The organism is Streptosporangium sp. NPDC049376 (assembly GCF_044466505.1).
GTDB lineage: Bacteria > Actinomycetota > Actinomycetes > Streptosporangiales > Streptosporangiaceae > Streptosporangium.
In genome coordinates, this window is sequence record NZ_JBITMT010000008.1 from 1 (window position 1) to 114,484 (window position 114,484).

Annotated in this window: 101 protein-coding genes and 3 pseudogenes (1 of these 104 cut by a window edge); 52 read left to right on the top strand and 52 right to left on the bottom strand. The window is 70.9% G+C overall.

The features are described from left to right. The 9 genes and pseudogenes from ACIBVQ_RS20990 to ACIBVQ_RS21030 form a co-directional block, all read right to left on the bottom strand. Nucleotides 1-90 (bottom strand): annotated as a pseudogene (locus tag ACIBVQ_RS20990) (DNA-binding response regulator); the annotation flags it as partial. A gap of 68 nt (nt 91-158) precedes the next feature. Next, entirely contained in the window at nt 159-785 is a 627-nt protein-coding gene (locus ACIBVQ_RS20995) for a CBS domain-containing protein (protein WP_399179288.1), read from the bottom strand. 31 nt (nt 786-816) lie between these two features. Continuing rightward, on the bottom strand, nt 817-3,471 hold the full coding sequence (locus tag ACIBVQ_RS21000; RefSeq protein ID WP_399179290.1) for a GNAT family N-acetyltransferase: 2,655 nt from the start codon (nt 3,469-3,471) through the stop codon (nt 817-819). A gap of 472 nt (nt 3,472-3,943) precedes the next feature. Further along, entirely contained in the window at nt 3,944-5,170 is a 1,227-nt protein-coding gene (locus ACIBVQ_RS21005; RefSeq protein ID WP_399179292.1) for an MFS transporter, read from the bottom strand. A gap of 110 nt (nt 5,171-5,280) precedes the next feature. Next, entirely contained in the window at nt 5,281-5,610 is a 330-nt protein-coding gene (locus ACIBVQ_RS21010; protein WP_399179294.1) for a rhodanese-like domain-containing protein, read from the bottom strand. A 117-nt stretch (nt 5,611-5,727) separates the two neighbouring features. Further along, a complete protein-coding gene (locus tag ACIBVQ_RS21015; RefSeq protein ID WP_399179296.1) occupies nt 5,728-6,042 on the bottom strand; it encodes a rhodanese-like domain-containing protein in 315 nt (104 codons plus the stop codon). Between the two features lie 132 nt (nt 6,043-6,174). Next, entirely contained in the window at nt 6,175-7,074 is a 900-nt protein-coding gene (locus ACIBVQ_RS21020) for a sulfite exporter TauE/SafE family protein (RefSeq protein ID WP_399179298.1), read from the bottom strand. Then, nucleotides 7,071-7,652, bottom strand: coding sequence for a rhodanese-like domain-containing protein (locus ACIBVQ_RS21025; protein WP_399179300.1), 582 nt, complete (start codon nt 7,650-7,652; stop codon nt 7,071-7,073). Before ACIBVQ_RS21025 ends, ACIBVQ_RS21020 begins: the two co-directional genes overlap by 4 nt. A 148-nt stretch (nt 7,653-7,800) precedes the next feature. Beyond that, a complete protein-coding gene (locus ACIBVQ_RS21030; RefSeq protein WP_399179302.1) occupies nt 7,801-9,189 on the bottom strand; it encodes a rhodanese-like domain-containing protein in 1,389 nt (462 codons plus the stop codon). A gap of 410 nt (nt 9,190-9,599) precedes the next feature. Here ACIBVQ_RS21030 and ACIBVQ_RS21035 point away from each other — a divergent pair, with 410 nt between their 5' ends. Both ACIBVQ_RS21035 and ACIBVQ_RS21040 read left to right on the top strand, forming a co-directional pair. Next, nucleotides 9,600-9,863 (top strand): metal-sensitive transcriptional regulator, encoded by a 264-nt coding sequence (locus ACIBVQ_RS21035; protein WP_399179304.1) that lies wholly within the window; start codon nt 9,600-9,602, stop codon nt 9,861-9,863. 227 nt (nt 9,864-10,090) lie between these two features. Further along, complete coding sequence (locus ACIBVQ_RS21040) at nt 10,091-10,387, top strand: hypothetical protein (protein ID WP_399179306.1); 297 nt, start codon at nt 10,091-10,093, stop codon at nt 10,385-10,387. A 28-nt stretch (nt 10,388-10,415) separates the two neighbouring features. Here the strand turns inward: ACIBVQ_RS21040 and ACIBVQ_RS21045 are convergent, their stop codons facing one another. The 3 genes from ACIBVQ_RS21045 to ACIBVQ_RS21055 form a co-directional block, all read right to left on the bottom strand. After that, complete coding sequence (locus tag ACIBVQ_RS21045) at nt 10,416-12,533, bottom strand: glycoside hydrolase family 65 protein (protein WP_399179308.1); 2,118 nt, start codon at nt 12,531-12,533, stop codon at nt 10,416-10,418. Then, complete coding sequence (locus ACIBVQ_RS21050; RefSeq protein WP_399179310.1) at nt 12,508-13,266, bottom strand: HAD family hydrolase; 759 nt, start codon at nt 13,264-13,266, stop codon at nt 12,508-12,510. Before ACIBVQ_RS21050 ends, ACIBVQ_RS21045 begins: the two co-directional genes overlap by 26 nt. Nucleotides 13,267-13,381: 115 nt before the next feature. Continuing rightward, the gene (locus ACIBVQ_RS21055) at nt 13,382-14,056 is read right to left on the bottom strand and encodes a pyridoxamine 5'-phosphate oxidase family protein (RefSeq protein ID WP_352011744.1); all 675 of its coding nucleotides are present in this window, start codon (nt 14,054-14,056) and stop codon (nt 13,382-13,384) included. A gap of 448 nt (nt 14,057-14,504) precedes the next feature. Here ACIBVQ_RS21055 and ACIBVQ_RS21060 point away from each other — a divergent pair, with 448 nt between their 5' ends. The 4 genes from ACIBVQ_RS21060 (at nt 14,505) to ACIBVQ_RS21075 (ending at nt 18,691) form a co-directional block, all read left to right on the top strand. After that, nucleotides 14,505-16,823, top strand: a complete 2,319-nt coding sequence (locus ACIBVQ_RS21060) for a heavy metal translocating P-type ATPase (RefSeq protein ID WP_399179312.1) — start codon at nt 14,505-14,507, stop codon at nt 16,821-16,823. A gap of 92 nt (nt 16,824-16,915) precedes the next feature. Beyond that, nucleotides 16,916-17,719: a DUF305 domain-containing protein gene (locus ACIBVQ_RS21065; RefSeq protein WP_399179673.1), complete on the top strand. Its 804-nt coding sequence runs from the start codon at nt 16,916-16,918 to the stop codon at nt 17,717-17,719. An 81-nt stretch (nt 17,720-17,800) separates the two neighbouring features. Further along, entirely contained in the window at nt 17,801-18,136 is a 336-nt protein-coding gene (locus ACIBVQ_RS21070) for a metalloregulator ArsR/SmtB family transcription factor (RefSeq protein WP_362776369.1), read from the top strand. Between the two features lie 9 nt (nt 18,137-18,145). After that, on the top strand, nt 18,146-18,691 hold the full coding sequence (locus tag ACIBVQ_RS21075) for a GNAT family N-acetyltransferase (RefSeq protein ID WP_399179314.1): 546 nt from the start codon (nt 18,146-18,148) through the stop codon (nt 18,689-18,691). Between the two features lie 136 nt (nt 18,692-18,827). On the opposite strand, the gene ACIBVQ_RS21080 is transcribed toward ACIBVQ_RS21075, so the two are convergent. The 5 genes from ACIBVQ_RS21080 to ACIBVQ_RS21100 form a co-directional block, all read right to left on the bottom strand. Next, entirely contained in the window at nt 18,828-19,226 is a 399-nt protein-coding gene (locus ACIBVQ_RS21080) for a metalloregulator ArsR/SmtB family transcription factor (protein ID WP_386194489.1), read from the bottom strand. 372 nt (nt 19,227-19,598) lie between these two features. After that, the gene (locus ACIBVQ_RS21085) at nt 19,599-20,519 is read right to left on the bottom strand and encodes a TauD/TfdA family dioxygenase (RefSeq protein ID WP_352011749.1); all 921 of its coding nucleotides are present in this window, start codon (nt 20,517-20,519) and stop codon (nt 19,599-19,601) included. Nucleotides 20,520-20,553: 34 nt separating this feature from the next. Continuing rightward, on the bottom strand, nt 20,554-20,640 hold the full coding sequence (locus tag ACIBVQ_RS21090) for a putative leader peptide (RefSeq protein WP_352012079.1): 87 nt from the start codon (nt 20,638-20,640) through the stop codon (nt 20,554-20,556). Nucleotides 20,641-20,769: 129 nt separating this feature from the next. Beyond that, nucleotides 20,770-22,371: a monocarboxylate uptake permease MctP gene (gene mctP / locus ACIBVQ_RS21095; protein WP_362914805.1), complete on the bottom strand. Its 1,602-nt coding sequence runs from the start codon at nt 22,369-22,371 to the stop codon at nt 20,770-20,772. 3 nt (nt 22,372-22,374) lie between these two features. Then, nucleotides 22,375-22,587 carry a DUF3311 domain-containing protein gene (locus ACIBVQ_RS21100; RefSeq protein ID WP_352011751.1) on the bottom strand — a complete coding sequence of 71 codons (213 nt, stop codon included), beginning with the start codon at nt 22,585-22,587 and terminating at the stop codon, nt 22,375-22,377. Between the two features lie 265 nt (nt 22,588-22,852). On the opposite strand from ACIBVQ_RS21100, the gene ACIBVQ_RS21105 reads away from it, so the two are divergent. Continuing rightward, nucleotides 22,853-23,149 carry a hypothetical protein gene (locus ACIBVQ_RS21105; protein ID WP_362914803.1) on the top strand — a complete coding sequence of 99 codons (297 nt, stop codon included), beginning with the start codon at nt 22,853-22,855 and terminating at the stop codon, nt 23,147-23,149. A gap of 76 nt (nt 23,150-23,225) precedes the next feature. Beyond that, nucleotides 23,226-24,140 carry an SDR family oxidoreductase gene (locus ACIBVQ_RS21110; RefSeq protein ID WP_352011753.1) on the top strand — a complete coding sequence of 305 codons (915 nt, stop codon included), beginning with the start codon at nt 23,226-23,228 and terminating at the stop codon, nt 24,138-24,140. Here the strand turns inward: ACIBVQ_RS21110 and ACIBVQ_RS21115 are convergent. Continuing rightward, complete coding sequence (locus tag ACIBVQ_RS21115) at nt 24,137-25,093, bottom strand: helix-turn-helix transcriptional regulator (protein WP_399179319.1); 957 nt, start codon at nt 25,091-25,093, stop codon at nt 24,137-24,139. The two genes, ACIBVQ_RS21110 and ACIBVQ_RS21115, sit on opposite strands and share 4 nt — an antisense overlap. A 26-nt stretch (nt 25,094-25,119) precedes the next feature. Next, the gene (locus tag ACIBVQ_RS21120) at nt 25,120-26,727 is read right to left on the bottom strand and encodes a CocE/NonD family hydrolase (RefSeq protein WP_399179321.1); all 1,608 of its coding nucleotides are present in this window, start codon (nt 26,725-26,727) and stop codon (nt 25,120-25,122) included. 309 nt (nt 26,728-27,036) lie between these two features. Between ACIBVQ_RS21120 and ACIBVQ_RS21125 the strand changes: the two genes are divergently transcribed. Together ACIBVQ_RS21125 and thyX are read left to right on the top strand one after the other, a co-directional pair. Beyond that, the gene (locus tag ACIBVQ_RS21125) at nt 27,037-29,181 is read left to right on the top strand and encodes an anthranilate synthase component I (RefSeq protein ID WP_399179323.1); all 2,145 of its coding nucleotides are present in this window, start codon (nt 27,037-27,039) and stop codon (nt 29,179-29,181) included. Between the two features lie 209 nt (nt 29,182-29,390). After that, the gene (gene thyX / locus ACIBVQ_RS21130; protein WP_399179325.1) at nt 29,391-31,025 is read left to right on the top strand and encodes an FAD-dependent thymidylate synthase; all 1,635 of its coding nucleotides are present in this window, start codon (nt 29,391-29,393) and stop codon (nt 31,023-31,025) included. Between the two features lie 14 nt (nt 31,026-31,039). Here thyX and ACIBVQ_RS21135 read toward each other — a convergent pair whose 3' ends face one another. The 3 genes from ACIBVQ_RS21135 to ACIBVQ_RS21145 all read right to left on the bottom strand — a co-directional run bounded on the left by ACIBVQ_RS21135 (nt 31,040) and on the right by ACIBVQ_RS21145 (nt 33,734). Then, complete coding sequence (locus tag ACIBVQ_RS21135) at nt 31,040-31,642, bottom strand: hypothetical protein (RefSeq protein ID WP_399179327.1); 603 nt, start codon at nt 31,640-31,642, stop codon at nt 31,040-31,042. A gap of 163 nt (nt 31,643-31,805) precedes the next feature. Beyond that, nucleotides 31,806-32,192: a cupin domain-containing protein gene (locus ACIBVQ_RS21140; RefSeq protein ID WP_362914791.1), complete on the bottom strand. Its 387-nt coding sequence runs from the start codon at nt 32,190-32,192 to the stop codon at nt 31,806-31,808. Between the two features lie 21 nt (nt 32,193-32,213). Next, nucleotides 32,214-33,734, bottom strand: a complete 1,521-nt coding sequence (locus ACIBVQ_RS21145; RefSeq protein WP_399179330.1) for an MFS transporter — start codon at nt 33,732-33,734, stop codon at nt 32,214-32,216. 63 nt (nt 33,735-33,797) lie between these two features. Between ACIBVQ_RS21145 and ACIBVQ_RS21150 the strand changes: the two genes are divergently transcribed. Further along, nucleotides 33,798-34,460: a TetR/AcrR family transcriptional regulator gene (locus ACIBVQ_RS21150; RefSeq protein WP_399179331.1), complete on the top strand. Its 663-nt coding sequence runs from the start codon at nt 33,798-33,800 to the stop codon at nt 34,458-34,460. A gap of 43 nt (nt 34,461-34,503) precedes the next feature. On the opposite strand, the gene ACIBVQ_RS21155 is transcribed toward ACIBVQ_RS21150, so the two are convergent. Further along, nucleotides 34,504-37,335, bottom strand: a complete 2,832-nt coding sequence (locus tag ACIBVQ_RS21155) for a BTAD domain-containing putative transcriptional regulator (RefSeq protein WP_399179333.1) — start codon at nt 37,333-37,335, stop codon at nt 34,504-34,506. A gap of 569 nt (nt 37,336-37,904) precedes the next feature. On the opposite strand from ACIBVQ_RS21155, the gene ACIBVQ_RS21160 reads away from it, so the two are divergent. Continuing rightward, entirely contained in the window at nt 37,905-38,243 is a 339-nt protein-coding gene (locus tag ACIBVQ_RS21160) for a hypothetical protein (RefSeq protein WP_352011763.1), read from the top strand. Nucleotides 38,244-38,432: 189 nt separating this feature from the next. Here ACIBVQ_RS21160 and ACIBVQ_RS21165 read toward each other — a convergent pair whose 3' ends face one another. From ACIBVQ_RS21165 to ACIBVQ_RS21180, 4 genes are read right to left on the bottom strand one after another with little or no spacing between them, the layout of a single operon-like run. Further along, nucleotides 38,433-39,407 carry a M24 family metallopeptidase gene (locus tag ACIBVQ_RS21165; protein ID WP_352011764.1) on the bottom strand — a complete coding sequence of 325 codons (975 nt, stop codon included), beginning with the start codon at nt 39,405-39,407 and terminating at the stop codon, nt 38,433-38,435. 7 nt (nt 39,408-39,414) lie between these two features. After that, entirely contained in the window at nt 39,415-40,341 is a 927-nt protein-coding gene (locus ACIBVQ_RS21170; protein WP_362914783.1) for an ABC transporter ATP-binding protein, read from the bottom strand. Further along, nucleotides 40,338-41,108 (bottom strand): ABC transporter ATP-binding protein, encoded by a 771-nt coding sequence (locus tag ACIBVQ_RS21175; RefSeq protein ID WP_352011766.1) that lies wholly within the window; start codon nt 41,106-41,108, stop codon nt 40,338-40,340. The genes ACIBVQ_RS21170 and ACIBVQ_RS21175 overlap by 4 nt, the downstream gene beginning before the upstream one ends. Further along, nucleotides 41,105-41,944, bottom strand: coding sequence for an ABC transporter permease (locus tag ACIBVQ_RS21180; protein ID WP_352011767.1), 840 nt, complete (start codon nt 41,942-41,944; stop codon nt 41,105-41,107). Before ACIBVQ_RS21180 ends, ACIBVQ_RS21175 begins: the two co-directional genes overlap by 4 nt. A 110-nt stretch (nt 41,945-42,054) precedes the next feature. On the opposite strand from ACIBVQ_RS21180, the gene ACIBVQ_RS21185 reads away from it, so the two are divergent. Further along, a complete protein-coding gene (locus tag ACIBVQ_RS21185) occupies nt 42,055-43,248 on the top strand; it encodes an RNA-guided endonuclease InsQ/TnpB family protein (RefSeq protein ID WP_399179337.1) in 1,194 nt (397 codons plus the stop codon). A gap of 39 nt (nt 43,249-43,287) precedes the next feature. Here the strand turns inward: ACIBVQ_RS21185 and ACIBVQ_RS21190 are convergent, their stop codons facing one another. Beyond that, complete coding sequence (locus ACIBVQ_RS21190; RefSeq protein ID WP_352011768.1) at nt 43,288-44,433, bottom strand: ABC transporter permease; 1,146 nt, start codon at nt 44,431-44,433, stop codon at nt 43,288-43,290. Next, nucleotides 44,408-46,018, bottom strand: coding sequence for an ABC transporter substrate-binding protein (locus tag ACIBVQ_RS21195; protein WP_399179339.1), 1,611 nt, complete (start codon nt 46,016-46,018; stop codon nt 44,408-44,410). Before ACIBVQ_RS21195 ends, ACIBVQ_RS21190 begins: the two co-directional genes overlap by 26 nt. A gap of 121 nt (nt 46,019-46,139) precedes the next feature. Between ACIBVQ_RS21195 and ACIBVQ_RS21200 the strand changes: the two genes are divergently transcribed. Further along, entirely contained in the window at nt 46,140-46,778 is a 639-nt protein-coding gene (locus ACIBVQ_RS21200; RefSeq protein WP_352011770.1) for an Lrp/AsnC family transcriptional regulator, read from the top strand. Nucleotides 46,779-46,812: 34 nt separating this feature from the next. On the opposite strand, the gene ACIBVQ_RS21205 is transcribed toward ACIBVQ_RS21200, so the two are convergent. The 4 genes from ACIBVQ_RS21205 to vanY-N all read right to left on the bottom strand — a co-directional run bounded on the left by ACIBVQ_RS21205 (nt 46,813) and on the right by vanY-N (nt 50,092). Continuing rightward, entirely contained in the window at nt 46,813-47,166 is a 354-nt protein-coding gene (locus ACIBVQ_RS21205; protein WP_352011771.1) for a hypothetical protein, read from the bottom strand. Between the two features lie 198 nt (nt 47,167-47,364). Next, the gene (locus ACIBVQ_RS21210) at nt 47,365-48,135 is read right to left on the bottom strand and encodes an MgtC/SapB family protein (RefSeq protein WP_362776336.1); all 771 of its coding nucleotides are present in this window, start codon (nt 48,133-48,135) and stop codon (nt 47,365-47,367) included. A gap of 32 nt (nt 48,136-48,167) precedes the next feature. Next, entirely contained in the window at nt 48,168-49,388 is a 1,221-nt protein-coding gene (locus ACIBVQ_RS21215) for a serine hydrolase domain-containing protein (protein ID WP_399179342.1), read from the bottom strand. Between the two features lie 59 nt (nt 49,389-49,447). Further along, nucleotides 49,448-50,092, bottom strand: coding sequence for a D,D-peptidase/D,D-carboxypeptidase VanY-N (gene vanY-N, locus ACIBVQ_RS21220; protein ID WP_399179344.1), 645 nt, complete (start codon nt 50,090-50,092; stop codon nt 49,448-49,450). A 187-nt stretch (nt 50,093-50,279) separates the two neighbouring features. Between vanY-N and ACIBVQ_RS21225 the strand changes: the two genes are divergently transcribed. From ACIBVQ_RS21225 to ACIBVQ_RS21235, 3 genes are all read left to right on the top strand, one after another. Further along, nucleotides 50,280-50,954 carry a response regulator transcription factor gene (locus ACIBVQ_RS21225; RefSeq protein WP_352012080.1) on the top strand — a complete coding sequence of 225 codons (675 nt, stop codon included), beginning with the start codon at nt 50,280-50,282 and terminating at the stop codon, nt 50,952-50,954. Next, nucleotides 50,951-52,426: an ATP-binding protein gene (locus ACIBVQ_RS21230; protein ID WP_399179346.1), complete on the top strand. Its 1,476-nt coding sequence runs from the start codon at nt 50,951-50,953 to the stop codon at nt 52,424-52,426. The genes ACIBVQ_RS21225 and ACIBVQ_RS21230 overlap by 4 nt, the downstream gene beginning before the upstream one ends. Before the next feature lie 128 nt (nt 52,427-52,554). Next, entirely contained in the window at nt 52,555-53,001 is a 447-nt protein-coding gene (locus ACIBVQ_RS21235; RefSeq protein WP_399179348.1) for a GerMN domain-containing protein, read from the top strand. 177 nt (nt 53,002-53,178) lie between these two features. On the opposite strand, the gene ACIBVQ_RS21240 is transcribed toward ACIBVQ_RS21235, so the two are convergent. Continuing rightward, nucleotides 53,179-53,625 (bottom strand): ATP-binding protein, encoded by a 447-nt coding sequence (locus ACIBVQ_RS21240; RefSeq protein ID WP_399179350.1) that lies wholly within the window; start codon nt 53,623-53,625, stop codon nt 53,179-53,181. Nucleotides 53,626-54,080: 455 nt separating this feature from the next. Here ACIBVQ_RS21240 and ACIBVQ_RS21245 point away from each other — a divergent pair. The 13 genes and pseudogenes from ACIBVQ_RS21245 to ACIBVQ_RS21305 all read left to right on the top strand — a co-directional run. Continuing rightward, nucleotides 54,081-54,230, top strand: a pseudogene (locus ACIBVQ_RS21245) (Scr1 family TA system antitoxin-like transcriptional regulator); the annotation flags it as partial. A 109-nt stretch (nt 54,231-54,339) separates the two neighbouring features. Further along, complete coding sequence (locus ACIBVQ_RS21250) at nt 54,340-54,540, top strand: Scr1 family TA system antitoxin-like transcriptional regulator (protein ID WP_399179352.1); 201 nt, start codon at nt 54,340-54,342, stop codon at nt 54,538-54,540. Then, a complete protein-coding gene (locus ACIBVQ_RS21255; RefSeq protein WP_386194536.1) occupies nt 54,531-54,755 on the top strand; it encodes a DUF397 domain-containing protein in 225 nt (74 codons plus the stop codon). Before ACIBVQ_RS21250 ends, ACIBVQ_RS21255 begins: the two co-directional genes overlap by 10 nt. 253 nt (nt 54,756-55,008) lie before the next feature. Beyond that, nucleotides 55,009-56,724, top strand: a complete 1,716-nt coding sequence (locus ACIBVQ_RS21260; protein ID WP_399179354.1) for a hypothetical protein — start codon at nt 55,009-55,011, stop codon at nt 56,722-56,724. 559 nt (nt 56,725-57,283) lie between these two features. After that, on the top strand, nt 57,284-57,871 hold the full coding sequence (locus tag ACIBVQ_RS21265) for a hypothetical protein (RefSeq protein WP_399179356.1): 588 nt from the start codon (nt 57,284-57,286) through the stop codon (nt 57,869-57,871). Between the two features lie 288 nt (nt 57,872-58,159). Beyond that, nucleotides 58,160-58,630, top strand: a complete 471-nt coding sequence (locus ACIBVQ_RS21270; protein ID WP_399179676.1) for a transposase family protein — start codon at nt 58,160-58,162, stop codon at nt 58,628-58,630. A 56-nt stretch (nt 58,631-58,686) separates the two neighbouring features. Continuing rightward, entirely contained in the window at nt 58,687-62,835 is a 4,149-nt protein-coding gene (locus ACIBVQ_RS21275) for a helix-turn-helix domain-containing protein (protein ID WP_399179358.1), read from the top strand. A 418-nt stretch (nt 62,836-63,253) separates the two neighbouring features. Continuing rightward, the gene (locus tag ACIBVQ_RS21280; protein ID WP_399179359.1) at nt 63,254-63,718 is read left to right on the top strand and encodes a nuclear transport factor 2 family protein; all 465 of its coding nucleotides are present in this window, start codon (nt 63,254-63,256) and stop codon (nt 63,716-63,718) included. Between the two features lie 11 nt (nt 63,719-63,729). Continuing rightward, entirely contained in the window at nt 63,730-64,794 is a 1,065-nt protein-coding gene (locus ACIBVQ_RS21285) for an S-adenosylmethionine:tRNA ribosyltransferase-isomerase (protein ID WP_399179361.1), read from the top strand. Then, complete coding sequence (locus tag ACIBVQ_RS21290) at nt 64,791-65,123, top strand: PqqD family protein (protein ID WP_399179363.1); 333 nt, start codon at nt 64,791-64,793, stop codon at nt 65,121-65,123. The genes ACIBVQ_RS21285 and ACIBVQ_RS21290 overlap by 4 nt, the downstream gene beginning before the upstream one ends. Further along, the gene (locus tag ACIBVQ_RS21295) at nt 65,120-66,394 is read left to right on the top strand and encodes a radical SAM protein (RefSeq protein WP_399179365.1); all 1,275 of its coding nucleotides are present in this window, start codon (nt 65,120-65,122) and stop codon (nt 66,392-66,394) included. The genes ACIBVQ_RS21290 and ACIBVQ_RS21295 overlap by 4 nt, the downstream gene beginning before the upstream one ends. Then, a complete protein-coding gene (locus ACIBVQ_RS21300; RefSeq protein ID WP_399179367.1) occupies nt 66,391-68,442 on the top strand; it encodes a B12-binding domain-containing radical SAM protein in 2,052 nt (683 codons plus the stop codon). The genes ACIBVQ_RS21295 and ACIBVQ_RS21300 overlap by 4 nt, the downstream gene beginning before the upstream one ends. 8 nt (nt 68,443-68,450) lie before the next feature. Further along, the gene (locus ACIBVQ_RS21305; protein ID WP_399179369.1) at nt 68,451-69,596 is read left to right on the top strand and encodes a diaminopimelate decarboxylase family protein; all 1,146 of its coding nucleotides are present in this window, start codon (nt 68,451-68,453) and stop codon (nt 69,594-69,596) included. A gap of 467 nt (nt 69,597-70,063) precedes the next feature. On the opposite strand, the gene ACIBVQ_RS21310 is transcribed toward ACIBVQ_RS21305, so the two are convergent. Then, entirely contained in the window at nt 70,064-72,052 is a 1,989-nt protein-coding gene (locus tag ACIBVQ_RS21310) for a hypothetical protein (RefSeq protein WP_399179371.1), read from the bottom strand. A gap of 319 nt (nt 72,053-72,371) precedes the next feature. Here ACIBVQ_RS21310 and ACIBVQ_RS21315 point away from each other — a divergent pair, with 319 nt between their 5' ends. From ACIBVQ_RS21315 to ACIBVQ_RS21345, 7 genes are all read left to right on the top strand, one after another. Continuing rightward, the gene (locus ACIBVQ_RS21315; protein WP_386194564.1) at nt 72,372-73,526 is read left to right on the top strand and encodes an LLM class flavin-dependent oxidoreductase; all 1,155 of its coding nucleotides are present in this window, start codon (nt 72,372-72,374) and stop codon (nt 73,524-73,526) included. A gap of 19 nt (nt 73,527-73,545) precedes the next feature. Further along, nucleotides 73,546-75,117: an ABC transporter substrate-binding protein gene (locus ACIBVQ_RS21320; protein WP_399179374.1), complete on the top strand. Its 1,572-nt coding sequence runs from the start codon at nt 73,546-73,548 to the stop codon at nt 75,115-75,117. A gap of 1 nt (nt 75,118) precedes the next feature. Next, nucleotides 75,119-76,111, top strand: a complete 993-nt coding sequence (locus ACIBVQ_RS21325) for an ABC transporter permease (protein WP_399179376.1) — start codon at nt 75,119-75,121, stop codon at nt 76,109-76,111. Next, nucleotides 76,108-76,995, top strand: coding sequence for an ABC transporter permease (locus ACIBVQ_RS21330; protein WP_399179378.1), 888 nt, complete (start codon nt 76,108-76,110; stop codon nt 76,993-76,995). The genes ACIBVQ_RS21325 and ACIBVQ_RS21330 overlap by 4 nt, the downstream gene beginning before the upstream one ends. Further along, the gene (locus ACIBVQ_RS21335) at nt 76,992-78,809 is read left to right on the top strand and encodes a dipeptide ABC transporter ATP-binding protein (RefSeq protein ID WP_399179380.1); all 1,818 of its coding nucleotides are present in this window, start codon (nt 76,992-76,994) and stop codon (nt 78,807-78,809) included. Before ACIBVQ_RS21330 ends, ACIBVQ_RS21335 begins: the two co-directional genes overlap by 4 nt. A 169-nt stretch (nt 78,810-78,978) precedes the next feature. Continuing rightward, complete coding sequence (locus ACIBVQ_RS21340; RefSeq protein WP_362776293.1) at nt 78,979-80,349, top strand: transaminase; 1,371 nt, start codon at nt 78,979-78,981, stop codon at nt 80,347-80,349. 568 nt (nt 80,350-80,917) lie between these two features. Next, on the top strand, nt 80,918-82,126 hold the full coding sequence (locus ACIBVQ_RS21345) for a cytochrome P450 (protein WP_386194580.1): 1,209 nt from the start codon (nt 80,918-80,920) through the stop codon (nt 82,124-82,126). Here the strand turns inward: ACIBVQ_RS21345 and ACIBVQ_RS21350 are convergent. Further along, on the bottom strand, nt 82,116-83,147 hold the full coding sequence (locus ACIBVQ_RS21350) for a PP2C family protein-serine/threonine phosphatase (RefSeq protein WP_362914711.1): 1,032 nt from the start codon (nt 83,145-83,147) through the stop codon (nt 82,116-82,118). The two genes, ACIBVQ_RS21345 and ACIBVQ_RS21350, sit on opposite strands and share 11 nt — an antisense overlap. Nucleotides 83,148-83,534: 387 nt before the next feature. Between ACIBVQ_RS21350 and ACIBVQ_RS21355 the strand changes: the two genes are divergently transcribed. Both ACIBVQ_RS21355 and ACIBVQ_RS21360 read left to right on the top strand, forming a co-directional pair. After that, complete coding sequence (locus ACIBVQ_RS21355; RefSeq protein ID WP_352011806.1) at nt 83,535-83,978, top strand: CBS domain-containing protein; 444 nt, start codon at nt 83,535-83,537, stop codon at nt 83,976-83,978. Next, nucleotides 83,975-85,267: an ArsB/NhaD family transporter gene (locus ACIBVQ_RS21360; protein ID WP_352011807.1), complete on the top strand. Its 1,293-nt coding sequence runs from the start codon at nt 83,975-83,977 to the stop codon at nt 85,265-85,267. Before ACIBVQ_RS21355 ends, ACIBVQ_RS21360 begins: the two co-directional genes overlap by 4 nt. On the opposite strand, the gene ACIBVQ_RS21365 is transcribed toward ACIBVQ_RS21360, so the two are convergent. From ACIBVQ_RS21365 to ACIBVQ_RS21390, 6 genes are all read right to left on the bottom strand, one after another. Next, nucleotides 85,264-86,274, bottom strand: a complete 1,011-nt coding sequence (locus tag ACIBVQ_RS21365) for an iron chelate uptake ABC transporter family permease subunit (RefSeq protein ID WP_352011808.1) — start codon at nt 86,272-86,274, stop codon at nt 85,264-85,266. The genes ACIBVQ_RS21360 and ACIBVQ_RS21365 overlap by 4 nt on opposite strands. Further along, the gene (locus ACIBVQ_RS21370; RefSeq protein ID WP_399179384.1) at nt 86,271-87,338 is read right to left on the bottom strand and encodes a FecCD family ABC transporter permease; all 1,068 of its coding nucleotides are present in this window, start codon (nt 87,336-87,338) and stop codon (nt 86,271-86,273) included. Before ACIBVQ_RS21370 ends, ACIBVQ_RS21365 begins: the two co-directional genes overlap by 4 nt. Nucleotides 87,339-87,356: 18 nt before the next feature. Beyond that, nucleotides 87,357-88,427, bottom strand: a complete 1,071-nt coding sequence (locus tag ACIBVQ_RS21375) for an ABC transporter substrate-binding protein (RefSeq protein ID WP_399179386.1) — start codon at nt 88,425-88,427, stop codon at nt 87,357-87,359. 98 nt (nt 88,428-88,525) lie between these two features. Beyond that, nucleotides 88,526-90,316 (bottom strand): ABC transporter ATP-binding protein, encoded by a 1,791-nt coding sequence (locus ACIBVQ_RS21380; RefSeq protein WP_399179388.1) that lies wholly within the window; start codon nt 90,314-90,316, stop codon nt 88,526-88,528. Next, the gene (locus ACIBVQ_RS21385) at nt 90,313-92,007 is read right to left on the bottom strand and encodes an ABC transporter ATP-binding protein (protein ID WP_399179390.1); all 1,695 of its coding nucleotides are present in this window, start codon (nt 92,005-92,007) and stop codon (nt 90,313-90,315) included. Before ACIBVQ_RS21385 ends, ACIBVQ_RS21380 begins: the two co-directional genes overlap by 4 nt. Before the next feature lie 64 nt (nt 92,008-92,071). Further along, nucleotides 92,072-93,328: a pyridoxal phosphate-dependent aminotransferase gene (locus ACIBVQ_RS21390; protein ID WP_399179392.1), complete on the bottom strand. Its 1,257-nt coding sequence runs from the start codon at nt 93,326-93,328 to the stop codon at nt 92,072-92,074. A gap of 373 nt (nt 93,329-93,701) precedes the next feature. Between ACIBVQ_RS21390 and ACIBVQ_RS21395 the strand changes: the two genes are divergently transcribed. Next, a complete protein-coding gene (locus ACIBVQ_RS21395) occupies nt 93,702-94,220 on the top strand; it encodes a Rid family hydrolase (RefSeq protein WP_362914700.1) in 519 nt (172 codons plus the stop codon). A 72-nt stretch (nt 94,221-94,292) separates the two neighbouring features. Beyond that, entirely contained in the window at nt 94,293-95,204 is a 912-nt protein-coding gene (locus tag ACIBVQ_RS21400; protein WP_352011815.1) for a LysR family transcriptional regulator, read from the top strand. Nucleotides 95,205-95,216: 12 nt separating this feature from the next. Here the strand turns inward: ACIBVQ_RS21400 and ACIBVQ_RS21405 are convergent, their stop codons facing one another. The 4 genes from ACIBVQ_RS21405 to ACIBVQ_RS21420 all read right to left on the bottom strand — a co-directional run bounded on the left by ACIBVQ_RS21405 (nt 95,217) and on the right by ACIBVQ_RS21420 (nt 98,819). Beyond that, nucleotides 95,217-96,107, bottom strand: a complete 891-nt coding sequence (locus ACIBVQ_RS21405; protein ID WP_399179395.1) for a D-alanyl-D-alanine carboxypeptidase family protein — start codon at nt 96,105-96,107, stop codon at nt 95,217-95,219. A gap of 81 nt (nt 96,108-96,188) precedes the next feature. Beyond that, the gene (locus ACIBVQ_RS21410) at nt 96,189-97,421 is read right to left on the bottom strand and encodes a sensor histidine kinase (RefSeq protein WP_399179397.1); all 1,233 of its coding nucleotides are present in this window, start codon (nt 97,419-97,421) and stop codon (nt 96,189-96,191) included. After that, the gene (gene cseB / locus ACIBVQ_RS21415) at nt 97,418-98,083 is read right to left on the bottom strand and encodes a two-component system response regulator CseB (protein WP_362776271.1); all 666 of its coding nucleotides are present in this window, start codon (nt 98,081-98,083) and stop codon (nt 97,418-97,420) included. The genes ACIBVQ_RS21410 and cseB overlap by 4 nt, the downstream gene beginning before the upstream one ends. Nucleotides 98,084-98,114: 31 nt before the next feature. Next, nucleotides 98,115-98,819 (bottom strand): DUF2306 domain-containing protein, encoded by a 705-nt coding sequence (locus ACIBVQ_RS21420; protein ID WP_362914694.1) that lies wholly within the window; start codon nt 98,817-98,819, stop codon nt 98,115-98,117. A gap of 315 nt (nt 98,820-99,134) precedes the next feature. Between ACIBVQ_RS21420 and ACIBVQ_RS21425 the strand changes: the two genes are divergently transcribed. Further along, a complete protein-coding gene (locus tag ACIBVQ_RS21425; RefSeq protein ID WP_352011820.1) occupies nt 99,135-99,914 on the top strand; it encodes a TetR/AcrR family transcriptional regulator in 780 nt (259 codons plus the stop codon). A gap of 105 nt (nt 99,915-100,019) precedes the next feature. Further along, the gene (locus tag ACIBVQ_RS21430) at nt 100,020-102,167 is read left to right on the top strand and encodes an NB-ARC domain-containing protein (RefSeq protein WP_399179400.1); all 2,148 of its coding nucleotides are present in this window, start codon (nt 100,020-100,022) and stop codon (nt 102,165-102,167) included. 1 nt (nt 102,168) lies between these two features. Here ACIBVQ_RS21430 and ACIBVQ_RS21435 read toward each other — a convergent pair whose 3' ends face one another. Continuing rightward, complete coding sequence (locus ACIBVQ_RS21435; protein WP_399179402.1) at nt 102,169-103,848, bottom strand: translation initiation factor IF-2; 1,680 nt, start codon at nt 103,846-103,848, stop codon at nt 102,169-102,171. A gap of 276 nt (nt 103,849-104,124) precedes the next feature. On the opposite strand from ACIBVQ_RS21435, the gene ACIBVQ_RS21440 reads away from it, so the two are divergent. From ACIBVQ_RS21440 to ACIBVQ_RS21450, 3 genes are all read left to right on the top strand, one after another. Further along, complete coding sequence (locus ACIBVQ_RS21440) at nt 104,125-104,472, top strand: cupin domain-containing protein (RefSeq protein ID WP_352011823.1); 348 nt, start codon at nt 104,125-104,127, stop codon at nt 104,470-104,472. Nucleotides 104,473-104,568: 96 nt separating this feature from the next. Further along, entirely contained in the window at nt 104,569-104,988 is a 420-nt protein-coding gene (locus ACIBVQ_RS21445) for a YciI family protein (RefSeq protein WP_399179404.1), read from the top strand. Between the two features lie 60 nt (nt 104,989-105,048). Then, nucleotides 105,049-106,350 (top strand): RNA polymerase sigma factor, encoded by a 1,302-nt coding sequence (locus ACIBVQ_RS21450; RefSeq protein WP_399179406.1) that lies wholly within the window; start codon nt 105,049-105,051, stop codon nt 106,348-106,350. A gap of 19 nt (nt 106,351-106,369) precedes the next feature. Here ACIBVQ_RS21450 and ACIBVQ_RS21455 read toward each other — a convergent pair whose 3' ends face one another. Continuing rightward, nucleotides 106,370-107,596 (bottom strand): amidohydrolase family protein, encoded by a 1,227-nt coding sequence (locus ACIBVQ_RS21455; RefSeq protein ID WP_399179408.1) that lies wholly within the window; start codon nt 107,594-107,596, stop codon nt 106,370-106,372. Between the two features lie 144 nt (nt 107,597-107,740). Here ACIBVQ_RS21455 and ACIBVQ_RS21460 point away from each other — a divergent pair, with 144 nt between their 5' ends. Then, nucleotides 107,741-108,196 (top strand): MarR family winged helix-turn-helix transcriptional regulator, encoded by a 456-nt coding sequence (locus ACIBVQ_RS21460; protein WP_352011826.1) that lies wholly within the window; start codon nt 107,741-107,743, stop codon nt 108,194-108,196. A gap of 96 nt (nt 108,197-108,292) precedes the next feature. Here the strand turns inward: ACIBVQ_RS21460 and ACIBVQ_RS21465 are convergent, their stop codons facing one another. The 4 genes and pseudogenes from ACIBVQ_RS21465 to ACIBVQ_RS21480 form a co-directional block, all read right to left on the bottom strand. After that, on the bottom strand, nt 108,293-108,562 hold the full coding sequence (locus tag ACIBVQ_RS21465) for a hypothetical protein (RefSeq protein WP_399179684.1): 270 nt from the start codon (nt 108,560-108,562) through the stop codon (nt 108,293-108,295). Nucleotides 108,563-108,584: 22 nt separating this feature from the next. Next, nucleotides 108,585-108,953, bottom strand: a pseudogene (locus ACIBVQ_RS21470) (helix-turn-helix domain-containing protein); the annotation flags it as partial. 22 nt (nt 108,954-108,975) lie between these two features. Next, entirely contained in the window at nt 108,976-109,170 is a 195-nt protein-coding gene (locus tag ACIBVQ_RS21475) for a hypothetical protein (protein WP_399179410.1), read from the bottom strand. A 65-nt stretch (nt 109,171-109,235) separates the two neighbouring features. Then, nucleotides 109,236-110,333, bottom strand: a complete 1,098-nt coding sequence (locus ACIBVQ_RS21480) for an aldo/keto reductase (protein ID WP_399179412.1) — start codon at nt 110,331-110,333, stop codon at nt 109,236-109,238. A 125-nt stretch (nt 110,334-110,458) separates the two neighbouring features. Here ACIBVQ_RS21480 and ACIBVQ_RS21485 point away from each other — a divergent pair, with 125 nt between their 5' ends. From ACIBVQ_RS21485 to ACIBVQ_RS21505, 5 genes are all read left to right on the top strand, one after another. Further along, nucleotides 110,459-111,064, top strand: coding sequence for a TetR/AcrR family transcriptional regulator (locus ACIBVQ_RS21485; RefSeq protein WP_362776253.1), 606 nt, complete (start codon nt 110,459-110,461; stop codon nt 111,062-111,064). A gap of 110 nt (nt 111,065-111,174) precedes the next feature. After that, nucleotides 111,175-111,567, top strand: a complete 393-nt coding sequence (locus ACIBVQ_RS21490; RefSeq protein WP_352011830.1) for a nuclear transport factor 2 family protein — start codon at nt 111,175-111,177, stop codon at nt 111,565-111,567. A 1-nt stretch (nt 111,568) separates the two neighbouring features. After that, nucleotides 111,569-113,080, top strand: coding sequence for an aldehyde dehydrogenase family protein (locus tag ACIBVQ_RS21495; protein ID WP_399179414.1), 1,512 nt, complete (start codon nt 111,569-111,571; stop codon nt 113,078-113,080). 40 nt (nt 113,081-113,120) lie between these two features. Continuing rightward, on the top strand, nt 113,121-114,332 hold the full coding sequence (locus ACIBVQ_RS21500) for an acyl-CoA dehydrogenase family protein (RefSeq protein WP_352011832.1): 1,212 nt from the start codon (nt 113,121-113,123) through the stop codon (nt 114,330-114,332). Next, on the top strand, nt 114,329-114,484 hold the 5' portion of the coding sequence (locus tag ACIBVQ_RS21505) for a flavin reductase family protein (RefSeq protein WP_399179417.1). The gene runs 342 nt beyond the window's last position; the window shows 156 of its 498 coding nt (coding positions 1-156); the start codon lies at nt 114,329-114,331; its stop codon lies beyond the right edge, outside the window. The genes ACIBVQ_RS21500 and ACIBVQ_RS21505 overlap by 4 nt, the downstream gene beginning before the upstream one ends.

The window sequence follows — 114,484 nt, forward strand, 5'->3', positions numbered from 1 at the left end:
GACGACCTCGATGTCGTCCTCGGACTCCAGCAGGGCCGCGACGCCCCGCCGTACCACCTCGTGATCGTCCACGAGAAACACGCGAATCATGCTCCTGAACGGTGATTCCCCGCAGGCGAGTACGGAACGAGGTTTTCCAACGAGGGGTCTTGGACCGCCTATGCCCCTTCGGGGCCGGTGTTGTCCCGGTCCCAGGTGAGCTCGTCGACCACGTTGACGACTCCGTCGACCTGCCCAGTCATCCGGACGGCGAGCCGGACGTCCTTGCGCAGAGTCATCCTCCCGCTCAGTGTGACCACGCCGTCGGCGACGACGACACGGATTCGTGAGGTGTCCATCCACAGCGACCGGGACAGGACGTCCCGGCGTATCTCACGCGCGATGTCGTCGTCGGAGCGGGCGAACACCTTCAGCAGGTCACAGCGGCTGACGATGCCCGCCAGATGACCGTGGCCGTCGGTCACCGGCAGCCGCTTGACGCCGTGGTGTTCCATCAGGCGGCCCGCAGTCACCACGGGGGCGTCCACCGGGACGGTGACGGCCGGAGCGCTCATCAGGTCCCGGGCCGTCTCGCGCCCCGGCCGGGGCGACCCGGTGCGGAACCGCTCCCGGCGCACCAGGTCGGCCTCGGAGACGACGCCGACCACGTGGCCGTCGCCGTCCAGGACCGGTACGGCACTGACTCCGTGCTCCAGGAGCGTCTCGGCGATGTCCTTGAAGCAGGTGCCCTCGGTGACCGAGACCACCCGCCGGGTCATGACGTCCTTGACGGTGACACGCATCATCGCCTCTCGTCGGATCAGCAGGCCCGGTCGCTCATCGCAGTCTCCTGCGGAAGGGCGACGGCGGCGGGGCGGCGGGTGCGAGCCGTATCCGGACGTCCACGGCGAGCGCGCCGGACGTGGTGACGATCACCGGGTTCAGGTCGAGTTCGGCCACCTGCGGAAGGTCGTCCAGCAGCTGTCCGACCCCGGCGATCTGTTCCCGGAGAGCGGCGACGTCGACGGTGGGGCGTCCCCGGTAGCCGGAGAGCAACGGGGCGCATCGCAGTTCGGCGACCATCGCAGCGGGGTCCTGATCGTCGAGCGGCGGTACCCGGAAGGAGTGGTCGGCCATGAGCTCGGCGGCGGCGCCGCCCATGCCGACCATGAGCAACGGGCCGAAGGACTCGTGCGCGACACCACCGATGATCATCTCCACGCCGGGTTCGGCCATCGGCTGGACGATCGCGCCGGTCATCGCCGGTCCGATGGCGTCGGCCATCTCCTGGTAGGCGTGGCGGACCTCGCCGGGAGTGGAGAGGCCGAGGCGGACTCCGCCGACGTCGCTCTTGTGTACCAAGCCGGGCCCGGTGGCCTTGAGCGCGACCGGTAGCCCGGTGGACTCGGCGGCCGCCGCGGCGGTGTCGGGGCCGTCGGCCTCGGTCGAGGCGATGACATGGATGCCGTAGCAGCCGAGCAGGCGGGCCGCGGTGGCGTGGTCGAGCCATCGGCCGCCGGGATGGCGGGCCAGGTCCGCCGCCACGAGGCCACGGGCGGTGACGGTGTCGGCCGCCGGTGGCTTGGCGGGCGCGGCCTGTGGCCTCGCGCGCCACGCCGCGTACCCCACCGTGTGACGCAGTGCTCCCACGGCCTGTTCGGGAAAGGCGTAGCACGGGATCCGTCCGTCCAGCAGGCCGTCGTGCCCGGCGATACAGGCGGCCACGGTCTTGGTCGTCGTGGCGGTCGCGGCGATGATGGCATGGCGGGTGCCGGCCAGCCCGGAGCCGAACGGCGGGGTGTAGACGATCAGGACGGCGTCGATGTCGGGGTCGGCCAGGACGGTCTCCACGGCGAAGGCGAGATCCCGTGCGCTGCCGCCGGCGGTGAGATCGACGGGGTTGGCCACGGCGGCCGAGGCAGGAAGCCGGGAACGCAGGCGTCCACGGGTGAGGGGCGACAGCCCGGGAACCAGCAGGCCGTGCCGCTCGCAGGCGTCGGCGGCCAGGGCCTGAGGTCCGCCGGAGTTGCCGACGACGGCCACCCGCCCGCCACGGGGCAACGGCTGGGTTCCCAGCAGGCGCGCGGTGTCGAGCATGTCCTGGACGCTGTCGACACGGATGACACCTGACGTTTTCAGCAGGGCGTCGACGGCGACGTCCGGGGTGGCGGCGGCCGCGGTGTGGGAGTGGACCGCCCGCTCCCCGGAGACGCCCCGGCCACTCTTGATCACGATGATCGGCTTGCGTCTGCTCACCCGCCGTGCGATGCGGCCGAATCTGCGGGGGTTGCCGAACGACTCCAGGTACAGGGCGATCACGTCGGTCGCCGGGTCGTCCTCCCAGTACTCCAGCAGGTCGTTCCCGCTGACGTCGGCCTTGTTGCCGACCGAGGCGAAGCCCGACAGGCCGATCCCCAGGGCGTTGGCCCGGTCGATCAGAGCGACCGCGACCGCGCCCGACTGCGACATCAGGGCCAGGTGCCCGGGAGCGGGCGGATGAGGTAGGAAACTGGCGTTGAGGTTGGCCCCGGTGTCGGCGACACCGAGGCAGTTGGGGCCGATCAGACGCATGCCGGATTCACGGCAGATCCTCAGCAGCTCGCCTTCCATACCTGTCTCACCCGCCTCGGCGAATCCGGCCGTGACGACGACGAGGTCGCGCACGCCATGGCCGGCGCAGTCGCGGGCGATCTCCAGCACGGTACGGGCCGGGGTGGCGACGACCGCCAGGTCGACCGGGCCGGGCACCTGCCGCACGGTCGCGTACGCGGGCAGGCCGAGGATCCTGTCGGCGTGCGGGTTGACCGGGTGGACGGGGCCGGAGAAGCCGGCGTCGAGAATGTTGCGCAGGATGCGGTGGCCGATCCCGCCCGGGGCGCGTCCCGCGCCGATCACCGCGATCGACTCCGGGTGGAACAGCCGCTTCAGGCAGGCGGAGGTCGCCTCGTGGGCGCGTTCCTCGATCCGCTCCAGCAGGCCCGGAGTGGGATGCGGATCCATCCGGATCTCCACCGTCCCGTCGAGGAAGGCCCGCCGGGTGGGCAGTCCGAGATCGTCCAGCACTCGCAGCATGGGGCGGTTGTCGGCCAGTACCTCGGCGACCAGCTCGCGCACGCCCTCGTCGGCGGCCTCCAGCGCCAGGTGCTCGACCAGCAGGGTGCCCAGGCCACGGTGGTGCATCGTGTCGTCGATCAGGATCGCGAGCTCGGCGTCGCCGTCCTGACCGGGGATGTACTCCGCGACCGCCACCAGGCCGCCGTCCACCGCGGCGACCAGGACGCGGCCCGGGTGGTCCGGTTCGGTGACGCGGTCCATGTAGGCGTGGTCGCCGGCCTTGCCTCCGGTGAAGAACCGCAGGTAGGCCGAGCGTTCGGACGACCTGTCGACCAGCCTGTGCAGGGACGGCCCGTCGCCGGGACGCAGGGGGCGGATGTGGGCGATGCCACCTTCACGCAACAGGACATCGCATTCGTCGGGGACGGTTCGCCTCATACCAGCAGCCTCCGCCACCGCCGCGTCGTGTCCTAGGGCCGAAGTGCCCTGGTGGCAGGGCCGGTCGTCGTCTGCTCCCCGGTGTCCTGCACCGTCACGCGGACATGGGTGGAAAGTCCCCATAGGTGATGCCTTTCGGCCGGGGTTCGCCAGGGCCGCCGATGATCTGCCGGCGGGTATGAGGACTTCGGGAGGCGACAGGGGACGGCCGCCTGCCTTACCAGAGGCGGACGGGGACGGCATGGCCGTATTACGGGGCTGACCGCCGACGAGGCGGCTGAAAGGCGGCGCACCTTCGCCGGCACCATCAAATATGTGCCGATGGGCACCACAGGCAACTTCGGCAACGCGTTCGGGGCTGGGCGGCATACGAACGAAAAGTGGCGGGCTCACACCGGGTGGGCAGGGTCGTCGCGGTCTGGGACGACGGCTGTGGTGCATCACGCAGGCAGTGGCGAGCATCCGCGAGCGATCAGGACCTGGGGCGCTCGGTGATCCACCAGGCAGCCAGTAACCCGGAGCCGGCAGTGAGTACGGCGGCCGCGATGACGGTCGCCTCCAGGCCGAAGGCGTCGGCCAGCAGACCGGCGAGCAGTGCACCGGCGGCGTAGCCGATGTCGCGCCAGAACCGGTAGGTGCCCAGCGCGTTGGCTCGCCAGGCGGGGTGGGCGTGGTCGGAAACCGAGGCGATCAGCGCCGGGTAGACCATGGCGGTGCCCAGTCCGAGCGCGACGGCCGAGGTGACCCCAGCCAGCAGGGGCCGCTCCAGCAAGACCAGAGCGAGCACGAGCCCGCCCGCCTGGACCAGCATTCCGGACACGATGAGGGGCTTGCGGCCGACGCGGTCGGCCAGATGTCCGGTGGGAATCTGGCCGATGCCCCACAGGATCGGGTACAGGCCCTTGATCAGGCCGACGGCGGCCAGGCCGAGCCCGTGGTCGGTGAACAGCAGCGGGAAGACACCCCAGGTCAGGCCGTCGTTGAGGTTGTTGACCAGTCCGGCCTGGCTGGCGCCGCGCAGCGAGCGTTCCCGCCAGGAGGCGCGCGCGAACGTGGAGGCCAGCCCAGGGTGCTCGCCGTCGGGCAGTGGCTTGGGATGTTGGGCGAGTTCCAGGGCGACGTGCGCGGCGGTGTCGCGCACGATCAGTGACAGCGCCAGGCCGGCGGCGACGAATACGACGCCGATCAACTCGGGCGCAGGGCGGAGGCCGTAGACGATGGCCAGGTAGCCGGTGAGCAGCGCGGTGGCGCCGACGGCGGTGTAGCCGGCGGCCTCGTTCAGGCCGGTGGCAAGTCCCCGGCGGGCCGGGCCGACCAGGTCGATTTTCATGTTGACGGTCATCGACCAGGCCAGGCCCTGGTTGAGGCCCAACAGAACGTTAGCGGCGACGATCCAGCCCCAGGACGGCGCCCAGGCGAGCATGAAGGGGACGGGGACGCCGATGAGCCAGCCCGTGAGGAGGAGTTGCCTGCGGCGGAAGCGTGCCGTCAGGGCTCCGGCGGCGAGGTTGGTCAGAGCCTTGGTGACTCCGAACGCGATGATGAACGAGAAGACCGCCAGGTCGCTGCTCAGGCTGAAGACGTCGGTGCCGATGAGCGGCACGGTGGTGCGTTCCAGACCCACCAGGCCGCCGACGGCCATGTTGACGACGACGAGGAGGGTGAACTGGAGCTGGTTCTCCCGGAGTCCGAGGCTCACGGCGGGTCCGGAAGTCTGCTTCGTCGTGGTGCTTGTGGCCATGCGCGGCGTCCACCCCCGCCGAGTCCGCTGAGGGCCAGGCCGACGACGGTTTCGGCGAGGAGCGGCCGTCATGCCACCGAGCCGTTGTTTCCGCGCCCGTCAACGACCGGGTATCCAGCGGCGGCCCACGCCTTCATACCGCCCTTGACGTCCACCGCGTCCGCGCCGCGCGCGCGGAGCAGTTCGGCGGCCTGCTGCGAGCGGTTCCCGCTGCGGCACATCACCACCAGCGGCGACCCATGGGCGGCCTGTGGCAGGGCCGAGCCTGTGACCAGGCCGGACAGAGGCGCGTACACGGCGCCGGGCGCGTGACCGGCGTCCCACTCGCTCCGCTCGCGTACGTCCAGCAGGACAGCCCGGGGGTCCGAGCCCTGAGTGCGCCGGTGAGCCTCTTCCACGGTGACGCGTTGTGTGTTTCGGGAGAACAGGGCCATGACAAGACCTTTCGAAGAAGTAGTTGTGCAGGTAACGGTGTGACCGCCGGTTGCCCGGGGCTGTGTCGCCGGGCGGACCGCTCAGCCGGCGATGACGTTCAGGCCGACGTCGGTGACGGAGTCGAACCCGTCGTCGACGACCACCGCATCACGGCCCGCGGAGTCGAGCAGGGATGCGGCGATTCCGGCGCGCATGCCACCGGCGTAGTGCACCCACACGGTTCCGCCCGGGACCTCGCCGAGCCGCTTGTGAAGCTGGTGGATTGAGATGTGCACGGAACCCTTGATATGTCCGGCAGCGCGCTCGGAATCGCGGCACACCTCCAGGACGACGACCCCGTTCGGCCAGACCCGCGAAGGTGGAGCGGGGGAAGGACGGCAGCGAGACGCCGTCACCCCCTCATCCGCGGGGCACTGACGGATGCCGCTGGCGACGCTCTTGAATCCGGCCAGGCAGAGGGTCGGGATACGGCGGCGACGTCCGCGCGGTCTCGGTCGTCCTCAATGGTGCTGGCCTTGGGCGCGGAATCAGGGCCGCATGCTCAGCTCTCGGGACGTCTCCGGCGGCGTTTCCCTGGCGGGTCGCGGCCGGTGCCTGCGCGCCAGCGTCCAGGCCCCGGCCACGGTCGCGGTGAGCGCGGTGCCGATCCAGGCCGGAGGGCTGGCCCACACGGCGGCGGGCAGCTGCTGGCTCAGGACGAAGACGCCCATCACGACAACGAACCAGCCGAACGCCTTGCGTAGCGTGTCCTGCGGGATCCGTCCGGCGAAGCGGCTGCCGATCAGGCTGCCGACGACCGCGGCAGCGGTCACCGTCAACGCCAGACCCCAGTCGATCTGGACTCCGGCGAGGTGGCCGGCGAGCCCGGAGAGCGACTTCATCGCGATGACCAGCAGCGAAGTGCCGACCGCGACGCTCATGGGCAGTCCGCCGAGCAGGGTCAGGGCGGGGACGACCAGGAAGCCGCCGCCGGAGCCGACCAGGCCGGTGACCGCGCCCACGACCAGGCCCTCGATGACCACGAGCTTGACGGGCATCTCGGTGTGGGAGGGCCTGCGCCCGGCCTTGTGGCTGGCGCCCTTGCGGAGCATGGCCACGGCGGTGGCCAGCATCATCAGGGCGAACGCGACGAGCAGAACGGTGCCGGGGACGTACTCGGCCAGGCGCCCGCCTCCGTAGGCGCCGACCATGCTGACCGCGCCGAAGATCAGACCGGTGCGCCACCGCACCCGGTGGGCGCGGGCGTGCGGGATCAGTCCGACCAGGCTGGTGACGCCGACGACGAACAGCGAGGTGGCGATGGCCTCCTTGCTGTCCTGACCCGCGAGGTAGACGAGGATCGGCACGGTCAGGATCGATCCGCCGCCGCCCAGGATGCCCAGGCTGACACCGATCAGCGCGGAGGCCGCGAGGACGAAGGTGATCACGACCGGTCCCGCAGGGACGCGATGACAGTATGGATGTCGGTGCGCGGACCGCGGTTGTAGGGCAGCTTGGACAGCATCATGCCCATCGCGCAGGTGTTGCTCAGCGCGGCGAAGGTCAGTCCGGCACCGATCGCGGTACCGATCAGGTGTACTCCGGGGACGAAGAAACCCACCACGCCACTGACCAGCACGACCGAACCGGCGACCAGGCGGACCTGGCGCTCCAGCTCCCAGCGCTCCGGGCCACGGTTGACGGGGGCACCGGACGCCTCCCAGGCCATCATGCCGCCGTCCAGGACCCGCAGGTTCGGCAGGCCCGCCTCGGCGAGTGCCTGCTCGGCCTGCGACGCGCGGGCGCCGGAGCGACAGACCAGCACCACGTCCTCATCCAGGTGGCGGCGCAGCTCGGATCGGTGCTCGCGCAGGGTGTCCAGCGGCACGTTGTAGGCGCCGGGGATGTGGCTGGTCTGGAACTCGCCGGGCGTGCGTACGTCCAGCAGGCGGGGGGCGCTGCCGTTGTTGATCAGGTGCTGGAGGGCGGCGGGCGTGAAGGTGGCCTTGGAGGCGGCGGTCGTCATGGGAACTCCGTGGGGTGAAGTGGATCCGTGCACGGCACGGGCGGAAAAGGGAGAGGAAAACGGGGGAGGGCCGGTGCACCCGCAGCGGGGCAGTCAGGGCAGGAAGTCCCTGCCGCGGGTGCGCCGGCGGCTCTTCCCGGCCACCGGGTCAGACGGTGGCGGGCGTGTTCAGCAGAGCCAAGGCGGCCCAGCCGCCGAGCACGTCGGAGACGTCCTGGAAGCCTTGCTGCCGCAGCAGGCTGGCGGCGATGGAGGAGCGGTGCCCGCCCGCGCAATGCAGGACCAGCGGCCTGTCGCGTGGGATCTCGTCCAGACGGCGGGGCAATTCGTTGAGCGCGATGTGCAGAGCGTCCTCGATGAACCCGTTCTCGCCGCGCTCACCACAGTTGCGGACGTCGATCACGACCGGCGGGTTGTCGCCCGCCAGCTCGGCATGTAGCTGGGCCGCGGTCAGGCGACTTGCCGGGGCGACCTTGTCGGCCATCGCCCTCAGGGACTCGTCGGGCGAGGCCAGGTAGCCGGACACCTGGTCGAAGCCGATCCGGGCGAGCCTGGTGACGATCTCCTCCTCACGGGCCTCCGGCGCCACGACCAGCAGCTCCGCGCCGAGCGGCAGAACCGTGCCGGCCTGCTCGGCGAACCGGCCGTCGGCGGGGACGTTGATCGCCCCGTGCAGGTGGCCGACGGCGAACTCCTGCGGGTCACGGGCGTCGACCACCACGGCGCCCGCTGCGCGCCGGGCCAGGAATCCCTCCACGCCCAGCGCCCGCGGCGCGCTCGCCGGGTCGAACAGCTCCCGCTCCCGGCGGTTGAGGTCCGCGTCGAAGGCGAAGTAGCCCGGAGCCGCCGACTGTCCGGCGGTCACGATGGCGACGAAGTCCTTCTCGCTCATCGGGGCGCACGCGTAGTTGGTGGCACGCTGCTCGCCGATCGTCGACTGCCGCTCGGTGGACAGATTCTTGCCGCAGGAGGAACCGGCGCCGTGTGCGGGGAAGACACGCACCTCGTCGGGCAGACCCATCAGCTTGTTCTGCACGCTGTCCTGCAGCATCGCGCCGAGCTCGTCGGCGGTCACTCCGACCGAGGCCAGCAGGTCTGGGCGGCCGACATCGCCGATGAAGAGGGCGTCACCGGTGAGCACGCCGTACGGGACGGCGTCATCGGCGTGTTCGTAGACGAGCACGCTGATCGACTCCGGGGTGTGCCCGGGGGTCTCCATGATCTTCAGCGTGACGTCACCGAGACCGATCACGTCCCCTTCGGCCAGCTTGCGGATCGCGTACTCGGTCTCCGCGCGGCGCCCGTAGCCGATCCAGGCACCGGTGCGGGCGGCCATCTCCAGGTGACCGGCGACGAAGTCCGCGTGGAAGTGGGTGTTGATGACACCGACCACGGTGAAGCCGCGTACCTCAGCGTCGTTCAGGTACTCCGACACATCCCGGCGCGGGTCCACGACCACGGCCTGACCGGTGACCTCGTCGGCGATCATGTACGACGCCTGCGAGAGACACTCGAGGTAGTACTGCGAGAAGAACACGGAAACCTCCGCAACAAGATGGGCTTTATACCCCTGGGGGTATCATTTGAGCCGGGGGCGCCCTCTCGCAAGGATGGGCGCAGGCGGCAGGGGTGGGGTGCCGACAAGGAGCCATTGGTCTGCGGGCGCCGCCTTTGTACCCCGGGGGGTATTACGCGGTTGACTGTAAAAGGCCGCATCCTCCCTTGTCAAATACCCTGTGGGGTATCTTTAGGCTGTTCGCAGAGAGGAGTCGGCGGTCCGTGTCCGCCCGGCTGGCACGGGCGGATCGCCGGGGGGCGTCCCGGCCGAGGGCTCACCTGCTGGACGATGCCGTCCCTCCGGCCAGGTGGTCATCAGGCGGTCCGGGCTCGGCAGTCCGGGCTTATACCCCTTGGGGTATTCTTGTCGGAGAGCGGAGGAGGATCTCGATGCAGATGGACGAAGAATCGACGCGGCCCGTCCTGAACCGCCTGCGGCGGGCTCAGGGGCAGTTGGCTGCCGTGATCGCGATGATCGAGGCGGGCCGTGACTGCAAGGATGTCGTGACGCAACTCGCGGCGGTCTCCCGGGCCCTGGACAGGGCCGGGTTCAAAATCGTGGCCAGCGGGATGCGGCAGTGCCTTGCCGGGGACTCCGGCACTCCGCCCATGTCACAGGAAGAACTGGAAAAGCTCTTCCTCGCCCTCGCCTGACCCCAGGCCACCTCCCTGTGTCGCCAGCGCGGCAGGGCGCTGGCCCGTGTGCGGTTCAGCGGTCGCCTCACCCATGCCGGGTCGTCCTGTGAAGTCGGCGTGGGAAGGGGCGGACGCATGACAGTGAGGCATCAAGGCAGAGGGGCGACAAGGCGGTTGAGGACGCATCACGGTATCCGGGTCGCGCTCGTCCTCCTCGTGGTGAGGGTCGGACACAAGATCAAATTGTGATCCGCATCCGGCGCGTCCCGTTCCTGCGCAGCCGTCCCAGCCTGCTGTTGCCGCTGTCTCCACTGGCGCGTCCGCCGGGGTTCACCGCGCCTCCGCCCGCCTTCTTCCTCACGCTGGCCGGCATGGTCGTCGCCTACCTGGTCCTGGTCGAGCCGGCCAAGGAGGTGTTCTCCGCGTTCTCTGAGGGTGGTTGGCCCGCCGTCCGGCGCCGTGGACACGCCCACCACGTGCAGCGCCGGGCGTCCCGGTTCAGCCACACCGGTCCCCTGTCGGGTGGAACCGCGCGGCCCTGACGGCCGCATGCGCCAGCCGGTGAGGTGCTCAGGACCTCTCGAACAGGACGGCCACCCCGGCCATCGCCCCCAGATGGACCCCCTCCGCCGTGGTTCCGCCCTGCAGGTCCCGTACGTCGTTGTTCAGCGCCTCGACGAGGAAGGGCTGGGAGGCGCCGGGACGTACGTGGGCGAGGACCCCGGCGTGCACGACCGCACTGAGAGTGGAACCGTGGCAGGTGCGGGCCAGGTAGTAGTCCACGGTGCGCGCCGCCATCGCGGAATCCCACGTGTGGCCCAGGCCGGTCAGCGCCTCGCCAAGCCCGTCGGAGCCCAGCAGGTGGAACAACATCAGCACGTCGGCCTGTTTGGAGATCTTGTACCGGTTCGGAGTGTCTCCCTCGGCCTCCAGGATGCGATCAAGCCGCCGAATGTCACCATATTTCCTGCGATAGGAGGCCCAATCCAGTTCCTTCAGGGCGTCGTAGCCCTCGAACTGGCTGATCACCCCGTCGTGGAAGTCCACCCGCATCCGTGCGGCCATGGCGGTGAAGCGGTCGACCTCCTCCTGGCTCACCCTTCCGGCTCCGACCAGGGCGATCATGTCCAGGACGCGGCGCATCAGCCAGGCGGTCATCACGTTGGTGTAGGCGTTGTTGTCCACTCCGGGCTCGGCGCGGTCCGGGTAGCCGTCGTGGTACTCGTCGGGCCCCATCACGCCCCGGATGGCGTACCGATCTCCCTCCCGCACGGCGAGGGAGGCGAAGAACCGGGCGATCTCCACCAGCAGCTCGCCGCCGAAGCCGGCCAGGAAGGCGGTGTCCCCGGTGGCCAGGTAGTGCCGCCAGACGTTGTAGGCCACAGCCAGGCCGATATGCCGCTGCAGATGGGAGTGGTCGGGCAGCCAGCGGCCCGATCGGGGGTTCAGGTGCAGACGGGGGGTCTCCTCCCGGCCGTCGCTGCCACTTTGCCAGGGGAACATCGCCCCGGTGTACCCGGCTTCACGCGCGGCCCAGCGCGCCTCGGGCAGCCGCCGCCACCGGTAACGCAGCAGCGCCTCGGTGACCTCGGGCAAGCGCGGCGCCAGGAAGGGGAAGGCGAACACCTCGTCCCAGAACACGTGTCCCCGGTAGGCCTCGCCGTGCAGGCCGCGAGCGGGAAGCCCGGCGTCGAGTTCGGCCAGGTGCGGGGAGGCCGTTTGCAACAGGTGAAAGATGTACAGGTTGAGGACCTGCTGGACGTCGGCGTCCTCGGCTGTCACGTGAGCCCGCTGCCAGAGCCGATCCCAGGCTCGCGTGTGCCGTCCGAGCAGAGCCTCGAAGGAACCCGCACGTGCCACCGCGGTCCTGGCGGCGCTCTCGCTCCCGGCGATGGCCCGGTCACGGGAGGTGTGCAGGGCGACCACCTTCTCCACGACGATCTCCTGGCCCTCGGCCACCTCCACGGTCCGCTCGTCGCTCACCCACTCCTTCCGGGCGTCGTGTGAGACACCGCCGTCGGCATGGTCGTGTCCTCCGGTCAGGGTGGTGCGGGAGGCCAGGGCGATCTCCACGCGAGAGGTGGCGGTACGCGTCAGCAACCCGATCACCCCGTGGGCGGCGTGTGAACGGATCGGCACCAGGTGCCGACCGGCCAACCCCTGATAGCGGGCGACCCCGGAGTTGACGACACGCCCGTCCAGAGCGGAGCGGACCCGGAGCGTGCCGCTCCAGTTCTCCGGGACGATCGTCGTCCTCAGGGCGGCCAGGTGCGGATCGTCCATCGAGACCAGCCGTCGCTGCTCCAGCCGGGTGATCCGTCCCCGGAAGTCGCGGACACGCAGCAGCCGGGTCAGCACTCCCGCACGCATGTCGAGAACGCGGCGGACGGTGAGGAACTCAACCGTGCCGGGGGCGAACCAGTCGTCATCGTCGACGCGGAAGGTCAGCGGCAGCCAGTTCGGCACGTTGACGAGATCCTCGTTGCCCACCGTACGGCCCGCGACCCGGGAGAAGAGCCGGTCGTAGCAGCCGGCCACGTAGGTGCCGGGATAGCGCACACCGTCGGCGTGCGCCTCCGGTGCGGCTCCACGGGTGGCGAAGTAGCCGTTGCCGAGCGTCGTCAGTGCCTCCCGCAGCCCCTCGGAGGCGGGATCGTCATCGTCATAGATGAGGAGCCAAGGGTTCACCGCTTCTCCCGGCCAGTCGTAGCTCCGCCAGATCGCCGACGACGATGTCGGCTCCCGCCGCCCGTAACGCGTCCCCCGAGCCGTGCCGGTCGACGCCGATGACGAGGCCGAACCCACCCCGCCTGCCCGCCCGCACCCCGGCGAGGGCGTCCTCGACCACCGCCGTCCGCCGCGGCGACACCCCGAGTTCCTCGGCCGCCCGCAGGAACAGCGCGGGGTCGGGCTTTCCGGCCAGTCCCAGCCGAGCTGCCTCGACACCGTCGATTCGGACGTCGAACAGGTGGTCGGCCGCCGCCGCGCGGAGCACCCGCGCGCAGTTACGGCTCGCCGAGACGACGGCCGTACGCACCCCACGACGCCGGAGCTCACGAACGACCTCGACGGTCGAGGGGAAGGCGGCGACACCGTTCCTGCGGATCTCGGCCAGGAAGAAGGCGTCCTTGCGCGCGGCCAGGTCCGCCACCGTTTCCGGGTCCGGCGCGATGCCCCGGGAGCGGAGGAAGTCCTCCACCCCGTCGCGGCGGGATTTGCCGTCGACATGACGCAGATACTCCCCACCGGCGTCGAAGGGCCGGAACCGCCCCCCGGATCGGTCGGCGTACTCACGCAGGAAGGGGTCGAACACCTGTTTCCACGCGGCGGCGTGCACCCCGGCCGTGTCGGTGACGACCCCGTCGGTGTCGAAGACCACCGCGGCGATCCGCCCAAGGTCGACGACCGCGGGCAACGGCATGGCGCACCCCCTCACTCGCACGGTACGGCGGCGCGCGCCGCCGCCATCAGGGCTGACCGATCATTGGAGGATCGCGCACGTGGTGGATCACCGGCCACGAGACGGTCGTGCGGCCTCACAGGACGTGCTGGATGCGCCGCCCGCTGATCTCTGCGGGGGTGATCGAGACGTACAGCTCGCGGTCGCCGCCCGCCCACGGCTGGACGCCGGAGGTCTCCGCGTCCGCCTGTTCGTCGCCGGTCACGACGTGGTGGAGACCGCCGCGGATGAGCACGCTCCAGCCCTCTCTGCCGGCCTCGTCGATCCGGTCGACCTGGAAGGCGACCTTGAACTCGGCCCCCTGGACGCCGGTGCGCAGATTGCCGTCGAGTGGGCCGCCGAAGGCCGTGCGGAAGACCACGGCACCGTTGTGCACCGCGTAGTTGACCGGCAGGACCACCGGCCCCTCAGGTTCGTTGAAGGCGACCCTGCCCACGCCGCCGGGAGCGATCAGCCGCAGGCACTCGGCGGGGTCGAGCCTGTTCAGGCGGGGACCCGCGATGGGGCGGCCCCGGCCGGGAGGCAGATCGACCGTCCCACCGAGCAGTTCGGCGACGCCGACGCCCAGAGCGGTGGCCAGCCTGCGCACGGTCTCGGCCGACGGCGCGGCGGGCGTCTCCTCCAGGTACGCCAGGTACAGGGCGTCGATTTCGGCGTGGTCGGCCAGTTGGTCGCGGGTCAGCCCCAGGTCTTCACGCCGTCTGCTCACCCGGCGGCCCAGGTCTCCCGGGGTCGTCATGTGTCCGGTCATCGAGATCTCCCAGAGAGAAAGGGGCAGACCGCCGCAGGTCCGCCATGCCCTCCATTCCATCGCAGGGAAAAGGAGGAGGTGAGGGCCGGAAGTCCCAGGACGACGGGCCTTTCGGGCCGCTGGGAAGGAGAGGCAGCCGGGTGCAGGATGCGCGGTGACACTCACCACGCCAGGATTTATGGAGAAACGGGTCCAAAGTCACCAAATAGCAGGTCTGTCGTCTCTGGGTTCCTTCACTCCCGTGTCCGACGCTTGATCTGACCGTGGGCTTGTATGTGAGGACTCCTGTCCCGCCGATACCTCCAGCAGGGTGGACCCGGTCGTTGTGCGCCTCTCTGCGGCACCGAGGAGCGCGGCACCACGTTCACTGTCCGGTGGCGATCCGGTCCTGGGCCCGTGCGGGCCGGCGGATCCGGGCGAGCCGGTTCGCAGCGGGAAGGCTGAGAACATGCGAAAGTTCGGCGGCACCGCGTTCGTGGTGGTCACCGTGACCGGGCTGGCGGCCGGGGCCGTGTGCCATCTGGCCGGAGCGTCCCCGGCTGGAGACGCCGTGTGGGCGACCGTCACGGTGGTGGCCCTGCTTCCCGCGCTCTGGCAGGTGCTGTCGGCGCTGCGCGAGCGCCGGCTGGGCGTGGACGCCATCGCCGTGCTCGCCCTGGCCGGGGCGCTGGCCGTACGGGAGTATTTCGCCGGTGCGGTGATCGGCGTGATGCTGGCCACCGGCCAGGCGCTGGAGGACTACTCCCTGCGCCGGGCCCGCCGTGACCTGACCGGCCTGTACGAACGTGCTCCGCGCTCGGCGCGCCGCTACGAGGACGGGACGCCCCGCCAGGTGGACGTCGGCCTGGTCCGCCCCGGTGACCTGCTGCTGGTCCCCAGTGGTGAGACCGTCCCTGTGGACGGGGTGGTCGCCGCGGGCCTGGCGTCGCTGGACGAGTCGGCGCTGACCGGGGAGGCGCTGCCGGTCGAACGCCCCGCCGGGCAGGGGGTGCGCAGCGGCGTGGTGAACGCCGGTGCCGCCTTCGACCTGCGGGCCACCCGGATCGCGGCCGAAAGCGCCTACGCGGGAGTGGTACGGCTGGCACGGCAGGCCGAGGCGGGCAGCGCTCCCGTGGTGCGGCTCGCCGACCGGTTCGCCGCCTGGTTCCTGCCCGCGACGTTGCTGCTGGCAGGGGGCGCCTGGCTGCTGTCCGGAGATCCCGTCCGGGCGGTCGCGGTCCTGGTCGTCGCCACCCCCTGCCCGCTGTTGCTGGCCGCGCCCGCCGCCATCGCCTCCGGTCTGTCCCGTACGGCGCGTCATGGCGTGGTGGTCAAAGGAGGGGGAGCACTGGAGAGGCTGGGGCAGGCCCGCACGCTTGTCCTGGACAAGACCGGCACGCTGACCGCGGGACGCCCCGAGGTGGTCGACGTGGTGGCCGCCCCCGGTGTCCAGGCCGACGACGTGCTGCGTCTGGCGGCCGCGCTGGACCAGATGTCCTCCCACGTGCTCGCCGCCGCGATCGTCGACGCCGCTCACGCTCGCGGCCTCACGCTGCCCCAACCAACCGAGGCGCAGGAGAAGCCGGGCACCGGGACCACGGGGTTGGTCGGGGGACGCCGGGTAGAGGTCGGCAAGGCGGCGGCCCGATCCGATTCCGAATGGGAACGAGCCCAGCGGGCCCGGGCCACGCTGGACGGCGCCATGACCGTCTGGGTCACGGTCGACGGCCGGACGGCCGGGGTGATCCTGCTGCGCGACGCCGTGCGGGCCGACGCCGCGCGGACCCTGCGGCGGCTGCGCACCGCCGGGATCGAAAAGGTGATCATGCTCACCGGAGACAGGGCCGAGGTCGCGGAGAGCGTGGGCACGGTGCTCGGCGTCGACCGGGTGCTGTCCGAGCAGACGCCGGTGGCCAAGGTGGAAGCGGTACGGCGGGAGGTGGCCGAGGCGGTGACCGTGATGGTCGGCGACGGGATCAACGACGCTCCGGCGCTGGCCGCCGCCGACGTCGGGGTGGCCATGGGCGCCCGAGGGTCGGCCGCCTCGGCCCAGGCCGCCGACGTGGTGCTCACCACCGACCACCTGGACCGGCTCGCCGACGCCATGGACGTGGCCCGTCGCTCCCGCCGCATCGCCGTACAGAGCGCCGCCGCGGGGATGGGACTGTCGCTGCTGGCCATGGCTGTGGCCGCGGCCGGAGCACTGCCTCCGGCGGCCGGCGCCCTGCTGCAGGAGGCCATCGACGTCACGGTGATCCTCAACGCGCTGCGGGCGCTGCGTCCCACCAGGGGGACCAGAACGGTGGTCGACGCGGAGACCGAGTCCCTGCTGCGCCGCTTCGAGCTGGAGCACTCCTCGCTGAGGCCACCCCTGGAACTGATCCGTGAGACGGCGGACCGGCTCGGCCAGAGCCCCCCGGAGGTGGCTCTCGACCGGCTGCGGGAGGTCCACGACTTCCTCACCGAACGCCTGCTGCCCCACGAACGCGCCGAGGAGAGACGACTGTACCCGGCCATGGGACAGGCCCTGGGCGGTTCGGAGGTCACGATGACCATGAGCAGGGCGCACGCGGAGATCGAACGCCTCATCCGCCGCCTGGACGGTCACCTCGCCCTTGCCGGAGCGGAAGGGCCCCGTCCCGAACAACTCGACGACCTGCGTGCCTGCCTCTACGGCCTGTACGCGGTCCTGGTGCTCCACTTCGACCAGGAGGAGGAGGCCTACTTCTCCCTGACCGCCGCTCCGGACTCCGCGCACCCGGTTTTCTCCTCCCTCCGCTCACCGTGAGCCGAACCGGTTGCTCCTTGGTCTCCTCCAGAACAGGACATAAGTCCCACAAAGGGGTGACATCAGGCGGCTGTGATCAATCGGTCCAGAGCATGGGATGGAGTGGAGGCGGGCCTGCCGCGTTCCCGCACAGGTGGGGCGCCCGCCACCAAGAATCCGTGCCGTCCGGCCGCGCGCCGGATGTGAGAACCCCGTCAGGGGGACGCCATGGCTGCACCGAGTTTTCCCGCCCGCCGCGTAGGTCTCGCGGCTCTGGGCGTCAGCGCCGTTCTGATGGCCTGCGGTGGCCCCGGCGACCTTCTGTCGCGCTCGTCGGGCCGTGGATCGGCGCTCCGGCCGTCTCGTCCACCGGCGTCCTGGCCGAGGAGCACAACGCTCAGGACGTACGCTTCGCCCAGGAGACGATCCTTCACCACCGGCAGACATTGATCATGACCGGGATGGCCGGGACACACACCTCGAACCCCCGGGTCAGGGCATTGGCCGAGCGGATCGGACGGGCCGAGGAAGCCGAGATCGCCCAGCTGACCGCCTGGCTGAGGAGCTGGGGAGAACCGGCTCCCGGCCTGGGTCCGTGCATGACGGGACCACCCGGCGGAGGGGACGACGAGCGGGGTCCGTGCAACCGAGGGCCGGAGGACATGGGACCCGGTATGCACCGGGGCCCGCACATGATGGGCTGGACTGACCTGGAAACCCTGGATGAGGCGTCCGGGACCGACTTTGACCGGATATTTCTGGACATGATGGTCTGGCACCATACTGACGCGATCGGCCTGGCCGTGGCCGAGCGGCGAGAGGGCCTTTCTCCACGCGCCACGGCACTGGCCGCCTCGATCATCACCCGCCAGAAAGCCGAGCTCGTTCAGATGCGTTCCATGTTCACACGGCTCTGAACGCCGACGACACTTCGCGGCAGAGGCCGGTTGACGGCCATGGTGGCACATCCGTCATTCATCGTCTATCGTCGATAGACGATGAATGACGAGAAGAAGTCACTGCCCCGTGCGGAGGCCGAACAGTACGCGAGCTGGTTCAAGGCCCTCGCGGACGCCACCCGCATCCAGATCGTGTCGTTGCTGGCCCGGCGGCGCACGCCGATGAGTGTGGGCGAGATCGTGACCGTGTCCGGGGTGGGGCAGTCGACCGTCTCGCACCACCTGAAGGTTCTGGCCGAGGTGCGGTTCGTGCTGGTCGAACGGCAGGGCACCACCAGCCTGTATCGGATCAACGAGGCATGCGTGAGCTGTTTCCCCACCGCCGCTGACGTGGTGATGGGTAACCCCGTTCCGGCCGTACCGGTTTGTGAGTGAAGGGAGCCCATGATGACGCACGAGGAGATCGTCCAGGCAGCCAAGCCCGCCGGGCCGGGCCTGGGGATCCGGCCGATGCTCCAGAGTGACGCCGAGCAGGTGCTGGCCATCTACCAGGCGGGCCTGGATACGGGACAGGCCGGTTTCGAGACGACGGCGCCCTCCTGGGAGGGGTTCACCGCGGGCAAGCTGGCGCACCCGCGGTATGTGGCCGTCGACACCGCGACCGGTCAGGTCGTCGGCTGGGTGGCCGCCTCGCCGGTCTCGGCCCGGCCGGTGTACGCCGGGGTGGTCGAGCACAGCGTCTACGTCCACCCGGGGTGCCAGGCGCACGGCATCGGCCGGGCGCTGCTGGAGGAGTTCATCGCCGCCAGTGAGGACGCCGGGATCTGGACGATCCAGGCCGGGGTCTTCCCCGGCAACACCGCCAGCCTCGCCCTGCACGACAGGCTCGGTTTCCGCGTGGTCGGCACCCGCGAACGCGTCGGCCGTCACCACGGCCTCTGGCGGGACGTGGTCCTGCTGGAACGGCGCAGCGCCGTCACCGGGCAATAAGGCCAGAATGCCTCCGGGGTGGTGGGCGTCCAGGAGATGACGAAGTCGGCGCCCGCTCGTCGCAGGTGGTAGCCCGCCGTCGGCCCGGCTGTCCGGCGCCGACGACCACGACATCCGTCAGACGAGCCGCGTCGGGTCATACGGTGAGCAGTTCCACGTCCACCGGGCCGTTCTGCGCTGCGGCGGGGGTGGCGAGCGGGGTGAACAGCGCGCCCAGCTTGTTCACCGCCTCGGGGATGATCCGGTAGTAGACCCAGGTTCCGCGGCGTTCGCCGTCGATCAGCCCGGCGGTGCGCAACACCTTCAGGTGGTGGGAGATGGTGGGGGCGGTCAGGTCGAAGACGCCGGTCAGATCGCACACGCACGCCTCACCGCCCGCGTGGGAGCCGATCATCGACAGCAGCCGCAGCCGCACCGGGTCGGCCACGGCCTTGAGCAGCGTGGCCAGTTCGGCGGCGTCGGCTTCGCTGAGGGGCTCGCGGGCGATCGGCGCACAGCACTGCGCACCGGTGGAGGCGGGGGCGGTGACGGCCATGGGCGATTCCTTAATTCGATGCTGGTCTAAATTATAGGCGGTGCTAGGCGACCAGCGCGAACACGGCGTACGGCTGTGGCGGGCTCGCCACCCGGGACCCCGGGCGATGGTGGGACATCCGTCGGACACCGGCCTCCCGATGGCTGCCACCTCACAGGTGCCGGGCGTCGGCACCGGCCCCGCGCAGAGTGTTGGAGGAGGAGGGGGGCTTGCGCGTGGAACGCCTGAGGCGACGAGAGTCGCCCCTTTTCGCGGCACGAATAAGCCCGCCCGGTGGAGGAGGAGCCGGGCGGGCTTGCTTCGGAGGGGAGGCGGCGAAGTTCTTCGGCGCGCCGTACCCGAGGGGACCGTGCCCCTGTCAGACGGCCCCCGTCAGGCGGCGACGGGCGTGACGGAGGCGATGGGCGAGTAGATCGAGGCGTCGCCGGACAGCACCTCGCTCGGGCGGCCGTCGACGCCCACGGGGACGTCGCCGGCGACGGTGACCCGGTGCAGGCGGCGCGGTTGTGCCCCGAAGTCGTGCACGACCCGGTGCTGGGTCGCCCGGTTGTCCCAGATGGCGACGTCGCCGGGGGACCAGCGCCAGCGGACGGTGTTCTCGACCAGTGTGACCTGCTCCTGGATCAGGCGGATCAGTGAGGCCGACACGTCGTTGGGCAGGCCGATGATCCGTCTGGCGAAGTCACCGAGCAGGATCGAGCGTTCTCCCGTCTCCGGGTGGACGCGGACGACGGGGTGTTCGGTCTCGAAGGAGATGGAGGAGAAGACCTCGGCGTGCCTGCGGGCCTTGTCCGGGTCGTCGGAGGCGTTGACCCGCGCGTAGTCGAACTGGTTGGTGTGTACGGCGCGCAGCCCGTCGATCAGCCTCGCCAGCTCAGAGGGGAGGTTCTCGTAGGCGGCCACCGTGTTGGACCACAGGGTGTCGCCTCCTGAGGGAGGGACGACGACGGCCCGGAGCACCGAGGCCAGTGGCGGACGGTCGACGAACGTGACGTCGGTGTGCCACCGGTCGACCTTCTGCCCGCTGCTGTAGTCCAGGTCGAGGATGGGGAAGTCGTCGTTGAGGGCGGGGACGGTCGGGTGGGCGGTGGTCAGCGGGCCGAGCAGGCGGGCGAAGGCCACCTGGCCGGGTTCGTCGAGGTGTTTCTGACCACGGAAGAAGATCACCTTGTGGCGGAGCAGGGCCGCACGGATCTCCTTGACGACTTCGGCGGGCAGTTCACCACCGAGCCGGACGCCGACTATCTCGGCGCCGATGCGCCCGGCGACGGGGGTGATGACGAGTGACGACATCGTGTCTTCCTTCCAACGAGCCAATGGAACCTTCTCAAGACCGGGTGGAAGGACACAGCGCGCTGGCCACGCGGCAGAGGTCCACGTGACCTCGTGTCGTGAGGTACAGCGGGGAGGTCATGCCCTCACGGTAGGCTTCCTCGCCGATAATTGTCAACTAATACGGTAGGAAATTAGGGTTATTGCGGAGGGTCCCGCCGGGTCCGTCCGGCCCATCGGGGACGGACCCGGCGAAAGCCGTATTCGGATGTCAGCCGACGAGGTCGAGATCCTTGACCCGGGGGTCGCCCTCGTCCGCTGTGTAGTGGGCGGGGCTGGTGAGGTCCCCGCCGTCGGCGAGCCTGGCCGCGCGGGCGGCGAGGGTGCCGATCGCGGCGACGAGCAGGTTGACGGCCAGGGCGAGCAGGCCCGCGTAGACCGTCATCCTGGTGTCCAGGCCCAGGTTGCTCAGCGGGAACGCGGACCCGGCGAAGTGCGCCTTGCCGGTCACCGGGTTGCCGATGCTGTAGAGCATGAGCACCCCACAGGTCATGCCCGCGACCCACCCGGCGACCAGGCCGCCTCGGTGGAACCAGCGGGTGTAGAGGCCGAGCCCCACCGCGGGCAGTGTCTGCAGGATGATGACGCCGCCGACGAGCTGGAGGTCGATGGAGAAGCCCGTGTCCATGAACAGGATGAACAGCACCGCGCCGACCTTGACGAGCAGGGACACGATCTTCGAGACTCTGGCCTCGTCCGCGTCGGTCGCGGCGGGCTTCAGGAACTCCCGGTAGATGTTGCGGGTGAACAGGTTCGCCGCGGCGATCGACATGATGGCCGCCGGGACCAGCGCGCCGATGCCGACCGCCGCGTAGGCGACGCCGGTGAACCAGTCGGGGAACATCTGGTCGAACAGCTGCGGGACGATCGTGTTGCTGTCGGGCCTGCCCGCCGTCACGATCGGCTTCACCCCGGCCGCGATCGCCATGTAGCCGAGCAGCGCGATCACGCCGAGCAACAGGCTGTAGGCGGGCAGCGCGGACATGTTGCGCTTGATCACGTCGCGGTTCTTCGACGCGAGCACGCCGGTGACGCTGTGGGGGTAGAGGAACAGCGCCAGTGCCGAGCCCAGAGCCAGCGTGACGTACTGCAGCTGGTTGCCGCCGTTGAGCAGGATGCCGTCACCCGGCGCGGGCGTGGCGGCGAACTTGGCCTCGGCCGCGTCGAAGATCGCATCCCAGCCCCCGAGCTTCAGCGGGATCACGACGAGGGCTGCCAGGATCACGATGTAGATCAGCGAGTCCTTGACGAAGGCGATCAGGGCCGGGGCGCGCAGCCCCGACTGGTAGGTGTAGGCGGCGAGGATGGCGAAGGCGATGATGATCGGAAGGTGTCCGGTGACGCCCATCGACTTCAGTACGGCCTCGATGCCGACGAGCTGGAGCGCGATGTAGGGCATGGTCGCCACGATGCCGGTGATCGCGATGAGCAGCGCCAGCGTCGGGGAGCCGAAACGGGCCCTGACGAAGTCGGCGGGCGTCACGAACCCGTGTACGTGCGAGACCGACCAGAGTCTGATCAGCACCAGGAACACGATCGGGTAGGTGATGACCGTGTACGGCATCGCGAAGAAGCCCGTGGCGCCCGCCCCCCACAGCAGGGCGGGCACGGCCACGAAGGTGTAGGCGGTGTAGAGGTCGCCGCCGATGAGGAACCAGGTGACCCACGAGCCGAAGCTCCGGCCGCCGAGTCCCCACTCGTCCAGGCTGGCGAGGTCGTCCGGGCGGCGCCAGCGTGAGGCGACGAACCCCATGACGCTGACGGCCAGGAACAGCACGGTGAAGACGATGATCTCGGTGAGGTGGGCGTTCACGGGTCACCGCCTCCGTTTGGTCATCTGGTAGACGGTCGCGGTGCAGGCGACGCCGAGGGCGACGAAGGCGAGCTGCAACCAGTAGAACCGTGGGAAACCCAGAAACCGGGGGTCGAGGGCGTTGTAGAGAAAGGGCAGCAAAGGCACGACGATCGGAATGATCAGCAGCCGGTTCCACGGGCTGCGATCGCCTCTGTCCTTGTCCGGAGTGGCCAATACGGTCTCCTCGGGGCTGGAGAACGGACAACCGAATGGGGGGTTGACTCCTTCGGCTGACCGGAAGCGTAATTACGTGGTTGTTTCATTGCGGTCACGGAGCGCCGAACGGGGTGCTTTACGCGGCGAACGGTAGGTCGATACCCCGGTGACCGGGGCAAATGTGGAGAATTCGCCCTATCGACCGGAGTATCAGCTTCCTTGACAGGATTAGTGGAGGTATGGCGGTCGGCCGCGTCCGGCGAATTCGCAATAGGCTGGTGCCATGCCGAATTTAGGGCCTACGGAACTGGTCATCATCGGTCTGATCCTCATCCTGTTCTTCGGTGGGATCATCACCGCCCTCGTCCTTCTCGTACGGCGCTCCTCCAGGCCCGCGACGTTTCTGCCGCACCCCGCGCAACCCCCTTCCGCGACTCCGCGTCGTGGCGGCGCCGATCTGGCCTCCCGGGTCCACGACCTCAAGACCTCCGGCCGAGCCGAGCAGGCCGTCCTGCTCGTCAGGGGAGAGACCGGTATGACCGAGCCCGACGCGCGGCGCTTCGTCGACGCCGTCGGCTGACCCGACTTCGGCCGCCGCCGGACACGGCGCGAAAACATGACATAAGGTGTCCTGTTTCTTGGGCAGGGTCAGTGGCATGCACACGACACTGCGAGAGAAGGTCGCCCTGGTCGCCGGGGCGACCAGGGGGACGGGCAGGGCCATCGCGACGGCGCTCGGCGAGGCCGGAGCCACGGTCTACTGCACGGGCAGGACGACCCGCGAGCACCGCTCGGAGATGAACCGCCCCGAGACCATCGAGGAGACAGCCGAACTGGTGACGCGGGCCGGTGGCCGGGGCATCGCCGTACAGGTGGACCATCTGGAGTCAGAGCAGGTGCGCGCGCTGGTGGAGCGGATCGACCGTGAGCAGGGCAGGCTCGACCTGCTCGTCAACGACGTCTGGGGCGGCGACCCGCTGGCCGCCTGGGACACCCCGCTCTGGAAGCACTCGCTTGAGGACGGCCTGCGCCTGCTCAGGCTGGCGATCGACACCCACGTCATCACCAGCCACCACGCCCTGCCGTTGCTGACCAGGAACCCCGGCGGCCTGGTCGTCGAGGTGACCGACGGAACCGCCGAGTACAACGCCGTCAACTACCGCGTCTCGTTCTTCTACGACCTGGCCAAGGTCTCGGTCAACCGCCTGGCCTTCTCCCAGGCCCACGAACTGAGGCCGTACGGCTGCGCGGCCGTGTCGCTCACACCGGGCTGGCTGCGCTCGGAGATGATGCTTGAGCACTACGGCGTCACCGAGGAGACCTGGCGTGACGCCCTCGTCAGGGAACCGCACTTCGTGATCTCGGAGTCGCCCGCCTACACCGGGCGCGCGGTCGTCGCCCTGGCCGCCGACCCCGACCGGGTCCGCTGGTCGGGACAGTCCCTCTCCAGCGGGCAGTTGGCCCAGGTCTACGGCTTCACCGACGTGGACGGCAGCAGGCCGGACGCCTGGCGCTACATCGTCGAGGTCCAGGACCAGGACAAGCCCGCGGACGCCACCGGCTACCGCTAGACCTGTCGGTCGTACAGGCCGTGCAGCCGGGCGGCGGCCTCGGCCACGCGGGCGCGCAGGGACGGCGGGTCGAGGACCTCGGCCTCCGGGCCGAACCTGAGGATCTGCGCGTAGGCGACCTCCGGGGACTCGACGGGCAGGTGGAGCGTGACCCACCCCCGCTCGTCGGGCTCCCCGGCGGAGGCGAGCGCCTCGTCGAGGGCCGCAGGGTCGGCGAAGACGGGCAGCGCGCGCAGGCCCTCGGGGCTGAGCCGTACGGTCACCCGCGTCTTGAGCAGGGAACGGGCGAACTCGGCGGCGCGCTCGTTCCAGAAGGCGGCCAGGTCGAAGCCGGGATCGCGGGTGAAACACCGATCGGCGTGGACCTCGACCTCGCTGAGCCGCTCGACCCGGTAGATCACCGAACGGGCCGCGACGTACCAGACCCCGGCCTTGAGCACCAGGCCGTACGGTTCCAGGGTCCGCCGGGCGCCCCGGTAGGCGGCCGTCACCGGATGGTCGCCCCACACGGCCCTGGCCAGCGGCAGCAGGGACTCCGGCGGCGGCCGGTCACGGGCGAACCAGCCGGGGGCGTCCAGGTGGAAGCGCTGCGCCGCGTCCGCCTGGGCGTCCCGCGCGTCCGCGGGCAGCGCGGCCGACGCCTTCAGCCGCGCCACGGCCCCGACCTCGCCCAGGCCCATCTCGCGCAGCGCCTCGGGCACACCGGACAGGAACAGGGCCTGCGCCTGCGCCCGGTCGAGGCCGGTGAGGCGGGTGCGGTACCCGTCGAGCAGGCGGTAACCGCCACCCCTGCCCCGGTCGGCGTAGACCGGGATCCCGGCCTCGGACAGGGCCAGCACGTCCCGGTGGACGGTCCGCTCGGAGACCTCCAGCTCCTCGGACAGTTCGGCGGCGGTCATCCCGCCACGGGCCTGGAGCAACAGCACCAACGACATCAGCCTGGCCGCGCGCACCCTCCGACCCTAGCCCCGCCCCGCTCTCAGCCGGTCACGAGCGGCAGCACGACCGCCGAGGGACGGACGGGGTCGTGGAAGACCTCGTGCAGGCAGGCGACCATCGCGCTGCCGGTACCCAGCGGCTCTCCGGTACCGAGGTTGCGGGCGATGCGGGGGTAGGCGCCGCCCGCGACCTGCAGACGGATGCGGTGACCCCTGCGGAAGCGGTGGCCGACCGGCCACAGGTCGACCAGGACACGGCGTACGCCGTCCACGTCGGGCGGGGGAGAGCCGGGAAGCAGGCGGCGCACGCCGTCGCACACGTCGTAGGAGGTGCCGTCGGGGTGCACGTCGCAGACGCGGACGACCACGTCGGCGTGCTCGGCACTCGTCCTGACGTACAGCTCGGCCCGGACCGGGCCGATCACGTCGGTGTCCTCGCGCAGCTCGGGCCCGGTGTAGACGAGCACGTCACGGCGGGCCTCAAGGCGCCGGTTGTCCCGCGGCTCGGAGTTGCCCAGCAGGACGGGGCCGCCCAGCGCGGGGGTCGGGTGCGCGGGGTCGTAACGGTAGCGGTCCGGCTCGCCGGGGGAGGGGTTGTCCGGGGAGAGAGCCCGGCCGGGCTGCAGGTGCCAGCGTCGTTCCCGCATGCCGGGAACCGGCCAGTCGGGGTAGTCGCGCCACTCGCCCGCGCCCGTGACGTACAGCCTGACCGGCTGCCGGCGCAGGCCGGAGGGATCGCCGAGCAGGTGCGCCCTGAACCAGGCGAGCGCGTCGGCGTTGGCGGCCCTGCCGTGCCGGACGTCGGCGTGGTACCACGGCCCGATCGTCAGCTGGGGGCGTCTGCCCGCGGCCCGCATCGCCGTGTAGTCCTTGATCTGCCACGGCAGGAACACGTCGTACCAGCCGCCGACCATGGTGACGGCGGCCCCGACCTCGCCGACGGAGGCGGAGAAGTCACGTGCCGCCCAGTAGGACCCGGGGTCGGCGTGGTGGGTCAGCAGGTCCTGGAAGAACGGCAGGTCCCGGCCCGCCGACAGCACGTCCATCTCCCCGAGAGGCCGCCCGGACAGCGCCGCCCGCCTGGTCCTGCGCGGCGCGAGGAGGGCGGCGGCACCGCCGAACGGGCCGTCGATCGAGGCGGTCAGCGTGATCCACATCAGCGTGGACTCCAACGCGAACGCCCCGCCCACGTAGGCGGCGTCACGGAACTGGGAGGCGGTCACCGAGGTCGCCATGGCCTTCAGGTCGGGGCCGGCGAACGGGGCGATCGCCCACTGGGCGTAGCCGAGGTAGGAGGGGCCGTGCATCGCGAGGTCGCCGCCGTACCAGAGCTGGGCGCGCAGCCAGGCGAGGGTGGCCAGGCCGTCGTCGTGCTCGTCGCCGAGCGGGTCGAGCAGCCCGCCGGAGCCGAACCCGCCCCGGCAGCTCTGCAGCACGACCTGGAACCCGTGCCGGGCGAACACCCTGCCGTAGGCGAACCCGAACATCCCCCGCCTGCCGTACGGCGAGCGGACCAGGATCGTCGGCGGGCGCACGGCACCGACGGGCGCGTAGCGGTCGGCCAGCAGGACGACCCCGTCGGCCATGGGCACGGGCAGATCGCGCTGGATCGTGACCCGGTGCGCGGACCGCGGCCATGTGATCGTCATGCGGCCTCCTCACCTGGCCTTTTACTCGCCGGTAACGAAACTGCCCTCCTCCCTACTGGTAACAGAAGAAGGGGCGTGACGGCTACCCGGCCGCCACGCCGCAGGGGCGGTCACGTTGCATGATCACAGTTTCCGCCGCTAGTCTTGTGGCATGCGACACCCCGAAACCCAGCAGTGGTGGCGCCGCTTCTAGGCGGCGCGGGTTTCGCATTCGCGAGAGCACACAGACGGCCGCCCCGAGTGAGGCGGCCTTTTCTGTGTCAGCCGCCTCTTTGAGGGCCCAGGAGAACTTAGAGGGACGAGGCAGCAGTGGAGACGAGCGGATATACCACCGCGGGGGGCATAGAGGTCGAGGTCACCGCCTCCGACGTGCCCGAGACGATGCTTGAGGATGTCGTCACGACGCTCGGTGAGCGTCGCGGCGGCGTGCTGTCCTCCGGCATGGAGTACCCCGGCCGCTACAGCCGGTGGCATCTCGCCTACGTCGACCCCTGCCTTGAGATCGTGGCCCGGGGACGCAGGATCTCCGCCCGCGCCCTGAACGCCCGCGGCCGGGTCGTGCTGCCCGCCGTCGCCTCCTGCCTGCTCGCCGCGGGCAAGCCGACCGGTGAGCCGACCGCCGACCACGTCGAGGTGTACGTCGCCGAGTCCGAGGACATCCTCCCCGAGGAGATGCGCAGCCGCCGTCCCACCGTCTTCACCGCGATCCGCGAGGTGGTCGCGGCCTTCGCGGGCCAGGACGAGCACCTGGGGCTCTACGGCGCCTTCGGCTACGACCTGGCCTTCCAGTTCGAGCCGATCAGGCAGGTGCTCACCCGCGCCAAGGACCAGCGTGACCTCGTGCTGCACCTGCCCGACCGGGTGATGGTCATCGACCGTAAGCGGGAGACCAGCAAGGAGTTCCGCTACGAGTTCACCGTGGACGGCGTCTCGACCAGGGGCCTGCCCCGCGAAGGGGAGAGCGTCCCGCTGCCCCCGGTCCCCACCGAGCTGCCCGCGGACCCGGAGCGGGGCACCTACGCCCAGGTCGTCGCCGCGGCCAAGGAGAAGTTCGTCCGCGGCGACCTGTTCGAGGTCGTGCCCGGCCAGGTCTTCCACTCCTCCTGCACCGACCCGGCCGCCTTCTACCGGACGCTGCGCAAGGTCAACCCGGCGCCGTACGAGTTCCTGTTCAACCTCGGTGAGGACGAGCACCTCGTCGGCGCCTCCCCCGAGATGTACGTCAGGGTCAACGGCGACCGCGTCGAGACCTGCCCCATCTCCGGCACCATCGCGCGCGGCAGCACCCCGATCGAGGACGCCGAGGCGATCCGCACCCTCCTGTCCAGCGTGAAGGAGGAGTCGGAGCTGACGATGTGCACCGACGTCGACCGCAACGACAAGTCCCGTATCTGCGTGCCGGGGACCGTCCAGGTCATCGGCAGGCGCCAGATCGAGATGTACTCGCGGCTCATCCACACCGTGGACCACATCGAGGGACGCCTGCGGCCCGGGTTCGACGCGCTGGACGCCTTCCTCACCCACATGTGGGCCGTCACCGTCACCGGCGCCCCCAAGACCTGGGCGATGCAGTTCATCGAGGACCACGAGGCGACCACCAGGCGCTGGTACGGCGGCGCGGTCGGCTACATCGGCTTCGACGGCTCCATGAACACCGGCCTCACCCTGCGCACCGCGCAGATCCGCGGAGGGGTCGCCACCGTCAGGGCCGGAGCCACACTGCTGTTCGACTCCGACCCCGAGGCCGAGGAGCGGGAGACCGAGCTCAAGGCGAGCGCACTGCTCGGCGCCCTGGCGGCGGTCAGCGCGGGACAGGCCGACCAGGCGGTCGAGGAGCGGGCCCCCGCCGTACGGCCCGGCGAGGGCATGAAGGTGCTGCTCGTCGACCACGAGGACTCCTTCGTCAACACGCTGGCCGACTACTTCCGCCAGCAGGGCGCCGAGGTCGTCACGCTCAGGCACGGGTTCCCGGTGCGGATGATCGACGAGATCGCGCCGTCGCTCGTGGTGCTGTCGCCCGGACCCGGCTGGCCCTCCGACTTCGGCCTGAGCGGGCTCATCGAGGCGCTCTACGAGCGGGACCTGCCGGTCTTCGGCGTCTGCCTCGGCCTGCAGGGCATGGTCGAGCAGGCGGGCGGAAGCCTCGACCTGCTGTCCTACCCCGAGCACGGCAAGCGGGGCAGGGTCAGGAGGCTCGGTGAGAGCGCGCTGCTCGACGGCCTGCCCGAGGAGTTCACCGCCGCCCGCTACCACTCGCTGCACGCCAAGCAGCCGGGAGTCGCGGGCTTCACCGCGACCGCCCTCACCCCGGACGGCGCGGTGATGGCGATCGAGGACGTGGCCAGGCGGCGCTTCGCCGTACAGTTCCACCCCGAGTCGATCCTCACCGCGGAGGGCGGCGCCGGGGCGAGGATCATCGCCAACGTGCTGGAACTCTGCAGGGCCTCGCACTGAGGAGACGCCGGATCGCACGGGAGGGCCGTGAGGCGCCGCTCCCGGTGTGAGGCCGGTGTCGGGCCACGGGCGGATCGGTGCCGGTTCGCCTGTGGTCGCCCCGTGGCCGCTTCGTGGCCGGGTTCGGGAAACGCGCGCCGCGTCTGTGGTCTTCTGGGGCCGCCGGTAGGGTTGAGCCGCCCCAATCCCGACGCAGGAGGTCTTCGCCCGTGGACGACAGCAGGCCCCGTTTCCTCGACGACGTCACCGTCGAACTGGTCAAGCACAGCGCCTCGGACTCCGACGTGCTCTGGGCGGCCCGGGTGTCCACCGCGGGGGAGCAGTCCATCGAGGAGATCAACAAGGACCCCGAGCGCTCGAAGGGCCTGATCAACTTCCTGATGCGCGACCGTCACGGCACCCCTTTCGAGCACAACTCCATGACCTTCCTGGTCAGGGCGCCGATCTTCGTCTTCCGTGAGTTCCAGCGCCACAGGGTCGGATGGTGCCTCGCGGGCGACTCCGAGATCACGCTGGTAAGCGAGAAGGGACACATCCGGCGGCGCACGATCGAAGAGCTCTACCGGCTCTGGCATCACGGTGTGCAGGACGCCGTGCCCCGGTCGGGCGGTGGCGTGACCTGGCATCGGAAGGCCGGAAAGTGGAACGCTCAGGTCAAGCGCGCGAACCAGGTGCACTACCTGGGGCTGTACGAGGCGCGGGAAGCCGCTGAGCAAGCGGTGGCGGCTTTCAGGGCGGCGAATCCCACAAGGCGGCTGAGAAGGCTTGAGTCGGTTCGCCGTAACCATGTCCGGTGCTATGACGAGACGACGTTGCTGGCCTCCCGCGCGAAGATCCTCGACGTCATGGAGTCCGGGGTCAAGCAACTGATCCGTCTGACCACCGCGAGCGGGGAGACGCTGAGATGCTCCGTGGACCACGCGGTTCTCACCCCCGACGGATGGCGGAAGGCAGGAGAGCTTGAGGCCGGGGACGCTCTCATGGTCGGGGGAACCGCTCCGAAGCCCTCTGAGGCGCTGATTCCTCCCTCACTGCGCAGAGGAATCGGAGTCTGGACCTCCATGAGGAGGAGCCGGCTCATCAAGGAGTCGGATACGTGCTACCTCTGCTCGGGAGAGTTCGCACGCGATGACCTGGTTCTCGACCATGTGGTCCCCGTTGCGGCCGACCTGCTGAAGGCTCTTGACGAGGGCAACCTCATGCCTGCCTGCCGATCGTGCCACCGCGAGAAGAGCGACGCCGAGCAGGTGCTCGCCAAGCGCGGAGGCAAGGTTTCGGTCGCCAAATCCAGCCTGATCGTCTCCATTGAGGAAGACGGTGAGGAAATGACCTATGACCTGGCGGTCGAGGGGCCCTGGCATAACTTCCTCGCCAACAACGTTGTCGTTCACAATTCCTATAACGAGGAGAGCGGGAGATATCGGGAGCTCCAGCCTGACTTCTACGTTCCCGGTCCCGAGCGCAGGCTGGTGCAGGAGGGGCGCCCCGGCAAGTACGTCTTCGTCGAGGGCACCGAGGAGCAGCACAAGATCGCCACAGAGGCGATGGAGACGGCCTACCGGCGGTCCTACGAGGCCTACCAGGAGATGCTGGAGGCCGGGATCGCCCGCGAGGTGGCCAGGGCCGTGCTGCCGGTCGGCCTGTTCTCCTCGATGTACGCCACGTGCAACGCCCGCTCGCTGATGCACTTCCTGTCGCTGCGCACCAAGAGTGAGCAGGCCAAGGTGCCGTCGTTCCCGCAGCGGGAGATCGAGATGGTCGCCGAGCGGATGGAGGCGGCCTGGGCGGGGCTGATGCCCCTGACCCACGCCGCCTTCGTGACCAACGGCCGGGTCGCCCCGTAGGGGCCTGCCGGGTCTCAGTGCGTGGAGGCCCGGTAGAGGTAGAACCCGAAGGACCAGTAGCCGCTGTTGTCCCCGGGGTTGGGGTCGTTGACGCCGAACAGCAGCCGGACGGGCGGTCCCGACCAGACCGTGCAGCCGCCGAACGCGGTCGCCTGGTGGATCGGCCCCACCCAGCCGCCGGGGTCGTTGTTGAACCGCAGGATCGCCGAGTACTCCAGCGACCCCGGGTACGGCCAGCCGGTGCTCGGCGCCGGGACGCCGTTGCCGTCCGGCGGGTAGCTCGGCCCCCAGGGCCAGCTGTCGAACTTGACCTTGTAGTAGCTGGACGACAGCAGGAGGAAGACGTCGCCGTCCTGGAGGAGGTTGGGCGGGTTGCTTCCCTGGGGGATGCCCCCGCCGCCGTTGCCGTAGACCCTGAAGTCGCCGATGCTGAAGTCGGCCGACTCGCTGCGCCGGCAGGCGGCCAGGGCGCCCGCGGTGTCGGCGTGCGCGACCTGTGGTGCGGCGGGTACGGCGGCCAGGGGGACGAGCGCCAGCGCGGCGGAGGCCAGCGCCCTGCCGACGCGGGATCCGCGGGGCCGGGTGCCGGTGTGACGTGACGATCCGGACGGGGACATGGCGAGCCTTTCGAGGACGACGAGGACGGGACGCCCGGCCGGGGGCGTGCCCGGAGGCCCGCCAGAGGCGGCCGGTCGTGTCCTGAGGATCCGGCCGGGTCCGTCCCCGGGAGAAGGGGGAGGCCATATGTCCGTACAAGGCCGTACAGCCTCCCGGTCGCGTTCATCCCCGGCGTTTCTCCAGGAGGGTGCCACGGCGCAGGGTGACGGACATCAGGTCGCTGGGGCCGTCGAGTTCCAGGCGGTGCCAGCGGCCACGCGGGACGACGAAGGCGGTTCCCGCGGTGAGCGTGACCGCCGTCTCGCGCTGTTCCCGGTCCTGCGGCCGCAGGTAGAGCCGGGCGCCGCCGCTCAGCACGCACACCGCCTCGTCGGCGGCCGGGTGCATCTCCCAGTGGTCGGCGTGGACGTCCTCGTCGGTCTCGACGTGGAAGGCGGCGACGGTCCAGCCGCCGGAGTCGCCGGTCATCCGCCGTGGTCCGGGCAGGACCGTCCCGTCGTCGTCGAGGTGGATGCCGAGGGAGAACATGTCGATGGGCGTGGTGTTCACGGTGAGGTCGCCTTTCTGTGGTTATTCGTGGGTTGCGGCTGTGGCCACGGCCTCCGGCGGAGCCATGGCCCGCAGGGGGTTCGTGGCCTCCGGAGGGGCCTCCAGAGGGGCCTCCGGAGGGGTCTCGGGGGCGGGCCTGACCGTACGGCCGCGCCTGGGCAGCACCGTCACGGCGACGGCGACCGCGGCGGCCAGCAGGACGCCGGAGACGGCCAGGCCGAGGGAGTAGCCCGAGGTGACGGCGGCGGGGGTGGTGCCCGCTCCGGTACGGCTCGCCGCGACGGTGGTCAGGGCGGCCAGGCCCACGGAGCCGCCGAGCTGTCTTGAGCTGTTGAGCAGTCCGGAGGCCATGCCCGCCTCGTGTGGCGCGACGCCCGCCGTTCCCGCGGCGGCCAGCGGGGCGAAGCACATGCCCAGGCCGACGCTGGTGACCAGCGAGGGGCCGAGGACGTCCACGGCGAAGTTTCCCGAGGGGTCGATCAGGCTGAACCAGCCGAAGCCGATCGCGGCGAGCACGCCACCGGGGATCAGCAGGGCGCGGGGAGCGTGCCGGGCGGAGACCCCGGTGGCGATGACGGTTCCCACCACCGTGCCGAAGGTGAAGGGCAGGAACGCCAGGCCGGTCGCGGTCGCGCTCATGCGCAGCACGCCCTGCATGTAGAGGGAGACGAAGTAGAAGGCGGCGAACATGCCCGCGCCCGCCAGGAAGATGAACAGGTTGGCCCCGGCGATCGAACGGTTCCGCAGCAGGCCGAGCCGGATCATCGGGGTTCTCGGGCCCCTGGACCGTGCGGTCTCGACCAGGACGAACACGGCCAGCAGCGCGACGGCCGCCGCGAGCGTGCCCAGCGTGACCGCCGAGGTCCAGCCCTCCTCGCTCGCGCGGACGACGCCGAGGACCAGCAGGGTCACCCCGCAGGTGCCGAGGAACGCGCCGAGCAGGTCGGGACGCTCCCCCTGGGCCCGGCGCCGGTCGGCGGGGACGGACGTCACGGTGAGCGCCAGCGCGGCCACCACGACGGGCACGTTGACCAGCATCACCCAGCGCCATCCCACGTGGTCGGTCAGCAGGCCTCCGGCGAGCACTCCCGTGGCTCCGCCGGCGGCGTTGACCGCGCTCCACACCCCCAGCGCCCTGGTACGGCCCGGGCCTTCGGGGAAGGTCGTGGTCAGTGTCGCCAGTGCGGCGGGGACCAGTGCCGCGGCGGCCAGGCCCTGGACCGCGCGGGCGGCCACCAGCAGGTCCGCCGACTGGGCCAGTCCTCCGGCCAGGGAGGACAGGCCGAACAGGCCGAGGCCCGCGCAGAGGAGTCCGCGTCTGCCGTACAGGTCGGACATCCTGCCGCCGAGCAGCAGCAGGCCGCCGAAGGCCAGCGTGTAGGCGTGGACGACCCACTGCAGCCGGGCGGCGCCGAAGCCCAGGTCGGCGCGGATCGCGGGCAGCGCGACATTGACGATCGAGATGTCGAGGGCCGCCATGAACTGCGCGGCGGCCACCGCCGTCAGTATCAGCCCGGGGTGGCCGATGCCTTTTTTATACATGTATAAAAACTAGCCCGGCCGGGACGCGGGCGTCAACGTCACGGGTGGGCCATCATGGATCCCATGTCACAGTCGGTTCCGCAACGCCCGCGGGTGGGCAGGCCACCACGGATCTCCCGGGAGGAGGTCCTGGCCGCCGCCCGCAGGATCGTCGAGGAGGGCGGCGTGGGAAGCCTGACGATGCGGCGGCTGGCCGCGGAGGTCGGCAGCACGCCGATGGCGCTCTACCACCACGTCAAGGACAAGGAGGAGCTGCTGCTGCTGCTCCTGGACGACTACGCCGCGGGACTGGCGCGCCCGGCACTGCCGGAGGAGCCCAGGGAACGGCTGGTCACCGCCGCGCTGGCGATGCACGACGCGCTCGCCGGATGCCCGTGGGTCGTCGAGGTCCTCGTCGCCGACGACCTGATGTCCGACGCCGGGCTCTGGTACGCGGAGCACATCGTCGAGGCGGCCGTGGCCTGCGGTCTCACCCCGGAACAGGCCGTTCACGCCTACCGGTCCGTCTGGTACTACACCGCAGGGGAGATCATCATCAGGGCGGCGGGGAGCAGGCGCGCCGCCGAGGACCGGCCGACCCACCGCGAACGGGTCTTCGCCGACCTGGACCGGGAGGCGCTGCCCAGACTGGCGTCGATCGGCGGCCGGTGGACCGCGCTCACCGCGGAGGACACCTACCGCCAGGGGCTCGAAGCCCTCGTCGGGGGACTGCTCCCACGCGCGTAGGCCGCCGGGGGCCGCGTACTCGGGCTGGGTGCCGGGACGATCCTCAGCCGCCTCGGCCGCGGCTCGTCGGCGGGGCGCCGCACCTGGCCGCCAGGCGTTCCTCCAGACGGGCGTGCCGGAACTGGTACACCGCGCCCACCTGGCGCAACACCCCCCGCCGGTGCGCGTCGTCGAGGAAGCGCATGAGGTGGAGCGGGATGTGCCCCCGGGCGGCCAGCCAGAGCCGGACGACGGTGAAGGCGCCCCACGCGCGGGCGAGGCCGACCGTGAGTCCCCCCGCGAGGCCGAACAGCGCGCCCACCGTCAGGGCGTTGGCGAGGCTGGGCGCGCGGGAGAAGATCAGTCCGCCGACCACGGTTCCGGCGAGCCCGTACGCCGCACCGCCGAGGTTGCCCAGCAGGAAACGGCCCAGCAGTCCCGACGCCAGGCCTGCGGCGCAGGCGAGTCCGAGGTCGAAGGTTCCCCCCAGGATGGGGACGAACCGGATCTCGCGCGTGAAGGCGAAGGCCACGGTGTAGAACAGCCCCAGCGACGCCATGAAGGACAGGGTGAACGCCCAGGTGGCGATGCGGTCGTTGCGCAGCACGAGGGGCGGGCTGGAAACGCGGTTGACGTCGACCGGGGTGGCCAGCCAGACGTGCAGGCCGACGCCGAGACCGAAGACGGTGGCGAGCAGGCCGATCATCTCCGCGGACAACGACCAGCCGAGGCCGAGGCTGACCCCGATCACCACTCCGATCCCGAAGCGCCCCAGGAATCTCGTCGCGGTGCTGCGAAAGTGCAGCTCCACCCGCAGCGGCCCCGGACGCCGCCCCAGCGTGTGGACGCCGCAGCCCGCCGCCGCGAAGAACAGCCCGTAGACCAGTCCGATCAGCGGGCCGCCCGCGAGCCACCCGGTGATCCAGAACAGCAGGGCGGCGGGCATGCCGAGCAGCAGGCCGCCGACGGGCCTCGGCACGGCGCGGTCGAGCCGCCACCAGGCGAGGTCGTGGGTGCGGGTCCGGTTCAGGTGCCGGGCGAGGAAGGCCAGCCACCGTTCGGCGTGGTCGACGTCGTAGGCACGCGCGGGCACGGGCCGCTCGTGCCGCAGGGGCGGCTCCGGCCAGGACGCGTAGACGGCCGGCAGGTAGGCGTCCAGCAGATGCCCCTCTATCGCGGCCCGATCGCCGAACCGGGCCGGGTCGCACAGCTCGGCGGGCACGGTCGACGGGTGGGCGTAGGCCGTACGGGCGAGATCGATCATCAGGGGGGTGCGCAGTGACTGGGCGAGCGCGCCGCCCGGGTGCCGCCGCAGGTGGTCGATCACGGGCTGCCAGCGCTCCTCGCCCACCCGCCTGCGCGCGGTGAGGAAGTCGACGGCGTCTTCGAGGGCGACGGGCTCGATCTCCACGACCGCCGCGCGCGCGAGGATCGCGCCCGCCTGGTCCGCCGCCAGCTCGTACTCCTCGCTACGGCAGGTCACCACCAGGGGCCGGTCACCCGCCACGGCCCTGTCGAGGGCGTCGATGGCCGCCGCGCGCAGGCCGGGCGGTATCTCGTCGAGGCCGTCGAGCACGGGCAGGACCCGGTTCTCGACCACCAGCCGCGTCGCCGCGTCCCGTCCGTAGACGGCGGTGTTCGCCAGCCCGGGGTACTCCTGGACAAGCATGCGGGCGAGCCAGCGGTGTATGTGCTCCCGGTGCGGGTTCCACGAGGCCAGCGAGAACAGCACCGGCACCGGCTCGCCGGGCCGGTGGTCCGCGAGCAGACCGAGGGTGAACAGGATCGCCAGCACCGACTTGCCCGCGCCGGGACCGCCCAGCACCACCAGTTGGCGCGTGGGCACCTGCCGGAACCTGGCGAGCAGGTCGGTGAGGCCACCGCTCGGCATCGGCCGGTCCGGGTCCTCGGCCGATCGGCCGTACGGCGGTGCGGCGGCCACCGCCGCCACCTGACGCCTGGTCTCCGACCATCTCAGCGGCACCGGTTCCGGCCGGTTCAGCGAGCGCACCTCGGCCTCGGCCGTCCACTGCCGGGTGATCACCATGACCAGCTCCTGCACCGCCCGGTCGAGACGGGGCGGCTCCGGGGCGGCGGGCCCCGGTCGCGGAGCCGGCGCGGATCCCGGCTCCCGCACGGCGGATACGGGCGGGGAGAGGTCCACCTCGCCGCGCAGGACACGTTCGTACAGCTCACGGACCTCGGCCCCGGGGTCGACGCCGAGTTCCTCGGCGAGCCTTTCCCGCAGCCGGTGGAACACCTCTATCGCCTCGGCCTGCCTGCCGCAGCGGGTCAACGCGAGCATCAGTTGCGCGTGCGGTCTTTCCCGCAGCGGGTGCTCGGTGACGAGCTCCACCAGCTCGTCCGCGACCTCGCGGTGCTCACCCAGCGCCAGTTGCCAGTCCACGCACTGTTCGAGCGCGTCGAGCCGCTGCTCGTCGAGCCGCCTGGCGCGGGCGGTCAGCGCGGCGGTGCCCAGGCCGTCGAGCGCGGGGCCGCGCCACAGCCGCAGCGCCGAGCGCATCTCCAGTACGGCCTCCGCCGGCTCGCCGGCCGCCGCGAGCACACGCGCGGTGGCGATCCGGCGGGTGAAGCAGAGCAGGTCCAGTTGGTCCTCGGTCACGGCCACGCGGTATCCCCGGCCGTCGGTGGCGATGACCTGGCATTCGGTGTCCCCGAGACGCCCCCGCAACGCCGAGACACAGTTCTGGATCTGCTTGGTCGCCGTCGCGGGCGGCTCGTCGTCCCAGGTCGCCTCGACCAGCTTCGACACCGGTACCACGGCGCCGGGCGTCAGCAGCAGCATCGCGAGCACCCGCTGGTGCCGGGTGCTGGGCAGGGTCACCCTGTTCTGGCCGTCCCAGACTTCCAATGTCCCGAGTACGAGAAATTTCATCTCAATGATTTCCCCCCAAAACCGATGCTATCTGGCCAATTAGCGGCCGGGAGTGATTTCGAAGGACGCCGTGATGACGCCGTGAGGACGGTCTCCGCCACGGTGGGAGTCGTCCGGTTCGCACGCCGGACGATGGAAAGAGGCGAGAAGTCGTGGATCGCGAAAGGAGAACGCCCGTGGCCTGAATCTCGCGGCGAGAACCGCTCACGGTGACCGTGACATCGGCGGTGGTCCGGCCAAGGACGGACGCCACCGCCGGCGCTCCGCGCGGAAGATCCCTTCACCGGATCGTCCTCTCCTCCCCTCGGGTGAAGTTCGACGGGGGACCACCGAACTGTCCTTACGGGGATCGAGGGCGCCTCACCGCACGACGGAGCGCTGCGTTGGAACTCCCTGCTTTCTTCGTTTTCGGGCAGCCGGAAAATCCGGAACTGCCGGAGGCGTTCGGTTTATACGGCCCCGGGGGCGGTCGCGGATATTTCGAATCGCCGAACAAGCCAAGAAAGCGTGGCAACGACGGTTTTCCCGTCATTCCACCACAACAGGTACGAATCTCTTCAGGAGGACTCATGAGCAAACTGAGCGCGTCCGCGCTGGCACTGTTCGCCGCGGCAGGGCTGAGCCTGGCGGCCGTTCCGGCGGCGCAGGCCCAGTCCGCCGCCCAGCCGGCAGGCGTGACCGCGCAGGTGCTGGGCAACGCGCCCTCCTGCGTCACCGTCTGGCAGAAGACAGGCAGGATCACCAAGACCGGCTACGCCCGCAACGACTGCAGAGGCCGCACCCTCAACCTCAAGATCGTGTGGGCGCACGGCGCGGACGGCTCCTGCCAGACCGTGAGGCCGGGCGGGACCATCAGCAGCAAGGTCGCGCGGGGCGGCCGCACATTCGACGGCGCGAACATCTGCTGAACCGAAGGCGCGGGGCCCCTCCGGAACCACTCCGGAGAAAGGCGGTGAGATCCCGCCCGGTCGTCCCGGCCGGGCGGGATCTCCAGGGAGGCCGCCGGACGAGGGACGTGGTGACACGAGGACGGGGGCCGGTCATGGCCCGCCACGGTGGCGGGCCATGACCCACGGCGTCCTCCTCCGGCAGGAGGGTCAGTGGTCGATGACGTGGAAGGCCGGGGAGGTCGTGGTGAGGCGGGTGGCGCCCTGGGGGGCGCAGACCGCGATGTCGGCCACCCTCGCGCCGAACAGCTCCGGCAGGTAGATCGACGGCTCCAGGCACACCGTCATGCCGGAGGTCAGTACGGTCTCGTCGCCGGGGACGAGCCAGGGGGCCTCGTCGGGGCCGAGGCCGATGCCTCGTCCTGGGCGTGGCCCGGCGTAGTTGCCGTAGCCGCTGCCCTCGATCACCTCCCGCGCGATCCGCCCGACCTCCGCCGCCGTCACGCCGGGCCGCAGCGCGTCCAGGGCGGCGTGTTGCGCGGCGAGGACGACCGAGTACATCGCCTCGAAGTCCTCCGGCGGCTCGGCGACCGCGAACACGCGGGCCACCTCGGAGCAGTAGCCGCCCCACCTGCCGCAGACCGAGACCAGCAGCGCGTCGCCCGGGTTGATCACCCGGTCGCACGGCACGTGCCGGGGCAGGGCGGTGTGCTCACCGGCGGCGACGAGCACCGACAGCACCTCCTCGCACCCCGTCTCGACCATCATGGCCCACAGCCTGCGCGCCATCGCTCGCTCGGTGGTGCCGAACCACGCCAGCTCGCGGGCCATGAGCAGGACGGCGTCCGCCGCCGAGGCCGCGCGTTCCGTCGCCGCGACCTCGGCGGGACCTCTGCGCGACCTGAGCGGGGCCAGCACGGCCGAGGCCAGCACGACCTCGGCCTCGACGCGCAGGGAGAACAGCTCCCACGCGCGCATCTCCGGGTCCACGCCGACGCGGCGCGCCGAGGGCGGGATGAGCGCCGCGGCCTCCAGCGGCTCCGCCGCGGCGGTGGGCGGACGGTCATGGGTCAGGACGAGGTATCCGTCGCCCTGGCCGCCCAGATAGCGGAAGTCGGGGGAGGGGCGCAGCACCAGGGCGTCGATCCCCTCCTCGGCCATCCTGAGCCGCACCTCGTCGATCATGCGGCGGTCACGCGGGCTCGTGCAGCCAGCAGGCGACCGGTCCGAAGGCCGGTTCGCGCTCCCGGCACACGTCCATCGCCACCGGGCAGCGCGGATGGAAGCGGCACCCCGGCGGCGGGGCGGCCGGGTCGGGCACGTCACCGGGCAGCTCCGCGGGCAGCGTGCCCGCGCCGTCGGGGGCGGGGATGGCGCTCAGCAGGGCCCGGGTGTAGGGGTGGCGGGGGTCGTTCCACACCTCCTCGGTACGGCCCACCTCCACGATCTTCCCGAGGTACATCACCGCGATCCGGTCGGCGATCAGCCGTACCACCGACAGGTCGTGACTGATGAACAGCAGGCCCGCGCCCGAGGAGACCGCGAGGTCGCGCATCAGCCTGGCCACCTGCGCCTGCGCCGAGGCGTCGAGGGCGGAGATGGGCTCGTCGCCGATCAGCAGGGACGGCCTGGCGGCCAGGGCCCTGGCGATCGCGATCCGCTGCCGCTGCCCGCCGGAGAACTCGTGCGGGTGCCGCCCGGCGAAGTCGCGGGGCAGCCCGACCCGTTCGAGCATGTCGGCGGGGGAGGAGGCGGTGTCGCGCCCGGTGCGCAGGCCGTCGGCGATCTGGGCGCCGACCCGGCGCCGGGGGTTCAGCGACGAGTAGGGGTCCTGGAAGACCATCTGGACGCCGGACAGCGCCGGGTTCCTGCGGCGCAGTCCCAGCGGGGTCACCCGGTGGCCGTCGAAGGTGATCGACCCCGAGGTCACGGGGTTGAGCCCGCACACCGCGCGGGCCAGTGTCGACTTGCCGCAGCCGGACTCCCCGACCAGGCCGACGACCTCGCCCGCCGCGACGCTCAGGCTCGCCCCGGCCACGGCACGGACCAGGGGACGGCCGGGGGTGCGGTGTTCGACAACCAGGTCGTCCACGGTCAGCAGCGTCGTGCTCTCCGTCATGCCTTCTCCCCGGGCAGCGAGTCCAGCAGGGCACGGGTGTAGGGGTGCTCGGGATCGCGAAGCACCCGCCCGCGCGGGCCCGTCTCGACGACCAGGCCCTCCTTCATCACACTCACCTCGTCGGCGACCGCCGACATCACGCCGAGGTCGTGGGTGACGAGCAGTACGGCCAGCCCCAGGTCGTCGCAGAGGCCGCGCAGCAGCCGCAGCACCCCGGCCTGGACCGTCACGTCGAGGGCGGTCGTCGGTTCGTCGGCGATGAGCACCTTGGGCGAGCAGGCCAGCGCGATGGCGATCGCGATGCGCTGGCGCATGCCGCCGGAGAACTGGTGCGGGTAGCGGTCGATCGCCGACTCCGGGCCGGGGATGCGCACCTGCCCGAGCAGTTCGATCGCCCTGGCCCTGGCCTGCTTCCTGTCCAGGCGCAGGTGGTGACGCATGTGCTCGGTGAGCTGGCGGCCGATCGACAGCATCGGGTGCATGCTCGTCGCCGGGTCCTGGAAGACCATGGCGACCTCGCCGCCGCGTACCGTGTTGAGCTCCTTGGCCGACATGCCCAGCAGGTCGCGCTCGCCGAGGGCGATCCGGCCGGTGGCCCTGGCGCCGTGCGGGAGCAGGCCGAGCACGGCCAGGCCGGTCATCGTCTTGCCCGAGCCGCTCTCGCCCGCCAGGCCGTGCACACGCCCCGGCTGCAGGTCGAGGTCGACGCCCCGCAGGATCTCCCGGTCGCCGACGGCGACCTTCAGACCGGAGATGGTGAGGGTCATAGCGCACGCTCCTTGATGGCGCGGGCCGTACGGGGGTCCAGGGCGTCGCGCAGCGTGTCGCCGAGGAAGTTGAAGGCCAGGACGACGGTCAGGATGGCCAGGCCCGGGAAGGTCGCCACCCACCAGCTGTCGAAGACCTCCACGCCGGAGGCGACCATGGCGCCCCACTCGGGGGAGGGCGGCTTGGCGCCGAGCCCGAGGAAGGACAGGCCGCTCAGCAGCAGCAGCGCGGTGCCGATGTCGAGGGTCGCGAGGACCAGGATCGGGCCGGTGATGTTCGGCAGCACGTCGACGCGCAGGGAGCGCCAGGCGGAGAAGCCCAGCAGCCGCCCGCTGATCACGAACTCCCGCCCGCGCACGCCGAGCACCAGTCCGCGGGTCACCCTGGCGTAGGAGGGCCAGGCGACGACGAGTACGGCGAGCACGGCGTTGGCCAGGCTCGCGCCGAGCGCGGCGGCGACGACCATGGCCAGGATGACGGTGGGGAAGGCGAAGACGAGGTCGGCGAACCGCATGATCGTCTCATCAGCCCATTTACCGAAATATCCGGCGCAGGCGCCGAGCAGGCCACCGACCAGCACCGAGAGCGTGACCAGCAGCAGCGTCAGCGGGATCGACAGGCGCGCGCCGTACATGACCCTGCTCAGGATGTCGCGGCCGAGCTGGTCGGTGCCGAACCAGTGCCCGGGGCCGGGCGGGGCCAGCCTGGGCAGGTCCTGAGCGAGCGGGTCGTGCGGCGCCAGCAGCGGGGCGGCCACCGTGATCACGATCCAGGCGAGCGCCACAACCCCGCCGACGATCGCCAGCGGCTGCCGCCAGGCTTGGGGGAGTTTCACCGTGCTCCTACAGCGTGGATGCCCCGTGTTTCAGGGCGGGGAGGAAACGCGGCACGGTCGGGCACTTCGGTCTCCTGGTTTTGTCGGTGGCGTTCGGTAGGTTCGGGGGCGTGTCCCGCTATCGGCTCCGGCCCACGCCTGCTCAGGAGCAGGCGCTGCTGGAGCATTGCGGGCATGCCCGATACGTGTGGAATCTGGCCGTCGAGCAGCACGCCCACTGGAGGCCGGGACGCACGTCCGCGCCGGGTTTCGCCGAACAGTGCCGCCAGCTGACCGAGGCACGCGCCGAGCACGAGTGGCTGCGTGGCGGGTCGATCATCGTTCAGCAGCAGGCGCTGAAGGACTTCGCGCAGGCCATGGCGAAATTCTTCGGCATGACCCACCGTCGGCCGACGTGGCGCAGGCGCGGGCGGAGTGAAGGGTTCCGGATCGTCGCCGTCAAAGCGGGCGATGTGCGCCGCCTGTCGCGCAACGTGGGCGAGGTGAGGGTCCCGAAGGTTGGCTGGGTGCGGTTTGGCTGGTCGCGTGCCGTCCTGGACGGTGTGAAGTCCTACCGGATTACCCGGGACCGAGCGGGCCGCTGGCATGTGGCGTTCGCCGTGATCCCGGAGCCGATCCCTGCGCCGAGCACGGGGGAGGTCGTCGGCGTGGACCGGGGCGTCGCGGTCAGCGCGGCGCTGTCCACGGGCGAGCTGTTGAACGCGCCGACCCCGCGTGAGGCGGAGAAAACCCGGCTTCGGCGTCTCCAGCGGAAACTGGCCCGGGCGAAACGGGGCTCGAACCGGCGTGGCAAGGTTAAGGCTGCGATCGCGAAGCTGAAGGCCCGCGAGACGGACCGCCGCAGGGACTGGGTGGAGAAGACCTCCACCGACCTGGCTCGGCGCTTCGATGTGATCGCTGTCGAAGACCTGAAGATTGCCGGCATGACCCGATCCGCCAGGGGCACGGTTGAGGCGCCCGGCGGGAACGTCCGCCAGAAGGCGGCCCTGAACCGGGGCATTCTGGCGGCAGGTTGGGGCCGGCTGGTGCAACGCCTGGAGCACAAGGCGCCTGGGCGGGTTGTGAAGGTCAACCCCGCGTACACGAGTCAGCGGTGCTCGGTGTGCGGGATCGTGGATCGGACGTCGCGCGAGAGCCAAGCCGTCTTCCGGTGCCGGTCCTGCGGATACGCCGGCAACGCCGATGTGAACGCGGCCGGGAACATTCGCCACGCGGCAGGGCATGCCGTGTCCGCACGGGGAGGCCCACCGTTGGGTGGGCCGGTGAACCGTGAACCTCAACGCGACCTCCTCCTCGTGGGGTAGTTGCCGTTGGAATCCCCCGCCTTCAGGCGGGGGAGGATGTCAAGTGAGTCTCACTCTGGGGTCGATGACGCCGTACAGCACGTCGACGATCAGGTTGATGACGAGGTAGACCGCGCCGATGACCAGGCCGACGCCCATCACGGCGGGCAGGTCGAGGCCGGTCGCGCTCTTGTAGGCGTACTGCCCGACGCCGGGCCAGGCGAAGATCGCCTCGACCAGGACGGTGCCGGACAGCAGGCTGCCGAAGGCCAGGCCCGCGACCGTGATGATCGGCACCAGCGCCGAGCGCAGCACGTAGCGGAACAGGATCACCCGGCCGGGCAGGCCCTTGGCCCGCGCGGCGCGCACGTAGTCCTGACCCATCACCTCCAGCACCGCCGACCTGGTGAAGCGGGTGAGCAGGCCGATCGTGTAGAGGGCGAGCACCAGCGCGGGGGTGGCCAGGTGGCCGATCGCGGAGGAGAACACGTCCCACTGCCCGGCCAGCGCGGCGTCCACCGTGTACAGGCCGGTCACGTGGGGCGGCGCGGTCATGCCGGGGTCGATCCGGCCGCTGCCCGGGGTGATCTGCAGGCGGTAGAAGAAGATGTAGAAGGTCGTCAGCGCCAGCCAGAACGTCGGCACCGAGATGCCGACCAGGCTGAGGACGCGCAGCACGTGGTCGGAGAGCCGGTCACGGCGCAGCGCCGCGATCACGCCGAACGCCACGCCCGCCACGAGGGAGATCAGGATCGCGGTGCCCGCGAGCTCCAGGGTGGCGGGGACGGCCTCGGCCAGGTCGTCGAGCACCGGACGGTGGCTCTGCTGGCTGGTGCCGAGGTCGCCCTGCAGCACGCCCTGCAGGTGCAGCAGGTACTGCTGAGGGAGCGGCTTGTCCAGGCCGTGATCGGCCCGCCACTGCGCCACGATGGCCGGGTCCCCGAGGGCGCGCTGGCCCAGGTTGGCCGCCACCGGGTCGCCGGGGACGAGGTTGGTCAGGACGAAGGTGACCAGCGTGATGCCCACGGCCAGCAGCAGCGCGGTGAGCACCCTGCGGACCAGGAAGCGCACCAGCGGGTTGGGGCCGCCACCCCGGCCCGGGCGGCGCGCGGCCGTACCGGCGCCCCCCGGGCCGGAGGCCACCTTGGCGCCGTCGCGCTCCGGGGTGGCCTCCGGGTCCTTACTTGGCACCGAGGTCGGCGACATCGATGGTCCAGACCGGGTGGAACTTCATGCCGGTGACGGAGGCGGCCGTCACGATGTTCTGGCTCGGCTGGATGAGCGGGATGAACGGGCTTGAGGCGTTCAGCTTCGTCTGGACGTCGACGTAGGCCTGCTTGCGGGCGTCGTCGCCGATCGCGGCCGCGGCCTTGTCACCGGCCGCCTCGATCTCCTTGTCCGCGCCCGCCTTCCAGCCGGCCCGCAGACCGACGGTCTTGCCCGGCAGGAACACCAGGTAGTCGCTGGGGTCGGGGTAGTCCGGACCCCACCACCACAGGCCGAGCTCCTCCTTGCCGTTGCGGTAGTTGTCCAGCGCGGTGGTGACCGGCGAGGGCGCCAGCTCCACGGTGATGCCGACCTCCTTGAGGTTGGCCTGGATGCGCTCGGCGATGCCCTGCAGGGACAGGCCGTTGAGGGTCAGCTCGCTGGGGTACTCCAGCTTGACCTTGGGGTCGGCGACGCCGCTCTCCTTGAGGGCGGCCTTGGCGCCCTCGACGTCGCGCTTGGCGGCCTGGTCGGCGGGGAGCGCGCCCAGGAACATCGAGGGGATGACGCCCGGCGCCTGCACCGAACCCTCACCGGCCAGTTCGAGCAGGCCCGTGTAGTCGATGCCCTTGCGGACGGCCTCGGCGAACTTGGGGTTGGCGGTGATCGCGCTGACCGAGGAGTTCCGGTTGGCCAGCAGGAAGACCACGTTCGCCGACGGCGTCTTGGTGACCTGCAGGGTGCCCGGCAGCCCGTTGACCTGGTCGCCGGACAGGTCGAGCGCGACCTGGCTGTCGCCGCGCGAGACGTTGAGCTTCTGCGTCGCCGACTCGACGTTGCGGATCACGACCTTGTCGTAGACCGGCTTCTTCGGGCCCCAGTACTTGGCGTTGGCCTTGAGCACGACCTGGCTGCTGATGTTCACCGACTCGATCGTGTACGGTCCCGAGCCCAGCGAGGTGGAGTTGAGGTACTGCTCGGCCTTGTCGCCGGGGTCCGCGGTGGCGCCGTGCTCCTTGGCGACCTTGGAGTTGATGATGCCCAGCGCGGGGTTGGGCAGGATGTACGGCAGCGCCGGGTTGGGGTTCTTCGAGGTCAGGGTGACCGTCGTCTCGTCGGTCTTTTCGACCTCGACCCCGTCGAGCAGGAAGGACGGGGTGCCCTTCATGTCGCGCACCCGGTTGAGGGAGAAGACGACGTCGTCCGCGGTGACGGGGGAGCCGTCGGCGAAGGTGGCGCCCTGGTGGAGCTTGAGGGTCAGCTTCTTGCCATCCGCCGACAGCTCGTAGGAGTCGGCGAGGGAGGGCACCGGCTTGGTGACGTCGGAGCCGTCGAAGGTCAGCAGGGTGTCGTAGGCGGCCTTGCCGACGGTCAGGCCGGTCGGCTCGTAGGTGCGCCCCGGGTCGGCCGTCTTGAGGTTGAAGGACGTGTCGACCACGAGCGTCTTGGCGGCGGTGCCGCCGCCTGTCTGCGACGCGGGGGTGGACGAGCCGCCGCTGGAGCAGGCGGCAAGGGCGAGGGCGCCGGTGAGCAGCACCGGCAGCAGCGCCGCCTTCGCCGTGGGGCGCCGGGAACGGATCGCCATTTTTGTGTCCTCCGAAAAGGGGCCGTGGTGGACGTTTGGTGGTCGATCGTCCAGGATGTACAGGCAGAAAGTCCAGGTCATGGCAGTAAACTGAGACAAATCCGACCCGAAGGGTATGATCATGACCGAAACGTCAAGGAACATGTCTCCAGATGGCGGTCAGGCTGGACGGATCGGTATCGGGCTTGACCTCGACGCGACGCACCTGAGAATTCTGGAGGTCCTGCGGGAGAACGGCAGGATCTCCGTGGCCGCCCTGGCCGAGCGCGTCGGCATCTCCAGGGCGAACGCCTACACCCGTTTCGAGGCGCTGCGCGCCGACGGCGCGATCAGGCGTTTCACCGCGGAGATCGACCACGTCCGCGCCGGTCTCGGCATCACGGCGCTGATCTTCGTCACCGTCAGGCAGCAGATGTGGCGCCAGTTCCGCGCCCAGCTCGCCCACATGCCCGAGGTCGAGTACTGCGCGGTCACCACAGGCCAGCACGACGCGATGATCCAGGTCCGCATGACGGACGTGGCCGCCGTGCACACGATGGTGACCGAAAGGCTGGCCAGCATCCCCGCCGTCAAGGCGACCGAAACCGTCTTCATCCTCGACGAGGTCATCAGACGGCCCTACGTCCTGCCGAGCGACCGGGGCCCGGCGTGGTCGACCCGCCGCCCGGCCCCCGATCCGGCGGGCGGCGAGGTCCCCCTGGGCAAGATGCGTTTCGTGGGCGCGGCGGAGGGCCGCGCCCAGCTGCAGCGCGACGTCTGACCCGGTTCTCGGTCGGCCAGAGGTCAGAAGGCGGTCAGGCGACCTCGGCGCACACGCTCACGTGCACCGTGTCGTCCCCGGCGAACTGGAACTCCTCGACCAGGCGCAGCCGCCCGTCGGCGAGCGGCTCGATCCGGCTTCCGCTTTTGCCGCTCGCGCGTTCGCCGTTCTTGAGCAGGTGCACGTAGGTCAGCTCGATCCGGTCGCCGTCCCGGACACCGACGAACCGCCCGGTGACCACGGTGTCGCCGGTGTAGTCGCCCCAGATGAGGCCGTCGGACTCCTGGTAGGTGAACGAGGTCGGCCCGTCCGGGTCAACGGCGCTCGCGGTCGAGCTGACCATGACGAACCTGCGGCCGTCGAGATTGAGAAGATTGTTGTCATCCACGGTCCGCATGGTGCCGTTCCGTCCGCCGTACGCAACCCGGGCTGGACGTTTCTCCCGGCGGAGGAGGAACAGGATGGTGATCCGTCCAGCGGGAGGGGTCCCTCACGTCCCACGCCGAGATCCGGCGGCCGGGTGCTTCGAGCGCCGGAGAGGCCGGGCCGTACGGCCACGCCCCGCGCCGGGATCCGGCGTGACGGCTCAGTCGGTGCTTGAGGCGCCCTCGCGGGAGCTGACACCGACGACGTCGGGCATCTCCCCGAGGGCGGCGGTCAGCTCGGGGATCGACCCCTTGCCCTCCAGGACGAGCGTCACCGCGACGGTCCGCCGCGGGGGCCGCGGCTCGCGGTCACGCCCGTGATCACGACCGCGGTCGTGTCCCGGCTCCGCCGTCTCACCGGGCACCTCACGCTCGACGGAGACCTCGGCCACCACGAAGTCCCGCTGGGTGCACTCCACCAGCACCCGGCGCAGCGCCCCGGTCCCGTCGAGGTAGACGATGCGCAGCTGGATCGGCGCTCGCCGCGAGAGCGGCAACCTGCGGCCCAGCGCGTTAAGGCCGTAGACGGTGAGGAAGTGGCAGGCGGTCACGGCCACGGCGAGCACCGGAAGCCCGCCCCCGCAGGCCATCCCCACCGCCGCGGTGACCCACACGACCGCGGCGGTGGTCAGCCCCCGTACGGCGTCGCGCCGCACGAAGATCAGGCCGCCTCCGATGAACCCGATGCCCGAGACGATCTGCGCGGCCACCCGCGAGGGGTCGAGGGAGACGTGCGCGCCGGGCACGTCGCTGAAGCCGTACTTGCTGACCAGCATGAACAGCGCCGCGCCCAGGCCGACGAGCGTGTGGGTGCGCAGCCCGGCGCTCTTGTTACGGGCCTCGCGCTCCAGCCCGATGGCGAAGGAGAGCACCAGCGCCAGCACGAGCTCGGCGATCTGCGGCAACCCCTGACCGGGCGACAACGTGATCATCTGAGGGTTCTACCCACTTATCGGTGACGGGGTCAGCCACCCTCGCCGTCACCGGGAGAGGCCCCGGTGACGGCCTGTATCTCCCGCTGGATGATCTCCTGGAACGGCGCTCCGTCGTGGTTGCCGAGGACGACGCCGACCCAGCCGGTGTACGGATAGATGTTCCAGCTGGCGAAGCTGCCGGGATTGACACCGGCACGACCGAACACCCACTGACCGCCGACGATCGCGACCGGCATCGAGTAGGCCCCGAAGGCGTCCTTGCCGAGAGGGACCTTGGCCCCGGTGAGGATCTCGGAGTGGGGCCGGTCCAGCAGGGTGCCGTCGCCCAGCGCGTGCGCGAACCGGACAAGATCCGGCGCGGTGGCGAAACCGCCGTCCCCGGGGGCGTCGACGAAGAGGCGGCCCGGGTTCTTGCCCAGCTGGTACGGGTCGGGGCTGCCCTTGTCCAGATTGCGGACGGCGTCCACCACACCGCCGTCGGCCTGCCGCATGTACGAGTGCGCGATGTGCTCGTCGGTGAGCCACTGCGGCCTGGTGAAGAACGCCGTGCCGGTCATGCCGCAGCGCCGGAAGACGTGCTCCTCGACGTGGTCCCAGTACGTCCTGCCGGTCACGGCCTCCACGATCAGCGCGGGGATGGCGACCTCGGCCCCGGCGTGGTCGGTCGGCGTGCCGGGGGGAGCCACCTGCTTCGCGCGCCGGGCCCACTGCTCGTAGAACTCGTGCACCTCCTCCCGGCTCTGGAAGACACGCTGCAGGTCCTCCTCCGGGGAGTTCAGCCCGGAGGTGCCGGAGAGCAGGTGGTGGACGGTCACCCGCTCGGCGATCTCCTTGGGGAAGCCCGTCAGGTAGGTGCCCACCGTGTCCGACAGCTTCACCTTTCCCTGCTGCACCAGCTGCAGGACGGCCACCGCGCCGAACGGCTTGCCCGCCGAGCTGAGGTTGAACGCGACGCCCCTGTGGTTGGGGATCCCCTTCTCCCTGTCGGCCATGCCGTAGCCGCGGGAGAGCACGGTCCGGCCCCGGTGCGACAGCAGTACCACGCCGGAGAACCTGCCTTCGGCGGCCAGTTTCGCCACATACCGGTCGTAGGCCCCGCCGGGCCGGGTGTCCGGCGGGATCACGTCACGGGTCGCCGGGGAAGGGGAGGGGCGGCCGAGGTGGGCGCCGACCAGCGGCGCGCCGGCCGCCAATCCGCCCCACCTGAGCAGCCGTCGCCGGTCGACACCGCGTACGGAGTCCGAATCCATGATCATGAACCTTTCTTGATCGACGAACCGTGGGTTTTCTGACACGCCGGACCCCGGGTTCAGGAAGCCGGCGCGAGCCTGCGGGGGGAGGACACCGTGGCGGAGATCGCGACAGCCCGGTCACCCCAGACGTCGAACGGCTCGTCCGTCCGGTATCCGGGGAACACGCCGGGATGGGGCAGCCGCCGGGGCGGCACGCCTTCGCGGTCCGGGCGGTACTCGAAGTGCCACCACTCGTTGTCGTAGACGCGGTAGAGGTCGTGGCGGGCGCCGTGTTCCTCAAGCCATCGCGCGCCCTCGTGCGGGCGCACGTCCAGCGCGAGGCCCTTGACGTGGCTGGACTCCGCCGGTGGCAGCACGAGCATCCGAGCCAGGGCCGGGGAGCCGGAGCGGCGCACCTCCTCGTCGAACATCCGCTGCTGGACGGCGGGGTCGCGGTACCCCGAGGTGAGGCCGATGAGCTGGCCGTGCCGCCAGAACGCCTCGGTGCGCGCCGCGGTGAACGCCGCCAGGGCGCCGTCGGTGAGCCCGGTCAGATCCTCGGCGGGGAAGCGCATCCGCAGCGCCCAGCGGCAGGCCAGTTCGAGGGCGCGGCCAGGACGGCAGGCGAGCGCCACGGGCAACATGAGTACGGCGAGTACCAGCGTGACCACGGCGAACAGCCGGTCTCGGGGCCGAGAGGGGATGGTGCGTGGTTCATTCATGGCGATTACGATTGGCGCCAAATGTGTGTGCTTTGTCTGCCGTATGTCACCGTTTCTCGACGGTGATCGTCGGCACGACCGTGACACAACCAAGACATCGCGCGGACGGGGCGGTGACAGGGCCGGTCGACAGTGGACGGAGTCGACCGGCGGACAAGGTACGGAGCGTGCGGTGAAACCCGGCAACGTGTCACGAGTGTTGTTGATCGAGGACGATCCGGCCGTGCGGGAGAGCCTTGAGCTGGCCCTGACCCGGCACGGACACCGGGTGCGCGGGGTGGAGTCCGGCGAGCAGGGGCTGGAGTGGCTGCGCGCGGACCTTCCCGACGTCGTCGTGCTCGACCTGATGTTGCCTGGAATGGATGGGTTCGAGGTCTGCCGCCGCATCCGGGCCGCCAGGGAGATACCGATCATCATGCTGACCGCGCGCGGCGACGACATCGACGTGGTGGCCGGGCTTGAGGCGGGCGCCGACGACTACGTGGTCAAGCCGGTGCAGCCCAGGGTGCTTGAGGCGCGCATCCGCGCGGTGCTCCGGCGGGTCGGCCGCGACCAGGCCGAACTTGAGCGGTACGGGGACCTGACCATCGACCGGGCCTCCCTGGTGGTCTCCAAACGAGGCACGCAGGTCGGCCTCACCCCGACCGAGATGCGCCTGCTGCTCGAACTCTCCGGCACACCGGGCCGGGTGCACAGCCGCCAGCAGCTGCTGGAGTCGGTGTGGGAACACGGGTACTTTGGCGACTCACGACTCGTGGACGCGTGCGTGCAGCGGTTGCGCGCGAAGATCGAGGACGACTCGGCGGCGCCCGTCTACGTGCAGACGGTCCGTGGGTTCGGGTACCGGTTCGGCCCGGTGTGACACTCCGGCTGAACCTGGGACTGCGCGCCCGGCTGCTGGCCGCGTTCGCGCTGCTGTGCGTGGTCACCGCGGCCTCGGTCGCCGGAGGGATGTACGTCGTGGCCCGCAACGAGATCCTGGAGCGGACCCAGAACGCCGCGGTCGAGGCGATGAGAGACCGCCTGCAGGCGCTCTTCCCGTTGCGGGACCCGACGCCGGGCCCGGACGAACTCAGCGAGATCGTCAGCGTCGTGGCGGAAAGGAACAGCGACGCGGTCGCCGTCTACCACGGGACACGCTCGCCCGCCGGCCCGGCCCGGCCGTGCCTGCCCTTCGGCCGCCCGTGCAGGCAAGGCCTGGATCTTGGGATGATCCCCGGCGGGCTGCGGCGGGCGGTGGCCGACGGCGTCATCGCGTGGCAACGCGTGGCGTGGGAGGACGGACCCTATCTGATCATCGGCACGCCGTTGCTGATCGTCGAGGAAGATCGGTCGACCCGGGCGTCCGGCATCGAGGTCTACGTCGCGCGCAGCCTGGCCTCCGAACAGCGCGCCATCGACAACCTCGCCGTGCTCGCCTGGTTCATGGGCGGGGTGGCCCTGGCGTTCGCGGTCGTTCTGACGGCGCTGGCCACCCGTGGTGTGCTGCGGCCGGTGCGTGAACTCGGCCGGGCGGCGCGCCTGCTGGGCGAGGGCGAGCTGCGGACCAGGATCGCGGTGCGCGGCTCCGACGAACTGGCCGAGGTGGCACGCACGTTCAACGACACCGCCGCCGAGCTGGAACGACACGTCGAACAGCTCCGTGAGATGGAGGCCGACGCCCGCCGGTTCGTGGCCGACGTCTCCCACGAACTGCGCACCCCGCTGGCCGCGCTCACCGCGGTCGCCGAGGTCCTGGACGAGGAGGCCGCCGAGCTGCCCGAACACGCGGGCAGGGCCGCCAGGCTGGTCAGCCAGGAGACGCTCAACCTCACCGCCCTGGTGAACGACCTCATCGAGATCAGCAGGTTCGACTCCGGCGTCGCGGCCCTCGCGTTGAACGAGGTCGACGTGGCCGAGCTGGTACGCGCGACCCTGCGCACCCGGGGCTGGTTGGAACAGGTGCGCACCGAGTTCCCACCCGGGGTGACGGTACGGCTGGACCCGCGTAGGGCGGACGTCATCCTCGCCAACCTGGTCGGCAACGCCCTGCGGCACGGCGAGCCCCCGGTGTCGGTACGGCTGCGCGCCGACCCGCACTGGATCACCGTCGAGGTCCGCGACCACGGGCCGGGGCTGGACGAGGCGGTGCTGCCGCACGTGTTCGACCGGTTCTACAAGGCCAGCGCCGCCAGGGCCAGATCCGAGGGCAGCGGCCTGGGCCTGGCCATCGCGAGGGAGAACGCGCGCCTGCACCACGGCGACATCACCGTCACCAACGCTCCTGACGGCGGCGCCGTGTTCACCCTGCGCCTGCCACGTGGGGAACAAAACCCGGAAGGAGGTCCCGAATGAGGGCTGCCACACCGGGCGCACGTCCGGGCCGAGGGTCCCGAACGGGGACCGTTACGCCGGGCACCCGCTCGGGACAGGGGTTCCGAGCGAGGGCCGGGATCGCCCGCCGCGCGCTCGCCGCGGGTCTCGTGTCGCTCGTCGCCGTGGCCGGTTGCGGTGTGCGCCCCAGCGACGGCGCCATCGACGCGGGCGAGCCGCCGCGCGGAGTCGTCGCGCCCGGCTGGAAGATCACCCTCTACCTGGTGAGGGACGGCAGGCTCAGCGCGGTGACACGGCCCAGCGACCGGCCGGTGTTCCGGAAGGACACGCTCGCGCTGCTGGCGGCCGGACCCACCGTGATGGAACGGTCGGACGGGCTCACCACCGACGTCCCACCCGGGGCCGCCCCGTTCTCGGTCACCACCAAGCGGGCGGGCCACCTGGTGGTGACCCTGTCCACCCCGGCCGGTGAGCTTTCCCGACTGGCCGTCGAACAGATCGTGTGCACGACCGCCGCCACGCTGCGGGAAAGCCCCGCCCAGATCACGGTCACCGGCGCCAGGAAGAGCATCGACCCCCACGACTGCCCGGCGTGACGCCCGCCTGCTCTGGTGTCCGAGGCCGCACCGGGGATTTTCTTCCCCAAAGGGGCTGGCCCTGAGTTTCGCCATACCGTGGAAAATGATGAATCGCTTTTCATGAGACTGTTGAGGATATCGCTGTGGTGTCCTGAGATGTCGACAGGCCTATTGTGGAAGCTGTCCTTCCTGGCTTCAGGGCCACGCCACGAGTTCGAACCAGACGGATTTGCCGTAGGAGTTGGGGAGCCAGCCCCAGGCGTGGGAGAGCTGCTTGACGACGGTGAGTCCCCTGCCGGAGGCCTCCATGGAGGCCGCGCTCCTGATCTGGGGGACCGCGCTTGAGAAGTCGCAGGCTTCGACCACCATCAGCCTGCCCTCTCTCATGACTGAGACCTGGACGGGACGTGCGGCGGCGTGGACGACGGCATTGGTGACGATCTCCGAGGTGAGGAGTTCGGCGATTTCCGGGATGCCTTCGGCCGCTTTCCAGTCGACGGCGATCTCTCGGACGAACCGGCGGGCGGACGCCACATATCTCGCCTCGCGAGGAATCCACCTCTCGCCCAGTACGGAGAGGGCCAGATCCATTGAGTGGAGGCGTTCGCTCGGTGCCACGCTCGTTTCGAGAATCTCTTCCATGGGGTTTCTCTTCCGCTCTCGGTTTTGTATGTTCAGGATGCCGAGCGGTGACTACGCTTGGTGATGAAGCGATTACCAATGTTGAGTTCTGGGATTCAAGGCGCCGTCATTGAATTCCGGCAAGGGGGGCATCGTGGTCAACCTCTACACGCCTCAGGCGATATGGGGCAGGGAGCTGCGTCACTACCGGAAGGCCGCGAATCTCACCCAGGGGCAGCTCGCCGAGCGGATCCACTTCAAGCGAGTCCCTGATCAGCGGGGTCGAGACAGGCCAGCTCCCGGCCAGTCCGGACTTCGCCGAGACGTGCGACAGGGCCCTCGACACGGGCGGAGCCCTCCACCGCCTCCTCGACTGGAGGAAGGGCCAGGTTTTCCCCTCCTGGTTCGGGAAGTGGCGCGACAAGGAGCAGGAAGCGATCACGCTACGTGCCTATGAGCCGCTCGTTTTCCCTGGACTGCTTCAAACGGAGGGCTACGCCCGTGTGCTGCTGCACGGTAACGAGGCGGCTGTGGGAGCTCGTTTGGAGCGCCAGGCCATCCTCGTTCGTGAGGATCCTCGGCCTCCGGTCTTCCGGTGCGTCATCGACGAGGCGATTCTCTACCGTCCAATAGGCGGTTCCGAGGTGATGAGGGCGCAGTTGGAGCACCTCATCTCGGTAGTTACCCCCCCGGTTGAGCGTTCAACTGGTTCCGCAGGGGATGCACTCAGGCCTGATGGGAGGGTTCGCGATCGCGACACTAGAGGGAGGAAAGGACGTACTGTATGCCGAGACAGCCGTGCGGGGAATCACCACAAGCGACGAGGAATACGTTGCCGTGGCCGTGGAGCGTTTCGAGGCCATTCGGAGCGAGGCGTTGCCGATAAGTATGTCCATCGATCTCATCCAGAAGGCGGTAGAGGAAAAATGGACTTGAGTGACACCAGGTGGATCAAGTCGAGTCTCTCTGGTGACAACGGCGGGAACTGTGTTGAGGTCGCTGCGTTGAAGGGTGCCGGGCACGCTGATCTGGTCGCTGTGCGTGACTCGAAGGACCCTGAGGGCCCGAAGTTGTTCTTCACTCCTGCTGAGTGGGACGCCTTCCTCAACGGTGTGAAGGCCGGGGAATTCGACTCGTCCCTCGGCGACTGAGAAACCCGAGGTCACTCTTCCGCCCCGGCTCCGCGGCGAACCGCAGGGGCTGGGGCGGGAAACTGGACCAACATCCCGGGCGGAGCCGCACTGTCATCGACGTCTCGTCGAAGGTCACGAAGCCTGACCAGCGGGGTGAAACCCTACGCTCCGTTACGTCCGCCTGTACGGCAGTGCCGGACTAAGATCACTTTCCGTGCTTTCGGATGGTTTCTGGCGTATCACCAGGATTGGGTTAGTAAGCCTGTCCCTTGTGGCGGCGGTCGTGGGCCTGGTGCTCGGCGACGCCTGGCTCTGGGCGGCCGTCGAATGGACGTCGCCGGTCTACGCGAGGTTCTACGTGGACGGCGAGTTCGGCACCGCGACAGTCGTGGCGCTGCTCGTGGCCGCCCTGGTGAAGGCCGCGCTCCTGTGGCTGATCCTGCGTACCCCCGCGCCGGGGCCACTGGACCGCCGGACGAGGGTGTTGCGCCGACTGCTGTATCTGGCGGTGGCGTACTCCCTCGTGTTGTGGATTCCGATCGGGATGTTCCCCGACGCGGTCGATGTGGCGTTCCAGCTCGTACTGTGGACCGCGATCGACGTTCTCTACCTGCTCGTCATCCGCTGGCGATCCCGCATGCTGCGCGTGGTGGCCGCAGTGATATTCGCGGTCGAGCTGGCCGGGATCGCCGACGAACTCCTCGACGAACTCGACCTCCCGGAGATCGGGTCGGGCTACGTTTTCGGATTCGGCATGATGCTGGGCGGAGTGGCGGCGACCGTCATCACGATCGTCGGACAGCGGCGCGACGGCCGGTGGAGCCGCGGTACGCAGATCGCGGGGTGGTTGTCGGTCGGTGACTACGCGCTGATGATCGCGATCAGTGTTCTCTTCCGATGGGACTTCTACGCCAATCCGGTGGCACCGGTTGTAACGGACGTGCTGGAGCTCGTCAGCACCGTGTGGATCGCAGCGACCGCTCGTGAACTGTCCGTTGGGGGCCGGCCGGTGGGCCTTCCGCCCGCGCGGCAGCGAGCGGTCCGCATCGTGGTGGCGGCCATGGTCGTACTGCCGATCATCCTGCTGATCCACCCGGAGCAGACCCCGCATCTCACCTACACCGGCGGGTCGATGGATTGTTATGACCGGCCCAGCTTCGGAGACCTGAAACCCACCGAACGCGACGCCGTGTTCCTGTGCCGGGCACGGATCACAGCGGACGGAATGCCACCCCTATTCCCGGACAGCCTGTCGGACCAGGGAATCCTCGGGTACGGGCGGGCCCTGTGCCGTACGAAGGATCGCGACGAGCAGAAGGCGATCCTGACGCGGGCCGGGAGCGAGCGGCCCGCCTGGGGCGCGGACCCGTGGGACCTCGTCTACATCTGCCCGGAGATCATCGGCGCGACCAATCCCGAGCTGCTGCAGTCGACCAAGGAGACGGAGGATGCGGGCGCCGCCTACGTGGCCGAGGAGAACGCGAAGTGCCGCGACCCGTGGCCCCGGACGAAGGGCGTCGTCCAGGCCACGGCCAAATACTTCCTGTTCGCCGACGGCGACCACGGCTACCTGGTCCACGACCCGAAGGTCGAAGAGGTCGAGAAGGCGGCGGAACAGGCGACGGACAGGCTCTACGACGACAACACTCTCGTCGGGGCGTTCGACAGCGCGGTGCTTGTCGGACACCTCGAAGACGTCATCGATCTGTGCCTCACGGTGAAGGCCTTCCGTACCGCACCACCACAGCGGATAGCCGGATGGGACCAGGTCACCGAGGTACCGGTCGTCAGCCGCAGCGGCCATCTCACCGTGCCGGAGGCGGACGGGGGAGAGGTGGGCGCGGGCGCCCCGATGCCGAACCTGGCGATCGCGGGGAAGGGCCACTACCGGCTCCGGGCCTACATCCGGATGGGCAAAACGGGAGAGGAACACCTGGTCACCGTGTTCCCGGGCACGTCAAGGAAGAAGCTCAAACTGAAGCCGTGAACGGTGGCTGGGCGCGCACTCCTATCCAGCAGGCCCTGCTCGTGCTGGTCCGACTGCGCAAAGGTGAGACGTTCGCGGAGGTCGCCGCCGGATCGAGGATCGGTGTGGGGTGCCACCTGGCGCCCTGCTCGCGCAACGCTCACCCATCCTGGGGCGGGTACTGGGAACAACTAATCGCGCCGGATAAGCGTTCATCGTCCTCGACGGTATCTTTGCCTTGCTGCTGCCCGCTGCACGCAGGTCGGCCCGTCAAGGTAAGCCTCGTTCTTCAGGCCCGCGAAGCGGGATGAAAAGCTCAATGTGCACTCATGATGGACGAATAAAATTTCGACCATTGATTACTCTGGATGCCTGCTGAAAATGAAGGATATCTTCATTTCGTCTAAATGGGGTGCGTAATGCAAGATGTACTTGAGTTGGATGGATTCAATTGGAAGACTCTCCGGCATGAGCAAGGAAGTGTGGACGATCTCCCGATGGTATTCGGAGAGTTTTTTCGGCCTCCAACACCAAGGAGGCGGCTGGTGCGGTCTTTTCTCTGGCGGATAGACTCTGTTATGTGGGGCGGGAGATTTTTGAAGCCACCGCTCCCGCCGTGAAAGTCATGTGGCGAATCGCCGCCGACGAAAATTTTGAATGGCGGTATTTCGCGATACAGTTCATAGACGCCGTTGCCTCTGTCGATGGCCTATTCCATCGGAGATTTGAGGGGAGCGAGTACATCGACTCCTGCCGGAAGGCCGTTGAGGACGGGCTTCATATCCCCTGGTCTCTCATCAACGACCCAAGTGTCGATCTCAGGGGGTCAAGTATGGAGATTCTGGGTGATGCCGCGCCTTCCGATGTCATCGTGCCCGTTCTTCTGAAGAGCCTAAGCGAAGAGGGCGATCCGGTGCTGCGTGCCGACATCTCTGCGGCGTTGGTTTCTTCTTTAATGAGGGCCGAAGGAGAGGGCGGCGCAGAGGAAGCGAGGAGGTTCGCGGAAAATTTTCTGTCGGAGGGCGACTCGTTGGTTCGATTCAGGGTTGCTCAACTTCTCGCCGTAACCCGTCCGCCCTGGATCTCTAGATCGGATTTGGATTCGGTGATCCACTCCGCGCATCCTGAATTGATGGCGAACGGTCTATATAGGAGTGAATACGCCTGAAATGGCTTTTTTGCTCGTTGGGTGCTTTCGTCCTCAGGCGACCTGCGTGACTCCATGGGTTTGGATGAAGGTGACGATTTTGCAGGGGCGGCCGATCTTTCTGGGACTGCGGCGTAGCTTGCGGAGGATTTTCCTGCTCTTCAGAGTTCGGTGACATAGCGAGTCTTTTTCGACCTGAAGTAGCGGGTCATGGGTGCGGTGCGGCGTGTGACGTCTGATCGGCAAAGGAAGAAGCCCATGGTAGAAGGGTTGACGACCAAGATCAACCTATGCACCAGAGACTCTGGGTTGTTGTTCTATCGTGCTGTGCTGTCGTTGTCACATCAGACGCTGTCCTACCTGTCCGGCCTCATTCACCACCGCCACACGATCGGCTCGCTGTGGCGCCGTCTCGGCCCTGGACGCCAAGCCCCGCTCGTCCTTGTTCACCTACGCAAAGGAGAGACACTCGCCGAGGTCGCGGCCGGTTTCGGCGTGGGAGTGAGCACCGCCTGGCGCTACATTCGCGAGGCGATCACCCTTGCCGACGAGGGCTATACAGGTGCCGGTGAGCACGTCCGCGTGCCGTACAAGGGCAGGAACAAGTCCGCCTCTCAGAAGGGTGCCAATTCCGCCCACGCCCGACTTCGCGGTCCCGGTGAGAGAGCGAATGCGCAGTTGAAGGCCTGGCGCATCCTGCGCAGGCTACGCTGCTGCCCTCTTCGCGCAGGTCAACTCGTCAAAGCGATCCTCACGCTTCAACTCCGTGAAGTGGGATGAAAAAGGCTCAGCCTTATGAGAGTTCGAGCGTCGGCACGTCGTTTCCCTAAGGGAAGGTGGTCGGTCGCCGCCCCGCCGTACATGAGTTAAGGGGGTGCCTAAAAGATCTCTGGGGACGTCCGTACAAGTCGGGACAGTGGGGTGATGGCTCTATACACTCCGGGTACGGCTGGCCTCGGGGCGAGGAGGGCGCTTTGCGAGAGAAGTCCCCGAAAGAGGATGAATCCGGGGTAAAGGGGATCGCGGAGCGGCGGGATTTCGCCCGGGAACTGTCTCTCCTGCGGGAGAGAGCGGGGCACACGGTCAGGGAGGTGGCCCGCGCGACCGGGATTCCGGACAGTACCGTCGGCGGGTATTTCTCCGGGGCGCACCTGCCCTCAAGGAAAACACTCGTCGACGTTCTCGGCGCCTGCGGCGTCCGTGACCCGGACACGCTCGATGAATGGGTTCAGGCGCTGCTGCGGATACGCCGGAGCCCGGGGCGACGATCTTCAAGTGCTCCGGTGCCCTACCGGGGGCTGGCGAGCTTCCAGCCCGAGGAGGCCGACTGGTTCCACGGCAGGGACGGGCTCGTCCGGCTGCTGCGGGAACGCGTGGCCGTACTCGCCGGGGACAGCGGTGGCGTGCTCGCGGTGGTCGGGGCCTCGGGGTCGGGCAAGTCGTCACTCCTGAGAGCGGGACTGATCCCGGCACTGACCCGCGACGGGTACGGGCAGGTCACGGTGCCGCCCAACGATGGAGGCGGGCAGGCCACGGCGCCGGCCCGCGACGTGGACGGACAGGTCATAGCGCTGCCCAACGACGGGCATGGAGTGGACGCGCTGCGGCCCGGTGACGCGGACGGGCCGGTCGCGCCGCCGGCCCGCGACGGGAGCGGGCGGGCCACTCCGGTGACCCGTGACGGGTACGGGCACGTCACGTTGCTGACTCCCGGGGAACGGCCGATGGAGCGATTACCCGAGGAATGGGGGGAGACCGGCGGCCACGTCCTTGTGGTCGACCAGTTCGAGGAGGTCTTCACCGAGTGCCGGGACGAGGGGGAGCGGCAGAGGTTCGTCGCCGTGCTCACCGGCGGCGCCGGGCCGGACGCCCGGCCGCCCGGGGGAGGCGTGGTGGTGTTCGCGCTGCGCGCGGACTTCTACCCCCAGGCGCTACGGCACCCGGCGCTGGCCCGGATCCTGCAAGACTCCCAGGTCCTGGTCGGGCCGATGAACCGTGACGAGGTGCGCGAGGCGATCGTCAAGCCCGCGCGACAGGCCAGGGGCGACGTCGAGGACGGCCTGGTCGAACTGGTCCTGCGCGACCTGTCGCCCGCCGCGGACCCGGGCGCCACGGGTGTCGAGGCGCACGATGTGGGCGCCCTTCCGCTGCTGTCGCACGCGCTGCTCACCGTCTGGCGGGACGGCGGACGCCGGAGGCTGACCGTCGCCGGATACCAGGCGAGTGGAGGCATTCACGGGGCCGTCGCGCAGTCGGCGGAGGAGGCCTACGAGGCACTCGACGAGACCGGCCGCGCGCTGGCCGGACGGCTGTTCCTGCGGCTGGTACGCGTCCCGGGGGAGACGTCAGGGGAGACAGCGGGGAGCATCCCGGGCACCCGGCGCCCGCTGCCCTGGCGTGACCTGCGGGAACACGAGCACGCCGAGCAGCTGGAGCGGATCGTGGGTGCGTTCGTCGCCCTCAGGCTGCTCACCGCGGGCGCGGAGACCGTCGAGATCACCCATGAGGCGCTGCTGTGGTGCTGGCCCAGGCTACGCGGCTGGATCGACGCCGACCGGGCCTGGCTGCTGACCGCGCAACAGCTGGAGGAGGCCGCCGACCTGTGGGAACGGGAGAACCGGGACCCGGCCGCCCTCTACCGGGGGACGCGGCTTTCCGCGGCCAGGGCCTGGCTGGAGAGCGCCTCCCACCACCCGGTCAGCCCGCGCGTGCGCGACTTCGTCACCGCGAGCGGGCGGCGCGAACGCGGACGCGTCCGCAGGCTCTACCAGCTCATCGCGTTGCTGAGCGTGCTCGTCCTGGTCACCGCGGGCACCTCTGTCGCGGCGGTGCGCGCCTCCGACACCGTCGGACGCCAGCGTGACGAGGCGCTGTCGGGCAAGGTCGCCAACGAGGCCGACGCGCTGCGCGCCGCGAATCCGGCCCTGGCCGCCCAGCTCGCCCTGGCCGCCTACCGTCTCGCGCCGACCAGGGAGGCGCGCGGCAGCCTGCTCAGTTCCTTCGCCAACCCTTACGCGGCCCTCGTGTCCGGCCACACCAACGCCGTCTACGCCGTACGGCTGAGCCCAGGCGGGCACACCCTGGCCAGCGCGAGCATGGACGGCACCGTCCGCCTGTGGGATCTGACCGATCCGCACCGGCCCACCCCGCTTGCCGTGCTCACCGGGCACACCAAGGGCGTCACCAGCGCCGTCTTCAGCGCCGACGGTCACCTGTTGGCCACCGGGAGCGACGACGGCACCGCCCGCCTGTGGGACGTGGCCGATCCGCGCCGTCCCCGTGCCCTCGCCACTCTGACCGGCCACACCGGCGTCGTCAGGGCCCTGGCCCTCAGCCCCGACGGTCGCACCCTGGCCACCGCGAGCTATGACCGTACGGCACGGCTGTGGGACGTCGCCGACCCGGCGCACCCCGCCTCGCTGGCCGTGCTGCGCGGTCCCCGCGATGGGCTGTCCTCGACGGCCTTCAGCCCGGACGGCCGTTTCCTCGTGGTCGCGGGAGCCGAGCCGGTCGTGCGCCTGTGGCGGGTCACGGATCCGCACCACCCCGTACGATTGCCCGACCTGCGCGGCAACGGAGCCCGCGTGCTGTGCGTCGCCTTCTCTCCGGACGGGCGCCTGCTGATGACCGGGGGGTTCGACAACACCGCCTACCTGTGGGACGCCACCGACCTTGAGCACCCCAGGCGACTTGCCGCCCTTGAGGGGCACACCGGCGGGATCGTCGGCGCTGTGTTCAGCGCGGACGGCCGCACCCTGGTCACCAGCGGCTACGACCGCACGATCCGGATGTGGGAGGTGGGCGATCCGCGCCGGGCCGGTGCCCCCGTCGTGCTGGAGGGCCACTCGGGCACCGTCTACTCGGTCGACCTCGCCGCGGACGGGGCGGTCCTGGTCAGCGGCGGCTTTGACGAGACGGTCCGGGTGTGGGACCTGCGCAGGCCGGTCCTCGGCGGCCACGAGGGCGAGGTCAGCGCGGTGGCCTTCAGCCCGGACGGCCGGACTCTGGCCACCGGGACCTACCGGTCGGTCCGGCTGTGGGACGTCTCGGATCCGTACGGGGTCCGGCCGCTGGTCACCCTGACCGGCCACACCGACAACGTCGGGGCGCTCTCCTTCAGCCCGGACGGGCGCACCCTGGCCACCGGCGGCCTGGACGGCACGGTCCGGCTGTGGGACGTCGTCGTTCCGGCCACCTTCCGTGCCGCCTCGGCCGTTCCCCGCGTGACCCCGGTAGCCCCCCGGGCCGTCCTGACCCCAGGGCTGGGTAACGTCTTCGCCGTCGCCTTCGATCCCGGCGGCGGGCGGCTGGGCGCGGCGGGGGAGAACGGAGTGGTCGTTCTCTGGGACACCGCCGACCTCGGCCGCGCGCCGGTCACGCTGACCGGTCACACCTCCGGCGTCTACGCGCTGGCCTTCGATCCGGCGGGCCGCCTCCTGGCGACCGGGGGCGCCGACCACACCGTGCGGCTGTGGGACCTCACCGGCACACGCCCCCCGGTCACGCTGACCGGCCACACCAACACCGTCAACGCGGTGGCCTTCAGTCCCGACGGGCGTACCCTGGCCACCGCCGGAGCCGACCGCGCCGTACGCCTGTGGAGCACGGGCACGCAGGCCGGGGGCCCGGCGACGGTCATCAGCGGCCATGGCGACGCGGTGAACGCGGTGGACTTCAGCCCGGACGGGCACACCCTGGCCACCGCGGGGGCCGACCGCGCCGTCCTGCTGTGGGACCTGACCACCCCCGGCGGCCCGGCGCCGGTCGCCACCCTGACCGGCCATCTCGGCGCGGTCTACACCCTGGCCTTCGACCGGCGCACCGGCCTGCTGGCCACGGGCGGGCAGGACGCCACGGCCCGGCTGTGGACCGTCGACCCCGCGCCGGCCGCCCGGCGGCTGTGCGCGCTGTCACCCCCGCCGATCACCCGGGCCGAGTGGGAACAACACCTGCCGGGCATCCCGCCACGGGGGCCGTGCCCCTAGATGCGTGCCGTCCCGGCAGGTCGGTGACGCGGCCGATCTCAGTGGTCCGATGCGATGTCGCGCCGCAGGCCACGGGACCCGCTGTCACACAGTGTGCGGGGTCTGCGAGAGGCGGTGGGGCGGCTGGACCGGCGGGATACGCCCGCAGGCCTGTAGGTCGTGACGCCTTTCGGGGCACGACGCTGACGTTTCCTGGCTCGCGTGGAGGAGATCACCGAGCCGCCTTCGTCAGGATGAGGACAGTTATGAATGATCGCCGTTTTGTGATTCCGGCCGTTCGTCATCGTCCGTTGAAACGATGCCCAAATTCTGCGACGTCCGGTGTGACCGCGGACCGCGCGTGGCACATAGCGATCAGACCCCTTGGAGAGAGCGCACGCGCGGCGTGCGCCACGCATCAAATGCGAGAGGGCGGATCATGACGAGCCAGACGGCGAGCCCGGATTTGGAGCGAGCGATAGCTGACTCCCTGGAAGCTTACGCAAACGGCGAAAACCGTTTCTTCGACTATCTCACGGACGACGTTCGAGTGTTCAACCTCAACGACCCGCAGCCGATGATCGGGCGGCGGCAGTTCGAGGAATCATTCGCCGAGGGGTTCCGACTCCCTCGCGAGGTGCGGGTGATCAGCGCCGACCTACAGCCGATGAAGGACAGCGCGATCCTTTCACAGACGCTCGAAGTGCGAAGCGAAGGGGTCTCCGCCTTCATCCGGCAGACCGTGGTCTGGCGGCAGGAGGGAGGCGAGTGGCGCATAGGCCACGTCCACAACGCGATGGTGGGCCAGCCCACCACCGATGAACTTCCACAGAACCCGGACCAGATCACCGTGCTCAGAGAGAAGATCGCCACCGTCGCGACCGCTGTCGGCGTGGCCCAATAAGGGCAAACGAGATGTCTTCGCTCAAGATTGAAGAGCTCAAGTACGAATTGCCCTTCGAGGCGATAGAAGGCACGCCCCGGGAGGTTCGGTTGGGGCGTCGTGACGCCGGGCGGTTGCTGGTCGTGGACAGGGCGACCGCCCAACTCACGGATTCGTTCGTGCAGGACATCGGTGACTGGTTCCGTCCAGGGGACGTCCTCGTCCTGAACAACAGCAAACGAATTCCCGGCATTCTGTACGGACGCACCCGTCGTGGCGGCAGAGTCGAACTGCGCTTTGTCGACTTCGAAGGTGATCGGGCAGGGTTGTGCGTCGTCTTTCCGATGCACGACATCGACAAGGACGCCGTTATCAGAACTGACGACGGGACGGACATCAGCGTCCGAGAAGTCGACGTCACCGATCACAAGCTATGTCGGGTGGAGGCGGTGTCGGGCAGCCTGAAGGAACTACTGGTCCGGTACGGGCGGCCGATTCCCGGATTCTTCTACGACGGTCACTGGAGCTGTGACCACCTCAACCCGTACTACGCCACAGAGCAGGGAACGGTCGAGAGCCCGCTGGCCGGGCTGCATTTCACCCGGCAACTCGTGGAGGGCCTGAGCGACGCCGGAGTGGAGATCTGCTTCGTCACCCTCCACTCGGTCGGCAGCTGGTTGCCCTTCATGGAGGAGGACGTGAACGACCACGTGATGTGGTCGGAGGAATTCCACGTCCCCGCGGAGACGGCGCAGGCGATCGACATGGCACGAAGCCGAGGGTCGCGAGTGTTCGCATGTGGCAGTACAAGCCTGCGTGCCCTCGAATCGGCGGCCGTCGGTGACGGGCGGGTGAGGACGACCAGGGATCGCACAGACCTCTACATCACGCCTTCTTACGATTTCAAGGTCGTCGACGCGTACTTCACCAATTTCCACCAGTACCACACCAGCCTCATCGTGCTGGACGCGGCCTTCGCCGGGGCCGAGACCGTGATGGCCGCGTACCACCACGCGCGGGATGCGGGATATCGGTTCTTCGAGTTCGGCGACGCCGTCTTGTACGTCGCCGCGTCCGGAGGTGACGGCACCCGATGAGTCCGACCCAGGTGCAGACGGAGTCCAGCTCCGAGACGCTGTCGGGACGTGTGCTGGAGCGCAGTGACGACGTCCTCTGGAGCGTCGCGCCCGACGGGGCCGTACTGCACAACGTGACGACCGGAAGATATCTGGTCTTGGACGCCGGCGGCTACGCCACGTGGGCCTACCTCGACGGTGCCAGAACCGTGGACGACGTCATAGCGCGGGTGCACGCCGTGTCGCAGCAGAGCGCCGAGACGATCCGTGGCCTCGTGCACGCGTTGTGGGCCCACGGCTTCGTCGGCGAACGAGGCCCGGACTCGGCCTGCGGCGGAGGGGAACCGTGAGGCCTCCACCGTCGGGGCGGGTCCGCTACAACGCTGAGGACTTCGGGTTCATCGTGGGGTTCCCGGACGGCGAGATTCTGCTCGCCGAGCCGTCGGCCGCACTGGTCCTGCGACCGGAGGTGAACCGTGAGGAGCTCGAACCGTACCTGCTCAAGTCGTGGAGCGTTCCCGCCGGATTCCACCTGCGCACGCCCGCCCTGATGTGGCTCGAACTGACGAGGGGATGTGATTTCGCCTGCCCTCATTGCTACATCGGAGGCGGGCCGCGCAGACCAGCCGAGCTGCCGTCGAGCAGATGGTACGAACTGCTGGAGGAGATGGCCTCGATGGGTGTGTGGGGAGTCGCGTTCACCGGCGGTGAACCGACCCTGCATCCGGACTTCGCCGACCTTGTCCGCCACGCCAGACGGCTCGACCTTCTCGTCGGAGTGGCGACGCATGGAATGAACGTCACCGAAGAGTTGCTGGCCGGTCTGCCCCGAGACGGCGTGATCATCAGCGTTAGCATCGACGACCTGCATGTGAGGCGGCCGGGCGCCCGTGACGTCGAGACATCGCCCAGGGCCGCGATCCTGCTCGCCAAGGAGATGGGATTCCTCACCAATGTCATGACCAACACGCACAGGGGGAACATCGGTCGCCTTGGTGAGCTGATGGACTGGGCCGAGGCCAACGGGGTCTCCGTCCGGAGCGTTCCCTTCAGCCCCATCGGACGAGGAAAGTCCCGGCCGGAGCTGGAGAACACCGTCGAGGATGTGGACGCGGCGGCGGAGTTCTGGGTTCGGGAATGCGCGTGGGAACACGAATATCACAGATCCGCCGGGCTGTGCGTCGGTGCGATCTTCAACTACGGCCTGACCCTCTCGTATATGACTCGACGATGCTCCAGCGCGAGATTCCTCGGCTACATCGCCGCAGACGGAACGCTCTACCCGTGCACCATGTGCGCCTCGGAAGAGCTTTTCCCAGCCGGGTCGGTCCGTGAGCGTCCCTTCGCGGAATTGTGGCGCGGAGACTGGGAGATTCGCCGGTACAGCTGGGACAACTTCGAGGAGACGTGCGAAGGCTGTCCCATCAATTCTGACGAGTACTATTGCTCGGCCCGGTGCCCGGCGATGTCGCACGCCCGTCATGGGACGTTGTTCAACTGCGGCGCCTCCGGTTTTGAGATCGCCAGCACCGTACGGCGCACGTCGCTCCTTCGCGAGCGGCTTCCCCTCCTCGCCCTGAGCACCGGCCCCAACCCTGGTGAAGGGAGTCCTCGGCCGTGAAGATCCTGCTCTCCACGAGCCCTCATGTCCGCCATCCGGCCGTTCTGCAGTCGGACTTCCGCCCACATCCCTCGGTGATGTACGGCTTCGCGCCCGTGGGCCTGCTGTCGCTGATGGGAACCCTGCGCGCGGAACGGCCGGGCGTCGGATGCGAACTCTACGACCTCAACCGGCGTCTCGGGACCGGCGCGCTCGCGATGAACGGGGCCTTCTACGCCGAGGTGGCCGACGACATCTGTGGGCGCGGCCCCACGCTCGTCGGCTTCATGACCGAGTGCGACTCCTACCACCACGTGCTGCAGGTCGCCCAGGCGGTCAAGGCCACGTCGCCGGACACCGGCATCGTGCTCGGCGGGCCGCACGCCTCCGCTGTGGCGGCGGGGACCATGGCGACGTGGCCTTGCGTGGACGCGATCGTGATCGGTGAGGGAGAGAGAACGTTTCTTGAGGTCGCCGACTCCTTGCGGGAGCCTGTGCGCGAGGCCGTTCCCGGTGCGATCGTCCGGCGTACCGCAGGGGGCGGCGAGTGTGTCCACGGAGGCCCGCGCGCCTTGATCGGCAGCCTGGACGACCTGGCGCTGCCGGCCTTCGACGTCTACCGGCCGGATCCCGGCGAGGAGTTGTTCATCGAGGTCGGCCGCGGATGTCCGTTCCAATGCCGCTTCTGCTCCACGGCGCCCTACTGGCAGCGCAAGCACCGGGTAAAGTCGCCGGACCGGATCCTGCAGGAGGTCTCCCTGGTCCGTGACCTGTACGGAACCACCCGGGTGCATTTCACCCATGATCTCTTCACCACGAATCGTGCCTGGGTGCGGGATGTCTGCGCAGCACTTGTCCGCGCGGGGCGCCCCGTACGGTGGACGTGCAGCGCGCGGACCGACACGGTGGACCGTGATCTGCTCGAAACCATGGCGGACGCGGGTTGCAGCTCCATCTATTTCGGCATCGAGAGCGGATCGCCGCGGATATTGAAAGAGATTCGCAAGGCCATCCCGCTTTCGGTGTCACTGAAGCGGCTGCGTGAGTGCCGTGAGGTCGGCATCACGCCAAATGCCGGTTTCATCGTCGGTTTCCCCTCGGAGGACGCGGAGAGTGTCCAGGAGACGTTCGCGGCATATGAGTCGTCGCTGCGACTCGGCGCCCGGCCCACACATCTGTTCGTGTACTGTCCCTTCGCGGACTCATCCATGTACGGCGAGCTTGAGTCGCTCGAGTGCGACGGCCATTTCGTCGACCTGCCCCTGGGGGCCGCGACGGACGAGGTAAACCGTCGGCTGATTCAGTCGGACCCGCACCTGTTCGGGTCCTACTTCCGGCCAGTCCTGCCGGACCTCGTCCCTGGAGCGGCGGGCGCTTTGGGGGCGATGGACGAGTTCTCCCCGCTGGTCGAAGCCGCGTTGGCGCCTGCCCTGGAAGCGGCGCGGTTGTCCGGGGGCATGTACGCCCTCTTCCGCAAGTGGCTGACCTGGATTCAAGCCCGTAACGAAGCGCGCCTCGCATCGGCATACCGCCTGGGCTACGGCACTCCGCACCTGTTCGCCACGTTCCTGACCGAAACGCTGGCGCAGGCGCCCGACGCCGCAGCGGCCGTGCGCGCCGCGGCGGAGGCGATCCGCAGCAATCTCGCGATGTCGGAGGAAGCGACCCCCGCAGCCGCCATCACGATGGCGTCGCACAGGTCCGTGGTTCAGCTGCGGCCCGACGAGGTGGCGGGCACGATCTCCTTGGACGCGATCGTCTCGCTGGGAAGCGTCCTGAAGCTGGCGCGCTTCGACCACGACGTCGTGCCGGCGTTGCTCGGCGAGCTCACGATGCCGCCGGATCCGTCGCCGACGTTCCTCGTGTGGCAGCGGGTTGATGACACAGGAGTCCGGCTGCTCCAGATCAATCGGTTCTTGTTCGACGCTCTGGAGCGGTTGCGGCTGCGCGATCACCGGGCCGAGGAACTGCTGCTGGCGACCGAAGAGTTGTCCCTGGGGGACTCCGACGCCGTCGTGGGGCTGCGGTCGTTGGCCAGCGCGGCCGCTGAGGGATTGGTTCAGATATGACAATGCTCATGCCGGCCGTCGGCGACGGCATCACGGCCGACGACAGTCTGGCGGCGCTCGCCCTTGAGCGAGGCACACCCCTCTACGTCCTGGGTTTGACCTCGCTGCGTGAACGGGTTCGCGAGATGAGCGATCGTCTGACGTGGCCGCGGGGCCGTCTGTACTTCGCGACGATGGCCAACGACCACCCCGCGGTGCTGACCGAGCTGGCCGGCCTGGGGCTCGGCGCCTGCGTCAACTCGATGCCGCACGCGCTGCTCGCCCTGGACTCGGGATTCCGTCCGGCCGACGTACAGTTCACTTCGACGGGAACGACCGCGGAGGACATGCGCGAGCTTCTCACGCTTGGCATCCCGGTGAACGCCGACTCGCTCGGGCAGCTATGGCAGTGGGGCGAGGTGGGCGGCCGGCGGGCCGGACTCCGCGTGAACGCAGCCTCACTGGGAGGGGGCGCGCCCAGGGACCGGATCGGCGTCGAGGCCGACCAGGTGATGGAGGTCGTCGCCGCGGCCATGGACCACGGCGTCGACGTCACCGGGCTGCACGTATACACCGGCACCAATCATCCGTGCGCAGCGGCCATGCTGCCGACTCTCGACGCGTTGTTCGCTCTCGCCGCGGCCGTGCCTCACCTGGAGTATGTGAACGTGGGCGGCGGCATCGGCGTGGACTACGCCCACAACGGCGTACTGTTCGACCTGGAGTCGCTAGGGGAACGGATCCGGGACTGCCATCGGCGGCTGGAAGCGGCCGTCGCCCGAGACATCATGGTGGTCATGGAGCCCGGCCGTGCGATGACCGGTCCGTGCGGCAGGTTCGTCACCGCCGTCACGGATGTCAAGACCCTCGCCGGCGTTCGTTACGTCGCAGTGGACAGCAGTGTGGCGATGTTTCCCCGCCCGTTGCAGCATCCCGAGTCGCCGCACCGCATCAGGATTCTGCGGCGGAGCACGCCGGTCGGGCCGGATGAGCGCATGTCGCAAGCGGTGGTCGTCGGAAGGACGACCTACTCAAGAGACGTGCTCGGTCAGACCGAGCTGCCGGATGATGTCCGGGTGGGTGACCTGCTCGTCTTCGACGACGCGGGAGCCTACTGCCAGTCCATGGCGTCGCGGTTCCTGGGCCAGCGCGAACCCTCGTTCGTTCTCGGCTGACGTCGAGACAGGTGAGTGAGCGTTGGAGGAGTCCCTCGGCGGTGAGCACGGCGATCAGGAAGGGTCCGTGTATCGACCACCGACGCCGGTACCGGCGGGCTCTGCCTGACGCACGGCTTACATCGGGCGGGTGCCGAGGTCAGTGTCTTCGACCGTTGCGCCGAGACGCCACTCGAGCCCATCATCCAGCTGATCTTCGCCAACACCGCGCTGCGTGACGCCGCGCTCCCCCCTTGCCCGAGGCACGCTATGAGAAGGAGACGCTGGGGTACGGCTTTGCCGGCGTCGCCTCCCGCACCGGACCGCTCCTCACCCGGTGGCCGGGCTTCGAGGGTCTCGGGTGCGGGGCCGCTACGGCGTGACGACCTTCCACGGCGCCGGCCGCGCCGGCCGTCCCTTCCGTCGCCGTCGCGTGAGAGATCGTCTCGTCAGGAGCCGCGAACGTCTCCGAAACCGGGAGCGGGAGGTCAGTTGGTGTGCGGGTTGGGCAGGTGGTCGCCCACGTGCCCGACCCAGACCTTGCCGGTGAGGCCGCCGGAGTCGTCGTGGAAGTGGATCCTGGGCGCCGGGCAGCCGCCCTTGCGGATCTTGATGTGCGCCTCCATCATCACCTTCCCCGACGGGTGCACCTCGGCGGGCACGGAGAAGGTCCGCCTTGTGCTGTATCTGCCGTTGGTGTTGACGGTCTTCGACTCGCTCATCGCGACCATCCCGGCCGGGATGGTCAGGACGGCCGAGCTCCTGCACCAGTCGAAGAACCCTCCGGAGAACTCGCCCGACGATCTGGCCTGGGCGAAGGCGTCGAGCGCGCGCAGCGCGTCCCAGGTCTTGGAGGCCCAGACCCTGGCGAGTGTGGGGTAGGTGAGGTCGAGTTTCGCGGCCTCGGTGTCGGTGTCGCCGATCTCCACGTGGACCAGCTTCTCCCGCGCCATGTTCAGGGCGTCCATGAGGCTGGTCGGTTCGAAGACGGCGTCGTCGGGGGAGAGCCCGAAGGCGGGACTGCCCGCCCTGGCCAGCCTGCCCTCAAGCCAGCGGACCCGTTCCTGGAGCTTGCGGGCGGACGCGACGGCCTCGGCGTACTCCTGCTGGAGGATCTCGTGCTCGGTGTGCAGGCGGTCCATCTCACCGGCCAGCCTGTCGCTCTCGTCCTCGGCCTCGGCCAGCAGCTGGTCGCCGCTCTGCCGTACGACGACCAGATCGCGCAGGCCCTCGACGTGCGCGCCGAGGGTGCGCATCTGACGCAGGATCTCCCCGTTGCCGGAACCACTGCCGGAACCGCCGCCGGAGGCCCCGGATGAGGAGGCCGCCAGGCCGAGGGCGGCGTCCAGCTCGCCCCGCAGCTCCCTGACCACCACGGCGGCGACCAGGCGGGCCAGCTCGTCCACGTCCAGGGAACGCCGCTCCTGCGCGGGCTCCGGCTCGGCGGCCGGGACGGCCGTCGCCGCGGGCTCGGGTTCGGCGGGGGGTTCCGCGCCGCGCGCGGGGACGGGTTCGGCGGGGGCGCTGCGGGGGCCCATCGCCATCATCCAGCGGCGCAGCCCGTCTCCCGGGGAGCCGGTGGGCGCGGGACGCGGGGTCATGGCCTCGGCCAGGTCACCGGCGGTCGCCTTGCCGACCAGGATTCTGGAGACGACCCGGTAGGCCCGTTGCACGTCGTCGGGGAGCGCGCGCCGCGCCGTCTCCCCGATGATGCCGTCCGCGGCCAGGTCGAGGGCCTGCCTGCCCTGCTTGCGGACCATCGCCCCGCCCATCGGGCGGTGCCGGTAGGGGTAGCTCTCCCCGCCCGGGTCGAACGGGGCCACGTAGGTGCGGATCCCCCCGCCGAACACCCCGAGGTCGGAGCCCATGGCCTCGTTGAAGCGCTGCTGGGCGTGCAGGTCGGCGAAGCGCGCGACCATCCCGGCCCCGGCGACCGCGCCCGCCAGGTATTCGGCCCGGGTCCTCGCCGCCCGCGGGTCCTGCGGATCGACCGAGACGACGGCCACCGGGACGCGGCGCCTGCGTTCGGAGAGCACCGAGACCAGCCGGTGGACGGCGTCCTCGTCGACCTCCTCGGCGGCGTCCGGCAGATGCGTGCCGCCGTCGGTGATCCTGGCGGTGCGCAGGTAGGCCTGGACGAACCCCGGGGCGTGTCCCGCACCGCTCTCACCGTCCCCCTCGACCGTGACGACCACCCAGCCCGCCGGTCCGCCCGTCCGTTCGGCGTAGGCGACCCGGGTGCGCAGCAGGCCCTCCGCCCGGTTCTCCTCGACGAGGTAGCGCCCGCACTCGCCCGAGCGCTCGACGCGGACCCGGACTCCGTCCCGCTCGAACTCCTGCGCCTCCCTGCCCGTCTCCGGGGCCGGCAATCCCCTGGCGGCGAGCCACTCCCCGAAGGTGCGTCGCAGCCGGGGGGATATCGGTGCGGTCCTGTCCCGGAGGACCGCTTGGTACAGGCGACTTACGTTCGGCGACATGGCAGCGACTTCCATACTCACGAGGGGCGGCGCCCGCCGAGGGGGCGGGCGCCGCCTGAACGGCCGGGCGGGCGTCCGCGGGCGCGCCGGGGCAGGCGTGCTCGCGGACGGTGTGCAGGGAGCGGGGAAGGTCATCAGATCACGAACGTGAGGGCGACGGCAGGCAATCAGGCGATTGCCCACCGTACGGGGATGTGTCCGCCGTCCGTCACCTCCGGTGCTTCCGGCCTGCCCGGATCAGGTTGGAGGCCGTCCGTAATTGCATTTATTTCCTATCTGTATAGTATGTTTTGCGCCGAATCCCCGGAAAGGAACACCGATGACCGTCCCGCCCGCCCAGCTCCTGTGGTACCTCACCGCCCCTGACGGGCCGTACCCCTGGGAGGAGCGCGGCCGATGGGCCACCGACTTCGACCACCTGCGCCACGTCGCGGAGACGATCGACCGGCTCGGCTACTACGGCGCGCTGCTGGGCACCGGCCGGGACGACGGGCTGACCGTCGCGGCGGCCATGGCCGGGGCCACCCGGAGGATGCGCTTCCTCACCGCCGTCTACCCCGGTCTGACCTCACCCGCCAAACTCGCCCAGATCGCGCACACCATCGACCGCTTCTCCGGCGGGCGGCTGCTGTTCAACGTGGTCAACGGCAACGACGCCACCCTCGCCCAGTACGGCCTGCACCTCGGCCACGACGAGCGCTACGACTTCAGCGCCGAGTACTGGGACGCCTTCCAGCGCGTCTACCTCGGCGAGCCGGAGCCGTACGAGGGCAGGCACGTCCGGCTGGCAGGCCGGGCGGGGCCCGGGGGACCGCTGTCTCCGTGGGGCACGGCCGTACGCCCGACACCGCTGTGGGGCGCGGGCACCTCACCCGCTGGCGTCGCCCACTCGGCGGGCCTGCTCGACGTCTACCTCAGCTTCGCCGACACCCCGCAGCGCCTCGGCGAGAAGTTCCGCCACGTCGGTGCCGAGGCCGCCAAGCACGGCCGCACCCTGAGGTACGGCACCCGCCTGCAGATCATCGTGCGCGAGACCGAGGAGGAGGCCTGGGAGCACGCCGCCTCGCTGCTGCGCGCGACCTCGGTCGAGACCGCCCTCGAACTCGCCAAGTGGAACCTGCCCGAACCGATCGAGACCTACCGGAGCCAGGACCAGCGGGTCAACCGGCGTCTTGAGGCGCTTCGCTCCGGGCGCCTGCCCGACGTGCGCGACCTGGAGATCCACCCCAACGTCTGGACCGGGCCCAGCCTGTTCGGCTTCGACGTGGTCTCACCGAGCTCGGGCACCTACCTGGTCGGCAGCGCGGAGAACGTCGCCGCCCGCATCCGCGAGTACCAGGAGCACGGCGTCCAGTCCTTCATCCTGTCCGGCTTCCCGCTGATCGCCGAGGCGCACCGGGTCGCCGACCTGCTCTTCCCCCTGCTCGACCTCGACCACGGCTTCGAGATCCCCTCGCTGCGCGCGGACGCGTAACCCCTCAGGAGACACTTCGATGAACAGCCAGATCACCCGGCGTGGCTTCCTCGGCGGAGCCGTACTTCTCGGCGGGGCGGCGCTCGTCGGCTGCGCCCCGGGGCAGGAGGCCGCGCGCCCTGGAACGATCCAGCCGGCCGCGGTCGCCGACGGCGCCCCCAGGCGGGGCGGCAGGCTCAGGCTCGGCGTGGTCGACGGCGACAGGGCGGGCACGCTCGACGCGCACAAGCCGCTCACCATCGGCTCGATCATCAGGGGCTTCGCGGTCTACAGCAAGCTGTGGGAGTGGGACGCCGAGATGAACTGGTCCCCCGCCCTGGCCGAGGAGACCGAGGCGAACGCCGACGCGACGACCTGGACCGTACGGCTCAGGCAGGGGCTCGAATTCCACAACGGCAAGACCATCACCGCCGACGACGTGATCTTCTCGGCCCGGCGGCTCACCGACCCCGCGCTCGGCTCCCCCTGGGCGGCGCTGCTGTTCACCCTCGACCGGGAGCGGATCGACAAGGTCGACGAACGGACCGTGCGCTTCCACTTCAAGGACGGCAAGGGCTTCGTGCCCTTCCCCGACACCTTCACCAACTTCGGCGCCGTCGTCCCCGTCGACTACGACCCGGCCAGGCCGGTCGGGGCGGGGCCGTACAAGCTCAAGGAGTTCACCCCGGGGCGGCGGTCGCTGTTCACCCGGTTCGAGAACTACTTCAAGGACGGCCGGCCGTACGCCGACGAACTGGAGATCATCGACTTCCAGGACGAGGCGTCCCGGATCGCCGCGCTGCAGGCCGGCCAGATCTCCCTCGCCAACGGCATCGGCGCCGACCAGGTCAGGCTGCTGCAGGGCGACCCGAGGGTCAGGGTGGTCGTCTCCGAGACCAGCAACTGGCAGTCCTTCGACCTCAACCTCAGCAAGGAGCCCTTCCGCGACGAGCGGGTGCGTGAGGCGTTCCGGCTGCTGACCGACCGGCAGGAACTGGTCGATCGCGCCCTGTCCGGCCATGGGCGCCTCGCCAACGACCTCTACTCGCCGCAGGACCCCACCTTCGACCGGAGCATCCCGCAACGTCCCCACGACGTCGAACGGGCCAGGGCGCTGCTGAAGGAGGTGGGCCGGGAGAACCTGCAGATCGAGCTGGTCTCCGGGGAGGGCGGGGACGCCGCCGCGCTGGTCTTCGCCGCCCAGGCGAAGAAGGCCGGGATCACCGTCACGGTGAAGAAGGTCGACGCCGCGACCTTCAACGGCCCGCGGCGCCTCGACTGGACGATGAGCACTGGCGGCCTGCTGACCGAGTCGTTCCTGTCCAGCGCCCTGCACCTGGACGCGCCCGTCTCGGCCGCGAACAAGACCCACTTCTCCGACCCGCGCTTCACCGAGCTGTTCGAACAGGCCGTCACCCAGCCGGACACCGCCAGGCGCGCCGAACTGGTCCACGAGATGCAGCGCATCCAGCACGCGAAGGGCGGAATGGTCATCTGGGGCTTCAACAACGCCCTGGACGCGGTCTCGACCGGCGTCGGCGGCGTCACCCCGGAGCACACCCAGTTCGCGACCTGGCGTTTCGAGAAGCTCTGGGTCAAGGAGACGACCTGACATGGCCGGACAGGAACCGGGGCGACCCCGGGCGGGCGGCCGGGGGAGGTGGCTGCTGCGCCGGGTCGCGTACGGCGCGGCGGCGGTCTGGGCCACCAGCGTCGTGGTGTTCGCCGCGACCCAGGCGCTGCCCTCCGACCCGGCCATGGCGATCCTCGGCGGGGACGCGACCCCGGAGAGCCTGGCCCGGCTGCGGCTCGACCTCGGACTCGACCGGCCGCTGTGGCAGCGGTACCTCACCTGGCTCGGCGGCGTCCTCACCGGTGACCTGGGCCGATCCCTCGACTCCGGCACCGACGTGGCGTCCCTGCTCGGCGGCAGGCTCGTCAACTCCCTGGCCCTGCTGGCCTCGGCGCTGACCGTCGCCGTCGCCCTCGCGCTGGCCCTCGGCCTGTTCGCCGCGCTGCGCAGGGGCGGCCTCGCCGACCGCGTCGTCACCTCGGTGGCGGTCTCCCTGCAGGCCGTACCGGGCTTCGTCGTCGCCGTCGCCGTGATCGTCCTGCTGGCCACGACCGTCTGGCCGGTCCTGCCGGCCGCCTCGCTGCTCGAACCCGGGGTGTCGCCGTTCGCCCAGCCCCACTATCTCGTCCTGCCCGCCCTGACCCTGGTCGCCGCGGAGACGCCCTACCTGCTGCGCCAGGTCCGCTCCTCGGTGGCCGAGGCCCTGGAGTCCGACTACGCGACCGCCGCCCGGCTGCGGGGCGTCCCGGAACGCCGGGTGATCTGGCGCCACGCCCTGCCCAACGGGCTGGTGCCCGCCGTACAGGCGACGGCGCTGACCACCGGGGTGCTGCTCGGCGGCTCGCTGGTCGTCGAGGTCGCCTTCAGCTATCCGGGCCTCGGCGGCGCGCTGAACGCGGCGGTCGGCGCCCGCGACGTCCCGGTGATCCAGGCGGCGGCCCTGCTCGTCGCGGGCGGGGTGGTCGTCGTCAACCTCCTGGCCGACCTGGTCACCGTCCTGCTGACCCCCAGGCTCAGGACGGGGGAGCGGTGAGCGCGATCCGTCTCCCGCGCGACCGGCGGGCGGGAACGGGCGCGGTCGTGAACGTCCTGGCGGGGGCCGTCCGCCCGCTGCGCGACCGGCAGGTCAGGTTCGGGGCGCTGCTGACCGTCCTCGTCGTGCTGGTCGCGGTGCTCGGACCGGTGGCGGCGCCGTACGCGGCCGACGAACTGGTCGGACCGGCCTACGGCGCGCCCGCCCCCGGGGCGCCGCTCGGCTACGACTACCTGGGCGCCGACGTGCTGTCACGGGTGCTGCTCGGCGGGCGCTCCCTCGTGCTGACGACCGTCTGCGCCGCCGTCCTCGCGCTGCTCGCGGGCGCGGCGATCGGCATGTCGGCCGCCTGGACCGGGCGCCTGGCCGACCGGGCCGTGCTGTGGTGCGCCGACGTGCTGCTGGCCTTCCCGCACCTGGTGCTCGTGCTGCTGGCCGTCTCGATGCTCGGCCGCTCCCGCCCGCTGGTCGTGGCGACCGTCGCCGTCACGCTGCTGCCCGGCACGGTACGGCTCGCCAGGAGCCTGACGCTCGGCGTGATGGGGCAGGAGTACGTGGAGGCGGCCAGGCTCCTGGGCTACCCCCGGCGCCGGATCCTGTTCCGCGAGATCCTGCCCAACGTCACCACGGCGCTGCTGGTCCACCTGGGCGCGATGCTCACCTGGTCGGCCGGGCTGATCGCCGCGATGAGCTTCCTCGGGTACGGCGTGGCGGCCCCGGCGGCCGACTGGGGGCTGATGGTCAACGAGAACCACGGCGGCCTGCGCCTGCAGCCCTGGGCGGTGCTCGTCCCCGTCGTCCTGATCGCCCTGTTCGCGCTGGGCGTCAACACCCTGGCCGAGGGGCTCGGCCGTACCGTCGCGCCGGTCGAGGAGGAACGGTGAACGCCCATCCGCTGCTGCGCGTCGAGGGACTGCGGGTCGCCCTGGACACCGGCCCCGAGATCCTGTCCGGCGTCGGCCTGACCCTCGGCCCCGGCGAGATCGTCGGCCTGGTCGGGGAGTCGGGCTCAGGCAAGACCACGCTGGCCACCGCCCTGCTCGGACACGCCAGGCGGGGGGCCCGGATCACCGGGGGCTCGGTCACGGTCGGCGGCGTCGACGTCCTCGGGCTGTCGCCGCGTGAGCTGCGGCGGGCACGCGGCGGGCTGGTCGGCTACGTCGCCCAGGACCCGGCGACCGCCCTCAACCCGGCGCTGCGGATCGGCACGCAACTGGCCGAGATGGTGGCCGTGCACCGGCCCGGACTGCGCGGCCGGGCGGCGGCCGCCGAGGTCGGGGCCGCGCTCGACGCGGCGGGGCTGCCCTCGGAGGAGGCCTTCCTGCGGCGTTACCCGCACCAGCTCTCCGGAGGCCAGCAGCAGCGGGTGCTCATCGCGCTCGCCTTCCTGCCCGGCCCCCGGCTCGTCGTGCTCGACGAGCCGACGACCGCCCTCGACGTCACCACCCAGGCGCGTGTCCTGGCCTCGGTGCGTGAGATGTGCCGGGACCGGGGGGCCGCCGCGGTCTACGTCTCCCACGACCTGGGGGTCGTGCGGGGCCTGGCCGACCGGATCGCGGTCATGTACGCGGGCCGCGTCGTGGAGACCGCCCCCCTCGGCACGTTCTTCCCGACCGGGACGACCGGGAGGCCGGGGGCGTCCGCCGGAGCGCGGCACCCGTACACGCGTGGCCTGCTGGCCGCCTCCCCGGACGTCGCCGTCCGCCGGGCGCCGCGGTCCATCCCCGGGCACGCCCCGTCGCTGACGGCCAGGCCGTCCGGCTGCGCGTTCGCGCCGCGCTGCGCCCGGGCCGACGCGCTCTGCCGGGAGGAGACGCCTTCGCAGACGGGACAGGGGCCGGAGCACCTGGTGGCCTGCCACCACCCGGTCGCCGTCCCGGAGACCGCCGTCGCCGACGTCGTCGCGGACCTTCCCGAGGTACGGCCCGGCGCGGACGCGGAGCCGTTGCTGCGGGCCCGCGACGTCTCCTTCTCCTACGGTCGCGCCCACCGGGTGCTGCACGAGGTCTCCCTCGACCTGCGGGAGGGGGCCTTCCACGCGCTGGTCGGGGAGTCGGGGTCGGGCAAGACGACCCTCGCCCGGGTGCTGTCCGGATTCGGCGGCCATGTCACGGGCACCCTGTCCTACGCGGGGGCGCCGCTGGCGGTCGCTGGGACGGACAGGCCCGCCGAGCTGCGGCGCCGGATCCAGTACGTGTTCCAGAACCCCTACCGCGCGCTCAACCCCCGGCACACGGTCGCCGAGATCCTGCGGACCCCGATCAGGCACCTCTTCGGCGTCTCGCAGGACGAGGCGCGGCGGCGGGCACTGGACGCCCTCGACCGGGTTGCGCTCCGCCCGGAGATCGCCCGGAGCCGTCCCGGGGAGCTGTCCGGGGGCGAGCGTCAGCGCGTGGCCGTCGCGCGTTCCCTCGTCTGCGACCCCAGCGTGCTGATCTGCGACGAGATCACCTCCGCGCTCGACGTCTCGGTCCAGGCCGCCGTCCTGGAACTGCTCACGACGCTGCGCCGTGACGGTCTGACCGTGCTGTTCGTCACCCACGACCTGGGGGTGGTCCGCGCGGTCGCCGACGAGGTCTCGGTCATGCACCGGGGACGGATCGTCGAGCACGGCCGTACCGGCGACGTCCTGGACGACCCGGCGGACCCCTACACCCGGTCCCTGGTCACCGCCGCGCGGGGAGCCGTCACAGCCTGAGGACGACCGGGCCGGGGAGGTCTGCGGTCCCGGCAAACGTGGTAATCCGGTCCTATTTCCGGACTCATGGTGGAAGGTAGCGTCGGTCCGGGGTCCGCGCCGACATGGCCCGTTCGGCCGTCCCACAGGCTCGGCCCCTGCCGGGGGCCCCGCCCGCACAGGAGGAACGATGACGGATGACCGGACGGCCGTCGTGCCGCAGGGGATCGACGAACGAAGCCTCGCCGCGCTGCTGACGCGGGAGCGCGCCGCCTGGATCGAGGGCAGGCCGAGGTCGGCGGCGCTGTACGAGCGCGCCCGCGCCTCGCAGTTGCACGGCACACCGCAGCACTGGATCAGGCAGTTCCCGCCGCCGGTGCCGCTGACGGTCGAGCGGGCCACCGGCGCCCGCCTGCACGACGTCGACGGGCACGACTACGCCGACTTCGGCCTGGCGGGCACGGCGGCGCTGTGGGGGCACGACCACCCCGCGATCGTCGCGGCGCTGCGTGACCAGCTCGGCCGGGGCAGCGTGACCCTGTGGCCGAACGAGGACCACGTGTGGGTGGCCGAGGAGCTGCGGAACCGTTTCGGCCTGCCGTGCTGGCAGTTCGCCGTCTCGGCCACCGACGCGAACCGGTTCGCGCTGCTGCTGGCCAGGGTGGCCACGGGGCGGGAGCGGATCCTGATGTTCAACCGGGCCTACCACGGCGCGGTCGAGCAGACCTACGCCGTGCTGACCGAGGAGGGCGTCACGCCGCTGCCCGGCGTCGACACGGGCGGCGTGGACGTGCGGCGGACCACGAAGGTGGTCGAGTTCAACGACCTCGACGCGCTGGAACGGGAGCTCGCGCCACGGGACGTCGCCGCGGTGATCGCCGAACCGGTGATGACCAACGGCGGCGCGGTGATCCACCCCGACCCCGGATTCCACGCGGGCCTGCGTGAGATCACCCGCCGTACGGGGACCCTGCTGCTCATCGACGAGACCCAGACGATCCCGGCCGGTCCGGGCGGCTGCGTCCGTGAGTTCGGCCTGGAACCGGACCTCGTCACCATGGGCAAGTGGATCGCCGGGGGCGTCCCCGCGGGCGTGTACGGCATGTCCGAGGAGGTCGCCGCGGCGGCGGCGCGCTACACCCAAGACGGCGACGGCGGTCTCGGCAGCACGCTGGCGAGCGGCCCGCTCGCGGTCAGGGCCATGCGGGCGGTGCTCGAAGAGGTCATGACGGAGCGTACGTACGCGCACATGAACCGTCTCGCCGACCGTTACGGCCGCGGGATCGAGGAGGTCGTCGCGGCGCACCGCCTGCCCTGGCACGTCGGCCGCCTCGGGGGCCGCGTCATGTACGCCTTCACCCCGCAGCCGCCGCGCAACGCCGGGCAGCCCTATCCCCGGAGTGCCTCGCTGCGTGAGGCGCTGTGGCTGTACCTGGCCAACCGGGGGATCGCGCTCGACGGGATGAGTGGCGCGGCGCTGTTCTCGCCGCTGTCGGAGGAGTCCGACGTCGACCGGCACAACGAGCTGTTCGCCAAGGTGATCGCCGAGCTCGTGGGGTAACGAGGGCGATGACGGAGCCCGGCGGGTTCACCGAGGCCACCGAGACCGTCGGGCCATCGAGGCCGCTGTGGTCGTCAAGGCCGGGGTGGGCCCGCCGGCGCACGGCCGCCGTCCGGTGACGAACACCGCACGACGGGGACCCGGACGGCGCGGGCCCCAAGCCGAAACATTTCCTTAATACGGGTTCTTCGGGGAAGTCGTGCCGGGAAAGGTTTTTGCCTGGTTCGCGGTCGTCGTGTCACATGACCGGGTGCCGGAAGCGCTTTTTGGAACCGTGCTCCCCCGCTTCCTTCCCGCCCCGTCCTGGCCGGTGGGAGGATCTTCTGTGTACCCTTCGGCGCGGTGCGGGACAGAGAAAGCAGAGGCCGGAAACGGCCCGAATTGATGGCTTGAGCGAGCTTTTCTGTACTTTTGTCCGGCCCAAAAATTGCCGTATGGAACTTTAGCGACACCGCTGTGTCGCCTCGGGAGGTTAATGTTTTCCACAAAAACATCCTTGTCGGGAAAACCATTCAGTGAGAGCTTGGGAAAACGGCTCGTCGTCCACTTCGAGAGGTGTTTCCCGGCCATGGTTGATGACGTCAACGACCTCGCGGACTCCGCGGACCTGCCCGCGCTCCCCTTCGCGCGGAGTAACCCTCTTGACCTGCCGCAGACCTACCACGCGTTGCTCAACGACGAACCGGTGGCCAGGGTGCGTACCCAGGCGGGCGACGTCGCCTGGCTGGTGACCGGCTACGAGGAGGCCAGGGAGGCCTTCGCCGAGCGACGCCTGGGCCGCTCGACCCCCACCCCGGAGCGGGTGTCCAGGATCTCCAACTCGGTGCTGCTGGGCGGCCCGCGCAGCGACACCATCGAGGTCGAGAAGGTCAAGCACGAGCGGATGCGCCGCCTGTTCGCCCCAGCCTTCTCCGCCCGCAGGATGAGCGCCCTCACGCCGCGCATCAGGGAGTTCGTCGACACGCTCCTCGACGACATGGCCGAGCACGGCCCCCCGGCCGACCTGCGGGAGCGCATCTCCCTCCCGCTTCCCGTGCTGGTGATCTGCGAGCTGCTCGGCGTGCCGTACGCCGACCGCGGCTACTTCAGGAAGCTGGCCGAGACGGTGGGCAACCTGAGCGACCCGCGCCGGGCCCAGGACGCGATGGACGCGCTGAGCGAGTACACCAGGAAGATCGTCATCGACAAGCGGGAGAATCCCGGCGAGGACGTCTTCTCCGACCTGGCCAGGGCGGATGTGTCGGACGAGGAGGTCGCCATGCTCTCCGCCGGGCTGCTGTTCGCGGGCCACGAGACGACCATCAACCAGATCGACTACGGCGTGCTCCTGCTGCTGTCCAACCCGGAGCAGCGCGACGCCCTGGTCGCCACCCCGGAGATGATCGACAGGGCGGTCGAGGAGATCCTGCGGATCGCGGCCCCGAGCAACCACGGCCTGCCCCGCTACGCGCACGAGGACGTGACGATCGGCGGTGTGACGATCGAGCGCGGCGACGCGGTGATCATCGCCATGACGGCGGCCAACCGGGACGAGCGGGCCTTCACCGAACCCAACCGCTTCGACATCGGGCGCGCCCCCGGCAGTCAGCACCTCGGGTTCGGCTACGCGATCCACTACTGCATCGGGGCGAGCTTGGCCAGGATCGAGATGCGCGAGATGATCGGCGGCCTGTTCCGCCGCTTCCCCACGCTCGCCCTGACCGTGCCGCCCGAGGAGCTGACCGAGCAGAGCGACTCGCTCACCGGAGGGGTCGACCGCATCCCGGTCACCTGGTGATCCCGGCGCCGTCCCTCGCCGGAGGGCGGGAATGGCGGCGCAGCAGCAGCATCGCCGCGTCGTCCTGCAACGGCCCGCCGACGTGGTCGAGCAGGTCGGCGCGCAGTTCCTCAAGCGCGGCCTGGGGGTCGGAGCCGCCGAGCACCCCCGCGCGGTCGAGGAGGGGGTAGAAGGCGCCGGAGGCGTCACGGGCCTCGATGACGCCGTCGGTGTACAGCAGGATCTGGTCGCCGGTCCCGAACGGCACCCGGTAGGGGGCGGGGACGGCGGGCCCGAGGGAGACGAGGCCGAGCGGGGGGATCTCCTCCTCCGGCTCGGCCAGCAGGATCCGGCCGTCGCTGCGCATGATCAGGGGCGGCGGGTGGCCGAAGTTCAGCAGGGAGATCTCCTCCTCGTGCACCTGGGCGAGGATGGCGGTGACGAACCTCTCGCCTCCCAGGTGACGGGCGAGGCTGTTTTCGAGCCGGTCGCCGATGCCCGGCAGGTCGGGTTCGTCGTAGGCCGCCTCGCGGAACGCGCCGAGCGTCCAGGCGGCGGTCTCGACCGCCTGCAGCCCCTTGCCCTGCACGTCGCCGATGAGCAGGCGCACCCCCTGCGGTGTGGTGACGACCTCGTAGAGGTCCCCGCCGATGCGGGCCTCGGCCGCGGCCGAGGTGTAGGACAGGGCGATGCGCAGGTCGCCCGCCCGGCGCGGCACCGGGCGCAACAGCACGTGCTGGGCCGTCTCGGCGACCATCCGCACGTTGGCCAGTTCGCGCTCGCGGCGGATGCGCAGGTGGGCGGCCAGCATGCTGGCACCGGTCACCGCGGTGATCGTCGCGATCGTGAGGTTGTTCTGCCGGTTGAACAGCACGCCGCTGTAGGCCGAGAGCGGCAGGCAGATGGCCAGCGCCAGCGCGCCGACGAGTACGGTCCGCCGTACGCCGCCGGACACCGAGGCGAAGGTCGGCCCGAGGGTCAGCAGCGGCAGGAAGCCGAGCCTCGGACCGGCGAGCATGTCGGTCAGGCCGACGGCGCCCATCACCGCGAACGGAAGGATCTTGAGTACCGCCTGTGATCTGCGATGGATCTCCGGCGCCGGGGAGTGCAGGGCTGGCCTCCAGGAATCGTGGAACAGAACGCCTGCTGCTCATGGTGCCGAGAGAGCATCACGATCAGCTGGCAAGATTGCTCAATCAGGGTTCGTTCCTGTCCCGTGGGTGAGAACAGGGCACTGATAAAGTCGTCCCCGGTGAGCCGGGAAGCCTGGTCGGCGCTGTCATGCCGTATGGCCTGGAAGGTGCTCGCCGATGTCTCCGTCCCCGCCCGCCGGGCTTCTGACCCGCCCGGGGAACCACCGCCCGCCCGGCGGAGGACCCACGTCACCGGAACCAGTGCCGCGGGTCGCCGCGGCGAGGAGGACTCTCCGATGCGCGCACGCGACCTGCTGACCGCCTTTCCCACGGTCACCCTTGAGACCCCGGTCGCCGAGGCGGCCCGGCTGCTGGCCGACCAGGGACTGCCCGGCCTGATCGTCGTCGACGGCGACGGCCTGCCCATCAGCATCCTGCCCGGCACGCAGGTGCTGCGCCTGGCCGTGCCCGGCTACTGCCAGGACGACCCGGCGCTGGCCCGGGTGGTCGACGAGGCGCACGCCGACGGCTTCCTGCGGGCGGTCGCCGGACGGACGGTACGTGAGGCGATGCCCCGCGAACGCAGGGAACTGCCGGTCACCGACCCGGACGCGACGGTGCTTGAGGTCGCCGCCCTCATGGCGCGCACCCACAGCCCGCTGGCCGCGGTCGTCGACGACGGCCGCCTGGTGGGCGCGGTCACCCTGCGGACGCTGCTCGACCGGGTCCTGGCCGCGTGAGCGCCCTCGCCTGGCTTTCGGTCGCGGTCTTCCTCGGCGCCTACGCGCTGATCGCCACCGAACGGGTGCACCGGGTCGCCGCCGCCCTCGGCGGTGCCGGGATCATGCTGCTGATCCACGCGACCGACGCCGAGGCCGCGTTCTTCTCCCAGCACACCGGCGTCGACTGGAACGTCGTCTTCCTGCTGCTGGGCATGATGGTCATCGTCGGAGTGCTCAAGCAGACCGGCGTCTTCGAGTACCTCGCGATCTGGGCCGCCAAACGGGCCAGGGGCAGGCCGTACCGGCTGATGGTGCTGCTGGTCGTCATCACCGCCCTGGCCTCCGCCCTGCTGGACAACGTCACCACCGTGCTGCTCATCGCCCCGGTGACGTTCCTGGTGTGCGAACGGCTGGCCGTACCGGTGGCGCCGTTCCTGATCGCCGAGGCGATGGCCTCGAACATCGGCGGCACCGCCACCCTGGTCGGCGACCCGCCCAACATCATCATCGCCAGCCGGGGCGGCCTGACCTTCAACGACTTCCTGGTCCACCTGGCGCCGCTGATCGTGCTGCTGATGGTGGTCTTCGTGGTGCTGTGCCGGTTCCTGTTCCGCGGGGCGTTCGCGCACGACCCGGCGCGGGCGGCCGACGTGATGGCACTCGACGAACGTGAGGCGATCACCGACCGCAGGCTGCTGTGGCAGAGCCTGGTCGTGCTTGCCCTGGTCCTGGTGGCCTTCGTGCTCCACCCCGTCCTGCACTACGAGCCGTCCGTCGTGGCGATCCTGGGGGCGGGTTTCCTGGTGGCCGCGACCAGGGTCACCGCGGAGGAGGCCATCTCCGAGGTGGAGTGGCCGACCCTGACCTTCTTCGCCGGGCTGTTCGTCATGGTCGGAGCGCTGGTCGAGACCGGCGTCATCGAACAGGTCTCCCGTGCCGCCGTCGAGGCGACCCAGGGGCGGCTCGGGGTGGCCGCCACGGGCCTGCTGTGGGGGTCGGCCGGGATCTCGGCGATCGTCGACAACATCCCGTACGTGGCCACGATGAGCCCCATCGTGGCCGACCTGGTGAACGCGGCCGGAGGCGGTGAGCACGCCAGGGTGCTGTGGTGGGCGCTCGCGCTCGGCGCCGACCTGGGGGGCAACGCCACCGCCGTCGGCGCCGCGGCCAACGTCGTCGTGCTCGGCATCGCCGCCCGCAACGGCACCCCGATCAGCTTCTGGGGTTTCACGAGGTACGGTCTCGTCGTCACGCTCGTCACCGTCGCCGTGGCCACGCCGTACCTGTGGGTGCGATACCTGCTCTAGCGGCGTCTGACCAGCAGCCACAGCAGGTACGGCGCGCCGACGACACCGGTCACGACACCCGCGGGCAGCGGCACGCCGGGCACCGCGAACTGGGCGACCAGGTCGGAGGCGAGCAGCAGCGCGGCCCCGGCCAACGCGGACGGCAGCAGGGCGACGGAGCCCGTCCGGACGACGCGGCGCGCCACCGGGGCGCTGACCAGCGCGACGAACGGCACCGGCCCCACGACGGCGACGGCCGTGGCGGCCAGGGCGGCGGCGAGCCCGAGCACCAGCGTCCGGACGCGCCCGACCCGCTCGCCGAGCGCCGTCGCCGGGTCGTCGCCCAGTTCGAGGACGGGCAGCCCGCGCCCCGCGGCCAGCGCGGCGGGCACCAGCACCACCCCGCAGGCCGCCAGCGTCAGCGAGGTGTCCCAGCCCGCCCTGCCCAGGCTGCCGTTGATCCACACCAGCGCCTCCTGGGTGTCGCGCACGTCGCCGCTGGTGAGCACGTACGAGACGACGGCCGTGCACAGGGCGGAGACGCCGATGCCGACGATGACGAGGCGGTGACCGGCGCGCCGCCAGGACAGCAGGTAGACGGCGGCGGTCGCGACCAGGGCGCCGCCGAGCACGACACCGGTCAGCGACAGGCCGCTCAGCCCGAAGGCGATGAGCCCGAGAATCCCGGCCGCACCCGCGCTCTGCGTGACACCGATGACGTCCGGGCTGGCCAGGGGGTTGCGCAGGATCGACTGGAGCAGCGCGCCGGACAGGCCCAGGCACGCCCCGGCCAGCAGCGCGGTGAGCATGCGCGGCATGCGCAGTTCCATGATGACGAACCCGGTCATCGGGTCCGCGCGGCCGAGGACGGCGCCGAGGACCTCCTGCGGGCTGACCGACGCCTTGCCGAGCGCGAGCCCGCACACGGCCAGCGCGGCGATCCCGGCCGCGAGCACGGCGGTGACCCAGGCCTCGCGCAGCCGGGCCCGCCTGCGCAGCCTGCCGGTCGGTGATCCGGTGACGGTCATCGGCGTCCCCTCCCGCGCGGCCGTACCAGGGCGATGAGCAGCGGGGCGCCGACCGCCGCGACCACCACGCCCACCTGGAGCTCGCCGGGCCGCGCGACGATCCGGCCCAGCACGTCGCAGCCGATGAGCAGGATCGGGCCGGAGAGCGCCGCGTACGGGACCATCCAGCGGTGGTCGGGTCCCGCGAGCCTGCGTGAGGTGTGCGCGACGATCAGCCCGGCGAAGGCGACGGGCCCGGCGGCGGCGGTGGCCGAGCCGCACAGCAGCACCACCGTCAGCGTGGCGAGCGCCCGGGTGAGCCCGACCCGCTGGCCCAGGCCACGGGCGGTGTCCTCGCCCAGGGCCAGGCCGTTGAGCGGCCTGCTGACCGCGACGGCGAGGACGAGCCCGGCGGCGATGCCGGGCAGTGTCTGCCACAACACCGGGAACCCCCGGGCGGCCAGCGCGCCGACCTGCCAGAAGCGCATCTGGTCGAGGGCGGAGCGGTCGGTGAGCAGCACCGCGGTGACCAGCGAGGTGAGCGCCGCGGTGACCGCGGCCCCGGCGAGTACCAGGGTGACCGGGCCGGCACCGCCGCGTCTCCCCGCCCCGGCGACGCCGTACACGAAGGCGGTCACCACCGCGGCCCCGGCGAAGGCGAACCAGATCCTGCCGCCGTCCTGGACGCCGAGGACGCTGACGGCGACGACGACGGCCAGGGAGGCGCCGGAACTGACGCCGAGCAGGCCGGGGTCGGCCATCGGGTTGCGGGTCAGCCCCTGGACGACCACCCCGGCCACGGCCAGGCCCAGCCCGGCCACCACCCCGACGAGGGTCCGGGGCAGCCGCTTCTCGACGATCACCAGGTGGTGCGGGTCCGCCGGGTCGTAGTGGGTGAGCGCCTGCCACACCGTGCGCGGCGGCAGGGCGTTGGCGCCGACGGCGAGGCTGAACGCGCACACCGCGACCAGCGCGACGGCGAGCAGGAGCAGACCGGCGACCAGGGGGCCGGTCCGGCGCCGGGACGCGGGACCGGCAGGGACCGCGGGTCCCCGGGCGTCCCGGGGCGCGGACAGGACGGGCACGTACGGATCTCCAGAGGGCTACGCGCCGGCCTTCGCGGCGGCGGCGGCGAGCTGCGGGACGTACCGGTCGAGCATCCAGGGGATGGACAGCACCGTCGGTGCGCTGCTGGCCATCACGAACGACTCACCCACGATGGGCGCGAAGCGCTTGTCCCTGACGTTGGGCATGGCCGAGATGACCGGGTCGGCGACGAACCTGTCGGCCTCCTTCTGGGAGCCGAAGTACATCACCAGGACGTCGGCCTCGATCTTGCCGACGTTCTCGTAGCTGACGTTGTAGAAGTAGGAGCCCGCCTTGGGGTCGGCGTCGAGCGCGGCGACGCTGGGGCTCCCGGTCATGCCGAGGTCGCCGAGCAGCGCCACCCGGGGGTCGCTGGCCCGGTAGACGTTGAGCTGGTCGGCCTCGTTGGCGGCGCCGTACAGGAAGGACCTGCCCTTCAGGACCGGGTTGGCCGCGGCGAGGGAGGCGACGTAGGCGGCGGTCCTCTCCTTCAGGGCCGTGGCCTCGGCGCTGCGGCCGAGGGCCTTGCCGATGATCTCGACCTGGTCCTGCCAGGGCAGCGCCCAGGGCTTCTCCGGGTAGGCGACGACCGGGGCGATCCTGCTGAGCTTGGCGAACTCCTCCTTGGTGATGCCCGAGTAGGGGGCGAGGATGACGTCGGGGCGGACTTCGACGATCTCCTCGAACGGCACCTCACCGCTGTCGGAGCTGAGCAGGACCGGGGTGGCACCGCCCAGCTCCTTGATCTTGTCCGCGTCCCAGGGGAACACGCCGTCGGCGTCCCCGCCGTAGGTGTTCCTGGGCATCGCGACCGGGACCACGCCGAGGGCGAGCACGGCGTCCTGGCTCGACCAGCCCCAGGTGACCACGCGCTCCGGCCTCTTGGTGATCACGGCGTCGCCGAGCGCGCTGGGGATGGTGACGGGGAAGGCGTCGCCGGAGGGCACGGCGGGGGAGGCGGCCTGGCCCGGAGAGGACCGCGCCCCGGGTTCGGCGGGGGAGGCGGAGCACCCGGCGAGCGCGAGGGCGGTCAGGGTGACCAGCGCGGCCAGTGCGGTCCTGGATCGCGACCGTACGGCGGTGAGCATGCGATCTCCAAATGACGGAGGGAGATTTAGGTAAGCCTTACCTTATAAGCACCTTCCGTCACTCTGTCACCGGGGGTGGGGGAACGGTGACAGGTGGATCACTCCGCCGTGGCGCGGGTGTCGGACCAGGCCTCCCACAGGGCGGCGTAGCGCCCTCCCACGGCCAGCAGCTCCTCGTGCGTGCCGCTCTCCGCCACGCGCCCGTCCTCCATGACGACGATCCGGTCCGCCGTCGCGGCCTGGGTCAGCCGGTGCGCGACCACCAGGGCGGTACGGCCCTCGGCGGCGCGGGCGGCGGCCCGTTCGAGCGCGCGGGCGCCCGCGCTGCCCGCCTCGGCCGTCGCCTCGTCGAGCACCGCGACCTCCGGGTCGGCCAGTACCAGCCGGGCCAGCGCGAGCTGCTGCACCTGGGCGGCGGTGAGCCGGTGCCCGGCCTCGCCGACGACCGTGTCAAGCCCGTCGGGCAGTGCGCGTGCCCACTCCAGCGCGCCGACCAGGGCGAGCGCGGAGCACAGCTCCTCCTCGTCCGCCTCCGGCCTGGCCAGCCGCAGGTCCTCGGCCAGCGGCCCGGCGAACACGTGCGACTCCTGCGTGACCAGCACCACCGCGCGCCGCGCGCCCGGCCGGGCGGCGGGCAGCCGTACGGTCCCGGACGAGGGGCGCTGGACGCCCGCGACGATCCTGGCGAGCGTCGACTTGCCCGCCCCGCTCGCGCCGACCAGGGCGACCTGCTCACAGGGGCGCAGGACGAGGTCCACCCCGCGCAGCACCGGTCGTCCCGCCTCGTAGGCGTGCCCGGCGTCGGTCACGGTGACCGTCCGCGGCTCCGTGCCCGGTTCCCGCCCGGCCTCCGGCTCCGTCTCGGGTTCCGGGGGAAGCGTGGCGACCCCCGCCAGACGCGCCAGCCCGGCCAGGGCCGACTGCGCGTCGTCGAGCAGCACGAGCGCGTTGTTGATCGGGCCGAACAGACTGTGGAAGTACAGCGCGGCGGCGGTCGCGGTGCCGATGGACGCCGAGCCATCCTGAACCAGGAGGAACCCGGCGAACAGTACCGCGGCCAGCCCGATGTACTCGGCGATGTGCAGCCGGCTGTAGAAGCCCACCACGAGCCTGACCCCGCGCATCGTCAGCTCGATCGCCGCCCGCGAGGCGTTCGCGACCCGCCCGGCGTGTTCCTCCTCCATCCGGAAGGCCCGTACGGTCTCCGCGCCGCCGATCGTGTCGAGCAGACGCTGCTGTATCGCCCCGGCCGCGACGCGCTGGCGGGCGTAGAGCGGCACCGCGTTGCGCACGTACCAGCGGGCGGTGTGCGCCTGGACCGGCACCGCGAGCAGCGCGGCGACCAGGAAGCGCCAGTCGAGCAGCGCCATGGCGCCGAGCGTCAGCACGATGGCCAGCAGGGAGCGGGCCAGTTCGGGCAGGGCGTTGCGCACCGACTCGGCCACCCGGGACACGTCACCGGTGACCCGGGCCGTCAGGTCGCCGGAGCCCGCCCGTTCGACCCGCTCCTGCGGCAGCAGCAGCGCGCGCTCGACGAACCGCTCCCGCAGCGCGGCCAGCATGGTCTCGCCGAGCCGCGAGACCAGCGTCAGCCCCAGCGCCGTCGCGCCGCCCTGCAGGAGCGCGACGAGCACCAGCAGCACGGCGGGACCGGTCAGCTCCGTGGCGGGACGGCCCTCGGCGACCAGGTCGACGATGTGCCCGAGGAGCGGCTGGGGGAGCAGCCCGAACGCGGTCGCGCCGACCATCACGGCGAACCCGGCGGTGGCGAGCCCGCGGCGCGGCCGCAGCAGCTCCCACACGAGGGCGCGGGTCCGCGCCGGGGAGGCCGTCGGCAGCGCTCCCTCGGGCGGCGCCGTCTCCGGCTCCCTCCCGCGGTCCCGGGTCACGTCAGCACCGCCGAGCGGTAGGTCTCGTTGCGGCGGGCGAGTTCGGTGTGCGGCCCGGTCTCCACGATCCGGCCGCCGTCCAGCAGCACCACCCGGTCGGCGACCGTGAGCAGCGCCGGGCTGGTGGTGACCATGATCGTGGTACGGCCCCGGCGCAGCTCGCGTATCCCGGCGGCGATCCTGGCCTCGGTGACCGTGTCGACCGCCGTCGTCGGGTCGTGGACCACCAGCACCGGCCGGTCGGCGGCCAGCGCCCTGGCCAGGGCGACCCGCTGCCGCTGCCCGCCGGAGAGCGACCGGCCGCGCTCGGCGACCGCCGTCTCCTGCCCGTACGGCAGGGCGCGGGCGACCTCGTCGGCTCCGGCCGCGGCCATCACCCGCCCCAGGTCGGCGTCCTGTTCGGCGACGGCTCCGACGTTGCCGAGCAGTGTGCCCTCGAACAGGTCGGCGTCGTGCGCGGCGACCAGGACGGCGGAGCGCAGGTCACCGGGGTCGAGGTCACGCAGGCTGACCCCGTCGAGCTCGACCGTCCCGGTCTCCGGGTCGGCCCGCCGGTCCAGGCAGCGCAGCAACGCGAGAGCGTCCGCCGGGTCGGTCGCGGCGACACCGAGCAGTTCGCCGGGCGCGACCTCCAGGTCGATCCCGCGCAGCCCGGCGTGCCCGACCGCGCGCAGGCTGAGGCCGCCCCGGAGGTCACGCGGCAGCCGTACGGCGCCGGGGGTGACGGCGGGCGGTGTGGCCAGCACCTCGGCGATCCTGGTGGCAGAGGCCCTGGCCTGGGCGAAGGCGGTGTTGACCCGGGCCAGCGACTGCAACGGCCCGATCAGGAACAGCGCGAGCCCGACCGCGGAGATCAGGTCGCCCAGACTGATCCGCCCGCCGGCGGCCAGCCGCCCGCCGGACAGCCCGACGACCGCGATGAGGCAGCCGGTCAACGCCAGGACCACGCCGTTCTGCAGCGCCTCCGCCCTGGCCGCGCGCATCGTCGCCGCCAGGGAGTCGCGGCTGGTCGCGCGGTACCTGTCCAGGGCGGCCCGTTCCGCGCCGATGCCCTTGAGCACCCGCAGCCCGGCGACCAGGTCGGCGGCCACGCCGGAGGCGCGCGCGGCCCGGTCCTGCTCGGTGGCGCTGCGCCGTTCGAGCGGCCTGCTCAGCAGGTGACCGAGCCACAGCAGCGCCGGGGCGCCTGCCAGCACGACCAGGCCGAGCGGGACCGAGATCCACAGCAGCACGGCGGCCCCGGCCAGCAGCCCGGTGAACGTGGCGGCGGCGCCGGGGATCGCGTTGGCCAGCGCGCCGACCCGCCTGGCGTCCTCGGTGGCGATTCCGGCGAGCGCGCCGGGAAGCCGCCCGGACTCGGCGCCGCCGCCGGGATGCAGGACCCGGCCGACGACCTCGGCGCGCAGGGTGTGCGCGATCTCCTCCATGGCGCGGTCGGAGGCGCGGGCGCCGAACCGGTAGCTGAAGGACAGCACGAGATAGACGACCGCCAGGACCGCGAGCCAGCGCAGCAGGGCGCCGAGGTCACCCGCGACGACACCCTGGTCCACGGCCAGGCCGATCAGCACCGGAACCGTGGCCTCTCCCGCCTGGTGCCCGGCGCGCAGCACGGACCCGGCCAGGACCAGGCGTCGCCGCCCGCCGAGCGCCCGGCGCAGAACCACCTGTCCCGGCGACCTCGACCGGCTCACCCGCGCCTCCCGACGTCATGATTAGGGAAGGCTAGCCTATTGTGCGGGTAATGTCCGTTTTGAGTCAGCGATGTCGGTCAGGTGTGTCATTCAGCGCCTTCACCATCCGGTCGAGGGCGGCCTCCCACTGAGCCTCGTCCCTGGCGTAGCAGATCCGGAACCGCCCGACCCCCGACGGCCCGAACTGGTAGCCGGGACTCACCACGACCCCCGCCTCCCGCTGCAGGAGACGGGCCACCGCCACGTCGCTGAGGCCGAGCGCCGAGACGTCGGGCCACAGGTAGGCCGTGCCCGCGCCGGGCCGTACGACCAGGCCGTCGACCTGACGCAGCCGCTCGACGGTCAGGTCGCGGATCACGCGCAGCTCCTCGACCCGGCGCCGCACGAACTCCCGGTCGTCGACCAGCCAGCGGGTGAGCAGCTGCTGGGCGTAGGCGGGGGCGCGCAGGCAGGTCATCGCCATCACCTGCTCGATCGCGTCCACGATCTCCGGGGGCGCGACGACGACCCCGATCCGGTAACCGCTGAGCGACTCGGTCTTCGACCCGCCGAGCATGGTCACCGTCCGCTCCGCCATCCCCGGCTGGGCCGCGAGATGGAAGAAGGGGACGTCCGGATAGACCAGCCTGCAGTACAGCTCGTCGACGACCACCAGGAAGTCGTGCCGTACGGCCAGGCGCGCCAGGCCGCGGACCGTCTCCTCGGTGTAGACCGAGCCGGTCGGGTTGTTGGGGTTGGACGTCAGCAGCAGCCTGATCCCGTTCCCGGCCACCTCGTCGAGCGCGTCCAGGTCGAGCTGCGGCCCGTCGGGACCGTCCACCATGCCGACCCGCACCACCCTGGCGCCGAGGAAACGCAGCATCCGCTCGACGAACAGGTACTCCGGGTCGGCGAGCGCCACGGTGTCGCCGTCGTCGACCAGCGCGCTGAGCGTCGTGAACAGGCCGCTCTGGGTCCCGGCGGTCAGCACGAGGTGACGGTCGGGATCGACGTCCACGCCCAGCAGTTCCGCGACGGGACGGGCACAGGCCCGCCGTACCCCGTCGCCGCCCCGGTAGGCGGTGTAGGCCAGTTCACCGTCCCCGGCGGCCAGGGCGAAGGTCTCCAGCGCCCAGTCCGGCGGCGGGAAGCGCACGGTGTCGAAATGGGTCGTGTCGAGCAGTCCGTGCCCGGCGCCGTCCAGCCGCAGGCTGAGATCGGCCTCACGCACGGACGAGCCGATGAGCCGCGCCCGTTCCGGCAGGTGGGTCGCCCGCAGGCGCCGTGACTCCAGCCGTGACCCCGGCTGTGATCGCGGCTGCGGTTCCGGGTTCTGTTCCATGGAATGCCCCGTCGCTCTCATGTGGTTCGCTCCGTTGAAGTCGCCGACGCGTCCCGTCGTGTCGAGGCGGTGGCCGGTGGGTCGTCTCGGAACCGCCGCGGTCAATCAAGTGAACGGGAACCCCCGGGAAACGGGCAAGCGCGGGAATCTGCACCGTCTCTTTTAGCTTTGCTAACGGGCCCCGGCGCGGTCGCCGCCCGGCCCGCTTTTTTAGCGGACGTTAAAACACCGATTTCGAAAACGTTTCTTGTCCGGTCTCCGGGCTTTTTGGCAGACTCTGCGGTCGGCGACGGGACCTCTTCCCGTGGCCGCCGTCCGCCCCGGCAGGGTTCGGGACGGGGCCGGGGCACGTCGCCCACAGTGAGGAGCCGCCATGGAGCCGAGCGACCAGACGTCCAAGGACGCGATCACCCGGGAGGAACACCGGACCGCCTCGCCGCCGGCGCACGGCACCGTACCCGTCCACACCGGACGGGCGCCCTCCCCGGCCGGGCACTACGCCCAGGCCGTACGGGCGGGCGACTTCGTGTACGTCTCCGGCCAGGTACCACGCGCGCCGGACGGCGGTTACACGCCCGCCGACGTGCGCGCCGAGACACTGCTGACCCTGCGCAACCTGGCCGAGATCTCCCACGCGGCGGGCGGCGGCCTCGGGGACGTGGTGAAGGTCACCGCCTACCTGGCGCGGCCCGAGTACTTCGGCGAGTTCAACGCGGCCTACGCCGAGTGTTTCGGCGGCCACCGTCCGGCCCGCACCACGGTGGTCGCGGGGTTGCGCGAGGTGAAGGTCGAGGTGGACGCGGTCCTCCACCTGCCCGCCCCGCCCGCGGAGGGCGACGCTCGACCCCCCGGAGGCCATCGCTGTAAGCTGCCGGACGAGCACGAGCCGTAGGCCGACGGCGTGTCCTGCCGGTCGCGTCCCGCGGACCACGGCGGGAACCACGGCGGGAACGAGGTGACATCCGTGACCAACCTGAGCCTCGCCGGCCTCCGCGCCATCGACGCCCTGGCGACCCACGGGTCGGTGACCGCCGCCGCGGGCGCCCTCGGCTACACCCCCTCGGCCATCTCCCAGCAGATCGCCCGGCTCGAACGCGACGTGCGCCAGGTCCTCATCGACCGCCAGGGACGGCGGATGACCCTGACGGTCGCCGGTCGCATCCTCGCCGAGGCCGCCGGTCGCATCGTGATCGAGCTGGAGAGCATGAACGCCGAGCTGCAGGCGCAGACGGAGACGGTCACCGGCCCGCTGCGCGTCGCGGCCTTCCCCACCGCGGCGCGGGGGGTGATCCCGGCGGCGATGCGGGAGCTCGGGCAGACCTGGCCGTCGCTGGAACCGCAGCTCGTCGAGGTCGACTCCCACCGGGCGGTGGAACTCGTGGCCAAGGGCACCGTCGATCTCGCCGTGGCCCACGACTGGGCCGCGATGCCACTCGAACTGCCCGAGGGGCTGCACTCCCGCCACCTGGGCGACGACGTCTCCGACGTGCTCGTCTCCCACACCCACCCGCTGGCCCGCCGGGCCTCGGTCGAGTTCGACGACCTGCGGGAGGAGAGCTGGCTCTACGAGCCGGGGTCCGTGGCCCACGACTTCCTGCTCAACGCCTACCGCGACGCGCCGGGTACGGCCCGCTTCACCCACATGGTCAGCGAGTACGCCAGCCAGATCGAGATGGTCGGCGCGGGTCTCGGCGTGGCCCTGGTCCCCAGGATGGGCCGGGGGCCGCTGCCCGCGACCGTCCGCGCGCTGCCCGTCAGCTCGGCCCCGCTGCGCCGCGTCTACGGCGTGTGGCGGACCGCGACCGGGCGGCGGCCGGCCCTCACCGCCGCGCTCGGTGTGCTGGAAACGGTCTGCGCACGGCTCGGGCGGCACTGACCGGCCCGGTTCTCACCGGGCGGGCAGCGGAGAGTCCGGGCCGGTCAGCCACCGCTCGACCGCCTCGCTCATCCGCCCGCCCACGTCGAGCGCCGCGGCCTTTGCGGCCACCGGGTTGGTGCCCGCGGCCTGGGAGAGGATCACCCCGAGCACCAGGCGTCCCCGCACCCGGGAGGCCCAGACCAGGTTGCCTCCGGCGGCGGTGCCAGAGCCGGTCTTGACGCCGATGACGCCGTGCCTGTTCAGCAGCGTGTTCGTGTTGGCCAGCCTGAGGGCGTCCCCGGGGACGACGGTCTCGGCCCGTGAGACCACCTCACGGAAGACCGGGTCGCGCATCGCCTGCATGGCCAGCCTGAGCTGGTCGGAGGCGGTGCTGACGGTGCTGTCCTCGTTGCCGCTGGCGCCGGTGTACGTGGTGGCCTTCATGCCCAGGCGGCGGGCCTCGGCGTTCATCCGCGCGACGAAGCGCTCCTGGGAGCCGGAGTCCCAGCGGGCCAGGAGACGGGCCACGTTGTTGCCCGAGGGCACCAGCATCAGCTCAAGCATGCGGCGCAGCCGTACCCTGCGGCCCTCCCGCAGCGGGACGGTCGACTCCTGCGGCAGGTAGGACTCGTTGGCGGCGGTGTGGTCGACCGTGACCAGCGGGCCGTTCTCGCCGGGCCGCAGCGGGTGGCGGCGCAGGATCACGTAGGCGGTCATCACCTTCGTCACGCTGGCGATGGGTACCGGCCGCCGCCCGCCGCTGAGACCCAGGTTGCCCACCCCCTCGACCTCGACCGTGGCCTGCCCCTCGGCGGGCCATGGCAGCGGCACGCCGGGCACCGTGGCTCCGGAGACGGCCGGTACGGCGCCGCAGCCGCTCAGCAGGACGAACGCCAGGAGATAAGCCAGGACATATCGCATACGTGAAACGGTGTGCCGCTGATGTCTCCGGCCCGTCGCCGTCGTGTCTTCACCGTGGCTTAATCGTGTATCAGCCGTGTATCAGGCAGGGAGCCTGAGGGTGGCGACGGCGCCGCCCTCGGGGGCGTTGGCCAGGGTCAGGCCGGCGCCGATGACGTGTGCCTGGCCGAGCGCGATCGTGAGCCCCAGACCGTGGCCCCGGCCGCGTTCTGCGGCACCGGTGCGAAAGCGCTTCGGCCCGTCGGCCAGGAGCTCGGGCGGGAAACCCGGCCCGTGGTCGCGGACCTCGACCACGTTGTCCCCGACGGTGATCTCGACCGGCGGGCCGCCGTGACGGTGGGCGTTGAGGACGAGGTTGGCCAGGATGCGGTCCAGGCGGCGCGGGTCGGTCTCGGCCACCGGATCCCCCAAGACGGTCACCGCCACCTCGACCCCGACGCGGGCCGCCGACCGTCGCGCCAGCTCGGCCAGCGGCACCCGGACCCGCTCGGCCACCTCGGCGCCCGCGTCCAGTCTGGAGACCTCCAGCAGGTCCTCGACCAGCGAGCGCAGCACCCCGACCCGGTCACGCACCAGGTCGGCCGCCTCCCCCTCGTCGAGCAGCCCGGCCACGGTGACCAGACCCATCAGCGGGGTGCGCAGGTCGTGGGCGACGTCGGCGGTGAAGCGCTGCTCGGCCAGCAGCCGGTACTGCAGACTCGCTGCCATGGAGTCGACGGCCACGGAGATGTCGGCGATCTCGTCACGCCCGAGCCCGCGCCCCGGGGCGGCGACACGGGCGTTCAGGTCGCCGTCGGCGATCCTGCGGGCGGTGGCGGCGACCCGTCTCAGCCGCCGGTTGGTCAGCTCGGCCAGGCCGACCGAGACCGGGACCACGACCGCGAGCGCGATCAGCGCGGCCTGGACCATGGCACGGTCCAGGGCGTGCAACCTCACCCTCTCCGAGCCCATCTCCAGCCGGGAGAAGGCCACCAGATCCCCGTCGATCCGCTGCGCGGCCCACATCCACGGCCGCGTCGGCCTGCCGTCGTCATACCAGGCGGCGGCCTCGTCGCCGGTCAGCAGAGCCCGCAGGGATTCGGGCAGCTCGCCGAGCCGCCCGATCCGCCCGATCCAGGCGGCGGGATCCTCGGCGGGAGCGTTCGCACGGTAACCCTCGACGGCCTTGTGGACCGACTCCACCGCCCGCTCCTTGGCCTGCCCCATCGTGCGGTCGAAGGTCGTCCGGTGGACCAGCACCCCGACCACGGCGGTCACCGCGCAGCAGGCCAGCGTGATCAGCGCCGCCACCTTCCAGCGCAGCGAGGGCTTCATGCCTTGCGCAGCTTGTAACCGAACCCGCGCACGGTCTCGATCCGGTCAGCGCCGATCTTCTTGCGCAGCCGCTGCACGCACAGGTCGACGACCCGGCTGTCGCCGTCCCAGCCGTAGTCCCACACGTCGCGCAGCAGGGTGGCGCGTTCGAGCACGATCCCCGGATTGGCCGCGAACTCCAGCAGCAGCCGCAACTCGGTCGGCGCCAGCGCCACAGGCCGCCCGCCGAGCCGTACCTCAAGGGCGGCCGGATCGACGGTCAGCTCGCCGAACCTCAGCACGCCGGGCTGGGAGACCGGGGCGGTGGTACGGCGCAGCAGCGATCTGATCCTGGCCACCAGCACCGGGATGTCGACCGGTTTGACCACGTAGTCGTCGGCCCCGGCCTCCAGCCCGGAGACCACGTCGGGGGAGTCGCCGCGCGCCGACATCATCAGGATCGGCACCTGGCTGGTCTCCCTGACCCTGCGGCACAGGCCGATGCCGTCGAGCCCGGGGAGCATCACGTCGAGCACCAGCAGGTCGTGGTCACCGGCCAGGAAGGACTCCAGGCCGCCCAGGCCGTCCGAGGCGGTGGCCATGCGGTAGCCGTACCGCTCAAGGGCCATCGAGACGCCTCTGCGGATCACGTCGTCGTCCTCGACGAGCAGGATGGAGGTCACGATGTACCTTATGCGCCCCGGACCGCCCTGTTCACCGCCGCAGCGGGTCGCGGTCGGGGAGGCCTGCCGACGCTGCTCGGCGGGCCGGCGACGCCAGTGTGCGCTGGATGATGAAGTACTCGGCCACGACCACGTTGACCAGGATGGACGCCCAGCCACTGGCGTCGTAGATCTCGTCGAACGGCAACGAGACGAACGACTGCTTCAGCTGCAGGCCGACGGCCAGATAGACGCGCAGGGAGACGGCGGCGAAGGTCAGGGCGTAGTTACGGATCATCCAGATCCGATGCAGCTGTACGTCGCCGCGGCGAATGCTCCGGTACGCCTCGGCCAGCGTGTACAGCCAGGCCACGACGAGCAGGTAGAACGCGACCTGGATCGAGAAGCCGCTGAGTGAGAACGTCGCGGCGAACGCCGCCGCGCCGGAGGCGATCAGGACGGAGATCATGTAGACCCGGCCCATCACCCGGTGCAGCCCGGGCCTGCGGACGCGCGGCCAGGTCATGAACTGCAGGGGGCCGATGATCAGAGCAAGACCGCCGGGAACGGCGTGCACGGCGAGGGATAGGTAGTGCAGCGCCACGTTCGGGTCGATCGGCACGCTGCTGTCGGCAGGGTTCCCCGACAGGTAAGGGGGCACCGCGTAGGCGGTGATGCCGATCGCGGACACGGCCATCAGCCCCCACAGTGCCCACCACCGGCGGCGGCTGGTCCTGGGGGCGGGCGAGGCGGTCATAGGGGTACTCCAATACCGGTGGACGAGTGGGCCTGCCGACGGGGTTCGGGTCCGGCCGGACGGATATCGCGTTGAGGACGGCGCCGCCGCCCGGATGCCTCTTCGGCGGAGCGCTCCACCACATGTCCGGCACCGCAGGGGCGGCGGATCCCGGCGTCCCGGGTCGGTGCCGGTCACCACCCCTCCTGTGGGCTGGGCCGTTTCCCGTGGGCGTTCATCACGCTAGTGAGCGGAAAGAGAATTTGGCAGTGTTAGATTTTCCGAACGGGGCGCGGTTTCCTTGGAGCCGTGAAGGGGATGCCGTACGGTCACCGCATGACATCCGACGAAGCGGCTACCGACGTACCGCCACTGCGCCGGCGGCGCCGGGCCGTCGCCGTCCAGGAGATCGTGACCGCCGCCGAGCGCCACCTCACCGAACACGGGCCCGCCGCGATGTCCCTGCGAGCGGTCGCCCGAAGTCTCGGAATGACCGTGCAGGCGCTCTACCACTACTTCCCGAGCCGGGACCACCTCGTCACGACACTCATCGCCAAGGCGTACGACGACCTCGCCGACGCCGTGCAGGGTGCCGTCGACGCCGCCCCGGACAGGACGACGGTGCCGCGTGCGGTGCTGGCCGCCGAGGGCTACCGGCGCTGGGCCATGGTCAATCCCGAGCGGTTCCAGCTCATCTACGGAACGCCGCTGCGGCACTACGAGGCGCCTGCCGAGGGGCCGACCACCCAGGCCGTCCGTCGGATGAGCGCCATATTCATGCGTGAACTGTTCGGTGAGTTCTCCACGGAGCAACTGGCCGCGGCCGACACCCCGGAACTCTCACCTTCGTTCAGGGCGCACCTGGAACACCTGCCCCCGGACGGCCTCGGAGCCCTGCCGCCCCCCGCGGTGTCCCTCTTCCTGGACGCGTGGGGGCGCATGCACGGTCTCGTGGCCCTGGAGGTGTTCGGGCACACCACGTTCATCGGCGCCCACCAGGCCGAGGTCTTCCACGTGGCGATGCGGAACATGTGCAGAGACGTTCACCGCCGGATTCCGGCGGACCGGGCCGGTCTTCGAGAAGCGGGAGACGCACGGCAGGCTTCGAGGCCCTGAGCCACTCGTGAAGTGGCGTCGTGGTTGCGATCATTTACCCCAGGCGTGTTCCCGGTGGCGGGCCGCCGTCCGAAGTGTGACCAGACCTGAGGCGGTTGCTTGAGCATGGTGATCGAATCCGATGACGAGCGGTCAGGGGCGAGCGGGACGCGCAACGAGCTTTCCGGCCAGGTCGGGGGCAACGTCGTGCAGGCCGGAGTCATCCAGCACCTCACGTTCGCGGCCCAGGAGCCGCCCGTCGCCGAGATTCCCCGGCAGCTGCCTCCCGAGCCGCGCGACTTCGTCAACAGGGTCAGGGAACTGGACGAGCTGGACCGGCTTCTCGACGAGGGCGGTGACGGTTCCGCGCCCCTGGTGGCCGTCGTGAACGGCCTCGGCGGGGTGGGCAAGAGCGCGCTGAGCCGCCGCTGGGCGCACCGGGTGCGTGAGCGGTTCACCGACGGTCAGCTCTACGCCAGCCTGGGCGACCTGCGTCACGGGGGCGGGGTCGCGGTGAGCGACGTGCTCGGCGGTTTCCTGCGAGCCCTGGGCGTCCGCGAGGCGGGCATCCCCGCCGACCCGTCCGAGCGGGCGGCCCTGTTCCGCTCCAGGACCGCCGACCTGCGGCTTCTCATCCTGCTCGACGACGTCGAACACGCCGCCCAGGTGACGCCGGTGCTTCCGGCGTCCGGGAGCGGCGTCGTCGTGGTGACCAGCCACAGCAGACTCGGCGAACTGGTCGTCACCGGCGCGGTCCCGGTCCCGCTCGCACCACTCGACGAGGAGCAGGGGGTACGGTTGCTCGCGGGCGTGCTCGGTGAGGAGCGCGTCCACGCGGAACCGCAGGCCGCCGGGGAGCTGGCGCGGCTGTGCGGAGGGCTGCCGGTCGCGCTGCGGGTGGCCGCCGCCCGCCTGGCGCAGCGGCGCGGACGGCCGATCGCCAGGCTGGTGACGGAGCTGACCGACGAGCGCCGCAGGCTGGAACGACTGGCGGTCGGGGGGAAGACGATCGTGGAGGCGGTGTTCGAGACGGCGTGCCGGGCGCTGCCGCCCGGGGCGGGACGGCTCTACCGGCTGCTTGGCGCGGTCCCGGTCGCCGACCTCTCGGTCCAGGCCGTGCAGGTCGTGGCGGGAACGGGGGAGCGGGAGACGGAGGAGTCGCTGGAACTGCTCCTTGAGGCCAATCTCCTTGAGGAGACCGCGCAGGAGCGTTACCGGTTCCACGACCTGGTCAGGCTGCACGCGGCCCGGCTCGCCGAGCGGGAGGAGGCCCCCGGGGAGCGGGAGGCGGCGCTCGGCCGGATGGCCCGCTGGTACCGGGCGTGCGCCATGGCGGCCGACCGGGCGGTCACGAGGTCCCGGCTGCGTCTGGCCCCCGCCCCCGAGCCGGTCGAGCCCGAGGTGACGTTCTCCTCGGCGCGGCAGGCCTTGGACTGGCTGGACGGTGAGCGCGGCAACATGCTCGCCGTCCTCCGCCTCGCGGAGCGGGCCGGATGGGACGACGTCGTCTGGCAGACGGTCGAGGCGCTGTGGGTGCTGCACCACAGCCGCAAGCACTACGCCGACTGGATCGAGGCGGGCAGGCTGGGCACTCTGGCCGCGGGCCGCCTCGGGAACCGGGCCGCGGAGGCCCGCATGCGCAACCAGACGGCCAGGGCGTTCGTCGAGCTCGGCGAGCTCGGGCCCGCGGACGAGGAACTGCGCCTGGCCAGGTCCCTGGCCGTGGAGTCCGGCGACCGGCGGCTTGAGGCGGCGGTGCTTGAGTCACTCGGCCAGGTCGAGCTGGCCCGAGGGGCCTTCGACGCCGCGATCGGGCACTTCACCGAGGCCCTGGTCGTCAACGAGGCGCTGGGCAGGACCCGGGGCGCGGGGCTGCAGTCCTACCATCTCGGCCTGACCCACACCGCGGCGGGCCGCCCCCGGGAGGCGTTCGAGGCGTTCGAGCGGGCCAGGGGGCTGATCGGGGCCGAGGACGAGACCAGCCAGGCGAAGATCGACATCGAGCTGGGACTCGTCCACCGGATGCTCGGCAGGCCGGAGGAGATCGTAGGGAGGGTGACGGAGGCGGCGCGCACCATGCGGGCCAGGGGAGTCCCCCTCAAGGAGGCCAGGGCCTGGGAGATCCTGGCCGGCCTCACCGCCGACCTGGGAGACGAGCGGGGCTCGGAGGAGCACCTGCGCCGGGCGATCGCCGTCTACCTCGACCTGGGGAAGACGGCGAAGGCCGACGAACTGGGCGGACGCCTGCCCCCTCCGGCCCCGGAGGACTCCTGACTCACGGCCGGACGGGGGTGACCTCGACGCGACCCTCGACGGCTCCGAGCCGTAGCCGCAGCACGGACGGCGGCTCCCCGGCGCGGCGCTCGGAGACCAGCCAGCCGTACAGCGCGGAGGGCAGGCACGAGACGTCCGTCACCTGGGAGGTCTCCGGCAGGCCGAGGACGAACTCCCGCCCGTCACGCCGCAGGACGACGTGGACCCGGCGCCCGTCGACGACCGCGGCGGCCAGCGCGCAGCCCGGGTGGCGCCGTACGGCCTCCCGCGCCCACTCCGGTGAGCCGTCGCGGTGCACGATGACGGCCGCGCTCTCCAGCAGCCGCCGGTTCAGCTCCTCGGCGTCCACGGTGAGGTGCGTCTCGCGTGGCTCCCCGTCAAGGGGGCGGGTGACGGCCGCCGGGAAACGCCGCATCGTCACGGCCCCGTCCTCGCCGGCCCACGTCTCCACCAGGAACGAGGCCGGAGCCGGCTGCGCCCCGTACGGCTCGGCGAACGGCACCCCCGGCGCGGAACCGGGCGGATGGGCGAGGTCCATGAGCCGGTAGGCCACCTCGCGCAGCGACTCGCCCGCGTGGCCGAGGTTGCCCAGCGTACGGCCCGTCACGCGGTCGTAGGCCCCGGGCACGTGCGCGGAGAGGGCCTCCTCCACCTGTTCGAGCAGGCCGCGGCGCCGGTCGAGCCGGGGCAGGACCCCGCACAGCTCGGCGGTCGGGGAGGACGGGTCGAGCTCCTGCGCCTCCCGTCCCGAGGAGGCCAGCAGCACCGGCCGCCCGAGCGCCGCCCCGTAGAAGGTGACCGACCCGTGGTCGCCGACGACAACGTCCGAGGCGATCAGCGCCGCCTGCCACCCCCGTTCCGGGGGGATCACCGTCAGGCCCGCGCTCCGCTCACGCGCCAGCCACAGCCGTAACTGCAGCTCGCCGTGGTGGAGCGGGATGTTCGGATGCGTCACAAGCGCCACGCGGTACTCGTCGAGGGGAAGCTCGGCCAGCAGACGGGGCAACACGTCGCCGTTGGCCCCGTACAGGGAGTGCTCACCCCAGGTCGAGCTGACCAGCACCAGCCTGAGACCGTCGGGAACGCCGAGCGCGCGCCGGTAACGCCTCCTGCGCGGCAGGTGCGCGACCAGCCGGTCGAAGGACGGGTCCCCGGTGACCGTGGCGACGGTCACGGCCTCGGGGCAGTAGCGCGCCAGGCGTCCCAGCTGCTCCTGGTGGGACAGGGCGATCGCGGCGGGCACCACCCGGCCGTCGCGGACCAGCTGGCTGCGCGCCAGGCCCGAGACCTCGGGGCCGTAGCCGTTCCCGGTGCGCAGCAGGCGGTTGTGACCGGCGCCGTGGGGCATCAGCAGCAGCGGGGCGTCGATCCGGTGCAGGTCCCCGTTGGCACTGGCGGACAGCGCCAGGTCGAACCGCGTCGCCACCGCCTGCGCCCACGGGATGGTCCTCGCCCCCGCCGCCCGCAGGTAGACGTCGAGCCCGTCGTCGAAGGCCGACCCCTCGACGGTCGTGAACAGCGTCCGGACGCGCAGGTCGGAGCCGAACATGGGCAGCACGTCGAGCAGCCGGCCCGCCGAGGTCATGTTCCTGGCCACGGCCAGGACGCTGCGGCGGGTGCGGACGGTGCCCCAGGTGCCCGCCGGAGAATCCCCCGCCCACGGCCGGTCCTCGCCGCTCACGATCCTCCGACCGGGTAATCCAGACACTCGGGCCAGCAGTGATTTTCAACGAGCATGTACCATACCGCCTGATCCTTCGGCGCCGGAAACGAGAAGAGTTCCCGCCGCCAAGCGGTTTCCCCTTTTCCGTGAACACGCTTCCCGGCGCCATATGAATGGCAGGGAAAAGAACCGCGGTTCCGGAGCGCCCGGATATGTGGCCGAGGAAGGGGGGAAGTACCGTCTGCGTGGGAGATCAGACGCCCATCGCCTCGTCCGTACCGTTCAGGGGAACGAATGAACAAGCTGTCATTGACCGCACTGGCCTCCCAGCAGCTCGACCTCGCCCGCGCCGCGTCGAGCGGGCGCAGCGCGCACACCGTGTACGGCGGGCACGAGCACTCCCTCCGCCAGACGCTGATCGCGCTCGACGCCGGGCAGCGGCTCGGCGAGCACGAGAACCCCGGTGAGGCCACCGTGCACGTCCTGCGCGGGCGGGTCCGGCTGAGCGCGGGTGACGACTCCTGGGACGGTTCGGCCGGTGACCTGCTGATCGTGCCCGACGCCCGGCACGACCTTGAGGCGGTCGAGGAAGCCGTCGTCCTGCTCACCGTCTCCCTCAGCCGCCAGGGCTGGGACGCCTGAGAAAAAAGTTCGCCCGCCGTGTCGATCCGCCGTCACGCCGTTCGACCTGTGGGTGAGAGGGCCGAAGGACGGCCCCGACAGCGGAGGAGACCGGAGATGGCGAAGTACATGCTGATCATGAGGGGCACGGACGAGAGCCTCGCCGAGATGATGAAGACGCCCTTCGAGGAGATGCTCGAAACGGTCGGGCGTTTCAACGACGAGTTGATCAAGGCGGGCGTGCTCGTCGCCGCCGAGGGCCTGGACGACCCGGCCCAGGGCGTGGTCGTCGACTTCAGCGGACAGACGTCGGTGGTCACCGACGGCCCGTACGGCGAGACGAAGGAGCTGTTCGGCGGCTTCTACCTGATCGACGTGGCCTCCAAGGAGGAGGCGGTCGAGTGGGCCAGGCGGATCCCCATGATGGCCGGCGCCAAGTGTGAGATCCGCCGGGTGCCCGGCATCGACGAGTTCCCCCAGGACAACGAGTGGGTCGCCAAGGAGCGGGAGTGGCGCGAGCGGACCGGCCAGCTCTGACCGCCGGGACGGGCCCAGAAGACGAGCGCGGCAGGCGAGCGCGGAAGACGAGCACAGAGGATGAGCGCGGAAACAGCGGAAACAGTGGGTGAGCCGGTACGGCGGGCCGTCGAGGCCGTCTGGCGGATCGAGTCGGCCAGGATCGTCGGCGCGCTGGCCCGCTACACCGGTGACTTCGCGCTGGCCGAGGACGTCGCGCAGGAGGCGGTCGCCGAGGCGCTCGTCGCCTGGTCGCGCGACGGCACGCCGGACAACCCGGTGGGCTGGCTGCTGACGACCGCGCGGCGGCGCGCCATCGACGGCTTCCGCCGCGGGGCGGCGCTGGGCGAGCGCTACGCCATGCTCGCCGGGCAGCTCACCGAGGGGGAGGCCACCTCGGGCGCGCGGGTCCCGCCGGATCGGGACGACCTGCCGTGGGATCCAGAACGGATCGACGACGACGTCCTGGCGCTGATGTTCGTGGCCTGCCACCCGGTGCTCTCCCCGGAGGCACGGGTGGCCCTGACCCTGCGCGTGGTCGGCGGCCTGTCGAGCGAGGAGATCGCCAGGGCGTTCCTGGTGCCCGTGCCGACGGTCCAGGCGCGGATCACCCGGGCGAAGAAGACGATCGCTGCGGCGGCGGTGCCGTTCGAGCTGCCGCCGCCGGAGGATCGGCGCGAGCGGCTCGGCGGCGTCCTGGGCGTGCTCTACGTGATCTTCACGGAGGGCTCGACGGCGACGGCCGGTGACCACCTGCTGCGCACCGACCTCGCCTACGAGGCGATCCGCCTGGCCAGGACGCTGACCGCGCTGCTGCCCGCCGAGCCGGAGGCGCACGGGCTGCTCGCCCTGTTCGAGCTCACGGCCGCGCGTTTCCCCGCGCGCACCGGCCCCGACGGGGAGGCGGTGCTCCTGGAGGACCAGGACCGGCGGCTGTGGGACCGTTCGGCGATCCGCCGGGGACTGGCCGCCCTCACCCGTGCGGCGGGGGCCGGGCGAGGGCTCGGGCCGTACGGGCTCCAGGCGGCGATCGCCGCCTGCCACGCGTCGGCCCCCTCGGTCGCGGAGACCGACTGGAGACGGATCGTGATCCTCTACGAGGCGCTCGGCCGGGTGGCGCCCTCACCCGTCGTGGAGCTCAACCGCGCGGTCGCCGTCGCGATGGCGGACGGGCCGGGGCAGGCGCTGGGCATCGTGGACGACCTGGCCGTCGCCGGTCGCCTGCCGGGTTCGCACCTGCTGCCGGGGGTGCGCGGCGAACTGCTGGCCAGACTCGGCAGGGCCGCCGAGGCACGCGCGGAGTTCGAACTGGCCGCCCGCCTGTGCGGCAACGTCCGCGAACGGTCGGTACTGCTGCGCAAGGCGGCGGCGCTGCCGGGGTGACCCGGTCCGGCGGGGGTGCTCAGGCGGCCAGCAGGGTGCCGCGGCGCCAGACGGCGCGGATGTCCAGGGTCGCGGAGATGTCGGTCGTGGGGTCGCCGTCCACGAGGAGCAGGTCGGCGCGGGCGTCCACGGCGATCCTGCCCCGGTCGGTGAGGCCGAAGCGGCGTGCCGTGACGCTGGTCGCGGCACGCAGCGCCTCGACGGGTGTCAGTCCGGCCTGGACGAGGTAGCGCAGCTCACGGTGGAGGCTGGCGCCGTGGGCGACACCGCCGAGGAAGGGCAGCGGGAAGGCGGCGTCGGTCCCGGCGAGGATGTCCACGCCCGCGGCGCGCAGGGCGCCGACCGTGTCCAGGACGTCCTCCAGCCTGCCCTGGGGGTAGTGGCCGTAGCAGCGGCGCAGCGTGGTGAGCCAGGCCTCGTCCAGGCGGGAGCCGACGCGCGGGTCCTCGGCGAGGTCGGCGCCGGTGATCCCCGTCATGGAGGCGTTGAGGACCACGCAGGGGACGACGAACGCGCCGGAGCGGGCGACGAGATCGATGATCTCGTCGTCGTGCGGCCGGTCCATGAACAGGTGGGCCAGGCCGTCGACGCCCGCCTCGACGGCCATGCGCGTCGCCTCGACGGTGAGGACGTGGGCGAGGGTGAGCATCCCGTGCCGGTGGGCCTCGGCGACCCCGGCGTTCAGGGTCGCCTGGTCGAGCATGGGCAGGCCGGGGTGGCCCTCGACCGTGCCGTCGTCGACCATGAACTTGATGTAGTCGGAACCCGTCTCGACGAGCTTCGGCACGAAGTCCCTCGCCTCCTGAGGGGTGGTCGAGAGCGGCTTCACCGGGGCCTGACCGCCGGTCGGCCCGCCGGCGGGGCCACTGTCGCCGAAGTGTGTGCCCGGTGGGAACAGCTCGCTGGGGTGGCCGCCGGGCGGGGTGATGGCGAACCCCGCGGAGCGCACGTCGGCGAGGGCGTCGTCGCCGTCGAGGCGGGCCCTGTTGGGCTTGGTCCACAGCCCCTGCATCTCCAGTTCGGTCGTGACCCCGAACCTCAGCGCGAACGCCAGCGCCTGCTCGGAGGTGTGGACATGGGCGTCGATCAGGCCGGGCAGCAGCGTGCCTCCGCCCGCGTCGACGACGTTCGCCCCTGCGGGCACGTCGCCTCCGACGGCGGTGACGACCCCGCCGTCGATCACGACGGTGGTCTCCCGCAGGACGTGTTCGCCGTCGAAGACGCGGGCGTTGGTCACGGCGGTCATGGGCACTGTGCCTCCCTGGGCAGCGCGGACGGTACGGGCGGTCCGGGTGCCGCCCATGCCCAAGAAAATACATGACTAATGACATGCATGTGCGTGTCATAAAGCATATGTATGTTTGTTTGTCGTGAAGGTTAGGATGTCTCCATGACCAGCGGTGACGACATGACCCCGGAGGAGGAGGCCCTCCTCGACGGCATCGGGCCCATCTTCGCCCGGCTGCGGCGGCGCGTGCCCGCCTCACGCAGGGACGCCTCCCGCAACCTGGTGCTCAACATCGTCGCCGACAGCCGCGACGAGATGACCGTCGGCGGCGTCGCCGAGGAGCTCGGGGTCGACCAGTCGGTCGCCAGCCGCATGGTCTCCGACTGCATCTCCTCCGGGTACCTGCTGCGCGCCGCCTCACAGGAGGACGGCAGACGGACCGTGCTCAAACTCACCCAGCAGGGCGCCGACCTGCGCGAGTGCTTCGCCAAGGGGCAGCGCGAGGCGTTCGAGCAGATCACGGAGGGCTGGCCGAGGAGGGAACGGCTCCAGTTCGCCAGGCTGCTGCTCAGATACGTCGAAGACGCGGCCCTCCTGCGCGAGCGGGAGCGAACCTAGGACCTGTCCGGCAATTCGAAGTCGCGGAGCCAGAGCATGACAGATGCCAGGGTGACGCCTGCCGGGTAGCGGGCGGCCAGATCCACGGACCCCTTGTCAGGAGGCGGGGTAGTCGGCGCTGAGGGTGAGGTCGCGCCAGGTGTCGAAGGTGGTCCTGAGGGTGCCGAGGCGGGCGGAGGCCACGTCGTAGGCGGCCCTGCCCAGCAGCAGGCGCAGCGGTGACCGCTCCGACCCGACGGCGGTGATGATCGCCTCGCTCGCGCGGACCGGGTCGCCGGGCTGCCTGCCGTACGTGGCGAGGGTCGAGGCCCGTCGCGCGCCCGCCGTCTCCGCGTAGTCGTCGATGTGGACGCCGGACTGACGCATGGAGGGGCCCGACCAGTTCGTCCGTGAAACGAACCGTCTGTCGGCTGTCCTTCCTCGACCGGAACCGGGGCGGTGCGATCTTTCGCCCCTTGCGCTTGCCTGTGACCGAGGAGAAGAAGTTGCGGTAGGCGGCGTTCAGGTCTGCCAGCGCCTGCTGCAACACCACGGCCGAGACCTCGCTCAGCCAGGCACGTTCTGGGCTCTTCTTTGCCTGTGTGATGACCCGCTTGGACAGCTCAGTGTCTGAAATGTATGGCAAACCGTTCTCGCGGGCGTTCCGCCGTACGCGCAAACCGTCGTTGAACACCACCCGAGCGCATCCGAACGCGCGGGCCGGCGCATCGCACTGACCCGGCGTGGGATAGGGACGGACGTTGTACCTGAGCTGCACGGAACAAGCGTGCCACTTGATCTTAATCGTTCGCATGAATATTCGAAAAGTCAAGGGAGGTCGCCGCGACCTCCTCCCGGCGCAGGCCCGCGACCCGGCGGCGAGTGCCGTACGGTATGCCCGCGTCCTCGGGGCTCAGGCGCTCGCGGCGGGCGCGCAGGAACCGGCCGAGCGGGTTGTCCCGGGCCGTGGCCGCGCCCGTGGTCTCAGGGTCCATGCCTTCGAGGCCAGGCCCGGCGCCGGGGCTGAAGGGGGGCCGTGCCACTCCCACCCTGACGGGCGTCAGGCCACCCAGTTCCGTACGGCGGGGGCGTATCCGGCGGGCTTGTCCCCGACCTTGACCCCCGGGCTGACCAGATTGCCCTGGTACTCCGGGGTGAACATGCCGTAGACCAGCGGGGGCGTCACGGCGCTCGCCTCGTCGAGGACGGCGCGCAGCTCCGGCGGGATCTCGAAGCCGAGGGCGGCCATGGTGCCGTCGAGCTGCCGCACGTCGCTCGCCCCGACGATCGCCGAGGCGATCCCGGGCCGGGTTGCGACCCAGTTGACGGCGACCTGGGCCGTCGTCACCCCGAGCTCGGCGGCGACCTTCTCGGCCGCCGTCAGGATCCGCCACTCCCGGTCCGTCCACGACCGCCAGGCCGAGCCCGAGCGGTCGAGCCTGCCCGGCCCGGTCAGACCCTGTCCGTCACGCCGGTACTTGCCGGTCAGGAAGCCGCCGCCGAGGGGACTCCACGCCGTGATGCCGACCCCCAGGTCGCGTCCCATCGGGACGTGTTCGAACTCGATCGCCCGGTCGATGAGGGAGTAGGGCAGCTGCACGCAGAGCACCGGGGGGAAGGCGCCGGTCTCGGCGAGGGTCTGGGCGCGGGCCGCGTACCAGGCGGGCACGTCGGACAGGCCCGCGTAACGGATCTTCCCGGCCCTGGTGAGGTCGTCGAAGGTCCGCATGACCTCCTCGACGGGGGTGATCCGGTCCCAGGTGTGCAGCAGGAACAGGTCGATGTGGTCGGTGCGCAGGCGGCGCAGCGACGCCTCGACCGCCCTGATCATGTGCTTGCGGCCGTTGCCGCCCGCGTTCGGGTCTCCGGGCTCGACGCTGTTGGTGAACTTGGTGGTGAGCACCACCCTGTCGCGCACCCCGGCCTCGGCGATGAGGTCGCCGAGGATGGTCTCGCTCTCTCCGGCGGTGTAGAAGTCGGCCGTGTCGATGAGGTTCCCGCCCGCCTCCAGGTAGCGGCGGAAGACGGGGCGGATCTCGTCCCGGGCCTTGCCGTACGCGGCGTGGAAGCCGCCGGTGCCGAAGTTCATCGTGCCGAGCGCGAGCCTGCTGACCCGCAGCCCGGAACGTCCGAGCAGGTAGTACTGGTCGAGAGACATGGGGGTCCTTCCCGTTCTGAGATGGGCGGGTGGTTTCGCGACCCACCTTGCGCGGCATAAAATGGACTGTCAAGTCCAAAACTGGCGCGATAATATGGACTGAAAAGTCCAATCTGGAGGTGGTCATGCCCACGCTCACCCGCAAGGGGGCCGCGACCCGGCGGCGCATCCTGGACGGCGCCGCCGCACACATCCGCGAGTTCGGCGTGGCCGCGACGACCCTCGACGACGTGCTGGCCAGGACCGCCACCAGCAAGAGCCAGCTGTTCCACTACTTCCCCGGCGGCAGGGAGGAGCTGCTGCTGGCCGTGGCACGACTGGAGGCCGACCGGGTGCTTGAGGACCAGCGGCCCCAGCTCGGCGACCTCACCTCCTGGCCCGCCTGGTGGTCGTGGCGCGACACCGTCGTCGAGCGTTACCGCAGGCAGGGCGGCCTGTGCCCGCTCAACGCCGTCACCTCGCACCTGGGCGAGGGCACCCCCGGCGCCCGCGCCGTGGTCACCGGGCTGATGGGCCGCTGGCAGGCCGAGCTCGCCGCCGGAGTACGGCACATGCAGGGCGCCGGCGAGATCGACCCCGCCGTCGACCCCGACCGCGCCGCGGCGGCCCTGCTCGCGTGCGTCCAGGGCGGCGTGCTGATCCAGATGTCCACCGGCGAGACCACCCACCTGGAGGCCGCCCTCGACATGGGCATCGCCAGCCTGCGCGCGGGCTCCTTCCCCGCGAACTGACGGGCATCCCCCGAACAGGGGATGCCCGCGAACCCCGTCCCGGCGGGATGTGGCCGCCTGCGGCCGAACCTACGTTGAGGGAAACGCACCCCCCTCACCAAGGAGTAACCGTGGGTTCGCACAACAGCGTCACCGAGCTCAACGAGTTGTTCGTCGAGGCAATGAACGCCGGGGACCTCGACCTGGCCGTGTCCTGCTGGGACGAGAACACCGTCTTCCAGACCGCGCCGGGGACGGAGCCCGTCCGAGGGCTGCCCGCCCTGCGGGAGGCGCTCCAGCGGTTCATCGACACCAAGCCCCACCTGACGATCGAGGAACTGCACCGGGTCGAGGCGGGGGACGTCGCCCTGGTCGCGCTCAGGTGGCACCTGACCGGGACCGGCCCCGACGGGGAGCCGATCGAGATGGGCGCCGTGGACAGCAACGTCTTCTGCCGCCAGGCCGACGGCACCTGGCGCATCCGCATCGACAACCCCTTCCACTCCCAGCACATCGGCTTCTGACATGACCACGACCGAAGCCACCACGGGAGTCACGGCCGGCCGGCTCTCGCTGGCCGCCCCGCAACCCCTGCTGATCGGCGGCGAGGAGGTCAGGGCCGCCCGGACCTTCCCCGCCGTCGACCCCAGCACCGGCCGCGTCTGGGCGCAGGTCGCCGAGGGTACGGCGGGCGACGTGGACCGCGCGGTCGCCGCGGCCAGGAGCGCCTTCGACACCTGGCGGCGGACCTCGCTCGACACCCGGCAGGCCCTGCTGTGGGCCGTCGCCGAGCGGCTGACCCAGGACGCCGGACGCTGGCCCGCCCTGCTCGCGACCGAGAACGGCAGAGCCATCCGCGAGGGCGGCCTGATCGACGTGCCGACGGCCGCGGAGATCTTCCGGTTCTTCTCCGGCGTCGTCCGCGACCTGCACGGGCGGACCGTGCCCTGCGGCCCCGGCGCCCACGTCTCCACCACCCCGCGCCCGCTCGGCGTCGTCGCCGCGATCATCCCGTGGAACTCGCCGCTGATCTCGGTCGCGCACAAGCTGGCGCCCGCCCTGGCCGCGGGCAACACCGTCGTGGTGAAGCCGTCGGAACTGGCCTCGGTCAGCACGGTGGAGTTCGTCCGGCTCGTGCAGGACCTGTTCCCGCCCGGCGTCGTCAACGTCGTCACCGGGTTCGGCCCCGAGGCCGGGCACGCGCTCGTCTCCCACCCCGACGTCGCCAAGGTCAGCTTCACCGGCGGCACCGAGACCGGGCGCCGCATCCTCGGGGGCGTCTCGGAGCGGCTGGTCCCGGCGCTGATGGAACTGGGCGGCAAGGGGGCCATGGTGGTCTGCCCGGACGCCGACCTCGACACCGTCACCGAGGACGTGCTCACCGGCGTCTTCGCCGCCAACGGCGAGGTGTGCTTCGCCTCCTCACGGCTCATGGTGCACCGGGACCGCCACGAAGAACTCCTCGAAAGGGTCGTCGCCCGCGCCGAGTCGATCGTCGTCGGCGACGCCCTCGACCCGGCCACCCAGCTCGGCCCGCTGGTGACGGCCGGGCACCGCGACCTGGTCGCCGCCAGGGTGCGGGCCGCGCTCTCCGAGGGAGCGGGGCTCAGGGCGGGCGGGCACGTCCCGGAGATGCCCGGCGAGCTGGCCGGGGGCAGCTACTACCGGCCGACCGTCCTGGCCTCCCCGGACGGCACGACCAGCGCCTCGTGCGAGGAGTTCTTCGGCCCCGTGCTCACCGTGGAGTCCTGGACCTCGGAGGAGGAGGTCGTCGAACGGGCCAACAGGGTCGCCTTCGGGCTGGCCAACGGGGTGTGGAGCACCGACCTTGCCCAGGCCTACCGGCTGGCGGACCGCCTCGACTCCGGGATGGTCTGGATCAACACCTGGTTCGCGACACCGCTCGGCCAGCCGCAGGGCGGCGTCAAGGCCAGCGGCTTCGGCAGGGAGGGGGCCACCTCGACCCTCCTGGAGTACACCTCGACCAAGGTCGTCCACGCCAGCCTCGACACCGCCCGTCCACCGATGTGGACCTGAGACCTTTCAGAACAGATCGACCAGGAAGACAGGCACCACCATGCGCTTCGACCTCGACGAACACAGCGCGCAACTGGCCGAGCTCGGCGCGAGACTCGCCGCCGGGTTCGCCCCCCACGCCGGGGAGCACGACCGCGACCGCAGCACCGCGACGGAGAACCTCGCCAAACTGCGCGAGGCGGGCCTGTACGGCGTCGCGCTCCCGCGCGACCTCGGCGGCCTCGGGGCCAGGACGACCCAGTGGCTGGCCACCGTCGAGGCGCTCGCCAAGGGCGACGCCTCGACCGCGCTCGGCTTCAACATGCACTACGTGGCCACCCGCATCATCGCCACACTCGACGCCGTACCGGCCGACGCCAGGAAGCGGGTGGCCGACCTGGTGGTCCGGGACGGCGCGCTGATCTGCGCGCCGCTGTCCGAGCCGTCCGCGTCGAGCCTGCTGCCCGCCACCTACATGCCCACCCTCTCCGCGCGCCGGGTGCCCGGCGGCCTGGAGGTCAGCGGCACGAAGATGTTCGCCTCCCTGTGGGAGGCCAGCGACTACGCCTTCATGTTCGCCCACCCGGAGTGGGCGGACGACCCGACCCACGTGGTCGGCTTCCTGATGCCGACCCGCCAGGACGGCGCGATCACGGTCACCGACGACTGGGACACGCTGGGCATGCGCTCGACCCGCAGCAACCAGGTCCGCATCGACGGGGCGTTCGTGCCGGACGACCTCGTCCTGTGCGAGTTCGGCGACTTCCTCGGCAACTGGATCGTGGCCCAGGCCCACATCGCGTGGGGCGGCTACACCGGCGTCTACCTCGGTGTCGCCGAGGCGATGGCGGAGTGGCTGCGGAACGCCCTCGGGACGCGCACGGCCAAGGGCCACGCCCAGCCGATGGGCTACCACCCGACGATCAGCACCGCGATGGGGCACATCGCGGCCCAGATCGAGGCGGCCAGGCTGATGATGTACCACGCGGCCTGGGAGGCCGACGAGAACAGCGGGCCGAGCCTGAACACCTGCGCCGCGTTCCTGCGGGCGAAGCTGATGGTCGGCACGGCGATCCACACGATCTCCACGCTCGGCACGACGGCGGGCGGCCTCAACTCGCTGATGCGGGCCAAGGGCTACGAGCTGATGCTGCGGGACGCCATGACCGGCCCGATCATGCCGCCGAACGCGCTGGCGTGCGCGGAGATGGCCGGACTGATCTCGATGGGGCTCGACCCGGGCCAGGCACCGGCCCTGCGCACGGCGTCATGAACGGGGCCACCTCGTGTGAGCCGTCGACCGAGCCGACTCCCGAGGCCTTCAGATCGGCGTGCGCCCAGTTCCCCACCGGGGTCGTGGTCGTCACGACGACCCTGGACGGCACGCCGTACGGCAGCACCGTCAACGCCTTCACCTCCCTCACC

Coding starts and splice junctions, on each gene's coding strand:
- ACIBVQ_RS20995 (WP_399179288.1), bottom strand. CDS start 785: ATGATGCGTGTCACCGTCAAGGACGTCATGACCCGGCGGGTGGTCTCG.
- ACIBVQ_RS21280 (WP_399179359.1), top strand. CDS start 63,254: ATGACGAGCCAGACGGCGAGCCCGGATTTGGAGCGAGCGATAGCTGAC.
- ACIBVQ_RS21035 (WP_399179304.1), top strand. CDS start 9,600: ATGCAGATGGACGAAGAATCGACGCGGCCCGTCCTGAACCGCCTGCGG.
- ACIBVQ_RS21200 (WP_352011770.1), top strand. CDS start 46,140: ATGACCGAAACGTCAAGGAACATGTCTCCAGATGGCGGTCAGGCTGGA.
- ACIBVQ_RS21405 (WP_399179395.1), bottom strand. CDS start 96,107: ATGCGATATGTCCTGGCTTATCTCCTGGCGTTCGTCCTGCTGAGCGGC.
- ACIBVQ_RS21340 (WP_362776293.1), top strand. CDS start 78,979: ATGACGGATGACCGGACGGCCGTCGTGCCGCAGGGGATCGACGAACGA.
- ACIBVQ_RS21460 (WP_352011826.1), top strand. CDS start 107,741: ATGACCAGCGGTGACGACATGACCCCGGAGGAGGAGGCCCTCCTCGAC.
- ACIBVQ_RS21025 (WP_399179300.1), bottom strand. CDS start 7,652: ATGACGACCGCCGCCTCCAAGGCCACCTTCACGCCCGCCGCCCTCCAG.
- ACIBVQ_RS21085 (WP_352011749.1), bottom strand. CDS start 20,519: ATGTCGTCACTCGTCATCACCCCCGTCGCCGGGCGCATCGGCGCCGAG.
- ACIBVQ_RS21375 (WP_399179386.1), bottom strand. CDS start 88,427: ATGCTCACCGCCGTACGGTCGCGATCCAGGACCGCACTGGCCGCGCTG.
- vanY-N (WP_399179344.1), bottom strand. CDS start 50,092: ATGAATGAACCACGCACCATCCCCTCTCGGCCCCGAGACCGGCTGTTC.
- ACIBVQ_RS21355 (WP_352011806.1), top strand. CDS start 83,535: ATGCGCGCACGCGACCTGCTGACCGCCTTTCCCACGGTCACCCTTGAG.
- ACIBVQ_RS21135 (WP_399179327.1), bottom strand. CDS start 31,642: ATGTCCCCGTCCGGATCGTCACGTCACACCGGCACCCGGCCCCGCGGA.
- ACIBVQ_RS21050 (WP_399179310.1), bottom strand. CDS start 13,266: ATGCCGTTGCCCGCGGTCGTCGACCTTGGGCGGATCGCCGCGGTGGTC.
- ACIBVQ_RS21105 (WP_362914803.1), top strand. CDS start 22,853: ATGCCGAATTTAGGGCCTACGGAACTGGTCATCATCGGTCTGATCCTC.
- ACIBVQ_RS21500 (WP_352011832.1), top strand. CDS start 113,121: ATGCGCTTCGACCTCGACGAACACAGCGCGCAACTGGCCGAGCTCGGC.
- ACIBVQ_RS21420 (WP_362914694.1), bottom strand. CDS start 98,819: ATGACCGCCTCGCCCGCCCCCAGGACCAGCCGCCGCCGGTGGTGGGCA.
- ACIBVQ_RS21290 (WP_399179363.1), top strand. CDS start 64,791: ATGAGTCCGACCCAGGTGCAGACGGAGTCCAGCTCCGAGACGCTGTCG.
- ACIBVQ_RS21255 (WP_386194536.1), top strand. CDS start 54,531: ATGGACTTGAGTGACACCAGGTGGATCAAGTCGAGTCTCTCTGGTGAC.
- ACIBVQ_RS21060 (WP_399179312.1), top strand. CDS start 14,505: ATGCGAAAGTTCGGCGGCACCGCGTTCGTGGTGGTCACCGTGACCGGG.
- ACIBVQ_RS21475 (WP_399179410.1), bottom strand. CDS start 109,170: ATGGACCCTGAGACCACGGGCGCGGCCACGGCCCGGGACAACCCGCTC.
- ACIBVQ_RS21065 (WP_399179673.1), top strand. CDS start 16,916: ATGGGATGGAGTGGAGGCGGGCCTGCCGCGTTCCCGCACAGGTGGGGC.
- ACIBVQ_RS21250 (WP_399179352.1), top strand. CDS start 54,340: ATGGGAGGGTTCGCGATCGCGACACTAGAGGGAGGAAAGGACGTACTG.
- ACIBVQ_RS21195 (WP_399179339.1), bottom strand. CDS start 46,018: ATGGCGATCCGTTCCCGGCGCCCCACGGCGAAGGCGGCGCTGCTGCCG.
- ACIBVQ_RS21090 (WP_352012079.1), bottom strand. CDS start 20,640: ATGACCTCCCCGCTGTACCTCACGACACGAGGTCACGTGGACCTCTGC.
- ACIBVQ_RS21000 (WP_399179290.1), bottom strand. CDS start 3,471: ATGAGGCGAACCGTCCCCGACGAATGCGATGTCCTGTTGCGTGAAGGT.
- ACIBVQ_RS21075 (WP_399179314.1), top strand. CDS start 18,146: ATGATGACGCACGAGGAGATCGTCCAGGCAGCCAAGCCCGCCGGGCCG.
- ACIBVQ_RS21485 (WP_362776253.1), top strand. CDS start 110,459: ATGCCCACGCTCACCCGCAAGGGGGCCGCGACCCGGCGGCGCATCCTG.
- ACIBVQ_RS21315 (WP_386194564.1), top strand. CDS start 72,372: ATGACCGTCCCGCCCGCCCAGCTCCTGTGGTACCTCACCGCCCCTGAC.
- ACIBVQ_RS21320 (WP_399179374.1), top strand. CDS start 73,546: ATGAACAGCCAGATCACCCGGCGTGGCTTCCTCGGCGGAGCCGTACTT.
- ACIBVQ_RS21190 (WP_352011768.1), bottom strand. CDS start 44,433: ATGTCGCCGACCTCGGTGCCAAGTAAGGACCCGGAGGCCACCCCGGAG.
- ACIBVQ_RS21120 (WP_399179321.1), bottom strand. CDS start 26,727: ATGACGATCACATGGCCGCGGTCCGCGCACCGGGTCACGATCCAGCGC.
- ACIBVQ_RS21150 (WP_399179331.1), top strand. CDS start 33,798: ATGTCACAGTCGGTTCCGCAACGCCCGCGGGTGGGCAGGCCACCACGG.
- ACIBVQ_RS21480 (WP_399179412.1), bottom strand. CDS start 110,333: ATGTCTCTCGACCAGTACTACCTGCTCGGACGTTCCGGGCTGCGGGTC.
- ACIBVQ_RS21155 (WP_399179333.1), bottom strand. CDS start 37,335: ATGAAATTTCTCGTACTCGGGACATTGGAAGTCTGGGACGGCCAGAAC.
- ACIBVQ_RS21410 (WP_399179397.1), bottom strand. CDS start 97,421: ATGAAGCCCTCGCTGCGCTGGAAGGTGGCGGCGCTGATCACGCTGGCC.
- ACIBVQ_RS21495 (WP_399179414.1), top strand. CDS start 111,569: ATGACCACGACCGAAGCCACCACGGGAGTCACGGCCGGCCGGCTCTCG.
- ACIBVQ_RS21165 (WP_352011764.1), bottom strand. CDS start 39,407: ATGATCGACGAGGTGCGGCTCAGGATGGCCGAGGAGGGGATCGACGCC.
- ACIBVQ_RS21325 (WP_399179376.1), top strand. CDS start 75,119: ATGGCCGGACAGGAACCGGGGCGACCCCGGGCGGGCGGCCGGGGGAGG.
- ACIBVQ_RS21215 (WP_399179342.1), bottom strand. CDS start 49,388: ATGGATTCGGACTCCGTACGCGGTGTCGACCGGCGACGGCTGCTCAGG.
- ACIBVQ_RS21430 (WP_399179400.1), top strand. CDS start 100,020: ATGGTGATCGAATCCGATGACGAGCGGTCAGGGGCGAGCGGGACGCGC.
- ACIBVQ_RS21365 (WP_352011808.1), bottom strand. CDS start 86,274: ATGACCGTCACCGGATCACCGACCGGCAGGCTGCGCAGGCGGGCCCGG.
- ACIBVQ_RS21080 (WP_386194489.1), bottom strand. CDS start 19,226: ATGGCCGTCACCGCCCCCGCCTCCACCGGTGCGCAGTGCTGTGCGCCG.
- ACIBVQ_RS21455 (WP_399179408.1), bottom strand. CDS start 107,596: ATGACCGCCGTGACCAACGCCCGCGTCTTCGACGGCGAACACGTCCTG.
- ACIBVQ_RS21240 (WP_399179350.1), bottom strand. CDS start 53,625: ATGGAAGAGATTCTCGAAACGAGCGTGGCACCGAGCGAACGCCTCCAC.
- ACIBVQ_RS21175 (WP_352011766.1), bottom strand. CDS start 41,108: ATGACCCTCACCATCTCCGGTCTGAAGGTCGCCGTCGGCGACCGGGAG.
- ACIBVQ_RS21160 (WP_352011763.1), top strand. CDS start 37,905: ATGAGCAAACTGAGCGCGTCCGCGCTGGCACTGTTCGCCGCGGCAGGG.
- ACIBVQ_RS21425 (WP_352011820.1), top strand. CDS start 99,135: ATGACATCCGACGAAGCGGCTACCGACGTACCGCCACTGCGCCGGCGG.
- ACIBVQ_RS21310 (WP_399179371.1), bottom strand. CDS start 72,052: ATGTCGCCGAACGTAAGTCGCCTGTACCAAGCGGTCCTCCGGGACAGG.
- ACIBVQ_RS21305 (WP_399179369.1), top strand. CDS start 68,451: ATGCCGGCCGTCGGCGACGGCATCACGGCCGACGACAGTCTGGCGGCG.
- ACIBVQ_RS21395 (WP_362914700.1), top strand. CDS start 93,702: ATGGAGCCGAGCGACCAGACGTCCAAGGACGCGATCACCCGGGAGGAA.
- ACIBVQ_RS21285 (WP_399179361.1), top strand. CDS start 63,730: ATGTCTTCGCTCAAGATTGAAGAGCTCAAGTACGAATTGCCCTTCGAG.
- ACIBVQ_RS21170 (WP_362914783.1), bottom strand. CDS start 40,341: ATGACGGAGAGCACGACGCTGCTGACCGTGGACGACCTGGTTGTCGAA.
- ACIBVQ_RS21440 (WP_352011823.1), top strand. CDS start 104,125: ATGAACAAGCTGTCATTGACCGCACTGGCCTCCCAGCAGCTCGACCTC.
- ACIBVQ_RS21450 (WP_399179406.1), top strand. CDS start 105,049: ATGAGCGCGGAAACAGCGGAAACAGTGGGTGAGCCGGTACGGCGGGCC.
- ACIBVQ_RS21345 (WP_386194580.1), top strand. CDS start 80,918: ATGGTTGATGACGTCAACGACCTCGCGGACTCCGCGGACCTGCCCGCG.
- ACIBVQ_RS21070 (WP_362776369.1), top strand. CDS start 17,801: ATGAATGACGAGAAGAAGTCACTGCCCCGTGCGGAGGCCGAACAGTAC.
- ACIBVQ_RS21055 (WP_352011744.1), bottom strand. CDS start 14,056: ATGACCGGACACATGACGACCCCGGGAGACCTGGGCCGCCGGGTGAGC.
- ACIBVQ_RS21350 (WP_362914711.1), bottom strand. CDS start 83,147: ATGGGCGCCGTCGGCCTGACCGACATGCTCGCCGGTCCGAGGCTCGGC.
- ACIBVQ_RS21445 (WP_399179404.1), top strand. CDS start 104,569: ATGGCGAAGTACATGCTGATCATGAGGGGCACGGACGAGAGCCTCGCC.
- ACIBVQ_RS21110 (WP_352011753.1), top strand. CDS start 23,226: ATGCACACGACACTGCGAGAGAAGGTCGCCCTGGTCGCCGGGGCGACC.
- ACIBVQ_RS21390 (WP_399179392.1), bottom strand. CDS start 93,328: ATGGAACAGAACCCGGAACCGCAGCCGCGATCACAGCCGGGGTCACGG.
- ACIBVQ_RS21210 (WP_362776336.1), bottom strand. CDS start 48,135: ATGATCACGTTGTCGCCCGGTCAGGGGTTGCCGCAGATCGCCGAGCTC.
- ACIBVQ_RS21465 (WP_399179684.1), bottom strand. CDS start 108,562: ATGCGTCAGTCCGGCGTCCACATCGACGACTACGCGGAGACGGCGGGC.
- ACIBVQ_RS21145 (WP_399179330.1), bottom strand. CDS start 33,734: ATGTATAAAAAAGGCATCGGCCACCCCGGGCTGATACTGACGGCGGTG.